This window comes from Clostridium beijerinckii, from assembly GCF_018223745.1.
GTDB lineage: Bacteria > Bacillota > Clostridia > Clostridiales > Clostridiaceae > Clostridium > Clostridium beijerinckii.
In genome coordinates this window covers 3,425,344-3,540,686 of sequence record NZ_CP073653.1, presented here as the reverse complement: position 1 = coordinate 3,540,686, position 115,343 = coordinate 3,425,344, and the positions used below count along the sequence as shown (strand labels likewise).

At 29.5% G+C, this 115,343-nt stretch carries 93 protein-coding genes, 1 tRNA gene, 5 pseudogenes and 1 riboswitch (2 of these 100 only partly in view); of the genes and pseudogenes, 72 read left to right on the top strand and 27 right to left on the bottom strand.

All coding sequences use genetic code 11. The annotated features are described in order from the left end of the window. Positions 1-1,460, top strand: the 3' portion of a protein-coding gene (locus KEC93_RS15860) for an MMPL family transporter (protein ID WP_077867791.1). The gene continues 1,675 nt to the left of window position 1, outside the view; only the last 1,460 of its 3,135 coding nucleotides appear in the window; its start codon lies beyond the left edge, outside the window; the stop codon is at positions 1,458-1,460. Between the two features lie 129 nt (positions 1,461-1,589). Here the strand turns inward: KEC93_RS15860 and KEC93_RS15855 are convergent, their stop codons facing one another. Further along, positions 1,590-2,132 carry a TetR/AcrR family transcriptional regulator gene (locus tag KEC93_RS15855; protein ID WP_077867790.1) on the bottom strand — a complete coding sequence of 181 codons (543 nt, stop codon included), beginning with the start codon at positions 2,130-2,132 and terminating at the stop codon, positions 1,590-1,592. Between the two features lie 240 nt (positions 2,133-2,372). Here KEC93_RS15855 and KEC93_RS15850 point away from each other — a divergent pair, with 240 nt between their 5' ends. The 7 genes from KEC93_RS15850 to metH all read left to right on the top strand — a co-directional run bounded on the left by KEC93_RS15850 (position 2,373) and on the right by metH (position 13,088). Then, positions 2,373-3,128 (top strand): molecular chaperone DnaJ, encoded by a 756-nt coding sequence (locus tag KEC93_RS15850; protein WP_077867789.1) that lies wholly within the window; start codon positions 2,373-2,375, stop codon positions 3,126-3,128. Positions 3,129-3,149: 21 nt separating this feature from the next. Continuing rightward, on the top strand, positions 3,150-4,115 hold the full coding sequence (locus KEC93_RS15845) for a tRNA dihydrouridine synthase (protein ID WP_077867788.1): 966 nt from the start codon (positions 3,150-3,152) through the stop codon (positions 4,113-4,115). 203 nt (positions 4,116-4,318) lie between these two features. Continuing rightward, on the top strand, positions 4,319-4,693 hold the full coding sequence (locus KEC93_RS15840; RefSeq protein ID WP_009170362.1) for a CopY/TcrY family copper transport repressor: 375 nt from the start codon (positions 4,319-4,321) through the stop codon (positions 4,691-4,693). Positions 4,694-4,696: 3 nt separating this feature from the next. Next, entirely contained in the window at positions 4,697-6,541 is a 1,845-nt protein-coding gene (locus KEC93_RS15835; protein ID WP_077867787.1) for a M56 family metallopeptidase, read from the top strand. A gap of 560 nt (positions 6,542-7,101) precedes the next feature. After that, entirely contained in the window at positions 7,102-7,635 is a 534-nt protein-coding gene (locus KEC93_RS15830) for an RNA polymerase sigma factor (RefSeq protein WP_017213135.1), read from the top strand. Continuing rightward, the gene (locus KEC93_RS15825; protein WP_077867786.1) at positions 7,632-9,032 is read left to right on the top strand and encodes a DUF4179 domain-containing protein; all 1,401 of its coding nucleotides are present in this window, start codon (positions 7,632-7,634) and stop codon (positions 9,030-9,032) included. The genes KEC93_RS15830 and KEC93_RS15825 overlap by 4 nt, the downstream gene beginning before the upstream one ends. A gap of 414 nt (positions 9,033-9,446) precedes the next feature. Beyond that, entirely contained in the window at positions 9,447-13,088 is a 3,642-nt protein-coding gene (gene metH, locus KEC93_RS15820; protein ID WP_077867785.1) for a methionine synthase, read from the top strand. Positions 13,089-13,304: 216 nt separating this feature from the next. Here metH and KEC93_RS15815 read toward each other — a convergent pair whose 3' ends face one another. Further along, complete coding sequence (locus KEC93_RS15815) at positions 13,305-14,306, bottom strand: helix-turn-helix transcriptional regulator (RefSeq protein ID WP_238892668.1); 1,002 nt, start codon at positions 14,304-14,306, stop codon at positions 13,305-13,307. 479 nt (positions 14,307-14,785) lie between these two features. Between KEC93_RS15815 and KEC93_RS15810 the strand changes: the two genes are divergently transcribed. From KEC93_RS15810 to KEC93_RS15800, 3 genes are read left to right on the top strand one after another with little or no spacing between them, the layout of a single operon-like run. After that, on the top strand, positions 14,786-15,388 hold the full coding sequence (locus KEC93_RS15810; protein WP_077867783.1) for an MptD family putative ECF transporter S component: 603 nt from the start codon (positions 14,786-14,788) through the stop codon (positions 15,386-15,388). A 2-nt stretch (positions 15,389-15,390) separates the two neighbouring features. Beyond that, entirely contained in the window at positions 15,391-16,086 is a 696-nt protein-coding gene (locus tag KEC93_RS15805) for an energy-coupling factor transporter transmembrane component T (protein WP_077867782.1), read from the top strand. Then, positions 16,083-17,465, top strand: coding sequence for an ABC transporter ATP-binding protein (locus KEC93_RS15800; protein WP_077867781.1), 1,383 nt, complete (start codon positions 16,083-16,085; stop codon positions 17,463-17,465). The genes KEC93_RS15805 and KEC93_RS15800 overlap by 4 nt, the downstream gene beginning before the upstream one ends. 388 nt (positions 17,466-17,853) lie before the next feature. Here KEC93_RS15800 and KEC93_RS15795 read toward each other — a convergent pair whose 3' ends face one another. Continuing rightward, positions 17,854-18,825: a helix-turn-helix domain-containing protein gene (locus KEC93_RS15795; RefSeq protein WP_077867780.1), complete on the bottom strand. Its 972-nt coding sequence runs from the start codon at positions 18,823-18,825 to the stop codon at positions 17,854-17,856. Positions 18,826-19,119: 294 nt separating this feature from the next. Between KEC93_RS15795 and KEC93_RS15790 the strand changes: the two genes are divergently transcribed. The 3 genes from KEC93_RS15790 (at position 19,120) to KEC93_RS15780 (ending at position 24,230) form a co-directional block, all read left to right on the top strand. Further along, positions 19,120-20,916 carry an ABC transporter ATP-binding protein gene (locus KEC93_RS15790; RefSeq protein WP_065418169.1) on the top strand — a complete coding sequence of 599 codons (1,797 nt, stop codon included), beginning with the start codon at positions 19,120-19,122 and terminating at the stop codon, positions 20,914-20,916. Next, positions 20,910-22,661, top strand: a complete 1,752-nt coding sequence (locus KEC93_RS15785; RefSeq protein WP_077867779.1) for an ABC transporter ATP-binding protein — start codon at positions 20,910-20,912, stop codon at positions 22,659-22,661. The genes KEC93_RS15790 and KEC93_RS15785 overlap by 7 nt, the downstream gene beginning before the upstream one ends. Before the next feature lie 183 nt (positions 22,662-22,844). After that, a complete protein-coding gene (locus KEC93_RS15780) occupies positions 22,845-24,230 on the top strand; it encodes an MATE family efflux transporter (RefSeq protein ID WP_077867778.1) in 1,386 nt (461 codons plus the stop codon). A gap of 445 nt (positions 24,231-24,675) precedes the next feature. Here the strand turns inward: KEC93_RS15780 and KEC93_RS15775 are convergent, their stop codons facing one another. Beyond that, complete coding sequence (locus KEC93_RS15775; RefSeq protein WP_171780733.1) at positions 24,676-24,831, bottom strand: hypothetical protein; 156 nt, start codon at positions 24,829-24,831, stop codon at positions 24,676-24,678. 474 nt (positions 24,832-25,305) lie between these two features. On the opposite strand from KEC93_RS15775, the gene hisS reads away from it, so the two are divergent. From hisS to KEC93_RS15760, 3 genes are all read left to right on the top strand, one after another. Continuing rightward, the gene (gene hisS / locus KEC93_RS15770; protein WP_077867777.1) at positions 25,306-26,601 is read left to right on the top strand and encodes a histidine--tRNA ligase; all 1,296 of its coding nucleotides are present in this window, start codon (positions 25,306-25,308) and stop codon (positions 26,599-26,601) included. 418 nt (positions 26,602-27,019) lie between these two features. Then, positions 27,020-27,175 (top strand): zinc-ribbon domain-containing protein, encoded by a 156-nt coding sequence (locus KEC93_RS15765; protein WP_008425645.1) that lies wholly within the window; start codon positions 27,020-27,022, stop codon positions 27,173-27,175. Between the two features lie 870 nt (positions 27,176-28,045). Further along, on the top strand, positions 28,046-29,524 hold the full coding sequence (locus tag KEC93_RS15760; RefSeq protein ID WP_065418172.1) for an Lsa family ABC-F type ribosomal protection protein: 1,479 nt from the start codon (positions 28,046-28,048) through the stop codon (positions 29,522-29,524). A 63-nt stretch (positions 29,525-29,587) separates the two neighbouring features. Here the strand turns inward: KEC93_RS15760 and KEC93_RS15755 are convergent, their stop codons facing one another. After that, positions 29,588-29,956: a metal-dependent transcriptional regulator gene (locus KEC93_RS15755; RefSeq protein WP_065418173.1), complete on the bottom strand. Its 369-nt coding sequence runs from the start codon at positions 29,954-29,956 to the stop codon at positions 29,588-29,590. A gap of 880 nt (positions 29,957-30,836) precedes the next feature. Here KEC93_RS15755 and KEC93_RS15750 point away from each other — a divergent pair. The 3 genes from KEC93_RS15750 (at position 30,837) to KEC93_RS15740 (ending at position 34,287) form a co-directional block, all read left to right on the top strand. Next, positions 30,837-31,136: a DUF2325 domain-containing protein gene (locus KEC93_RS15750; protein WP_023974959.1), complete on the top strand. Its 300-nt coding sequence runs from the start codon at positions 30,837-30,839 to the stop codon at positions 31,134-31,136. A 221-nt stretch (positions 31,137-31,357) separates the two neighbouring features. After that, entirely contained in the window at positions 31,358-32,299 is a 942-nt protein-coding gene (locus KEC93_RS15745; RefSeq protein ID WP_023974958.1) for a helix-turn-helix domain-containing protein, read from the top strand. Between the two features lie 143 nt (positions 32,300-32,442). Then, on the top strand, positions 32,443-34,287 hold the full coding sequence (locus KEC93_RS15740; protein WP_211969875.1) for an ABC transporter ATP-binding protein: 1,845 nt from the start codon (positions 32,443-32,445) through the stop codon (positions 34,285-34,287). 98 nt (positions 34,288-34,385) lie between these two features. On the opposite strand, the pseudogene KEC93_RS15735 reads toward KEC93_RS15740, so the two are convergent. Continuing rightward, positions 34,386-35,691 (bottom strand): annotated as a pseudogene (locus KEC93_RS15735) (IS110 family RNA-guided transposase). A 421-nt stretch (positions 35,692-36,112) separates the two neighbouring features. Between KEC93_RS15735 and KEC93_RS15730 the strand changes: the two are divergent. The 4 genes from KEC93_RS15730 (at position 36,113) to KEC93_RS15715 (ending at position 39,938) form a co-directional block, all read left to right on the top strand. Further along, the gene (locus tag KEC93_RS15730) at positions 36,113-37,864 is read left to right on the top strand and encodes an ABC transporter ATP-binding protein (RefSeq protein WP_077867775.1); all 1,752 of its coding nucleotides are present in this window, start codon (positions 36,113-36,115) and stop codon (positions 37,862-37,864) included. Between the two features lie 658 nt (positions 37,865-38,522). Next, positions 38,523-38,783, top strand: coding sequence for a TfoX/Sxy family protein (locus tag KEC93_RS15725; RefSeq protein WP_077867774.1), 261 nt, complete (start codon positions 38,523-38,525; stop codon positions 38,781-38,783). Between the two features lie 25 nt (positions 38,784-38,808). Further along, entirely contained in the window at positions 38,809-39,330 is a 522-nt protein-coding gene (locus tag KEC93_RS15720) for a cysteine hydrolase family protein (RefSeq protein WP_077867773.1), read from the top strand. A gap of 38 nt (positions 39,331-39,368) precedes the next feature. Then, positions 39,369-39,938, top strand: coding sequence for an RBBP9/YdeN family alpha/beta hydrolase (locus KEC93_RS15715; protein WP_077867772.1), 570 nt, complete (start codon positions 39,369-39,371; stop codon positions 39,936-39,938). Positions 39,939-40,209: 271 nt separating this feature from the next. Here KEC93_RS15715 and KEC93_RS15710 read toward each other — a convergent pair whose 3' ends face one another. Continuing rightward, on the bottom strand, positions 40,210-40,764 hold the full coding sequence (locus KEC93_RS15710) for a nitroreductase family protein (RefSeq protein WP_039773369.1): 555 nt from the start codon (positions 40,762-40,764) through the stop codon (positions 40,210-40,212). 158 nt (positions 40,765-40,922) lie between these two features. On the opposite strand from KEC93_RS15710, the gene KEC93_RS15705 reads away from it, so the two are divergent. From KEC93_RS15705 to KEC93_RS15665, 9 genes are all read left to right on the top strand, one after another. Beyond that, positions 40,923-41,276 (top strand): winged helix-turn-helix transcriptional regulator, encoded by a 354-nt coding sequence (locus KEC93_RS15705; protein ID WP_023977046.1) that lies wholly within the window; start codon positions 40,923-40,925, stop codon positions 41,274-41,276. Between the two features lie 110 nt (positions 41,277-41,386). Then, positions 41,387-41,902 (top strand): isopentenyl-diphosphate Delta-isomerase, encoded by a 516-nt coding sequence (gene idi, locus KEC93_RS15700; protein ID WP_023977045.1) that lies wholly within the window; start codon positions 41,387-41,389, stop codon positions 41,900-41,902. Positions 41,903-42,510: 608 nt separating this feature from the next. Next, on the top strand, positions 42,511-42,720 hold the full coding sequence (locus tag KEC93_RS15695) for an alpha/beta-type small acid-soluble spore protein (protein ID WP_012059270.1): 210 nt from the start codon (positions 42,511-42,513) through the stop codon (positions 42,718-42,720). A gap of 273 nt (positions 42,721-42,993) precedes the next feature. Continuing rightward, on the top strand, positions 42,994-46,068 hold the full coding sequence (locus KEC93_RS15690; RefSeq protein ID WP_077867771.1) for a PAS domain-containing hybrid sensor histidine kinase/response regulator: 3,075 nt from the start codon (positions 42,994-42,996) through the stop codon (positions 46,066-46,068). A gap of 46 nt (positions 46,069-46,114) precedes the next feature. Beyond that, on the top strand, positions 46,115-48,379 hold the full coding sequence (locus KEC93_RS15685) for a PAS domain S-box protein (protein ID WP_012059268.1): 2,265 nt from the start codon (positions 46,115-46,117) through the stop codon (positions 48,377-48,379). Positions 48,380-48,741: 362 nt separating this feature from the next. Beyond that, complete coding sequence (locus KEC93_RS15680) at positions 48,742-49,323, top strand: TetR/AcrR family transcriptional regulator (RefSeq protein ID WP_012059267.1); 582 nt, start codon at positions 48,742-48,744, stop codon at positions 49,321-49,323. A 104-nt stretch (positions 49,324-49,427) separates the two neighbouring features. Next, a complete protein-coding gene (locus KEC93_RS15675) occupies positions 49,428-50,546 on the top strand; it encodes a GGDEF domain-containing protein (protein ID WP_077867770.1) in 1,119 nt (372 codons plus the stop codon). Next, the gene (locus tag KEC93_RS15670; protein ID WP_077867769.1) at positions 50,536-52,290 is read left to right on the top strand and encodes a sensor domain-containing protein; all 1,755 of its coding nucleotides are present in this window, start codon (positions 50,536-50,538) and stop codon (positions 52,288-52,290) included. The genes KEC93_RS15675 and KEC93_RS15670 overlap by 11 nt, the downstream gene beginning before the upstream one ends. A 101-nt stretch (positions 52,291-52,391) precedes the next feature. Continuing rightward, positions 52,392-54,401 carry a PAS domain S-box protein gene (locus tag KEC93_RS15665; RefSeq protein WP_012059264.1) on the top strand — a complete coding sequence of 670 codons (2,010 nt, stop codon included), beginning with the start codon at positions 52,392-52,394 and terminating at the stop codon, positions 54,399-54,401. Positions 54,402-54,755: 354 nt separating this feature from the next. Here the strand turns inward: KEC93_RS15665 and KEC93_RS15660 are convergent, their stop codons facing one another. The 3 genes from KEC93_RS15660 to KEC93_RS15650 all read right to left on the bottom strand — a co-directional run bounded on the left by KEC93_RS15660 (position 54,756) and on the right by KEC93_RS15650 (position 58,072). Continuing rightward, entirely contained in the window at positions 54,756-55,823 is a 1,068-nt protein-coding gene (locus KEC93_RS15660; protein WP_012059263.1) for a galactose ABC transporter substrate-binding protein, read from the bottom strand. Between the two features lie 284 nt (positions 55,824-56,107). Beyond that, a complete protein-coding gene (locus KEC93_RS15655) occupies positions 56,108-57,154 on the bottom strand; it encodes a galactose ABC transporter substrate-binding protein (RefSeq protein ID WP_012059260.1) in 1,047 nt (348 codons plus the stop codon). A gap of 516 nt (positions 57,155-57,670) precedes the next feature. Continuing rightward, a complete protein-coding gene (locus KEC93_RS15650; protein ID WP_077867768.1) occupies positions 57,671-58,072 on the bottom strand; it encodes a ferritin-like domain-containing protein in 402 nt (133 codons plus the stop codon). Positions 58,073-58,222: 150 nt separating this feature from the next. Here KEC93_RS15650 and KEC93_RS26845 point away from each other — a divergent pair, with 150 nt between their 5' ends. Then, positions 58,223-58,393, top strand: coding sequence for a histidine kinase dimerization/phospho-acceptor domain-containing protein (locus KEC93_RS26845; RefSeq protein WP_337250456.1), 171 nt, complete (start codon positions 58,223-58,225; stop codon positions 58,391-58,393). A gap of 181 nt (positions 58,394-58,574) precedes the next feature. Here KEC93_RS26845 and KEC93_RS15645 read toward each other — a convergent pair whose 3' ends face one another. Beyond that, complete coding sequence (locus KEC93_RS15645; RefSeq protein ID WP_023975505.1) at positions 58,575-58,895, bottom strand: hypothetical protein; 321 nt, start codon at positions 58,893-58,895, stop codon at positions 58,575-58,577. Positions 58,896-59,319: 424 nt separating this feature from the next. Here KEC93_RS15645 and KEC93_RS15640 point away from each other — a divergent pair, with 424 nt between their 5' ends. Then, positions 59,320-59,823, top strand: coding sequence for a GNAT family N-acetyltransferase (locus KEC93_RS15640; protein WP_023975504.1), 504 nt, complete (start codon positions 59,320-59,322; stop codon positions 59,821-59,823). Positions 59,824-60,133: 310 nt separating this feature from the next. On the opposite strand, the gene KEC93_RS15635 is transcribed toward KEC93_RS15640, so the two are convergent. Both KEC93_RS15635 and KEC93_RS15630 read right to left on the bottom strand, forming a co-directional pair. Then, positions 60,134-61,999 (bottom strand): heavy metal translocating P-type ATPase, encoded by a 1,866-nt coding sequence (locus tag KEC93_RS15635; protein ID WP_077867767.1) that lies wholly within the window; start codon positions 61,997-61,999, stop codon positions 60,134-60,136. 8 nt (positions 62,000-62,007) lie between these two features. After that, entirely contained in the window at positions 62,008-62,283 is a 276-nt protein-coding gene (locus KEC93_RS15630) for a metal-sensing transcriptional repressor (RefSeq protein ID WP_012059254.1), read from the bottom strand. A gap of 211 nt (positions 62,284-62,494) precedes the next feature. On the opposite strand from KEC93_RS15630, the pseudogene KEC93_RS15625 reads away from it, so the two are divergent. The 10 genes and pseudogenes from KEC93_RS15625 to KEC93_RS15580 all read left to right on the top strand — a co-directional run. Continuing rightward, positions 62,495-62,899 (top strand): annotated as a pseudogene (locus KEC93_RS15625) (DUF2935 domain-containing protein); the annotation flags it as partial. Between the two features lie 243 nt (positions 62,900-63,142). Beyond that, complete coding sequence (locus KEC93_RS15620; RefSeq protein WP_077867765.1) at positions 63,143-64,588, top strand: FAD-dependent oxidoreductase; 1,446 nt, start codon at positions 63,143-63,145, stop codon at positions 64,586-64,588. A 206-nt stretch (positions 64,589-64,794) separates the two neighbouring features. Next, positions 64,795-65,241, top strand: coding sequence for a MarR family winged helix-turn-helix transcriptional regulator (locus KEC93_RS15615; RefSeq protein ID WP_023975501.1), 447 nt, complete (start codon positions 64,795-64,797; stop codon positions 65,239-65,241). Between the two features lie 253 nt (positions 65,242-65,494). After that, a complete protein-coding gene (locus tag KEC93_RS15610) occupies positions 65,495-66,196 on the top strand; it encodes a pirin family protein (RefSeq protein WP_023975500.1) in 702 nt (233 codons plus the stop codon). 81 nt (positions 66,197-66,277) lie between these two features. Further along, on the top strand, positions 66,278-66,898 hold the full coding sequence (locus KEC93_RS15605) for a nitroreductase family protein (protein WP_077830279.1): 621 nt from the start codon (positions 66,278-66,280) through the stop codon (positions 66,896-66,898). Positions 66,899-67,051: 153 nt separating this feature from the next. Then, positions 67,052-67,231 (top strand): (2Fe-2S)-binding protein, encoded by a 180-nt coding sequence (locus tag KEC93_RS15600; protein WP_012059247.1) that lies wholly within the window; start codon positions 67,052-67,054, stop codon positions 67,229-67,231. A gap of 268 nt (positions 67,232-67,499) precedes the next feature. Next, positions 67,500-68,717: an HD-GYP domain-containing protein gene (locus KEC93_RS15595; RefSeq protein WP_039773360.1), complete on the top strand. Its 1,218-nt coding sequence runs from the start codon at positions 67,500-67,502 to the stop codon at positions 68,715-68,717. Positions 68,718-68,991: 274 nt separating this feature from the next. Next, on the top strand, positions 68,992-69,267 hold the full coding sequence (locus KEC93_RS15590; RefSeq protein WP_077867764.1) for a CD3324 family protein: 276 nt from the start codon (positions 68,992-68,994) through the stop codon (positions 69,265-69,267). A gap of 153 nt (positions 69,268-69,420) precedes the next feature. After that, positions 69,421-70,974: pseudogene (locus KEC93_RS15585) on the top strand (ABC-F family ATP-binding cassette domain-containing protein). Between the two features lie 419 nt (positions 70,975-71,393). Next, positions 71,394-71,477: riboswitch (cyclic di-GMP riboswitch) on the top strand. 125 nt (positions 71,478-71,602) lie between these two features. Then, the gene (locus KEC93_RS15580; protein ID WP_039773358.1) at positions 71,603-73,324 is read left to right on the top strand and encodes a methyl-accepting chemotaxis protein; all 1,722 of its coding nucleotides are present in this window, start codon (positions 71,603-71,605) and stop codon (positions 73,322-73,324) included. A 199-nt stretch (positions 73,325-73,523) separates the two neighbouring features. On the opposite strand, the gene KEC93_RS15575 is transcribed toward KEC93_RS15580, so the two are convergent. Then, the gene (locus KEC93_RS15575) at positions 73,524-73,664 is read right to left on the bottom strand and encodes a hypothetical protein (protein WP_155715502.1); all 141 of its coding nucleotides are present in this window, start codon (positions 73,662-73,664) and stop codon (positions 73,524-73,526) included. Positions 73,665-73,956: 292 nt separating this feature from the next. Between KEC93_RS15575 and KEC93_RS15570 the strand changes: the two genes are divergently transcribed. From KEC93_RS15570 to KEC93_RS15560, 3 genes are all read left to right on the top strand, one after another. Further along, entirely contained in the window at positions 73,957-74,127 is a 171-nt protein-coding gene (locus KEC93_RS15570) for a Spo0E family sporulation regulatory protein-aspartic acid phosphatase (RefSeq protein WP_023975495.1), read from the top strand. Between the two features lie 13 nt (positions 74,128-74,140). Then, positions 74,141-74,225, top strand: a tRNA-Ser gene (locus KEC93_RS15565). Between the two features lie 248 nt (positions 74,226-74,473). After that, the gene (locus KEC93_RS15560) at positions 74,474-75,091 is read left to right on the top strand and encodes a DUF5105 domain-containing protein (RefSeq protein ID WP_039773357.1); all 618 of its coding nucleotides are present in this window, start codon (positions 74,474-74,476) and stop codon (positions 75,089-75,091) included. 331 nt (positions 75,092-75,422) lie between these two features. On the opposite strand, the gene KEC93_RS15555 is transcribed toward KEC93_RS15560, so the two are convergent. Continuing rightward, entirely contained in the window at positions 75,423-75,740 is a 318-nt protein-coding gene (locus KEC93_RS15555) for a hypothetical protein (RefSeq protein WP_039773356.1), read from the bottom strand. A gap of 366 nt (positions 75,741-76,106) precedes the next feature. Here KEC93_RS15555 and KEC93_RS15550 point away from each other — a divergent pair, with 366 nt between their 5' ends. From KEC93_RS15550 to nhaA, 11 genes are all read left to right on the top strand, one after another. Beyond that, positions 76,107-76,994, top strand: coding sequence for a fructose bisphosphate aldolase (locus KEC93_RS15550; protein WP_077867763.1), 888 nt, complete (start codon positions 76,107-76,109; stop codon positions 76,992-76,994). Positions 76,995-77,364: 370 nt separating this feature from the next. Beyond that, on the top strand, positions 77,365-78,048 hold the full coding sequence (locus tag KEC93_RS15545; protein WP_077867762.1) for a zinc metallopeptidase: 684 nt from the start codon (positions 77,365-77,367) through the stop codon (positions 78,046-78,048). Positions 78,049-78,139: 91 nt separating this feature from the next. Continuing rightward, positions 78,140-80,023, top strand: coding sequence for an ATP-dependent zinc metalloprotease FtsH (gene ftsH, locus KEC93_RS15540; protein ID WP_077867761.1), 1,884 nt, complete (start codon positions 78,140-78,142; stop codon positions 80,021-80,023). Between the two features lie 409 nt (positions 80,024-80,432). Continuing rightward, positions 80,433-81,110, top strand: a complete 678-nt coding sequence (locus KEC93_RS15535) for a cell wall-binding protein (protein WP_077867760.1) — start codon at positions 80,433-80,435, stop codon at positions 81,108-81,110. 530 nt (positions 81,111-81,640) lie between these two features. Next, complete coding sequence (locus KEC93_RS15530; RefSeq protein WP_017209231.1) at positions 81,641-82,096, top strand: LytTR family DNA-binding domain-containing protein; 456 nt, start codon at positions 81,641-81,643, stop codon at positions 82,094-82,096. A gap of 2 nt (positions 82,097-82,098) precedes the next feature. After that, positions 82,099-82,797: a LiaF transmembrane domain-containing protein gene (locus KEC93_RS15525; RefSeq protein ID WP_039773352.1), complete on the top strand. Its 699-nt coding sequence runs from the start codon at positions 82,099-82,101 to the stop codon at positions 82,795-82,797. A gap of 272 nt (positions 82,798-83,069) precedes the next feature. Further along, positions 83,070-83,546, top strand: a complete 477-nt coding sequence (locus KEC93_RS15520; RefSeq protein ID WP_077867759.1) for a DUF2975 domain-containing protein — start codon at positions 83,070-83,072, stop codon at positions 83,544-83,546. Between the two features lie 56 nt (positions 83,547-83,602). Beyond that, positions 83,603-83,818 carry a helix-turn-helix domain-containing protein gene (locus KEC93_RS15515; RefSeq protein ID WP_023975479.1) on the top strand — a complete coding sequence of 72 codons (216 nt, stop codon included), beginning with the start codon at positions 83,603-83,605 and terminating at the stop codon, positions 83,816-83,818. Between the two features lie 217 nt (positions 83,819-84,035). Continuing rightward, positions 84,036-85,382 carry a B12-binding domain-containing radical SAM protein gene (locus KEC93_RS15510; RefSeq protein ID WP_077867758.1) on the top strand — a complete coding sequence of 449 codons (1,347 nt, stop codon included), beginning with the start codon at positions 84,036-84,038 and terminating at the stop codon, positions 85,380-85,382. Positions 85,383-85,656: 274 nt separating this feature from the next. Continuing rightward, positions 85,657-88,266, top strand: a complete 2,610-nt coding sequence (locus tag KEC93_RS15505) for a cation-translocating P-type ATPase (protein WP_077867757.1) — start codon at positions 85,657-85,659, stop codon at positions 88,264-88,266. A 211-nt stretch (positions 88,267-88,477) separates the two neighbouring features. After that, a complete protein-coding gene (nhaA, locus tag KEC93_RS15500) occupies positions 88,478-89,683 on the top strand; it encodes a Na+/H+ antiporter NhaA (protein ID WP_077867756.1) in 1,206 nt (401 codons plus the stop codon). 106 nt (positions 89,684-89,789) lie between these two features. Here nhaA and KEC93_RS15495 read toward each other — a convergent pair whose 3' ends face one another. Both KEC93_RS15495 and KEC93_RS15490 read right to left on the bottom strand, forming a co-directional pair. Then, the gene (locus tag KEC93_RS15495) at positions 89,790-90,458 is read right to left on the bottom strand and encodes a potassium channel family protein (RefSeq protein WP_039773347.1); all 669 of its coding nucleotides are present in this window, start codon (positions 90,456-90,458) and stop codon (positions 89,790-89,792) included. An 11-nt stretch (positions 90,459-90,469) separates the two neighbouring features. Then, positions 90,470-91,816 (bottom strand): TrkH family potassium uptake protein, encoded by a 1,347-nt coding sequence (locus KEC93_RS15490; RefSeq protein WP_039773346.1) that lies wholly within the window; start codon positions 91,814-91,816, stop codon positions 90,470-90,472. 400 nt (positions 91,817-92,216) lie between these two features. On the opposite strand from KEC93_RS15490, the gene KEC93_RS15485 reads away from it, so the two are divergent. Next, positions 92,217-92,567 (top strand): hypothetical protein, encoded by a 351-nt coding sequence (locus tag KEC93_RS15485; RefSeq protein WP_012059221.1) that lies wholly within the window; start codon positions 92,217-92,219, stop codon positions 92,565-92,567. A gap of 224 nt (positions 92,568-92,791) precedes the next feature. On the opposite strand, the gene KEC93_RS15480 is transcribed toward KEC93_RS15485, so the two are convergent. Together KEC93_RS15480 and KEC93_RS15475 are read right to left on the bottom strand one after the other, a co-directional pair. Next, positions 92,792-94,156 (bottom strand): MFS transporter, encoded by a 1,365-nt coding sequence (locus KEC93_RS15480; protein ID WP_077867796.1) that lies wholly within the window; start codon positions 94,154-94,156, stop codon positions 92,792-92,794. A 5-nt stretch (positions 94,157-94,161) separates the two neighbouring features. Next, complete coding sequence (locus tag KEC93_RS15475; protein ID WP_241394825.1) at positions 94,162-94,728, bottom strand: PadR family transcriptional regulator; 567 nt, start codon at positions 94,726-94,728, stop codon at positions 94,162-94,164. Between the two features lie 235 nt (positions 94,729-94,963). Between KEC93_RS15475 and KEC93_RS15470 the strand changes: the two genes are divergently transcribed. Next, a complete protein-coding gene (locus KEC93_RS15470) occupies positions 94,964-95,332 on the top strand; it encodes a heavy-metal-associated domain-containing protein (protein ID WP_077867755.1) in 369 nt (122 codons plus the stop codon). A gap of 282 nt (positions 95,333-95,614) precedes the next feature. Next, positions 95,615-96,376 carry a SagB/ThcOx family dehydrogenase gene (locus KEC93_RS15465; protein ID WP_077867754.1) on the top strand — a complete coding sequence of 254 codons (762 nt, stop codon included), beginning with the start codon at positions 95,615-95,617 and terminating at the stop codon, positions 96,374-96,376. Between the two features lie 59 nt (positions 96,377-96,435). Here the strand turns inward: KEC93_RS15465 and KEC93_RS26840 are convergent, their stop codons facing one another. The 4 genes and pseudogenes from KEC93_RS26840 to KEC93_RS15455 form a co-directional block, all read right to left on the bottom strand. Continuing rightward, positions 96,436-97,152, bottom strand: a complete 717-nt coding sequence (locus tag KEC93_RS26840) for a ferredoxin-like domain-containing protein (protein ID WP_241394862.1) — start codon at positions 97,150-97,152, stop codon at positions 96,436-96,438. Positions 97,153-97,227: 75 nt separating this feature from the next. Further along, positions 97,228-97,383 (bottom strand): annotated as a pseudogene (locus tag KEC93_RS26835) (hypothetical protein); the annotation flags it as partial. Further along, positions 97,383-98,024, bottom strand: coding sequence for a ferredoxin-like domain-containing protein (locus tag KEC93_RS26830; RefSeq protein WP_241426542.1), 642 nt, complete (start codon positions 98,022-98,024; stop codon positions 97,383-97,385). The gene KEC93_RS26830 and the pseudogene KEC93_RS26835, both read right to left, overlap by 1 nt. Before the next feature lie 17 nt (positions 98,025-98,041). Beyond that, the gene (locus KEC93_RS15455; RefSeq protein ID WP_077867753.1) at positions 98,042-98,587 is read right to left on the bottom strand and encodes a flavin reductase family protein; all 546 of its coding nucleotides are present in this window, start codon (positions 98,585-98,587) and stop codon (positions 98,042-98,044) included. Positions 98,588-99,052: 465 nt separating this feature from the next. Between KEC93_RS15455 and KEC93_RS15450 the strand changes: the two genes are divergently transcribed. Beyond that, positions 99,053-100,000 carry a methyl-accepting chemotaxis protein gene (locus tag KEC93_RS15450; RefSeq protein ID WP_077867752.1) on the top strand — a complete coding sequence of 316 codons (948 nt, stop codon included), beginning with the start codon at positions 99,053-99,055 and terminating at the stop codon, positions 99,998-100,000. Between the two features lie 237 nt (positions 100,001-100,237). Beyond that, complete coding sequence (locus KEC93_RS15445) at positions 100,238-100,567, top strand: protease inhibitor I42 family protein (protein ID WP_017209212.1); 330 nt, start codon at positions 100,238-100,240, stop codon at positions 100,565-100,567. Between the two features lie 200 nt (positions 100,568-100,767). Here the strand turns inward: KEC93_RS15445 and cooS are convergent, their stop codons facing one another. Then, complete coding sequence (gene cooS / locus KEC93_RS15440; protein ID WP_039773342.1) at positions 100,768-102,696, bottom strand: anaerobic carbon-monoxide dehydrogenase catalytic subunit; 1,929 nt, start codon at positions 102,694-102,696, stop codon at positions 100,768-100,770. Between the two features lie 428 nt (positions 102,697-103,124). Between cooS and KEC93_RS15435 the strand changes: the two genes are divergently transcribed. Then, positions 103,125-104,315 carry an oxygen-binding di-iron domain-containing protein gene (locus KEC93_RS15435; protein ID WP_023975465.1) on the top strand — a complete coding sequence of 397 codons (1,191 nt, stop codon included), beginning with the start codon at positions 103,125-103,127 and terminating at the stop codon, positions 104,313-104,315. 196 nt (positions 104,316-104,511) lie between these two features. On the opposite strand, the gene KEC93_RS15430 is transcribed toward KEC93_RS15435, so the two are convergent. After that, on the bottom strand, positions 104,512-105,744 hold the full coding sequence (locus tag KEC93_RS15430) for an FprA family A-type flavoprotein (RefSeq protein ID WP_039771534.1): 1,233 nt from the start codon (positions 105,742-105,744) through the stop codon (positions 104,512-104,514). Positions 105,745-106,014: 270 nt separating this feature from the next. On the opposite strand from KEC93_RS15430, the gene KEC93_RS15425 reads away from it, so the two are divergent. Both KEC93_RS15425 and KEC93_RS15420 read left to right on the top strand, forming a co-directional pair. Beyond that, positions 106,015-106,728, top strand: a complete 714-nt coding sequence (locus tag KEC93_RS15425; protein WP_039771532.1) for a Crp/Fnr family transcriptional regulator — start codon at positions 106,015-106,017, stop codon at positions 106,726-106,728. A 191-nt stretch (positions 106,729-106,919) separates the two neighbouring features. After that, positions 106,920-107,336 (top strand): flavodoxin, encoded by a 417-nt coding sequence (locus tag KEC93_RS15420; protein WP_111944691.1) that lies wholly within the window; start codon positions 106,920-106,922, stop codon positions 107,334-107,336. 116 nt (positions 107,337-107,452) lie between these two features. Here the strand turns inward: KEC93_RS15420 and hcp are convergent. Beyond that, positions 107,453-109,101 (bottom strand): annotated as a pseudogene (hcp, locus tag KEC93_RS15415) (hydroxylamine reductase). A gap of 435 nt (positions 109,102-109,536) precedes the next feature. On the opposite strand from hcp, the gene KEC93_RS15410 reads away from it, so the two are divergent. Beyond that, complete coding sequence (locus KEC93_RS15410; RefSeq protein ID WP_077868179.1) at positions 109,537-110,412, top strand: hydrogenase small subunit; 876 nt, start codon at positions 109,537-109,539, stop codon at positions 110,410-110,412. A gap of 70 nt (positions 110,413-110,482) precedes the next feature. Beyond that, a complete protein-coding gene (locus KEC93_RS15405) occupies positions 110,483-111,874 on the top strand; it encodes a nickel-dependent hydrogenase large subunit (RefSeq protein ID WP_077868180.1) in 1,392 nt (463 codons plus the stop codon). Between the two features lie 106 nt (positions 111,875-111,980). On the opposite strand, the gene KEC93_RS26725 is transcribed toward KEC93_RS15405, so the two are convergent. Beyond that, a complete protein-coding gene (locus KEC93_RS26725) occupies positions 111,981-112,112 on the bottom strand; it encodes a hypothetical protein (RefSeq protein WP_276517137.1) in 132 nt (43 codons plus the stop codon). Between the two features lie 81 nt (positions 112,113-112,193). Here KEC93_RS26725 and KEC93_RS15400 point away from each other — a divergent pair, with 81 nt between their 5' ends. The 3 genes from KEC93_RS15400 to hypF form a co-directional block, all read left to right on the top strand. Beyond that, positions 112,194-112,667: a hydrogenase maturation protease gene (locus KEC93_RS15400; protein ID WP_023975575.1), complete on the top strand. Its 474-nt coding sequence runs from the start codon at positions 112,194-112,196 to the stop codon at positions 112,665-112,667. A gap of 16 nt (positions 112,668-112,683) precedes the next feature. Then, on the top strand, positions 112,684-112,944 hold the full coding sequence (locus KEC93_RS15395) for a hypothetical protein (protein WP_039771525.1): 261 nt from the start codon (positions 112,684-112,686) through the stop codon (positions 112,942-112,944). 199 nt (positions 112,945-113,143) lie between these two features. Further along, positions 113,144-115,343 carry the 5' portion of a carbamoyltransferase HypF gene (gene hypF, locus KEC93_RS15390; protein ID WP_077868181.1) on the top strand. Its footprint extends 101 nt past the window's final position, so only the first 2,200 of its 2,301 coding nucleotides appear in the window; its start codon is at positions 113,144-113,146; its stop codon lies beyond the right edge, outside the window.

The following is a 115,343-nucleotide window of genomic DNA, read 5'->3' as shown; positions in this document are numbered from 1 at the left end:
TAAATGGTGGACTTAATAATATTTCAAGCAAAATCACAGAAATAAACAATGGATATAATACACTTGGAGAAGGATATAAGTCCCTAGAGACATCTATAAGTCAATTAAAGCAGATGTCATCAATGATGCAAGGAAGTATCGCAAAAGTTGATGAAAAATTACCAAATGATCCAGATGTAGCAGCACTTAAAGAGATGATTAACAAATTAGGTTCTTCACTAGATAGCATTACTTCAGCAATGAATACTGCTAATAATAACTACGATAAACTTACTTCAGGCTTGAATCAGGTCAATGATGGTTTAAAAACAGTTATTGCTAGTACAAGTTCAGATTCAGAGTTTGCAAAAGGTATTAATGAACTTGAGAATGGTGCCAAAGCACTTTCTAATGGATTAAAGCAAGGTAGTGCTGGACAAGAACAAGTTATTTCAAGTATGTCGCAACTAAAAAATGGTGCTGATAAAATTAAAACAGGACAAGATTCCTTATACAATGGATTAAATAATCTTAGTGGAGGAATGACAAAACTAAAGGATGGATTAAACGGAAGCAGTAATGGATTGTCTAGTATATCAAATGGAATTGATAAGAGTAACGATTTTTTAAATCAGCTTACTAATACAAAAAGTTTTTATATACCAGATGAAGCTTTTAGTAATTCAGATATAAGTAAAATGTTTGATGCATATATGTCTAAAGATAGAAAAATAGCGAAGTTAACTATAACTTTAGATTCAGAGCCATATTCTGATTCTTCAATTAATCTTATAGATAATATAAGTACTGTAGTTCAAAATAACCTCAGTGGTACAAAGCTTTCTAATGTAAAATATGGAGTTGCAGGGGCAACAGCTAATTCTAATGATTTAAGTAATGTTGCAACACATGATATAACTTTTACTCAAATAATAGTATTAGGAGCTATATTTATATTACTAGTTATTGTAATAAGGTCATTTTGGATTCCAGTTTATATAGTAGGTTCACTTGGAGTGGCTTATTATGCAGCTTTATCATCAACAGCGTTTATATCAAAAATGTTATTTAGCAGTGCAGCAGAAGGGTTGTCTTGGAATGTTCCTTTCTTCTCATTTATAATGATAGCTGCACTTGGTGTTGATTATAGTATATTCTTGATGATGCGTTTTAAGGAATATCCAAATATTTCTGCAAAAGAAGCTATAGTTTTAGCATCAAGAAAAATAGGTGCAGTAGTAATGTCAGCAGCTATTATTTTAGCTGGAACTTTCGCTACTTTATATCCTTCGAATATTGTTATATTAATGGAACTTGCAATAGCTGTTGTTATAGGATTATTCCTATTAGCTTTTGTTTTACTTCCAATAGCAATACCAGCGCTTATGTCACTATCAGAAGATATTTCAAAAAAATCGAATACTAAAATGAAAGAAATTGCACAAGCAATGAAAAATAATAATTATATAGAAGAAATATAGATTTAATCAAAATAAAGGTGCCGAAAAAATTGTGGCACCTTTATTTTTTGCATTACAACAAGTATATACTATATAGATATAGGTATAATTTGATGATTGGAATAGAGAGATTATAAAGATAATATTAAGTTAGAACATTTCTATTATGGTAGCAGCTAAATCTTTAGGTGGAACATTCATATCATCATTAAGCCACTGTTGTACAACTCCAATAAACCCTGAGATTGTATAAGGGATGTAATAATAGGCTTTTGTCTTAGAAAATGAACTGTTTACTGGTAAATTAGCATATTTTATAAAGTTCTTGAATTTTTCTATAAAAGCATAATCTCCATCATGGCCAAGTAATATTTTAAACATATCTGCATTGGTTTTTATGAATTCAAGTAAATAAGTTAAAAATGATAATAAATTATCATAGGAGGCTGTTTCTTCTGAAAATTTGTCATAAGCCTCAGTAAAATCATTGAATAATCCTGTTTCGATTTTTTCTAACATATCATATATATCATTGTAATAAAGATAGAAAGTTGATCTGTTAACATCAGCCAAGTCAGTAAGTTCTTTAACAGTAATCTTATTTATTTTCTTTTCAGACATAAGTTTTGTTAAGGCTTCTATTAAAACTTTCTTAGTTTTTCGTGTACGTCTATCTACTTTATTTTGCTCCATAATAAAAAACCTCCAAGTAAGCAGTTATGATTAGCGCATGTCAAATAAATTAATCATTATATATTAAGTAGTTTGGCTATAATTACATAAAAGTATTAATAAATCCTAATTGAAATAGATAATTGTAATAGAATTGTATAAAGTCAGTGCTTTAAATTGATTATAATTTTAAGTATAATACTTTAAGGAGTACTAAGGTTAAAATAGGATTATCCTAATTTAAAGAAATGGAGAGAAGTAATGACAGATTACCATAAGTTATTAGGCGTAGAAAAGAATGCATCGAAGGAAGAGATAAAAAAAGCCTATGAAATGCAAGTAGAGAAAATGAGAAAAGAAGTGGTTAATGAAAAAAGACTTAATCAATTCTTAAAGATATTTGATGAGGCTTATGAAGCTTTAATCAGCTTAGAGGAAAATCAATCGGTTAAAGAAAATTTAACAGTAGCTATAAATCCAAAAGAAATACAAAAAGAAAAAGATTATAGTAATGAAGATGAAGATTCTAAAAGTAGGCGTAATTCTAGAAGTAAGGCAAAGGGTTCTGGAGGGAAAAGTAATAATCTAAAGAGAAAAGAAACTTCAAGAAATAAAGAGAGAAAAAATAGCTTAAACGATGATAAAGAGGAAAAAGGAAGAAAACAAAGAGCAGCCGAAAAGAAATCGCAAAATGATAGTAAAAAGGCATTTAATTTGATTATGCTGCCATTTAAGATATTAGCGTTTCCATTTATAGTTGTATTATCAGTAATAATAGCAGTATTACAGGTTATAAACATAATTTCATGGATAGCAACTAAAGTATTAATCGTTGGATCTATATCTGTGGGAGCCATACACTTATATCAGGTTAAAATGGGACAAGCGATAAATTATAATATATTAATTTTGGCTGGTGCAGTATTATTAGCATCATTTTTCTTACCATACATCTTAAAGTTATTATTAAAAGTTTTACAAACCATAAATGATGTATTAAAAGGCTTTGTTTTTTAGGATACATAAAGGAGTTATTAAATGAAATACTATTTAGCGCCCATGGAGGGAATTACTGAATATATATATAGAAATTCTTATGAAAAGTTTTTTGGAAATGTGGATAAATACTTTACACCTTTTATTGTTCCAAATGAAAGTAGAAGTCTTAAGACTAAGGAGCTTGTAGATGTCTTGCCTGAAAATAATAAAGGCATGAATATAGTACCTCAAATACTTACTAACGATGCAGAAGGCTTCATTAATACTTCTAGAAAGTTGCAACAATTAGGGTATAGCGAAGTTAACTTAAATTTAGGATGTCCTGCTAAGGCTGTTGTTTCAAAGAGCAGGGGCTCAGGATTTTTGGCAAAAAGGAAAGAACTAGATTCATTTCTAGAGGAAATATTCAAGATGGATGATATTAAGATTTCTATAAAAACTAGAATAGGAAAAGATAATCCAGAAGAATTTTATGAGCTAATAAAAATTTACAATAAATATCCTTTGGAAGAGTTAATTATTCATCCTAGAACACAAAAAGATTTTTATGGAAATAAACCTAATTTAAATGTATTTAGAGATGCCTTATCACTAAGTAATAACCCAGTATGCTACAATGGAGATATTTTCACAATTAATGATTATAATAAATTAGTAGCGGATTTTCCTGAGGTAAATACAGTAATGCTAGGAAGAGGCATACTTGCTAATCCAGGGTTGATTAGCATAATAAAAAATGATATTAATACAAGCAAAAATATATTAAAAGATTTCCATGATGAAATTTTAAATAGATATATAGAGGTGTTTCCAGAAGATGTATATGCAATAAATAGAATGAAAGAACTATTTGGATATATGATTTACATATTTTCAGATAATAAAGAATACGCTAAAAAAATAAGAAGTGCACAAAAGTTAAGCGATTATACTGAAGCTGTGCAAAGTTTATTTACAGAGCAAGAAATTATAAAAGAAGCTGGATTGTTTTATAATAAGCAATAAAAAATAAGACCTGATTTTAATAGTAATATTGAAATCAGGTCTATTTAATTGGGCAGAAAATTAAAAGATATTCTAAAATAGATACGTATATAGTATTGATATTTAATCTGAAATTTATTCAAAACATATATTGACAATTAAGGATTACAGTTGTATTCTAATTGTAGATTACAATTGTAATACAAAAAAGAGGAGTGAAAGTTATGGGAGAAATACCTAAGATATCTGAGGCAGAATGGGAAGTTATGAAAATTGTCTGGACAGATTCACCACGCACATCAAATCAAATTATTGAGGCATTAGAAGATACAAAAGATTGGAAGCCTAAAACAATAAAGACATTAATAAGCAGACTAGTTAGCAAAAATGCACTTGGATTTAAAGAAGAAGGTAGAAAATACTTATATTATCCAATTGTAAATGAAAATGAATGCATACGTGCAGAGAATCAAACGTTCTTAAGTAAAGTTTATAATGGAGCTATTAAAAATATGCTAGTAAGTTTTATAAAAGAAAGTGATTTAAGCAAAGAAGATATAGATGATCTTAAAAGGATATTAGACGAGAGGAATAAGTAGTGTATGTACGAGTATTTTAATTATCTTGATCAGCTATTTAAAATAATATTTCAAACATCTATTACTGGTAGCATATTGATTTGTTTAATTTTAATTTTTAGAAGATTTTACAAAGAGAGAATAGGTATAAAGTTTCAGTATGCATTATGGTTTTTAGTAATACTGCGTTTAACCATATTTAAGCTTCCTGAGAGCACTTTAAGCATGTTTAATCTTATAAATAAATTAGGAAAAAATATATTGCTATTAATTCCTAATAAGGAAGTACATTTTGGAAGTATGTTAGAAAAGGGTAGCGGCCAATCTAGTTCTATGTCTAATCATGATGTTATCCTAGGAACTATAAATTCCATTGATTTTAGCAATAACGAAATTAATGGGTATAGTTTATCAAGTTTAACTATATTGAGTTTTATATGGCTTATGGGAGCAGTGTTTATATTCACATATATCCTATTTGCATATAAAAAACTAAGAAATAAAATAAGTAGCGAGTCCATACAAAATAACATAGAATTTTTAGATGTTTTAAAATATTGCCAAAATAAAATGAAAATTAAAAGAGATATACTGCTAGTTGAGACTTCTAGCGTAAAGACGCCAGCACTACTGGGTTACTTTAATCCAATGATTCTAATTCCAAAGGATATTCATAAGATAATATCTGTTGATAAATTAAGATATGTATTTCTTCATGAATTATCTCACTTTAAACGTAAAGATATAGCTATAAACTGGATAATAATTTTTTTAAAGACTATTTATTGGTTTAATCCAATTATTCATTATGGTCTTAGAAAGATGAAAGAGGATATGGAAATATGCTGTGATTCACTTGCACTTTCTTATACGGAAGATGAAGAAGTTGCGGAATATGGATTTACAATCATAAATTTAATAGAACATTTTTCAAAGTCAGTTCATTTAGTTGGGGCAACTTCCATAGTAAATAATAAATCTGAAGTAAAAAGGAGAATTGTTATGATAAAAGTTTTTAATAAAAAGGCCTATAGATTTTCTGCAATGGCAGTTGCATCTCTACTTGTAATTAGCGGTATTGCACTTACTGATGCAAAAGCATCTGCAAATATAAATGGAGCAAGTAATGCAGTAAATGTAGATAAAATTGATTATGCTTTTGTTAATGATCCTAATATAATAGGTGAGTGGCAAGGTGTAGATTTTGTTGAAAACATAGAAGATTTCAATGTAAATGATAAGAAATTCAAAGGTGATCTATATGTTAAAGAATTAAATTTTACAGAAGATGGGAAGGTAGCAAGAACTGTATTTACATGGACTAAGGATCACATTCTTAATGATGCTGACAAAACTGACAGTAGTTATGTAATCAAAGATATTGATGGTTCAACTTATATGTTCTTTCAATGGAAGAGCGGGGATTATACAATTAGAGGAGAGAAACCTTGCTATTACGTATTGAAAAAAGTTAGTTCTACACCATCACTCAATACTAATATGTCTGGTAATGAAGTTGAAACGAGAGCTGATAAAGTTGACTATCCTTTTATTAATGATCCTGAAGTAATTGGAAAATGGGATAGCGTTGACTTTGTGGAAGATATAAATAACTTTAATCCAGAGAAAAAGTCATGGAATGGAGATTTATATTTAAATAATTTAATCTTTGATGAAAATGGTAAAATAGAGAATAAAAATATAACTTGGACAAAAGACCTAGTCTTAAATACTAGTGATAAAACTGCTTCTAAATATATAATAAAAGAAATAAACGGTTCAAAGTATATGTTCTTTGAATGGAAAAATGGTGATTATATAGAAAGAGGAGCAACTCCTTGGTACTATGTTTTGAAGCAAGCTAAATAATAAAACAGAATAACTTTAAAAAAATAGCCGTTCGTATAGATATCCAAATATAAAATTAGATTTATGTGGTAACTTACCGAAATCATAAATATTTTGTTCCGAAAAGCTATGAAAATATCACTGAAGATTCTAAGTTGCAGATTTCACCACTTTAGCATGCTCCCGCTTTCAGCGTGACAAGCTAAAGTGGAACAATCTACAACTAAGAATCTTAGCAGCTCATTTTCAAATGTTTTCTACACAAATATATTTATGATTTCTAATTAAGATAACCAATTATATATAGTGAATATGGAAATATGTTCACATAATAAGTCTAAATTTAATGTTGTTCATCTATAGAGTGGCTATTTTTTATGTAAAGATTTCTTACCATTTACAATAGAAAAATGTAGTATCATATTATTAGAATTTATGGAAAAGTTACAGGAACGGAAGAGCAAGAGAGTATTATGGAAAAGATTTAGCGGTTTTTTAAAATTCATGGGAACATTTTTGTTTTCTACCCCATCTAATGATTGTAATACTTAGCTAGGTAGTATAAATTAAGGAGGAAAAAGATGGAGTTGATATCATTTTTTGATTATAGGAAAAAGTCAACAGTATCTAAAGCCAAGAAAGGCGACAAAGAAGCTTTTTTAGCTCTTATAGATGAAAATAGATTAAATATTTACAGAGTAGCCAGAGGGATTTTAAAGGATACAGTGGATATTGAAGATGCGATTCAAAATACAATAATAAAATCATTTCAAAAGATAAATTCTCTGAAACAAGATGAGTACTTTAGAACTTGGTTGATTAAAATTTTAATTAATGAATGTACACAAATATTAAGAAAAGGTAAGAGAGTTACTTATTTATCTGAAAATAGCGATACAGAGATCTATAATGATAGTTATGAAAATATTGATTTGACAAAGGCTATAAATTCATTAAGCGAAGAGTTAAGAGTGACAACAGTACTATTTTATTTTGAGGATATGAGTACTAAAGATATTGCAAAATTGCTGAAAATTTCAGATGGAACAGTTAGATCTAGACTCACAAGGGCAAGAACAAAACTTAGAGAAATAATGGGCGAGGTGGAGATATGATAGAATTAAATGATGATTTATTTGATGATAAAATAAGGAAAAAGCTAAAGGATGAAATTAATTATGTACCAAATGATATTAATAAAAAGATTGATAGTACACTTAGCAAAATAAATAAGAAAAGATTTACTATAAAGAAAGCTTGCTGCATATTGGTAAGCTGTATAGGGGTAACACTATTACTTGGAATGGCCATGCCAACATATGCAAGCAATATTCCTATTATAGGGAATATATTTAAAATGTTTAGCAACAAAACCTATGAAAATTATGATGAATATGCTTCTGATTTAAACATAACTAAGGAAAGTAGCGGCTTAAAGATGACTATTGATAAAGTGGTATACGATGAAGTTCAATTATCAATATTCTATACTATTGAAAGTGAAAAGGAAATACAAGATACTCCAAGATTTCCAGGAGCAAAATTAAGAATAAATGGAAAGGAAACGACTTTTAGTGCAGGTGGAACAGGAAAGTTTATGAATGATAATAAAACCTTTGTTGGTTCTATAGAGTACAATGTGTTAAAACATAATTCAATGTCTAAGGAGTTTCAAAATGAACATTTCTTGGGTGGATATGTAGAGATACCAGATAAATTTATATTAAATTTAGATATAGATGAAATAGGACTAGAGAATCCTATTAAAGGAACTTGGAACTTTAATATTCCTGTAAGTAGTGAAAAGGTTAATGGGAAAGTGAATGAAAAGGAGTGTGATATAGATTTAAGTAATATAGTTAGTGGATATCATATAAACAAAATTATTACAACACCACTAAATACAGTGATACAAGGAACACGTATGGATGATAAAGAAAATGCTGATAGATTATCTTTTGCTGTATTTGATAATAAAGGAAGATATATTAAAAACAAGTCAGAAGAGGCAGTAGGTGATAAAGATGGAAATTATATAATGTATTTCAGTAATGGTTTTAAAGAAATCTATGATGATACTGATTACCTAACATTTATACCATGGAAATATAAAAATAATGATAGCCATGAAACTGAGAATAATATTACTGAAAAACTAAATTTAAAAGGAGAAACAAAGTTATATTCCAGTGATGGAAAAGAATATATGACTATTACTAAAGTGAATATTGAAGATGGAAAAACAAAGATTTATTATAAATCAAGATATGGAGTTAATGCAGCCCCGATTGAAATAGTAGATAATAAAACTGGTGAAAATATAATTTCATTTAGTGATGATTATAATTTTGAAGAACAAAAAGAAGCTACTACTTATAATGCAGATACTGATGAGTATGCAATTACTTGTGATAAAGAAATTAAAGATGGAGACTATTCTGTTAAAACTATAGATAAATCAAAATCTATTGAAGTTTATGGTGATGAAAAATTCACAATAAAAATTAAATAGTAGATTATATATATTGGAAAAATAATTCTTTATGATAATTCTAAAAATATTTCTAGAATTTTAGATGTAATAGTAAATTTCGAAATGCGCATTGTGAATTGTGCATTGTGAATTGTGCATTGAAACCATATTTTTGAAGGTGTCTCTTAAGTTTATAGAAGAGGCACCTCCATTTTTTTTTAGATAAAGCATTTAGGATTACGATAGATAATACCTATTTTATTTTAATAAAATATTAAAATAATTGGACTCTTTATAGTAAATCATTTAAAATTGATATAAGAAAATATAGGTTTATTTTTATTAGTGTTTATTTTAGGGCTTACTTAAGTATAGAAGAAAATTACATAAATTTTTGATACTAATAAAAACCTATTAGACTATTTATATAAAACAATTTGGGGAGGAAACTTGATGAATTTACAAATTAAAGAGCTATTAGAAAAAAGAATACTAGTACTAGATGGGGCTATGGGGACTTGTATTCAAAATTATAAATTAGAGGAAAAAGATTATAGGGGCAATCTAAACATCTCTTGTAATCAAAAGGGAAATAATGATATTTTAAATCTCACTAATCCTAATATAATAAGAGAAATTCATGAAGCTTATTTGGAGTCTGGTGCAGATATAATTGAAACTAACACATTTAATAGTACGAGTATATCTCAAAAAGACTACGAAATGGAAGATAAAATATATGAACTTAATTTTGAAGGTGCAAAGCTTGCAAAAGAAGCTGCAGATAAATTTACAGCAGAAAATCCAAATAAACCGCGTTTTGTAGCAGGATCACTTGGACCTACAAATAAAACTGCATCTTTATCACCTGATGTTGAAAATCCAGGTTATAGAAATATAAGTTTTGATGAATTAGTTGAGGCTTATAAAGAACAAGTTTTAGGGCTTATAGATGGAGGAGTAGATTTAATTCTCATAGAAACAATTTTTGATGCATTAAATGCAAGAGCTGCTCTTATGGGAGCAAAGCAAGGATTTCAAGAAAAAGGCAAGAACTTACCTGTAATAATTTCTGGAACTATTGCAGATAAAAGTGGAAGAATTCTTTCAGGTCAGACTTTAGAAGCTTTTGCAAATACTATGGTAGATGAAAGTATAATTGCAATAGGTCTTAATTGTTCCTTTGGAGCAAAAGATTTGATACCATTTGTAAAATATCTTTCAAGAACTCAAAATAGATACATAAGTGTTTACCCTAATGCAGGACTTCCAAATTCCTTTGGGGAATATGATGAAAAGCCAGAAGAAACTGCAGCTTTAATAAAAAGTTTAGCAGAGGACGGATGTCTTAATATTGTAGGTGGATGTTGTGGTACAACACCAGATCATATAAAAGCAGTAAGTGAAGCTATAAAAGATATTTCACCTAGAAAGATACCAGACATTGAAACTGAAACAGTTTATTGTGGTTTAGAAGCTCTTAGAGCAAATAAGGAAAATAACTTTATTAATATTGGTGAAAGAACAAACGTAGCAGGTTCAGCAAAATTTGCAAGATTAATTAGAGAAAAGAATTATGAAGAAGCTTTATCTATAGCTAAAGATCAAGTTGAAAATGGAGCACAAATAGTTGATATTAACTTTGACGATGCTCTCTTAGATGCAAAAGAAGAGATGGATAAATTCTTAAAGCTTTTAGCAAGTGAGCCTGAAATTTCAAAGGTTCCAGTAATGATTGATTCTTCTAAGTTTGATGTTCTTGTAACTGGACTTAAAGCCATTCAAGGAAAACCAATTGTAAATTCCATAAGTCTTAAGGTAGGAGAAGAAGAATTTAAGAGACAGGCGTCCATTATAAGAGATTTTGGAGCAGCTGTTGTAGTTATGGCTTTTGATGAAAATGGGCAGGCAGATTCTTATGAAAAGAAGATAAGTATTTGTAAAAGAGCTTATGATATTTTAGTAAATGAAGTTAATTTCCCTCCACAAAATATAGTATTTGACCCTAATATCTTAACAATTGCTACAGGAATAGAAGAGCATAATAATTATGCGGTAGATTTTATTAATGCAACTAAATGGATAAAAGAGAATTTACCTTATGCAAAAGTAAGTGGTGGTGTAAGTAATCTTTCATTTGCATTTAGAGGTAATAATGTAATAAGAGAAGCTATGCACTCAGTATTTTTATATCATGCAATAAAAAATGGAATGGATATGGGGATCGTAAACCCTGGAATGATACAAATTTATGATGAAATTGATAAAGGCTTACTTGAAAAAGTAGAGGCGGTTATTTTTAATAAAAGCGAAAATGCAGCAGATGAGCTTTTAGAATTTGCAGCAACCTATAATAAAGTAGATAATAAAGCTGAAGAAAATAAGGAAGCTTGGAGAAATGAAAATGTCAAAGAGAGATTAAAGACTGCCCTTGTAAAAGGTATAGATAAATATATTAAAGAAGACGTAGAAGAGGTAAGAACAGAATATAGTAAATCCTTAGAAGTAATAGAAGGACCTCTTATGGATGGAATGAATGAAGTTGGTAAGCTTTTTGGTGATGGTAAGATGTTCTTACCTCAGGTTGTAAAAAGTGCTAGAGTTATGAAAAAGGCTGTAGAAGTTTTAAGACCATATTTAGAAGAGGAAAAAAGTAGCAGTGGAAGCATTAGTGCTGGAAAAGTAGTTTTTGCAACTGTAAAAGGTGATGTTCATGATATAGGTAAAAATATTGTGTCAGTAGTGCTTTCTTGTAATAACTTTGAAGTTATAGATCTTGGGGTAATGGTTCCTACTGAAATTATTTTAGAGACAGCTAAGAAAGAAAATGCAGATATTATTGCTTTAAGCGGCCTTATAACTCCATCTTTAGAAGAAATGTCAAATGTGGCAGAAGAAATGGAAAAGCAAGGATTTAAAATTCCACTTATGGTTGGCGGAGCTACAACATCAAAGGCTCACACAGCAATTAAAATTGCACCTAAGTATTCTGGTGGAGTAATTCATACAACTGATGCGTCAAAAGCTGTTGAAGCTGCTAAACTTCTTTTAAATAAGGATAAAAAAGCAGAATATCTTAATAAGATAGAATCAGAATATGAAACTTTAAGAGAAACATTTAACAAAGTACCTAGAAAATTTGTCACTTTAGATTATGCAAGGGAAAATAATTTCAAGAAAGAATGGGATAAAGAGCAAATCGAGAAGCCTAAAATGTTAGGTATAAAGAAATTTATTGATTTTCCTATAGGGAAATTAAGAAAATATATAGATTGGAGCTTTTTCTTCATCGCTTGGGATATGGGAATGACATATCCACAAATCCTTGAAGATGCAAAATACGGTGAAGAGGCTAAGAAATTATTAGCTGATGCTGAAAAAATGCTTGATAAAATGGAGAGTGAAAATATTTTAAAAGCAAATGCAGCCTTTGGTCTCTTCGAAGCTAATTCTGTAGGCGATAATATTGAAGTCTATAATGATTCTGAAATGATTAACTTTAATCTTTTAAGGCAGCAAGAAGTGAAAAAAGATAATACATATATGTGCTTATCTGATTTCATAGCTCCTAAAGATACTGGAATAAAGGATTATATAGGTGCTTTCATAACAACAGGTGGGATAGGTGCAAAAGAATACGCAGATAAGCTTAAAGCCTCTGGTGATGATTATGGTGCAACAATGGTTATTTTACTTGCAGATAGACTTGCAGAAGCCTTTGCAGAATATGTTCATGAAAAAGTGAGAAAAGAATCTTGGGCATATTCGCCAGATGAAAATTTATCCATCGAAGAAATATTTAAAGGTAAATATAGAGGAATAAGGCCTGCAATAGGATATCCTTCACTTAGAGATCATTCAGAAAAAGTTAAATTATTTAACTTGCTTGATAAAGAAGGAGAACTTAATGTAAAACTTACTGAAAGCTATATGATGTCACCTACTGCAAGTACCTGTGGTCTTTACTTTGGAAATAAAGATGCTAAATACTTTGACATTAATAAAATAAATCATGATCAGTTTGATGATTATGCTCAAAGGAATGGCAGAGATAAAGGTGAGCTTAAAAAGCTTATGTATACAATTATAGATTGATATATTAAAAATTACACTCATTTAGATTAATTGATTAATAGATGTAGGTAAGTAATGAGAAATCCTGCTAGCAGGTTTTGATATCTTTCTCTTACAACAAAAAGACCCACGAAAATCTAATTTGGAATGTACCTTGAATACTATTATTATAAAGGTATCATGTCAATTTTAGCTTTCGTGGGTTATTTTCATTAGATTTAACTACAAGAATTATTTTTAAGAAGTTAAGAGAATATTTTTACGATATTCAGAAGGAGATTGCCCATAAATCTTTTTAAAGCTTATAGAAAACTTACTTGTGCTAGAATACCCTAAGCTAGCAGCAATTTTTTGAATAGATAGCTGATTGTTTGACATTAGTGTTAATGAATGTTTCATTTTAACCTGACGAATATATCCCCCGATTGTTATATTAAAAAATAATTTAAATGATTCCCTTAACTTTGTTTTACCCATAGCAGCTATTTTACATAATTGATCAATTTCAGGAGGATTGGCTACATTTTGATCGAGTGCCAATTTTACTAGTTCCAATCTTTTTAATTCATTTAAAGGAAATTTACTGTGAATAGATTTTAGTCGTTCTTCTTCTTTATTAAAGTTGCTTCTAATTATAGATAATAGCTCACCAATCTTACTCTCATAATATAAACGTGATTTTTCGCGGCATAAGAGTTTCTGTTTTATTTGTAAAAAGAGCAGAGTTATTTCAGGAGTATTATAGTTAATAGATTTTGAACTAAAAGTTTTCTCGAAATTTATATAATTATCGATAAATTTATTCCCAATATTATTTCTTATGAAATCATCAAAAAGTAATATGCATATGCATTTTATTGGGATATTAGGTTTGTAGCATATACGCCCTTGAGATGTATTATTTATATAAACATTCACACCAGACGGTATTGAATATGTTTTTTTACCGTTCATTACTAAAGAGATATTACCTGATTCTAGCAAATAGATTTCAGTGAATGTTTGATTTACTTGGTAATGATATTCGATTTTTTTATATGCTACCCAATCACACATAGAAATAAAAACCCCAGGAGCAGGATTTATTTGATAAATATAACCTGTTCCATTTTTTATTGGTACTTCATAAATTTGTTCCTCATTTTGAGTAGTCTTTTTAAACGAAAGTTGTTCAGCTAAATTGCCATAACCTTTTCTATATATTGTGTCTATTTGGTTCTTGTTCTTCAAGTTAATCACTCCATTCTAAAAGTATATAAATATTACATTAAAGTCCCAATATATCTTTTTTTTATTTATAATTATCCCTCAATATCACGCTGGTATATGTGGATAGTATTAAAAAAGCTTATTTTATAAGTGATTCATTCAAATGCCTTAAGAATATAACCTTTTGTAAGACATTTTGACAAAACAATTAATTATCATTATCATTTGAAATAAGAAATCAAATGAATCATTTGTATATTTTAACATTTATTTCATGTAAATTCAAACTTATAGAGAATTTAATACATAATTATAAAAAGTAGTTGCAAGGAGTTTAATCTTTATATGAATCTAAAAAAATTGTTATTAAAGATATTGAGCAGTTAGGATTAAAATAAGGCGATTTTATATGATGTTTACAAAAATGTTTAGGATTTATTAAGTTATTAAATGAAGTTAATTTAATATTAAAGAATTAGAATGGTCTACGGTATAGGGAGGAAAGAAAAATGTTAAAAAAAGATAAGAGTAAATTACAAGTTAAAGACTTAGTTACTATTGGTGTATTTTCTGCAATTTATTTTGTTGTTAATCTTATTATTATGATTTGTGGTGGGATTTCACCGATTATATGGATATTTATGCCTGCATTGATTGCACTGCTTAGTGGAGTTATTTTTATGTTGATGATAGAAAAAGTTCAAAAATTTGGACCTGTAGTGATTATGGCAGCAATCACAGCAATCATTTATTTTGCAACAGGACAATTTACAGTGGTATTATTAGTAACTTTTGCAAGTTCAAGTATTATTGCAGAATTAATTCGATATATGTTTGGGTATAAAAGTTTTACAGGAAATTTAATAGCATATGCGGTGTTTTCTCTTGGGATGGTAGGTTCACCACTTCCAATTTGGTTATTTGGAAATAGTTTCTTTGAATCTATAATTGAGCAGGGAATGTCTAGTAGTTACGTAGATGGATTGAGGAATCTCACTTCTTTTGGAATGTTAATTGGAATGATAATTTCAACATTTATATTAGCCTTAGCAGGTGGGATAATTGGCAGAAGCATGCTAAAAAAACATTTTATAAAGGCAGGGATTATTTAAATATGTCTAGACTAAAGAAAAAATGTTTGAGTATTGATCCAAGGACGGAAATATTACTTATATTTATTGCAAATATAGTCGCATTTACAAATTCTTTTGTGTATATAGAGGCATCTGAAATAATAGCAATTGCAATATTACTATGTTTTTGTGGGTGCATAAAATCAGCCATAAAGTGGTGCGTATTTTTTATAATATTATTAGCTATTCAATATTATTTAATAGAAATCATGCCGACTTTTTTAGCAATCATGTTTTCGATTTTAGCTGTTTATGCTAGAAAACTTCTTCCGTGTATGATGATAGGAGAATTAATAATAAAAACAGTACCAGTACGATTGATTATTTTATCGCTAAGAAAATGGAATATTCCTCAAAAGGTCATTATTCCATTATCCATCACAATACGTTATTTTCCAGCTATAAAAGAGGAGATTCTGCATATAAGGGATGCAATGAAAATGAGAGGAGTAAGAGGATTAAGAAGAAAAGTAGAATGTATTTACGTACCAATTTTAATTTCAGCGGTTAATACGGTAGAAGAATTAAGTGCTGCTGCAATCACTAGAGGAATTGAAAATCCAAAACCAAAAACAAGTTCTGTTGATATGAGTTTTCATCTGCAAGATTATTTATGCATTGGGATAGGGGTTATTTTTATCACAGGTTCAATGCTCCATTTGGGAGGTATTTTATGATAGATATTAACAATGTTTCATTTAAGTATTCAGAAAAAAGCCGATACAATCTAAAAAACATAAATCTCCATATTGAATCAGGGGAATGTGTCTTGTTATGTGGTAAAAGTGGATGTGGAAAAACAACATTAACAAAAGTTATTAATGGGCTAATTCCACACTTTATAGAAGGCGTGTTAGAAGGAAAGGTTATTTCAGCTGGAATGGATATTGCAGATTCAAAAATGTATGAATTATCTTCAAAGATAGGATCTGTTTTTCAAAATCCTAAATCTCAGTTTTTTAATATAGATTCTGATAGTGAATTGGCTTTTGGATTAGAAAATGAAGGAATGAATCCAGAATACATTAAAAATAGGATTTCTGACACGATTAGTGATTTAAAAATAAACAGGTTATTAGGAAGAAATATTTTCAAAATGTCAGGCGGTGAAAAACAAGCACTTGCTTTTGCAGCAATATATGCAATGAATCCTGAGGTTTATGTTTTGGATGAACCATCAGCTAATCTTGATATAAATGCTATAAAAATATTGAAATCGCAGCTTAAAAAAATAAAAGAAAGTGGAAAAACAGTAGTTATAGCAGAACATCGGATTTATTATTTAGCTGACTTAATAGATAAGGTTATTTATATGGAAGATGGTGAGGTATCTCAAGTATTTAAAAGAGAAGAATTTTTAAAGTTAGATGAAAATCAGAGGATAAAAATGGGCCTTAGAACAATAAAACCCATAGTAACCAAACTTTCAAATCATTTAAAAACAGCTAAACCGAATTTAATCGTATCAGGATTATCATATAAAAATGATAAAAAGTATATTTTTAAAGATATGAATTTTTCAGCAGCGGAAGGCGAAGTTATTGGGGTATTGGGCAATAATGGAGTTGGAAAAACAACATTGATGAGGTGTTTAGCAGGTTTAATTAAAGAAGGTGATGGAAAGATAAAGCTCAATGAAATCTTTTTATCTCCAAAGAAAAGAAACAAAGTTTGTTATATGATTATGCAGGATGTAAATCATCAGCTTTTTGCAGAAAGTGTGTGGGATGAATGTAAGTTATCAAAAAAGAAAGTAGAAGATAATAGAGTATTAAGTTTATTAAAAGAATTTAATTTGGAGATGTATAAAGAAAATCACCCTATGGCATTATCAGGCGGGCAAAAACAGCGGCTTGCTATTGTTACGGGTATATTAGCAGATAAGAAGATTTTGATTTTTGATGAACCTACAAGCGGCTTGGATTATGAAAATATGTGTACGGTCAGTAGGCTTATTAAAAGTTTATCAAAAGAGGGGCATATTATATTCATAGTAACTCATGATGAAGAGTTTTTAGAAATCACATGTGACAGAGTAATTCAGACCTGTAATTGATCAAAAATTTTGTTAATTAAAACTTCCATTAAATATTAATTACGAATGATTTATTCATAATTCTTAGTCATGGTGCTTTATTCACAGTGCCTCATTCATCTTTGTATCATCCCAAAAGCCTCTTAGATGTATTAAAAAGATGTTGTCAATTTTTAATATATTTTACCAACATTTTTTTAATACATATTTCCAATAAATTTTACCAACATCTTTTGCATACATACCATAGCTTTTTTTAACAATAATATAAAATACAGAGCCTTTTTATAAGGCTTGTTTAAGTGTGTCTATTTTCATAAATTTTATAGACAAAGAAATACCGGTTGTCTATCTATAACAAAAATGCTGCACCCTTAAAGAGAATATTTTAAGCAGCAGCATTATGTTTTTAACTTTTTGTTACCAGTTTTCTGTATTCAGAAGGCAGTAAACCGGTAGAGCGCTTAAATAAATTAGAAAACCGTCCAAAATGGTTATAGCCGACAATTTGTGCAATCTGACTTATTGTAAAATCGGTGTTGCTGAGTAAATGTTCAGCTTGTGCCATTCTTTTGTTTTGAATATATTCTGTAATTGTACAATGGTATGCTTTTTTAAACGAATATTTTAATTTAGTTGTGCCCATATAAGCAATTTTGGCCAAGTCTTCCAAATAAATTTCAAAGGCAAAATGGTCATCAATATATGCACGTACAGATTCTAATCTTTCAATATCCTGCTTTGATAAGGTTTTTTCCATTTTTAGGTCATTTAAAGATTTGCTTTTTTCGGCAATTAATGAGATGATTTCGGCTACTTTACCTTCATAATAAAGGGCGGCAACATCTCCGCAGCCTTTAAAATTTCTTATTTGCCTAAGAGAAAATATTAATTCTGGAAAATCTGTTAGACCATCAATATTTAAAAATGCATTTTTCGAATTTTGGAAGCCTTTTGGATATTTATTATTTAAATATTCTTCATAATAATCAGGCGAAATATCGATATCTATAGAATTAATAGGGATGCTTTTATGGTATATAGCCTGATATAAATCATTTTCAGAAATGCGGCTGCGTATACAATTAGCATTAATTCTTTTATAAGGTTTTAACTCTTCTCCAGAGACGGAATCATAATAACTTATACTGAGATATCTTGGCTGCTGGTATTTCATAAAATAATCTTCATATAAAACAAGATCATGGATTGATATAGAAAAAAGATTTTCTTTTGCATAAACCCAATAATAACCTTTGCCTATATCAGACGAGACTTTATAACACATTCCTATATCATTAAAGCCTTCTACATTTTCAACTCTTTCAAAACCATATTGATTGAGGCATGGTTCATGTAATTCCTTTAAAATATTTTTCATATAAATTCTCCTTTATAGCAATAGCACGATCAGACAAAGTTGTATCATGAAGAGACGAATGACTCCAAATTGATTGACCGGTTATAACTTAGTAATATATCATAATTATTGGATAGAAAGTAATATATTATACTTAAATGATATCAAAAATAATTTTGTTTAACAAGTATGTGCGTCTAAAATGGATATGCTTTTATGAAAATTATATATGTGAATTTAGGATATAAAAAATTATTAATTAAAAGTTAATACTACGAAATAGGTTTTAAGGTATTAAAGAAAAGAGGAGTTTAAATGAAAGAAAAATCATGGATTTCAATTATTTTATCCTTAGCAAAGGAACATAAACACTTAATGATATTATCTGTTGTTTGTGGAATAGCAAGTGTTGCTGCAGGAATGGTGCCGTATTTTGGAGTTGCTAATATAATCGTTATGTTCTTCAACGATACTAAGACATTTGAAAATATTTTATTTTGGTCAGCAATATGTCTCTTAGGATATTTTATGAAAATCTTTTTGTTCACAATATCAACATTATTATCTCATAATTCTGCGTTTCATATATTAAAAAATATGAGAAGGAAAGTCGCAACCAAGCTTATGTATGCACCTCTTGGGAGTGTTATGGGAGAGACAGTTGGAAAGCTGAAAAATGTTATGGTAGATGAAATTGAAAAAATGGAAACACCGCTTGCTCATATGATTCCTGAATTTACTTCAAATATGTTAATTCCAATAGGAATTTTTATCTATATAACTTATATTGATTGGCGTATGGCATTAGCAGCACTTATAACAATTCCTCTTGGAATGATACCATATCTAATGGTGATGAAGAGTTATAAGAAAAAATATGATAAGTACATGGAAGCCAATAATTATATGAATTCTACTATTGTAGAGTATATAGAAGGAATAGAGGTAATTAAAGCATTTAATCAATCTACAAGTTCATATGAAAAATATAAAAATGCTGTTATATCGTTTAGGGATTACACATTGGATTGGTTTAAGAGTACTTGGAAATACACATCTTCTGCAGCAGCAATTTTGCCGTCAACCTTGCTAGGAGTGCTGCCTATAGGTTTATATCTTTACATGGAAAAGGAAATAACAGCTGCATCTTTTGCGATTTGTATAATTCTTTCACTTGGAATCATTGAACCTATTTTAAAATTATCAGATTTTATAAATGAAATGCAGATTATTAATTATGCAGTACAGGCAACAAATGATCTTTTAGGATTAAAAGAATTAGAATCAACAGCTAAAGAGGTAACATTTAAAGATTATGATGTCGAGATGAAAAATGTATCTTTTTCTTATGATGAGAGTAAAGAAAATAATGTTTTAGATGATGTAAGTTTAACTCTGCCACAAGGAAAGTTTACTGCGCTTGTAGGTCCATCAGGTGGTGGAAAATCCACGGTAGCAAGACTTATCGCTAGATTTTGGGATGTTAAAGCAGGAGAAATTACTATTGGCGGTATTAATTTATGTGCTATACCTTTAGAACAGCTCATGGATATAGTTAGTTTTGTAACTCAAGATAATTTTTTGTTTAATTATTCAATATTAGAAAATATACGTCTTGGAAATCCATCAGCATCAGATGAAGAAGTTTTTGAAGCAGCCAAACTAGCTTGCTGCGATGAGTTTATCAGAAAATTAGACTACGGGTATAAAACAAATGTTGGTGATGCAGGCGGAAAATTATCAGGAGGAGAACGTCAGCGTATTGCTATTGCAAGGGCTATTTTAAAAAATGCACCTATTGTTATATTAGATGAAGCAACTGCGTTTACTGACCCAGAAAATGAAGATAAGTTACAGAGGTCAATTTCTGAATTAACTAAGGGTAAAACACTTCTTGTAATAGCTCATCGTCTTTCAACAGTAAAAGATGCAGATAATATTGTGGTTTTGGAAAACGGAAAAGTTGTAATGAATGGGACCCATAAAAACCTTCTTAAAGAGTGTACATTATATTGCGATATGTGGAATGCTCATATTAATTCTAAAAAGTGGGCAGTAGGAAAAGAATTAACTAAAAATCAGAATTTGAATAAGGGGGTAGTTGGATGTTAAAGGTAGTTAAAAGGATCATTGATTTATCTGGTGATAATTCTAAACGTATGTATATCAGCTTTGTTTATGCATTAATGCAGGCATTATTCTCGACTTTGCCAGTTCTTGGAGCTTCATATGTTTTGAAATTAATTATTGAAAACATTGAAGGTATAACGGTTATAACAATTAATCAAGTATGGTTTTGCTTAGGATATATGATTTTTGCAGTCTTAGGCAGAATGTTGTTTTCATATTTAGTAGCTACTTCACAAGAAAGCATAGGGTATGAAGTGTTTGCAGAGCAGCGCCTTAAAATTGGTGATACCTTAAAGCGTGTTCCAATGGGATTTTTTGGTGAGAAAGATATGGGAGAAATTACTTCTTCTGTAACAACAGATCTTTCATTTGTTGAAAATAATGCAATGAAATTGATTAACAAAGTCGTAAATGGGTATATTAGTTCAATTACAATCTCATTATGTTTAATGTTTTTTGATTTTAGAATTGGCTTAATCACTCTTGGCGGAATAATAGTAACATCTTTAGTAATGATTTATATAAGCAAAAGGAGCAGAATTGTAGCGCCAATACGTCAAGCAAATCAAGCTGGATTAGTAACGGCCATAATTGAATATATCAGAGGTATATCAATTGTAAAAGCTTTTAAACAGGATGGAATTGCTAAAGAGAGCATAGAAAATGCATTTGAGAAAAGCCGTAAAACAAATTATGGAATAGAGCAGGAATTTGTGCCAGTGACATCCGTTTATATATTTATCTTTAAACTTGCATCTGTAGGTATAATTTTTGCATCGGGAATATTTGCTATAAATGGATCTATGGAAGTATCTACTATGCTTATGATGATTACTTTTTCATTTATAATCTATGGTCATGTTGAGCAGATTGGAAATTCTTCAAATATGATACGAATGATTGATGCATCTCTTGATCGTGTAGATGCTGTTAAAAATGTAGAACCTATTGATAAAAATAGTAAGCCTGTATTATTAGATTCCTATGATATATGTTTTGATAAAGTTAGCTTTGCATATGATAAAAAAAATGTTCTTCAAGATGTGTCGTTTTTTATTCCTGAAAATACCACAACTGCAATTGTCGGTACATCTGGAGGTGGGAAATCCACAATATGCAGTTTAATTGCAAGATTTTATGATGTACAGCGAGGAGCTATAAGCATAGGAGGAGTGAACGTAAGGGATATTACCTGCGATAGCTTATTATCTAATATAAGTATGGTATTTCAAAAAGTATATTTATTTCAAGATACTATTTTGAATAATATCCGGTTTGGAAATCCATCTGCATCAATTGAAGAAGTTATAATAGCAGCTAAAAAATCACGCTGCCATGATTTTATAATGGAATTTTCAGATAAATATAATACTGTAGTTGGAGAAGGCGGGGCATCTTTATCAGGAGGTCAAAAACAAAGTATTTCAATTGCAAGAGCAATTTTAAAGGATGCACCTATTATTATTCTTGATGAAGCTACAGCAAGTGTTGATCCAGAAAATGAGCATTATATTCAAGAAGCTATTAATGCTTTAACTAATGGAAAAACAATTATAATTATTGCTCATCGTCTTGCAACAATTCAAAATGCAGATCAGATTTTAGTAATTAGTGATGGAAAAGTAATTCAAAAAGGAACACATAAGCAGTTAATTAATCAAGAGGGGCTTTATAATAGATTCATAAATATTAGAAAAAAAGCAGAAGGGTGGAGCTTGGCACAATAAATTGCATAAGCTCACATTTAGAATTGGGAATTATAGAATTAGAATTATGAATTGGGAATTAAAAATTATGAATTATGGAATTAGAAATTAATGAATTGGACTTAAGAATTATTGGATGAGAGGATGAAATCCCTAAAGGATTTCTAAGATATATTATTGTAGTAATGAATGGAGGAATTATAATTGAAGGATATGAGAGAAGAATTATTAACAAAGGAGCCAGTTGCACTTATGATAAAGCTTTGCGTTCCTGCAGTACTTGGAATGCTTGTAATTGGCTTATATTCATTTGTGGATGCTATTTATGCAGGACAAATGATTGGTACAAATGCTATGGGGGCAGTGTCTGTAGCTTATCCTTTCACTTTAATAAATAGTGGGATTTCAACTTTAATTGGTATGGGATCTGCGTCTGTTTTGTCTAGGGCTATTGGGAAAAAAGATAGTGATATTATAAATAAAATAATGGGAAATTTATTGGTGCTTATACTTATTTTTTCAGCAATTGTAACTGTAATAGGAGTGGTATTTGCACGAGAAATGCTCTTAATTAGTGGTGCAAATGGAGAAATATTGGATTTAGCAGTGCGATATATGCGAATAGTATTTATAGGCTCATTTTTTATAAACTTTGCGCAAAGTGCTAATATGATCATGCGTGCTGAGGGACGAATGAAAAAAGCCATGATTTTTATGGCGATTGGAGCAATAACTAACATTATCCTTGCACCTATTATGATTATATTATTTAATCACCAAGTAGAAGGAGCAGCAGTTGCAACTTTATTGTCGCAAATTATACAAGCTGTTATTACGATGATTTATTTTATAAAAGAAAGTGAAAATATTCGCTTTCATGGCTTTAAAATTGAATTTGATTTGCTTCCAGAAATATTTTCAATTGGATTTTCAGCTATGTTAATGCAAATAATGATGTTTATACAACAAGTAGTGATTTATAAAATGGCTTCTACTTATGGAGGAAATTCAGAAATTATTTTAATAGGAGCTGCATTACGTGTATTAGCATTTTCGTTTATTCCACTATGGGGAATGGGACAGGGATTACAACCAGTTGTTGGTACAAATTATGGAGCAAAACAGTATGACAGAGTAAAGAAAAGTATAAACGTATTTGTAGCTGGTGCAACAATTCTAGCCTTATGTTTCTGGATACCAATTCAGCTTTTTCCCAAAGAAATCCTTTCATTATTTATAAAAGATGGTTCAATTGTTTATGAAGGAATAAATAATTTTAGATTGATGTATATTATTTTTCCGGTTTTAGGCTTTTGGATTATGTCAGTAACAGCATTCCAATCAGTAGGAAAAGGAAAAAATGCAAGTGTATTAGTTATATTAAGACAAATTGCATTAATTGTTCCACTTATTATTATATTACCAATGTTAATGGGAATCGAAGGTGTATGGGCAGCTGTTCCCATAACTGATGGAATTGTATTTATTGTAACTATTATTATGATGATTAGCGAATACAAGAGAATTGGAAAAGCTTATCAAAGTAAGGTGGAAGTAGAGGGTAAAGGGAATAAAAAGTTATTAGGCTAGTTCAAATTAACATTTGGAAGCCTATGAATGGTGAGAAAAAACTAAATTATATTGTATATAATTCCATATAAACTTCATTTGATAATCTATATATTATCTTAATGAAGTTTATATGGGTTATTTTTATGTATTGGAATTTTATTTGAATTATTATAGATAAACAACTTAAGAATTCAACTTATTAGATAAATTTACAAAGCTGCTAAAACTTTAAAGTTATATCTTCACTAGAAATCATAAATATATTTGTGGAGAAAACATTGAAAATGAGCTGTTAAAGATTCTTAGCTGTAGGTTGTTCTATTTTAGCTTGTCAAACTGAAAGTTGGAGCATGCTAAAGTGGATACAACCTGCTGCTTAGAACCTTCAGCGATATTTTCATAGCTTTTCGGAATCAAAATATTTATGATTTCGGTAAGTTACCACATAAATTTAGTTTTACTTTTAACTATCTGATGAATCTGAAGAACTTGTCATATTACCTTTTTTAGAAGCAGACTTTTTAGCACTGCCAGAGTAAACGCTGCTAACAGAATTTTGCACTGAATCATCTGAATTTAGTATCTTTAGACCTTTAACGTCGTATGCATTTCTAACCATAATTTATGTTCCCCTTTCACTTTTTATAAACTAGTAAAATTTAGATAAACTTAATTTAGCTAACAAATATATTTTGTCTTGATTTCTTTAGTTTATGACAGGAAGTTTATCACTTTGAATGATTATTATAGTATTAAAAATCAGTTGGAAGAGGTCAAATTACTATTGAAAATAAGAATAGCATATTGTATAATGATAAAAATTAAAATTTAGGAGAAAATATTATGAAAGCATTTAATATAAAAAAAATAAATTTCATACATCATCACCAGTAAGACTTGGTCTGTTAAAGCGGCAGATACAAGTCTATAATTCGTAGGCTTGTATCTGCTGGTGATGATAAATTAAATGTCAGTAATAATTTGTTAAGCCATGTAGGATATATGCCTGCATGGCTTTTTGTCATTTAAATCAAAATATAAAACAATTTACTTATCAAATATAAAAATTAATATTTAAAAGGAGATTAAGATTATGAAGAACAATAAAATACAACCAAGTATATTACCAGGATTTATGGAGCTATTGCCTAAGGAGCAACAAATATTTAAAGACATAGTAAGAAAAATAACTAAAGTATATGAAGAAAATGGATTTTTGGAAATTGATACTCCAGTCATCGAAAAGTCTGAAGTATTATTAGCTAAAAGTGCAGGAGAGACAGAAAAACAAGTTTATAGATTCAATAAGGGAAGTAACGATTTATCTTTGAGATTTGATTTAACAGTGCCTTTTGCAAGATATTCAGCGCAGTATTTTAATGAATTAACCTTCCCATTTAAAAGGTATCAAATTGGAAAGGTATATAGAGGTGAAAGAAATCAGAGAGGAAGATACAGGGAATTCTATCAGTGTGACATTGATATTATAGGTAATAACAAGCTTAGTATTAATAATGATTCATTTGTAATCAGTATGGTTTCTAAAGGATTTAAGGCTATCGGTTTAAAAAAATATAAATTTCAAATAAGCAATAGAAAGATATTATCAGCGATTTTAAATAATTTAGAGATTGTTAATGCAACTGAAGTTCTAATATTAATTGATAAATACGATAAGATAGGTGAGGAGGAATTTAAGAAATCATTAAATGAATTAATTGGAGTGGAAAAGGCAGATGTTATTAATAAAATTATAAATATAAGTGGAAGCAATGAAAGTATATTAGATCAACTAAAGAAGTTAAATTTCAATTCAGAGGAGTTTCAAAAAGGTTTGGAAGAACTTGAGGCAGTTAAAAAAATGCTTAAGCTTTTTGGTGTAGAAGATAATGAATATGCAATTAACTTAAAAATAATAAGAGGACTTGATTATTATACAGGGACAGTATTTGAAACATTTTTAATGGAGAATGAAAAATATGGCTCTATATGTTCAGGTGGAAGATATGATAACTTAGCACAAAATTACACAGATAAAGTATTACCTGGAGTAGGTATATCCATCGGTCTTACGAGATTATTTTTTGTATTAAAAGAAATAGGATTTATTAATAGCTACAAGATAGAGAAATCAATGGAATATTTAATAATACCAATTGGTGATACACTTGAATATTGCACTGAGATATATAAAAAATTAATTGATAAAGAAAAATATGTAGAAATATATCTTGAAGGTGATAAATTAAAGAAAAAACTTAACTATGCTAATAAATTGGGGATACAGAAAGTAATATTAATAGGTGAAGATGAAGTAATAAGCAAACAAGTTAAAATAAAAGATATGATTAGTGGTGAAGAAAAAATAGTTGATATTGAGAGACTGTAACTTTTGTATAGCTTATGAAAAATAGGAAAACTTCTTTCAAAAAATAAAAAAGCAAATTGAGAGGATTTAGACAGTGATAAATAAATTTAATCTTCCGCACTGTTTCCATATAAAAACACTATACTTTAAATGAAATGTAGTGTATACTACAGTAGATTTATGAATGTTTAAAGTGCTAGTTTTGATGTTTATATTAAGAGTTATCTTACAATCTTTTTTTATAATTTAACCATTCATAAATTACAAATATAAAAAAATAAGCAATTAATGAAATAAAAGGTTGCTATTTAAAATAAAAGCTGTTATAATAAATTTTGTAAGAAAAAGAAAAAGGTTTTTTATAGATAGTATGGATTTCTCCTTTTAGAGAATTATATGAATCGATATTAATCTTTAATTTTAGAAGGAGGAATTGAATATGCAAGATAAAACTTTAGTATGTAAAGATTGTGGAAATGAATTTGTTTTCACAACTGGAGAACAAGAATTCTACAAAGAAAAAGGATTTGACAACGAACCAGTTAGATGTCCTGATTGTAGAAGAGCTAGAAAGCAACAAAATAATAGAAGATAGTTTTGATTATTTTAGGAGTTATAAGATTTTCTTATAACTCTTTTTTGTTCATTAGGAAGTTCCCATGAAAGCAGAAGTACTCATAAAAGTATAATGAAAATAGATTTATTTTCTTAGAAAATTATAATTAAATCTGAGGGTAACTTTTTGAAGAAGAAAAAACGCATAGTCTGAAAATATCAAAATATATAAAAAAACAGGTGAGAAAAATGATAAAATAGTTGCTACATTTTAAAGTTTATAGTAATGAATTTTTGCTATAGAGGTTTTTATAATGTGAGGGTTCTTAAGTGGTTAATCCCTAAAAAGCTACTTTCCAAAAATCAGTTAATTTAAAGCGATAATAGAACAAGAAATTTACTTTGTATTTTTGAGAAGTCCTTGAACTTATAAAAAATATATAGGAATATCTTATATTGATTTTTTTTATTCATGGTGGTACAATATCATTAAATTTGAAATTTGAGGTGAAATGATGATTAAATTTTCTTGCTAATTTTTAAAGTGCAATATAATAGAGGAGTGAACGAGTGGACTCTGTTTATTTTGTTGTACATATGCAAGAAAGTTATTCTATTTTCTCTTAATATATATTTCTATGTTACGCTATACTAATTAGCTGAACTACGTATATTTATGAGCTGTAAGGATAATAATTTCTTGCAGCTCTTATTTTTTTCTAAAATACGATATAAGGAGGTGAAAAGTATCATGGAAAATAAAGATACAAACCTAACACATGACAATCTTCATATAAAGCCGGATACTTCAAGCGACGTTTATATTTATATGAAGTAGAAGCAGTCGCCTAATTTTCCGACTTTGTTATTTTAGATTAATAATAAACTAATTACAAAGGAGGACAAATGCATGTCTTTAATAAATGTTACAAACCTTACCTTCTCTTATGATGGAAATTACGATACTATTTTTGAAAATGTTAGTTTCCAGATTGATACTGATTGGAAATTGGGATTTACGGGAAGGAATGGACGAGGAAAGACTACTTTTTTTAATCTTTTACTTGGAAAATATGAATATACTGGAAATATATCAACCAATGTAAATTTTGAATACTTTCCATATGAGGTAGAAGAACAAGAAAATTTTACAATAGATATTATAAAGGAAATTAGCCCAAATTCAATGGATTGGGAAATAATGAAAGAACTATCAATGCTAGATATAGACGACGATGTTCTATATAGACAATTTTACACTCTATCAAAAGGAGAGCAGACTAAGGCATTGTTAGCAGCTATGTTTTTGAAGGAAAATTCATTTCTACTTATTGATGAACCTACAAATCATCTGGATGCTGAAGCTAGAAAAAAACTTAGTAATTATTTAAGAAAAAAGAAAGGATTTATTTTAATTTCGCATGATAGGGCCTTTCTAGACAATTGTATTGATCATATTCTCTCAATAAATAAGACAAATATAGAAATACAGAAAGGTGATTTCTCAAGTTGGTGGGAAAATAAAAAGAGACAGGATGGATATGAGTTAGCAGAAAACGAAAAACTTAGGAGAGACATTAATCGTTTATCAGAATCTGCTAAGCGAACTAGTAGTTGGTCAAGTGAAGTGGAAAAATCAAAAAAAGGAACAACTAACTCTGGCTCTAAGATTGATAAAGGCTATGTTGGTCATAAATCTGCTAAAATGATGAAGCGTTCCAAATCAATTGAAAATAGACGGGAGGCTTCAATTGAAGAAAAATCTAAGCTTTTAAAAAATATTGAAAGCTCAGACAGCTTGAAAATCTCTCAGCTTGCTTATCATAAAAATAAGCTTTTGGAACTTGAAAATGTGTCGATATTTTATGGACATACAATGGTTTGTAAAGATATCAGCTTTAGTATTGAACAAGGTGAAAGAATATCACTTAAAGGTAAAAATGGAAGTGGAAAATCAAGTATTATCAAGCTTATTTGTGATGAGAATATAAAATATACAGGTACTTTTAGAAAAGGCAGCGGACTAAAAATATCATACGTGTCACAGGATACCTCTTATCTTAAGGGAAATTTGACTAACTATGCTTTTGAAAACAGCATTGATGAAAGTCTTTTTAAAGCAATTTTGAGAAAACTCGATTTTTCAAGAGAGCAATTTGAGAAGGATATATCATCCTTTAGTGGTGGGCAAAAGAAAAAAGTACTGATTGCAAAAAGTCTTTGTGAAAAAGCTCACTTGTATATTTGGGATGAACCCCTTAATTTCATTGATGTTATCTCTCGTATGCAGATAGAAGAGTTGTTGCTTGAATATTCGCCAACACTATTATTTGTAGAACATGACAGTGAGTTTTGCAAAAATGTTGCAACAAAGTTTGTGGAGCTTTAGTTAAATCAATTTAAATTTATTAAAGTGGGGAGCAAGGGCTCTCCACTTTTGGTTATCTATTACTTAAGTATTTTTATTCACATATTTCTTCATAGCCTCAAAACTCTCATTGCTTATAACATGTTCAATTCTACATGCATCTTCAACAGCAACTTTCTCATCTACACCAATAGATTTTAACCAGTTAGAAAGAAAAGTGTGCTTTTCATAGACCATATTTGCTATTTCTTTACCCGCGTCAGTGAGAACTATATTTCCATCATCTGCTATAGATATATATTCTTTTTCGCGAAGATTTTTCATAGCAACGCTTACACTGGATTTTTTAAAATTAAGTTCTGTAGCAACATCAATAGAACGAACTGCATGTGATTTTTGGCTTAAAATTAAAATTGTTTCTAAATAGTTTTCGACTGATTCATTTATAGCCATATAAAGACCCTCTTTCAATAAAATCTATGTAATGAAATTTAAATTTTAATGAAGTAAGTATATCATAATGCATATTTAACATCAAATTATAGATATCCAACTCTAAAACTAAATTTATGTGGTAACGTACCGAAATCATAAATATTTTGTTCCGAAAAGCTATGAAAATATCGCTGAAGGTTCTAAGCAGCAGGTTGTATCCACTTTAGCATGCTCCCACTTTCAGTGTAACAAGCTAAAATGGAACAACCTACAGCTAAGAACCTTTAACAGCTCATTTTCAAATGTTTTCTCCACAAATATATTTATGATTTCTAATGAAGATACAAACTTAAGTTCTTTGTAACTTTGTAAATATAGTCATCTAATAAGTCTAATTTTCAAGTTGTAAGATGCATAACAGCATATATCTCATCTGTAATTTTATGAGAAAAGTAATTAATGCACTGGACAATCTTACTAGAATATATTAAACTAATATTAGTTAGTTAAGACTAACTAAAGTTGCTTTATTATCCAATAGTGCAATTGATTTGAATTTTTGTGATGATTTTATCATGCATGTTATTGTGAAATAGGGGCACTATATAAATATAATATTGGGTTAGTTAAGACTAACTAAAAAAATAATATTAAGTAATTATAAAATATATGAACTTTAAGATTTTTTAATATATACGTTGCAAAAATAATTCTTCATCATAATTCTAAAAATATTGCAAGAATTTTAACCGTAATTGTGAAATGTGCATTGTGAATTGCAATATATATCATTAGATAAAACATAATAGTTAAATGAAATTATATATGTGAATTTCTAAAAAGTAAATTCGCTTAAAAATATTATTCTATAGTTAGATGAGAGAGGTGGAAAAGAGAAATGAGTATTGTTATAATTGGTGGCCATGATCGAATGGTTTGTGAATACAAAAAAATATGTAAGAATTATAATTGTAAAGCAAAGGTCTTTACTCAAATGCAAAGTAATTTAAAAAAGCAAATTGGAAAGCCTGACCTACTTGTATTGTTCACAAATACTGTATCACATAAAATGATACAATGCGTGTTATCTAATACTGATACAAATGAAGCTGAATTAATACGATGTCATCAGAGCAGTGGAACTGCCTTAAAAAAAATATTAGAATACAAGTGTTCTAATATTAATAGTAATAATTAAAGTTTGAAATTTGTTTAAAGGAATTGAGAAATATTGTACAACTATTTTAAGTAGCCGTACGATATTTCTTTTTTATGTTTATAAAATTCAATTATGTTTTGGAGCTAAATATAATGTTTTGGGCTTGTAAGAAAAAAATGGAATATAGTATAATTCAGTATAGTTAGTCGCGACTAACTATGCTGGAGTATTTTGATAATGAAGATAAGAGGTGAATTAGTTTGGAGAGAATAGATATTCTAGGGTGTGGTAGTATTTGCATACATGAAATATTTCCAGGAATTGTACTTAACTATGAAGAATTTAAGTGTAAAGAGTTGTCAATATTCGCAAATGAACAAATCCTACCTCAAATAAGTGGGGAAATGATTGAAATTGGTTATTGCCATGAAGGGCGTATTCAGTGCGAATTTGAGGGAGGTGTATGTGTTTATATGGGAAGTGGAGATTTGTATGCAGGGCTTATGGGAAAATATCCTCCAGTTAACACTTTTCCGATGGCAGAGTATAAAGGAATTTCTATATACATTTATATTGATGAACTTTCTAAGTGTTTACCTGAAATTTTAAAAGGCTCCTTGATTGACATAAAGACTTTTCAGAAGAGGTTGTTTTCTTCAGAAAAACATTTTGCAAAGGTTGGAAATTGCATTAATTGGGTAGGAGGGAAGATAGAAAGAATTTTTCTTGATTTATTTAGTTTACCTGATTTGCCAGAAGCAGCTATAGAAAGCTATTTAAAGATTAAAGTGTTAGAACTTATTTTGCTTTTAAATGAAACCTGTGCCAATGAAAATGAAGCTAAAAATAAATACTATTTAAAAGCACAAACTGAAATTGTGAAAAATGTTCATGATGAGCTTATTAAAAATCTATCGAATAATCTTACACTTAAGCAGTTGGCAGAAAAATATAATATAAGTCAATCAGGGCTTAGCAGTTGCTTTAAAGCTATTTATGGTAAAAGCATTGCAAAATATATAAAGGAGTACCGAATAGAATATGCTGCATCTTTGCTTAGAAAAACTGATGAAACTGTTATGAATATATCAGCAACAGTTGGATATGAAAACCAAAGCAAATTTGCAGCGGCTTTTAAGGAAGCAATTGGGGTGAATCCAACAGAATATAGAAAAGGAGATATGACTACATTTGAAAATTGAATTTTATAGATTTAAATGGCACAGAAATAATAATCTAAATCACTATTTTATAAAGGAGTGTTGATTTACAGTAAATTGTAAAATGGTATGTATTATAATCATGTTATTTTAAAGAAATTATATAGTAGAAAAGAGGAATTTGAATGATTGAAAAGAAAGAAGGGCTTTCCAGAATGATGGAGTTTGCTGGAAAGTATAAATTTTTAACTTTGCTGGCATTTGTTCTGTCCGCTATAAGTGCAGTTTTAGCATTAGGACCATTTGTCTGTTTATGGTTTGTAGCAAGAGAGCTTATTACGTCACTTCCGAAAGCACCTAATGTTATGGAACTTTCATTTTATGGATGGTGCGCTGTATTTCTAGCTGTAATAAGTATGCTTATATATTTTATAGCACTTATGTGTTCACATATTTCTGCATTTAGGATTGCAAGGAACATGAGAATTAAGGCTATTCATCATATAGTAAAACTTCCATTGGGTTTTTTTTCAAGTAACAATACAGGGAAGCTTCGAAAGGTTATTGATGATAATGCAGGTTTAACAGAGACATTTTTAGCACATCAGCTTCCAGATTTAGCAGGAGCAATAGTATCACCAATTGCAATATTTGTTTTACTGTTTATTTTTGATTGGAGACTTGGAGCAGTGTGCTTAATTCCTACAGTAATAGGTGTTCTTTGCTTGAAAAAATTGATGGGGGGAGAGAAAGCAGATTCTATAGAAAAATATCAAAATGCTCTTGAGGAAATGTCCAATGGAGCTGTGGAATATATCAGAGGAATTCCAGTAGTAAAAGTATTTCAACAAACTGTATTTTCTTTTAAGAGTTTCCACGATTCAATTAATAAATATAGTAAATTTGCATCTAGTTATGCTGCTGAGTGCCAAATTCCTATGACTATCTTCACAGTAGCTGTCAATGGAGCTTTTGCATTTTTGATACCAGTTGGCATTCTCGTTATTAAAAATACATCAGATTATAAAGGTTTTTTACTTGATTTTATATTTTATGTATTATTTACACCAGTAAGCGTTAATATGTTAACTAAGATAATGAAGATAATAGAAAACATTATGGTGGCTAAGGAGGCAGTTAAAAGGATTGATGCTATTTTGGATGAAAAGCCTTTAAAAGAGCCAGAAGATCCACAAAAAATAAATGGAAGAAGAGTTTCTTTTGAACATGTTACGTTCACTTATCCAGGAAATACGTCGCCTACAGTAGATGATATAAGTTTTTCTATTAGTGAAGGTGAAACTATAGCATTAGTAGGGGCATCAGGTAGTGGAAAAAGTACGGTAGCAGGCTTAATACCACGATTTTTCGATGTTAATAAGGGGAATGTTAAAATAGATGATGTTGATGTTCGGGATGTTTTAAAAAAGGATTTAATGGACAAAGTTTCTTTCGTATTTCAAAATACAAGGCTCTTAAAAGCAAGTATCTTAGAAAATATTAGAATAGCAAAACCAAAAGCAACAATAGATGAGGTACTTGAAGCAGTTAGAGAAGCACAATGCTCAGATATTATAGAAAAGTTTCCAGAAGGCATTAATACGGTAATTGGTGGAAAAGGAATATATTTATCTGGTGGAGAGTGTCAGAGAATAGCTTTGGCTAGGGCTATATTAAAAGATTCACCGATTGTAATATTAGACGAGGCAACAGCGTTTGCAGATCCTGAGAATGAGAGTCAAATACAAAAAGCTTTCGAAAAACTTACTAAAGGAAAAACAGTGCTTATGATAGCTCATAGATTATCTACTATATGTGGAGCGGATAAAATCTTAGTTATGGCAGACGGAAGGATAAAAGAGCAAGGAAAGCATGAAGAATTATTAAAAGAGGATGGCATATATGCTCATATGTGGAAAGAGTACGGCAGATCTATTTCATGGAAAGTAACAAAGAAATTAGATGAGAATAACGATAGCTCTTTTAAGAAAAGCAAGAGGTTAGGGAAAGGTAATGATAAGACCAGCTAATAATAGTCAAGTTAATTTTCAAAAAAATAGTTTTTGGAAAAAGAGTATGGCAAACAAACCGTTCCAAAACACGAACGGTTACAGAAATTGGAATAAAATTAAGCGACTTTGTTTAAAGAGTTATTTTCCAGGAACATTTGCTTATGTATTTTGGGATCTCTTTGCTCAAACGGAGTTTGATTTCGGAGAACAGCAAAAATGTAGTTTATAATTTTATGCATTATAGCGACTAAGGCGATTTTAGGCTTTTTGCCTTTAAGGTTTATTTGATAATAATCTAATAGGACTTTATTTATAGGAACTCCATTACGATTGTTACGGATTGAAGCTAGTGCAACAGAATATAATGCTCTTCGACCGATTCGAGTTCCTCTTTTTGAAATTTTATTATCATCGCCTTTAAAATTACCTGATTGATTAACTGAGCTATCAATACCAAAGAAAGCTACAAGATGTTTGGGCTTAAGAAAACCATCAATATCACCTATTTCAGCTATTATAGTAATAGCAGTTAATTGCCCTATGCTTATGAATTGAATCAATTAGTTCAATATTAGCTCTAATAGATTCAGGAAAAGTTTCAGACTGTATAAAATTGTTAATTTTCTGTAGCAATGTATCAATCTCTGATTGAATAGTTTTTATTAATGTTATAGAGCTGGCTATTTTGACGGCTAAACCGTCTAACGGTAAGCCAATTATTTTAGCTTCATTAGCAACCTTAAATAATTTGGAATATGTATTTTCCGACCAGATAATGCCCTTTTTAGAGCTATTAAGGAAAATCTTAATTATATTTTCCTTAGGTGCCTCTAAAATTGATTGTGGCGTTGGATATTGACTTAAAAGCTCAATTGAACTTTTAGATGTTGAATCTGAAAATATAGTATTATAGCCATAAGGAAAAATAACTCTTAAATCAGCGGATAATTTTTTCTTAAAAGTAGAGCTAGTATCTGTAAGTTTGTAATACTCTCTTACAAGATTTTTCAGAAGAAAAATATCAAGGCTAAGTTGTTGTGATAACTTAATGTTTTGAAATTTTCCTATTGTTGCAATAGATAAAGCGTCTTTTTTATCATTTTTCACTTTTCTTATGTCACCATTTTTGTTAGACTTAGTAACGAGTGGATTGATAACAAATGTGTTATCGAAATATTTATTAAGATAGTGGAAAAGAGATAAATGGTACACGCCAGTGGACTCCATGAAAATTGCAGTTTTCATGTTAAACTCTTCTTCCACTTTTTTTATTTCATTAACTAAGTGGTTGAAGCCATTGAGATCATGCTTTATTTTAAATGACTTCTTATAAATATCACCATTCGGTGCGAGTATTGCAGTATATGAAAAATCAGCTGAAACATCAATTCCTATTACAGGACTATAAAAAAAATTAGACATTGTATATATCTCCTTAAATTAAATTTTAGATATAGAATAGAACTTCCACTCTGTCAGATAGCTTATAACCTTGTTTGTGACACGGGTAATTCCCGAAGGGAAACCCAACCAGCTAAACATAGAATTCTACCTGATGAAATGATACGCTTTTTTACGGGTATAGGTTCTAAAAGACCTCCCATGGAGGTTTACATCTATCTTCTATTCAGGAGTATTATACTAGACTATATAAAACTTGGTTAGATTCCTTTAAGGAATTTAAATAAAAAACTATTTAAGATATGAAATGCATATTCCCTATCGGGGCGTAGGCAAAGTAATAAATTAGAATATTAAAAATAATAAGAGGTGTAATGTTCGTTAGAAAGATAAATAGTTTTCTATCAAATGTTACAACTAGATTATACAAGGAGGTTCTTATATGATTAATATGCTATGTGATAAATTTGCATTGACCAAGCAAGGCGCAAAAGATTTGCTACAAGGAATAATTTTTAGTACACTGGCAGATATTGCTTTAATGATTCCAGTGGGACTAGTTGTTATGGTTATTAGAGATATGTTAGCTCCAATTACAGATGGTATAAATATTAATTTACAACTGTCCAAATATATTATAATGATTCTTATAACATTAGTTATACTGTTTGCTGTAAATTGGATGCAATACAAATCTTCATTTATTGCAGTTTATGGTGAAAGTGCTAACAGAAGAATAAACTTAGCTGAAAGATTAAGAAAGCTTCCTTTATCTTTTTTTGGGAGGAGAGATTTATCTGATTTAACAAATTCAATTATGGTAGATTGTACAGATTTAGAACATGTATTTTCGCATGCAATACCGCAGTTTATTGGTGCCATTGTATCTACAATACTTGTTGGAATTGGAATGTTGATTTTTGATTGGCGTATTGGAATTGCACTTTTGTGGGTAGCTCCTATATCGTTTTTAATCGTCATTTGCTCTAAGAAACTGCAAAATAAATTTAGCATAAAAAACATCGCTGCGAAACGAAAAGTGGCTGATGGAATACAGGAATGTCTAGAGACTATAAAGGATTTAAAAGCTTATAATCAAGAAAAAGAATATCTTTTAAAGTTAGATGATATTATAGATAATGCTGAAAAGATACAAGTTAGAAATGAGCTTACTACAGGAATTATGGTAGTTAGCGGACAGATGCTTCTAAAAGTTGGCTTTGCCACAGTGATTTTAATAGGTGGAACTCTTCTTGCAAAAGGAAAGACGGATTTATTTATATATTTAGTATTTTTGATTGCAGCTTCAAGATTTTATGACCCAATTTGTGATTCATTAATGAATCTTGCAGATATATTTTCATCAAGCCTTAAAATAGGAAGAATGAAGAAGATGCAAGATCATCCAGTTCAACTTGGATCAGAGATATGCAAAACAAATGGATATGATATAATTTTCAATCATGTAGCATTTTCGTATGATAAGAAAAATAACGAAAATGTTTTAAAAGACGTATCTTTTACTGCAAAGCAGGGACAAATAACTGCTTTAGTAGGTTTATCAGGAGGCGGAAAAAGTACAGCAGCAAAGTTAGCAGCAAGATTTTGGGATGTCAATGAAGGAAGCATAACTCTTGGTGGAGTAAATATAAATTCTGTGGATCCAGAAGTACTTCTTAAAAATTATTCTATAGTATTTCAAGATGTCATACTATTTAATGATACAATTATGAATAATATTCGTTTGGGGAAACGTAATGCAACAGACAAAGAAGTAATAGCGGCAGCTAAGGCGGCATGCTGTGATGAGTTTATAAAAAGGATGCCGGATGGATATAATACGGTGATAGGAGAAAATGGCTCAACTTTATCAGGAGGAGAGCGTCAAAGAATTTCCATTGCAAGAGCTTTGTTAAAAAATGCTCCTGTAATTTTATTAGATGAAGCAACAGCCTCTCTTGATGTTGAAAATGAGACAAAGATACAAGAGGCACTTTCAAACCTTATTAAAGATAAAACAGTACTTGTTATTGCTCATAGAATGCGAACAATATCAGGCGCAGATAAGATAGTTGTATTAAACGATGGGTATGTAGCAGAGCAAGGAACCCCATCAGAATTATTAAAACAAAATAGAATTTATGCAAAGATGGTAGAATTGCAGCAGGAAAGTTCAAAGTGGAAGATAAAATAAAATTCTTTTAAGGTAGTCATTAATATGGATATCCATGATAGTTTACCGAAATCATAAATATATTTATGATTTCTAGTGAAGATATAAACTTAAGGTTTCAGCAACTTTGTAAATATGTTCATGATTAGTTTATCTATATAGCATAGGACAAATGTATTTTTAAAAGGAATATAATTTTTAGATGATTTAATTTTATAGTCAATATTAGATTTAATGAGAATCATTGCAGAACATAGTTAAATAGAGCATATTCTGAAGAATAAATATTCTTAAGAATTTTAGAATGTATATTCTCGACTAGATGATAAATTAATAATTTACTTAAGTAATCAAGGGGAATCGAGCTGTAACAGGTAAGATTCTCTTTCTTTTTTATTTTCTAGGAGTCTATATTGAAGTGAAATCAATAGATATTGTAACGAGTATAAATTATGAAAAAGAAGGAACTAGATGGTTACATCTCAAGAGAAAATATATTTGAATTCAAAATTCTTCTCATATGGTTCAAAAAAGTAGATTCAAAAAATATGCTAGGCCGGTTATAAAATCAGATGAAATATGTTAAGCTTTTTGATATACTTAAAAATAGAAAAAATTATCTAGGTTTCTTTAAAATGTATTTGATTTTTATTAATCAGATTTGAGAGGAAGTTTTATCATGGGAGAATTATCAAATCTACCTAATATCGGCAAAGAAGTGGAAAGGCAATTGAATCAAGTAGGGATATTTACCTATGATGAATTAAAAGCAATTGGAGCAGAGCAGGCATGGCTCAAGATACAAGAAATTGATCCTTCTGCATGTATCCATAGGTTGCTGGCACTGGAAGGTGCAATTCATGGTATTAAGAAAACAGAGCTATCACAGAAACGTAAAGAAGATTTAAAAGATTTTTATAATTGGAATAAAGGAAAGTAGTAATTTATAAGAGGAGAATAAAAAAATGGTTTTATTAGTAGTTGATACACAAAAATTAATAACAAACGATAAATTATATAACTTTAATGCATTTGTATCGAATGTAGAGAAAATAATTAGTGAAGCAAGGAAAAACGATATTAAAATAATATATATACGTCATGATGATGGTCCTGAAAGTGAATTAACAAAAGGAACTGACGGATTTGAAGTATATGAAAAATTTCAACCAGTTAATGACGAAAAGATATTTGATAAAAAAGTAAACAGCGCGTTTAAAGGGACAGGCTTACTAGAATATTTAATGGATAAAGACGAAAAAGATATAATAATTGTAGGAATTCAAACAGATTTATGTGTTGACGCCACTATAAAATGTGGATTTGAGCATGGCTTCAATATGATAGTCCCTGCTTATGCAAACACAACTGTTGACAATAAATTCATGTCAGGAGAACAAACATATGAATACTACAATGAATTTATATGGAATGGAAGATATGCAGAATATATTTCGATTGATGAAACTATTAGAAGAATGAATTAAATAAGGTGTAAATATTTTTTACAAGGAGAAATTATAAAATGAAATCCACTAATATATATGTTATCCATGGTTATACATCTTCCAGTAAATCAGAGTGGTTTCCATGGTTGAAAGAACAGTTTAAAGATAGCTCTATTAAGGTTAATGTTCCGGATATGCCTGATTCAGGAGATCCACATCTTGAACCTTGGCGTAAACATCTTCATAAATGTATTATGGATATTGATGAAAATACGATATTAATTGGTCACAGCCTTGGATGTATTACAGCACTACGCTATATTCTAGAGAAAAACATAAAAATAAAAGGTGCAATACTTGTCTCCGGGTTCATAAATAAAAATCCTATGAAGGAACAAACAGAAGGTATTCAAGAATTTGTAGATAGTCCACTTGATATTGCAAGAATAAAAAGTCTAATTCCAAAGAGAATAGCTATTACTGCAATAGACGATGACATTGTGCCAACAGAGGCAACACAAAAATTAGCAGAAGAGTTAGACGCAAATCTTATTATTCTTGAATCAGGAAAGCATTTTATCGCGCGTGATGGGTATACTAAATTTCCTGTTTTGTTAAGTGAGATTAAGAAATTAATTGGCACATAGAATATACCTTATTAGAAAGAAGAAACATTTTTATGCAGCAGGCATTGAAAATGAGTTGTTAAAAGCTCTTAATTGTAGGTTGTTCAACTAATGCTTGTCACAATGAAATTGGGAGCAAGCTTTAGTTGGTAAACCTGCAATTTAGAACTTTCAACGAAATTTTCATAGTCCTGTGAAATAACAATGTTTCTTCTTTCTGTAAAGTATTGCATAAGTTCAGGTATTAGTTGAGTTATCTATAGTTACAGATATTTATGGAATCATTTAACCATTATCGTATATAATTCACTACATTTAATTTTCTCTTAGGAGCAATTAATTCTTTGTTTAATGACTTATATCCTAGAGCAACACCATAATAGGCTTCATATCCTTCTGGAATACCGAGTTTTTTAGCTTCATCTTCTAATTTTAAGAAAAACGTTATGAGGCCAATCCAAACAGAGCCAATGTTTAAGCTTTCTGCTGCTAAAAGCATATTTTGTATCGCTGCGGAGCAATCAACTTTAGGGGAAAGTGCATTTTTATTACCAGATACAATTATTAAGGTTGGAGCATCATATATTAAATTTACTTTGGGGTTTGATCCCATATTTTTGATCCAACTGATTTCTGATTGAGCCATTAACTCTTTTGATTTATCATTGATATGTTTTAATATTTCTTTGTTTTGAATAACAGTAAAATGCCATGGCTGATCATTATGACCAGAAGGTGCATATATCCCAGATTCAATGATTAGATCTAAATCTTCTTGTTTTATTTGTGTAGGTAAATATGTTCTTACACTTCTCCTATTTCTTATAGCTTTCAAAACTTCATTCATATAATATCTTCCTTCCTTATTGGTTTTATAAAATAATAGCATTAATAGAATTATCATAAAAGTACGCACAAATTTGATATGTGATATCAAAAATGATACCATTAAGGTAATTAAATAGAAGATAGATTGTTACAAAAATGTGTTAGGAGAATAAATTAATGTCAAAATCAATTGATTTAGAATCGAATTGCCCGATGAATTTAACTATAAATATACTTAGCGGGAAGTGGAAGATAGCAATTCTTTGGCATTTGTCAAGAGGAACTATTAGATTCAATGAATTACAACGATTATTAACTAATATTACTCAGAAAACATTGACAATGCAGTTAAGAGAATTAGAAAGAGATGGGATAATTTATAGAGAAGTTTATCCAGAATCACCACCAAGGGTAGAATATGGACTTACAAGCATTGGAGAAAGCATGAAGCCTATTTTAAGTGCAATGTGTGACTGGGGAAAAGGCTATAAAAAATTAATAAATGAAGACAATAGTGTTAGCTTATTATAGCAAATTCATATATTGGTTAATGGAAGATGCTTTTTTACTCATATATCGAATACAATTATTTTAATGATGCAAATTTTGATTATATTAGTTTAAATGGAAGGGGAAATTAAATGGCAGAATATATAATAGCTGTAGATGAATTTGATAACGAAATAGGTTCAATTGAAAAAATGGAGGCTCACCGTAAAGGAACATTACATAGAGCTTTTTCTATATTAGTATTTAATTCTAAAAATCAATTGTTATTACAGAAAAGAAATGTAAAAAAATATCATTCGCCTGGCCTCTGGACCAATACATGTTGTAGTCACCCTAAATACGGTGAAAATTTACAGGATGCGATTTATAGAAGGCTTAAGGAAGAAATGGGTTTTACATGTGAACTTGAAGAAGTATTTAGTTTTATTTATAAAGTAAAACTTGAAGATAATCTTTTTGAAAATGAATATGATCATGTATTCATTGGGAAATATGATGGAGAAATAATTGTAAACAAAGATGAAGTAGATGATTTTAAGTGGGTTGATATTAATGAAGTTAAGAAGGACATTATAGAAAGGCCAGAAGCATATACTTATTGGTTCAAGTATTTAGTTAATAAGGCAGAAAACAAAATATTTAAATAAGTAAGAATTTCGTCTAAATAAAGATTTGGAAATTAATTGTTTTTCAATCAATAGGCCAGCAGTAATACCTATCCCAATACCTTCAACAACAAGTCTTAATCTAAAACTATGCCAATGAAATAAAGTTTTATAGGTATTTGTTTTATGTTTTAATTCCATTATTATGCCTCCAATATTGTCGTGTCTCAAAAGTATATTGTATTAAAGTATTTAATACTACAACGTATATTATGTTAGCATATATATATCAATATGTTAATAGTAAAACCTTATTTATGGATTTTGTTATATATATTGGATAGATATTGTAGATTGTTACACTAATGCTTGTCACAATGAAAATGGGAGCAAGCATTAGTGGTGCAACCTGCAATTTAGCATTTCAGCGATATTTTTATAGCTTTTCGGAATCAAAATATTTATGATTTCGGTGGATTATTGCATAAGTCTAAGTTATAAATATCAATATAATTCTTCAATAGGGAAAAATATTTAATACAAGCTATCAGTACTATTTTTGCTAGTATTTTAATAGATTATAATTTGTCATAATGGTTAATATATTAATGCCAAACAAAATTTATATTAATTAAGGGAGGTTGATGTATATGTCATCAAATAATAGTGGAAGAAATAGAACATTAGTACCAGAAGCAAAGGCAGGATTAAACAGATTAAAAACTGAGGTTGCTTCAGAAGTTGGATTAAGCGATTATGAAAACATCGATAAAGGAAGCCTTTCTTCAAGACAAAATGGATATGTTGGCGGTTATATGGTAAAACATATGATTCAAGATTACGAACAAGGTCTTAAGTAATAACTATAAGACTAAGGTCGTGAAAATAACTCTTTAGAAATTTAATAAGATTACGAAAAGCTAGTAGAACTATTTATATAATTAATTGTTCTACTGGCTTTTTTGTGATTTTAAAGTTATTAATATATCAAAGACTTCTGTTTATTATTTTATTAATAATAGTATAGATGATATAATAAATTAAATGTATTCTATTTGAAGAATTTATATTTTATATGCATTATGGAAATTCCATACATGTTATAAGAGTTTATATTTACGGAGGAAGAATCAATGCCACTTAATAGTAAAAGAAATCAAGAAGCATCTATTACTATTTCAAATAAGATAGTAATTAAAGTAAGCGAAGAATTTGTTGATTTAACAGGGTATTACAAAGAGGAACTATTAGGAAAATCATATAAAGAACTGAGTAAAATATTGAAATCTGATTTTTGTGATGAATTTGGAAGTGTTAGTGATGAAATAGATATCTACATATTCACTAAGTCACTTGAGCCAAGAGAAGTGATTATTTCTAAGAAGATAGATCACGAGAAAATGAATATATTATATTTCTTCTATGAAAAAGAGAATTCCCGTATTGAAAATAAATTTTTATATGCAGAACAGTTATGTTTGGATAATAGATATGGGATTGGAATTTATTCAGCGCCAGATTTAACTTTATTAAAAGCTAATGAAAAATACATTTATTATATGGATGAACCATTTAATAGGAAAGAGAATTGCATTGGTAAATCAATAGAAGAAATAGCTAAAGATTTTAAGGAAGATAAAATAAGGGAAAAATGGATAAGTGTTATAAAAACAGGTAAGACGGGCTATGTAAAAGATTTTATGAGTGATAGACATGGAACGGGAGCAACATATTTTGATTCAGCAATAGTACCAATATATGAAGATGGGAAAGTAAAATATTATATTGAGAATCGTATTGATGTAACAGATAGAATAAGAAATAAAATGGTTATTAAAGCTCAAGCTGCTGAAATTGAGAGAAGGGATAAAAAAATCGAGGCAATAATGGATTTAGCAGATGAGCAGATAAGCATCTTTGATAAAAGTGGAAGGTTAATTAAAATAAGCAAAGTTATTTTGGAATTATTTCAAGCAAATAAAATAAGCAATATAAATGATATAAAAGATGAAATAATAATTTTTGATGTAAATAAAAATAAAATTGAATTTGAAGAGAGTAAGTTTAGTTATATAGAAAAAGGAAAGGAAATAAATAATTATAGAGTGATAATAGGAACTAGAAATTTAGAGAAACATGTTGTTATTAGTGGCAAGCCTATATTTGATAGAAAAGGAAATTTTGAAAGATATGTTTTAATAATTGACGATATAACGGAAAAGGTACAAGCAAAAATTATAGAAGAGCAAAAGAATAAATTAGAAGCTATAATTAGAAATATGTCCGAGGGATTGTTTACAATTGACAAAGAAGGTAATATTAATATTCTAAATTCCAGTGCAAAAGACTTTTTTTATAATATTGATTTAGCAAACAAAATCAGTGAAAATTTCTTAAAAGTGAAATTCTACGATTCCAATGATAATATAATCAAACCAGAAAATTTGCCTAGCTATCGAGTACTAAAAGGTGAAAAGATTAATGAATATAGAATGACGCTTAAGAGAAAGGGATTAGAATATCACTTTAATGTAAGTGGCAGTCCTCTATATGATGAAGATGGAGATATAGTAAAGGCGCTATTGTGCACCCGAAATGTTACTGAACAGGTTAATAGTAATACAATTATAAAGATGCAAAAAAAGCAATTAGAAGCTGTCATTGAAAATATTTCTGATGCAATTTATATTGCAGATAAGGAAGGTAAAATAATTTTGATGAATGCAGAAGGAAGAGGTCTTCTTTCTGATTATTATGCTGTAAAGAATGCAGATGATTTTAACATAACTAAGCAAGCTTTTGATACATCAGGGAATGAAATCCATGTAGAGAATTTGTCTTTAAAATGCGCATTACGAGGCGAAAAAATAAAAAATAGAACAATCATAATTAAGCGTTCAGATAAAGAACTAACTATTAGAGTAAATTCTACTCCTATATATGACACAAGTGGAAATTTAATTATGGCTTTAGCTTGTTATCATGATATTACAGATCTAGCTGAAAAAGAAAAAATCATTGTTGAAAAATATAGGCAATTGGAAGTATTAAAGGAAGAAGCTGAAATTGCTAATAAAATAAAGTCGTTATTCTTAGACAATATGAGCCATGAAATACGGACTCCGATGAATGGCATTTTTGGAACAATTCAGCTTCTTGAAAAAACACCTATGAGTGAGGAGCAAAGTAAGTATATAACACTGCTAAAAAACTCTGGAAATAAACTATTAACAATTATAAATAATATTTTAGATATTTCAAAAATAGAGGCCGGTATACATAAATTAAATGATGGTAAATTTGCTTTGAAAAAGATAACAGATGATATTTATACAAATCTCTTGGAATCAGGAAATTCTAAAGGATTAGAGATAAGATATTATTTTGACCCAAATGCAGAATTTATAGCAATTGGAGATGAACTAAAGTTAAAACAAATATTAGATAATTTAATTAGTAATGCGGTAAAATTTACTGAAAAAGGATATATATCCTTTAGGGTAACAAAAGTATCGTCAGATAATGACTATGTAAAAATTAAATTTACAATAGCAGATACGGGGATAGGAATAGACGAAAGATTTAAGAGTAAAATTTTTGGCATATTTAGTCAAGGTGATATATCTGTAAATAAAAAATATACAGGAACTGGTCTAGGATTATCTATATCTAAGCAACTTGCTATGATGATGAATGGGAATATAAGCTTTGAAAGCACACTAGGAGAAGGGTCTACATTTACGTTTACATGTAGTTTTAAAAAAAGTGATTATTATGAAAAGAATATAGAGGTAATGAACGATAATAAAATTAGCGAAGATGATAATATAAATAATTTATGGATGAATAAAGTCATACTTTGCATTGAAACTAATTCAATTGATAAAGAAGTTATGGAGAGTATAGTGGAGAGAAAAGGCTGCAAATATATCCATGCGCATAATATAAGCGAGGCCTTGAAAATCCTAAATTGTAACTATGTAGACTTAATATTGCTAGATATGAAATTAAATAAATTAGAAGATTTTGAAAAAATTAAGGAAATGAGAATATCAAGAGTAAAAGGAAAAAATATTCCTATAATCGGAATGTCTTCATATACCATTATGGAAAATAGAGAGATACTTATGAATCTAGGAATTGATCATTGCATATCAAAACCATTTAATGTTGAAGAAATTTATAATATCTTCGAAATCTATTTATGAGAATGAAAGAGTGTGTTATAAAAATAATAAGGGGATGGTGTAAATTATGGTTAGCTCAGTATTAGAGGGAATATCATATTTAAATAATATTAATAACATAATATCTATATACGAACCATTAACTGATTCAAATCAAGTTATTTATGATTTCAGTGTTAAATTTATAAATGAAAGTTTCAGAAAGGAATTTGACTGTGAAAACTTAACCCATAACTGTGTTGATGAAATTAAAATATATTTAAGAGAGTATTTATTTAGTTATTTAAAAAGAATTGATAACAATATTTATACATTAGTCATTAGAGATACTGTTTATGAAGTTAGTTTCAGTAAATTTGCTGAAAAGTATATATTTTGTACATTCATAAAAAGTAAAGGCATATTATCAAATGAAAAGTTGTTTATAGAAGGAAGAGATTTTATAGATAATGCATTAGAGAGTATTCTTGTAGTAAGCAGAAGTGGGGAAATACTTTATGGAAATAAAAAGGCTATTGAAATGTACGGGTATTCTTTTGATGAACTTGTAAATTTAAATATCTTTACCCTTAGAAATGAGGATAGCAGGGAATTCACCCAAGATCAATTAAATAAAGCTTTAGATAGGGGAATAAAGTTTAAAAGTTATCATCACAAAAAAGATGGGACAAGATTTCCGGTTGAAGTAAGATCCGTTTGTAGTAATAAGAAATCAAGAGATGTGGCAGTCAGTATTATAAGAGATATTTCGGATATGGAAAGGTTATTTAAAGATTCAAAGATATTTTCAATATCTTTAGATATACTTGATGATCCATTTGTGATTTTTGACAAAGAAATGAACATATCTCGTTGGAGTAAAGGTGCTGAGACAAAGTTTGGATTTAAGGAAGCGGACATAATAGGAAATGATATGAGACGGCTAATTCCAAAAGATAAATTAAATGAATCACAAAAATTAATAGATATGATTACCAAAGGAAATGTAATTAAAGATTATGAAACTGTCAGAATAGACAAGGAGGGAAACCTGGTTAATGTCTTAATGTCAGCATCTCCGATTTATGATGATAATAATCTCTTTTTCGGAGTAGTAGCAATGTATAAAGATATTACAGACAGGAAACTAATAGAAAAGGATCTGCGAGAAAAGTGTGAACAATTAGAATTGTTAAAACAGAAAGCAGAAGAAGCCAATAAAGCGAAATCAATTTTTTTGGCTAATATAAGCCATGAAATAAGAACTCCAATGAATGGAATTACGGCGGCTATACAGTTATTAAAGTTAGAAGATATTAATGAAAAGCAAAAAAAATATATTAGAATATTAAATGATTCAGCAAATACTGTGCTTAGACTTATTAATAACTTATTAGATATGTCAAAAATAGAGTCAGGTACATTTAGAATTAATAGGGAACCGTTTAATTTAAAAGAGACTATAAATAATATTTATAATAGCCTTTTAGTCACTGGAAATTCTAAGGGATTAGAAGTAAGTTATTATTTAGACCATAACATAGATTTTGAAATTATCGGTGATGAGCTGAGGTTAAAAGAGATATTATCCAATCTAATTAGCAATGCAGTAAAGTTTACAGATGACGGATATATATCATTTAGAGTAAGTATGATTTCAGAAGATAGTGATAGTGAAAAAATCCAATTTACGATCAAAGACTCAGGGATTGGTATAGATGATGAGTTCAAAGATAAGATATTTAATAATTTTACTCAAGGAAATATATCATCAATGAAAAAGTATATGGGAACAGGATTGGGGTTATCAATTTCAAAACAGTTTGCTAATTTGATGAATGGAGAAATAAGTTTTGAAAGCTCTTTTGGTAAGGGCTCAACATTTATTTTTACATGTGAATTTAAAAAAACAAATGATAAAAAACAAGTTATGGAAAGAAAAAACATTGAAAGTGATAAGCTTAATCAACATAATGATCGAGAGGATAAAGTTATCTTATATGTTGAAGATAACTTAATAAGCCAAGAAGTAATGGAAAACATAATTAGGAGTAACGGGTATAAATATATTTCAGCATATAATGGAAATGAGGCTATAAATATATTAAAAAACAATAAAGTCGATTTAATATTAATGGATATACAGATGCCAGAACTAAATGGTTTTGAAACAACACAGGCTATAAGAGTTGAAGAATTAGAAGGGAAACATATACCAATAATTGCAATAACCGCATATGCTATGCGGGAAGATAAAGAAAAATGCATAAAGGCAAAAATGGATGATTACATATCTAAACCATTTGAAATTGAAAACTTGTTAAATATTATAGAATTCAACTTAAGAACATAGAGGCTTATAAGGCAGCACTAATAATTGGTGCTGCTTTTTTTATTCTTTATAAATTTATATTTAATCTGGGCCGTGAATAAATCAAGGAAAAAATTAATTAAGAAGGTTGAGATCTATAAAGAAAATATAATTGTTAGATATATGTATTTGAATAGTGATATGATTACATTCCTAAAGAAATAGTTTTCATTCAAAATGAGTCGAATTATGAGTAAAAATAGAGTACAAAATAAATTGAATGGGGAAAAATACAGTGATATGATTTATGTAACGAACGTTATATATATAATTTTGTAATTTATGAGAATAATAACAAAGTTATTAAAAAACTTTCAGTAAATTTGTAAATGGAGGTAAGTATTTTGGAAAATTCAACAAGAGATAAAATATTTTATACTTCTTTTAGACTTTTTCTGGAGAACGGATATGAGGCTACTAATATTAGAGATATTTGCAAGGAAGTTGGAGTTAAAGCATCAACAATATATTTTTACTATAAGTCAAAGCAGGATCTGTTTTTCTATATTTATGATTATATTTATAAAGATTATATTGATTACATGGAGAGTATTGAGACAATGGACAAGAATATCCCTCTTAAGGAAAAGCTGTATACTCTATTAAAAAAGAAGATAGAGTACTATGTATCAGATATATCCAAGAGAAAGTTTATTCTTAGATGCCACATGTTTCCACCAGAAGAGATAGCAAATGTAATACGAGAAAAATATAAATTCTATATAGCTGAAGAAAACAAAATCATTCTTGATATCATGGGTAATCCTCAATATAATGATAAATTTATAACTAAAAATATAAATAGTTATTTGATTAAATGTAAAAAGCTTGAGGATTATTTACTTTATGAAATGATAACATCAAATATAAGAATAAACGATAAAGTTGTTTCAAAGCTATGGGATATATTTTTTGAATTAATGTAACAAGAAGAACAATTCTAAAAGAGGTTTTAAGAAGTACATATGAATTTAATAAGCAAGTTTTATGGGAATTGAGAGGATTTTGAATTTAAAAGGGAGGGAATCTTATGGAAGTAATAGACCAAGTAAAAGAAAGGCTATCTATTTTTAAAAAATTATATGATGTTATAAGAATAGTGGATCCAATAAATAAAAAAGCGGCTCTTGTTAAGGACAATGAGCTACAAGGGCTAAATGGCACATGCTATTTGTTGTGGAAGAAACATACATTTTGTGAAAACTGTATTTCTATGCGAGCATATAACAACAATGATACATTTGTAAAAATAGAGTATGATAAAGAAAAAATTGTCTTAATCACAGCAACACCAGTAGAATTAAATGGCAGGACATATATTGTGGAAATATTAAAGGATATTACCAATATCGGAAGCGTATTTCATAAGATGACTGAGGATTCTGACTTTGTGGAAGAATTAATTATCTCAATGAATGAAAAGGTAATTAAAGATGAATTGACAGGATTATATAATAGAAGGTATATAAATGAGAGACTCCCTGTAGATATTAACTACATGAAAATTAGTAAAATGCCTTTATCGATAATTATGGCAGATATAGATTTCTTTAAAAAAGTAAATGATCAATATGGTCACATTATAGGGGATAAAATACTGATTGATTTTTCAGATCTAATATTGAAATCGGTCCGAGGTAAGTCAGACTGGGTAGGTAGATTTGGTGGAGAAGAATTTATTATAATATTAAATTATACTGAGGCTAAAAATGCGTATAAAGTTGCCGAGAAGATACGAAAAGTATTAGAAAATACATCTTTCAATTATGATAGTATTGAGATAAAAATAACAGCAAGTTTTGGCGTGTACGAAGCTTCTGATGAAGATGTGAATATTTATGATTTATTATCAAAAGTAGATAAGAATCTCTATAAAGCTAAAGCTAGTGGAAGAAATAGGACAATTGTAAATCAAGAAAGTATGTATGAATTTGATTCAACGAATATTAAAGAAAAAACAATCAAATTATCAGAGTTAAATCAAAATATAAGTGCTGTAAGAGAAATTTTGAATGAAGTTTGCTGCACACTTGATGGAAACGTAGATATAGATAATGGATTAACTATAAGCCAGCATTTAGATGATCTGATAGTAGAGTATATGAAAGAATTGAACAACCATAAAGAAGGTTATAATCATGAAAGATAATCAAATGAACTTATTTTTAAGGAGAGCAAAGAAATCTGTTATGGAGATAGAAAAAAGTGATTTGGATTATGAAGAAATATTAAAAAAATATAAACAAGCAATAGATGAAGCTAATATAGCAGTTTGGGAATGGAATATAAAGGAGGACAGTTTCTTTATTTCTGATGCATGGGAAGAAATTACTGGTTATAACTCAAAAGATTTTAGCAGTTTAATTGATTGTATTGAAAAAGTAGCTATAAGTAAAGATAGAGAGGATGCATTGACTGATTTAAATTTTTTTGTTGCAGATAAAGTGACCTTATATGTGAGCGAGTTTAGAATTATTACTAAAGATAATAAATTGAAGTGGGTATTGTTTAAAGGAAATGGCATAAAAGAGAAAGATGAAGGTGTAACTCGTATATTTGGATTGGTAAATGATATAACTGAAGAAAAGGAAAGAGAAAAAGGAATTGCAGATAATTTGTATCATGATTCTCTTACAAACCTTCCAAATAGGGATATGTTTCTAATGGATATAAAAAATATCTTAGATAAAAATATTCAACTGAGTCAGGAAGGAGCCATAATTTTCATAGACCTAGATAATTTTAAATCGATTAATGATACCTTAGGACACGACTATGGTGATCTTATGTTAAAAGTATTCTCACAATTATTACATGTGTGTATAAAGGACTATGGGAAGTTGTACAGAGTCGGCGGTGATGAGTTTATTGTAATTATAGAAAAAGTTAATTCTATAGAAAAAGTAAAAGATATGTGTAATACAATTTTAAAATATTGCAAGAATCCATTCGAACTTAATGAAAACCATCTGTATATTACAACAAGCATGGGAATATCAATTTTCCCAAGAGACAGCAATAATATGAATGATCTACTAAAATTTGCAGATCTAGCAATGTATAAGTCTAAAGCAGATGGAAAAAACACATACACCTTTTTCGAACAAGCTCTAAGTAGGTTATATACAAGAAGAATAATAATTGAAAATGAATTAAAAGAAGCAATTAAGAAAAATGAATTTTCCATTGTGTATCAACCGCAAATTGATGCATTAGATAATAAGGTAGTTGCATTTGAAGCGTTATTGAGATGGAATAGTAAAAAGCTCGGTTTTGTATCTCCAGCTGAATTTATACCAATAGCTGAAAGGATTGGAATAATTGTAGATATAGGAGATTGGGTATTTGAGAAAGCATGCCGTAAAATTAGAGAGCTTAAGGAGAGGAAATATGAATTTAATAATATTTGTATAAATGTTTCACCTGTTCAAATAAAAGAAAGAGATTTTAAAGACAAAATAATAAAAACTTGTGAAGAAAACAAAATTCCTCTAAGTTTAATTGAAATAGAAATAACCGAAAGTACTTTAATTGAATTAGATGATGAGAAAATTGCTGATTTACATGAACTAATAAAAAAAGGTATAAATATTTCAATTGATGACTTTGGAACTGGATATTCATCTCTAAGTTATTTAACAATCCTACCTATAAATACTTTGAAAATAGATAAATCTTTTATCGATAATATTGGGAATGATAAGAACAGAGCAGTAATAGAGTGTATTTTGAGCTTATCGAAAAGTTTAAAGTATAAGGTTATAGCAGAAGGGGTTGAAGTTAAAGAGCAACTTAATGAATTAATGAATTTAGGATGTAATATAATTCAGGGATATTATTTCAGTAAACCAGTTTGTGAAGAGGAACTTGAGAAAATGCTAAAAAATGATTAAATGAACTATTAGGCCTGCTTATGCTATACTAACGACAATTATATTTTATGCTATCTTATTCGTTTGTTATTTAATTTACGGAATTTAAGGAGGGGTGATAGATGAGTAGTGAAACCAATGAAAATATTAATAAAAAAAAGTATAATTATTTGCAAATATATGAAGCTGCTATACGTAATGCTAATGACATAATAATTTTGTTTTCAAGTCAAGGTAATATATTGGAAGTTAATAGAAAGGCAGTGGATACTTATGGCTATACTGAAGCAGAACTACTTTCTAAGAATATATTTGAATTAAGAAATAGAGAAAGAATCGAACTTGCAATCATGCAGTTTGAAAAAGCTAAATCGGGTGATGTTGAGTTTGAAACTATTCACTTTAAAAGTGATGGTACTAGTTTTCCAGTAGAAGTCAAATCAATAGGAATAGAAATTAGTAATGATAGATTTGTTTTAAGTATAATAAGAGATATATCAAACCGAATGAAAAGTGAAGCAGAAATTAGGGGATTAGCTTCTTTAGTTGAAAATACTGAGGATGCAATTATAGGAAAAACTTTAGATGGAATTATAACAAGTTGGAATATAGGTGCTGAAAATATTTATGGATACAAAAAAGAAGAGGTGATTGGAAAGCACATATCTATCATAATTCCTGATGAGAAAATTAATGATTTTTATGAAATAATTAAAAAGATAAAAAATGGAGAAAGAGTTAGGGGATTCGAATCTAAGAGAAGAAAGAAAAATGGTCAGTTAATTGATGTTTCAATAACAGTTTCACCTATTTACGACTTTGAAGGAAATTTAATTGGAGCATCTAATATCACTAGAGATATAACAGAAAATAAAAAGGTGGAAAAAGAGTTAAGAGATAAATATGAAGAGATATCAGCTCTATATGAAGAACTTATAGCAATAGAAGAAGAGCTAAGAAGTAATTATCAGGAATTAGAAAAAGCAAAGGAAGAAGCGGATAAAGCAAACAAAGCTAAAAGTGAATTTCTTGCAAATATTAGCCATGAAATAAGAACTCCTATGAATGGAATAATAGGAATTATAGACTTATTGAAGGTAACTGAACTTAATAATAATCAAAAAGAATATTTAGACATGCTCAGTAATTCATCAAGATTGTTACTAGGAATATTAAATACCATTTTAGATATTTCTAAAATAGAGTCAGGGAAATTTGAACTTATATTAAAGCCGTTTAATATGAAAAAAACTCTAGATAGGATTACTAAAGAGTTATCTATAGCATGCAGTAAAAAAAACTTAGAAGTATTTTACTATATTGATCCATATATAAACTTTGATTTAATAGGAGATGAAATTAGATTAAATCAAGTACTTATAAATATTATTAATAATGCTATTAAATTCACTGAAATGGGTCAAATAATGTTTAAGGTAAGGAAATTAAATACTACAAATAATAAGCTAACATTAGAATTTTCAGTGAAGGATACAGGTATTGGGATTAAAGAAGAATTTAAAAATGATATCTTTAAAAAATTTATCCAACAAGATATGACTTACACTAAAAAATATGATGGAACGGGGCTAGGACTTGCTATTTCAAAAGATATTGCAAAGCTAATGAATGGGGACATATGGTTTGAAAGTATTGAAAATAAAGGAAGCACCTTTTATTTTACAGCAGAATTTTTAGTGAATTATGCAGAAAATATAAATAATGATAATTTAAATGCAGGAGATGATGAGATAGTCTCAAGCAAAAATAAAAGGATATTATTAGTTGAGGATAACGAAATAAATATTAAGATAACTTGTGAAATGCTAAATAGATTGGGATATGAATATGAGTATGTATATGATGGGAAGCAGGCGTTAGAAAAGCTAAAAGAAAATACATTTGATTTAATACTCATGGATATTCAAATGCCAGAATTAAATGGATATGATACCACTAGAATAATTAGAGAAAAAGAAATAAAGACAAAGGAACATGTTAATATAATAGCTATGACAGCTTATTCTATGAATGGAGATAGAGAAAGATGTATCGAGGTTGGAATGGATGACTATATTTCTAAACCATTTGATATGAATAAATTAAAGAATGTTATCTTAAGATTTATATAATATTTATGAAAGAGAAATAATGACATTCGATTTATAATTTAATCAGCGATTAATGAAAACATTGATTTCGATGAGTAAATCGTGATATATTTTTAAATATGTTATAGTCAATTATAAATAGGAGTTTGAAGGAGTATTTTAATGAGTAATTCTATTTTAATTGCAGTAGGTGCTGCTATTGCATGTGCTTTGGTTGCTATAAGCAAAAGAGATAGGAAAAAATGAATTTTAAATCTAATGGTAAGTTTTATATATAGTAGTTCGTAGAATGCTGTTTAGGCAACGTATTTAAGTTAAGAAAATAGTGAGTCTACTTATAAAGTATACTCGCTATTTTTAAATTCTTTAGACTGTTTATGAGCTAATAACTGGACCTGTATATGGCTTATAAGACTCTGGAATCGTAATTACTCCATTATCTAGTTTGTAAGGTGTATTTGCTATAGGGGGTTCATTGTTAATTAAATTCATTCCAATATTATAAAAGGCTTCAGCTACCATTTTCGTATCTTGAATAAGGGTGCCAGTCATTAATCCTTTGTCTATTAAATTTTTGGCTTCTTCCAGACCATCAATTCCAACAACGGCTATATTCTTATTTTTGTTCCCTTTGTTATATCCATATTTTTGTAGTGCTTCAATAGCGCCTAAAGCCATTGCATCATTATTAGCAATTATTGCTTCAATTCTACCATCATATTTGAGAAATAGATTATCAACTGAAGTTTTAGCTAATTCTCTAAACCAATTGGCATTTACTAGAGCAAGCTGTTCTGTTTGTATCCCGGCTCCATTAATTGTTGAAATAACATCATTTGTTCTTTCAATAGCATATGGGTTATTAGCTTCACCTTTTAGCAAAATGTATTGCAAAATATTATCATTATTCTTGTCTAAAAATTTCTTATCAGTATTCCATTTATCTACAAGAATTTTACCTTGCAAAACACCTTCGTGGCTTGAAGTTGAATACAGAAAAACAGCTTTACTGTAAAGTTTGGAAACTTTTGATACAACTTCGGGAATAACTTCCATAAAAATAATTGGAACATTTTTTAGATTAAGCATGATGTTTTTTATGGTTTCTTCTTTTGTATCAGCTAGTTTCAATATAAATAAATCAATACTACTCTTGCGAAGAGAATCTATTGTTTCGTTTTGTACAGCCATATTATTTTTTCCATCATAAAAAGTAAAGTGGACTTTATCTTTATTTTGATTTTCAATATTCTCCAAACTCTTTTTAATTTCTAACATATAGGGATCATCAAAACTATATAGTAATACTGCAACATTAGCTACTTTACTATTGCTAACATTTAAACTTGAACTAGCAAATGTATTAACTTGAGATATATTTATTAGTATGAATATAATTAACACAATTTGAATGAATACTATTATTTTTTGAAATGTCTTCATCAAATAATCCTCCAACTCATGTAACTGTTTTAAATCATAATACTCATCATTAGGTTTGGTATAAATATAAAATTTATTCTAAGATTATAAAATAAAAAGTGCAATAAAAATAAAGTAAATATCTTTTTAGATAAGTTTATTAACGAGTTACAAGCTAGTGTGTACTAGTAAAATTTTATGAAAAATAAGCCCCTAAAGATAAGGGACTTATAAAAATATTATTTTAGAACAAGTATATGCATAAATGATAAAGATGTATAAATTTACAATTAAGGAACTTATTATTATTTAACATATTCAGAATAAGGCAGCTCAATTGCGACTCCAGTTTCATCAAATTTATAATTAGTACCGCTGAGAGGAGGAGCACCAGAAACTAAATTCATTCCTATAGAATAAATTGCATTTGCATGTTCGCGTGGATCTTGCTTAACAGTACCTGTCATAAATCCTTTTGCAATTAGTTCTTGTGCCTCTGGTAAGGCATCAACTCCAACAACTGGAATATACTTAGAGGAATCTCCTTTATTGTATCCATATTTTTGAAGTCCCTTAACAGCACCTATTGCCATGGAATCACTATTAGCTATTATGGCTTCAATTTTATTACTGTAATTTAAAAACAGCGACGCTACAGAAGTTCTTGCGCATTCCTCTAGAAAATCACAGGTGACTGATGAAATTTCCTGAGTTTTTATTCCAGATTCATTTATTGCCTGAATTGAATATTTGTTTCTTAGAGCTGTTATATTGCTATCAGATGGACCTTTTATGAGAATATATTGCATTATATTATCTTTATTTTTATCTAGAGCATCTTTATTTGCATTCCAAGCATTGGCTAGAATTTTACCTTCAAGAATACCAGATTGAGCAAGATCTGTATTAAGGATTATAGATCTATTGCGGTAAGGTCTAAGTAAGTTTACTATCGGTGGAGTTTTTTCGTATAAGATAATTAATGGAATATTCTTTTGTTGTATTTTATTAAAAGTACCTTCAATATCGTTTAGGCTTTTACTAACAGGACGTATTACAAAAAGGTTAAAATCCTCATTAAGTGCATTTTCAATGCTCTCATTTTGAATACTTTGATTTTCTTTTGCATCAAAAAAGGTAAATTCAACTTTACCTGCATTTTCAATTTGAATATCTTCTAAATTTTTCTTTACTTCATAAAGAAATAAATCTTCGAAATTATTTATAAATACAGCTACTTTGAGTTGAGGTTGAGCGGTAGTGTTTTGTAAAGCATATGTATTATATGGAATTATATTTGATAATAATAGAATAACTATAATAATCAATTTCGATTTTTTTAATAAATTCATTTTAATCCTCCATATGTTTTAATTTAACTATATACTCATAGGCTTTCTTTATTTATAAAATTTATTCGAACCTGTGCATATGGAATAAAATTTATAATCATGCTTGTAGTTAAACTTTAGAAAGATTAAAGTGACTTAATAAAAATAATAAGCATTAACTTGAAACTTTAAATTTTCAGTGCGAAAACTATATAAGACTATAATTGTAGATATGAATAATAAGAATAAGATTTTTGAAATAATTTTTAAGAATTTTAGATAGTCATTAAGGAAAAGCCTAATTCATATGAATTTCAGAAAAAAGGAATTGATAGAAGGATGAGATCAAAAAGACTTGTTAGAGATGAGTTATAAAAATTAAAAAATAATTGTGTGCAATAACACTAAACTTAAGCTTCAAATCAAAATCTCAAGTTTAGTGTTATTATATTTTTTGCATTTTGAATTAAACTTATATTTTTATAGAGCTTATTATAGATAAATTAATTATAGGTTAGATTTATATTAGTTCATCCACTATAAATATTTTTCAATCAACTCTTTTAAAATCTCACCATGTCTACACTCATCTTCGCCAGCAGTATGTACAGCTTGAGCTGCTTCTTTAAGACCTAATTTATCAAGAATATTAGATAATTCTTTTATTTTTTCTCCTGCAGAGATTTCCCCAATAGACATTGAACTCAAAGCATCACGTAAATTTTCATTTGTATGGCCATTTAGTGATGCATATAATCCGCCATGACGAGCCTCATCAGCAGAAATCTTTTTTAGTTCATCTGCTAATTCAGGTAGACCTTTTTCCTGAGCGACTATTGCAAAAGCTTGATAAGTTGCAGCACCTATTGCTTCTGCTTTCCACATTTCATTAATTTTTTCTTCTAAATCTGTACCTTTAGTTAGACCAATTAAACTCATAACGAACCTCCATATTAAAATTGATTAAAATAATATATAACATAATTAAATTGAACAAAACCAGATTAACATTTTAATAAATTAATGTCAATAGAATTTTATTTCTATTAAATATATATTCCCATAATATTTTAAGTTAATTTAAAATCAATAAGTGAATTAATTACAACAGCCGTTCATGATTTTAAAAAATCATTATCAGTAATTAGAGGATTAGTTCAATTAGGAATGATAGCTTCTGATAAAGTTAGAATTGATAACTATTTAAGCAGGATAATAACACAATCTGATGAGATGAATGATATGATTATTGAACTTTGAGTATATTTAAGATAATAATTTGGAACTAAAAAATAAAAAGAAATAGAGATAGCATTTAAACTAGGTAGATAATAATAAAGCTATCTCTTTTTTGTTCTATGAAATTGCATTTTAATTATGTACAGTATTTAAAGAAAATATACTCTTAATTATAAACGATAATTGAGAAATGTAATTTTATTTAAGAAAAAGTTAACGCGCCTTGACCCAATATTACAATTCTATCACTATTTCGAATGGGTTTAAGTGGAAACTTTTGAGAGCGTGGATCTAAGGAAATAGCTTGTTGTATTTTCTGTTCAGAATCAAATACAACCATAAATCCTCTATATTCAGATAAATTCTGTACACTGTAAGAAACATTTTCCATAAGGCCTAAATCTCGTATGTTATAAAATCCTTCTTTAAAAGTTCGTGGTTGATTTATATCAGCTACTGTAGCAGTAGTAATGCTAAATGATAGAAATAAAAAAATAGAAAATATTGAAATAAATTTCTTCAATTTAAGAACCCCTTTCATTAATCTTATCTCAGATTTATTATGTGAAGGTAGAGAAAATATATTCTCTTTAAAAGATTGTATAAGTGGCATTATAAGTTTGTCTAAAGCAAATGAGTGGTAATGGATATTAATAAACAATAATTTAATGTACTTTAGTATTATCTAAGTGCAAATATTACTAAATGATTTTTGGTAGTATTTACGCTTATTTTTTATTCCGTGATTTTATAGAGTTATTTAAGAATAGCGCAGTATTTAGCTAAGCCTTATGAAAATATAATTGAGGTTTAAACTAAATTGGTATACACTAGTGGTAATTGAAAGTTTGATAAGTTGCTCAATTAGGACTAGAACGTATAAACTTAATTAGAGGATAGATTATTTATTGAAATATATAAATTTATTCGCATAGAGGAGAATAGAAATGGAATTTAGAAAAGCATTTGAAACAGATATAAATGATATAATGAACATTATTAAGCAGGCACAATCTTACTTTAAAGAACAAGGAATTAATCAATGGCAGAACAATTATCCTAACTCTGAAACAATAAGAAATGATATTGCTAATAAACATAGCTATATTTTATTAAAAGACAATAATATTGTTGCTACGGCAGCGGTTTCTTTTGACGGAGAAAAAACATATGATTCTATTTATGAAGGCGAATGGATTACTAATAGCCAATATGCAGTTATTCATAGGATAGCTGTAGATAACACTTATAAAGGATTAGGCTTATCATCTAAAATTATTAAAAATGTGGAAGAACTTTGTTTAAGTAAAGGGGTACATAGCATAAAAATAGATACACATGAAGAAAATATATCTATGCAAAAGTTGCTTAAGAAAAACAAATTCCAGTATTGTGGGATAATCTATTTAGAAGACGGAAATAAAAGAATAGCATTTGAGAGGATACTATAATCTTATAAATAGTCCTATTCTTTCTGTAAATAATGGAGACAAGCGCCACGGGAGGTGAGTAGTATCATATAACAATGCTAATTTATAATTAGTAGAATTATAGCTTAGTTACTTTTTTATGATGATGAGGACTACAAATTAGGAAATGAGTGAAAAAGTCAAATAAGTCGAAAGTATTATTTTCGGCCTATTTGACTTTATAAAGCTGTATATTTGTGTAAAAATCACTTATACAGATATTAATTCATGTATGTTGTGGTAGTGAATTAATATGGGAAATAATACTATGATAATAAAATGCATAAATCTTTTATTCACTTTTGAAGTTTAATAGTAATGCTGAATTTATAATAACTGCAACTGAGCCTAAGTTATGAACTAGTGCTCCAAGTATCGGATTTAAGATACCTGTCATTGCAAGTATTATAGCTGTAAAGTTTAGTAGCATAGAAAGAGATAAATTCCATTTGATTGTATTCATGGTCTTTTGTGATAGACTGAGTAAATGTGGAAGAGCTTTTATATCATCACTAACAAGAGCAATATCTGCTGCATCAACAGCAATATCACTTCCAACACCGCCCATTGCGATACCTACATATGCTTTTTTTAGTGCAGGAGCATCATTAATTCCATCGCCTATCATACATATCATTTCATTGTTATTTTGATATTCTTCAATTACAGATAATTTATCTTCTGGCAAACATTCAGAGTGAACATTAATAATACCTACGTTTTTAGCAATATGAGAAGCAGCTTTAGGATTATCTCCTGTTAATAAGATACTTTCTACATTGATTGAGCTTAGCTTTTTAATCATTGACTTAGAATCTTTTCGTAAAGTATCAGATAAAACTATAAAACCAGAAGTTTGTGAGTTAACAGCTACATAGATAACGGTACAACCTTCTTTTATATAACTTAATGCCTTGTCCGATATTTTATTTGGTATTTCTATAGAACTTTCAGCTAGTAGTTCAGCATTTCCAGCAAAGATTGTATCATCATTGATAATTGATTTAACACCACGGCCAGCTATAAGTTCGAATCGTTGAGGATCTTCAGGGATAGATTTTGACGTGGTTTTAAAGTGTGAAACTATTGATTTACCCAGAGGATGCTCGGAACGAAGTTCAGCAGAAGCTGTTACTTCAAGTAGTTTTTCTGAATTAATATTTTCATTAAAACTTTCAATTGCTACAACATCAGGCTTTCCATATGTCAAAGTACCAGTTTTATCGAATGCAATTCTTTTTACACTTGCTAATCTTTCAAGTGCGTCACCTTCACGAACAAGAATACCATGCTTTGTAGCATTTCCTATGCCAGCCATTATGGCCGTAGGAGTTGCAAGAACTAAAGCACAAGGGCAGAATACAACAAGTATTGTAACAGCACGAATAATTTCTCCTGTAACAAACCAAGTGCCAGCTGCTGATACAAGGGCAATTACAACTATCCAAGTAGCCCATTTATCTGCCATTCCAACAATTTTAGCTTTGCTTGCATCAGCAGACTCAACAAGTTTGATCATTCTTTTTAGGGAACTATCTTCGTCAACCTTTGTGGACTTCATATCAAATGCACCAAATTGGTTAACTGTTCCACTGAAGACTTCGTCACCTACACCTTTATCAACTGGCATAGATTCACCTGTCATTACGGCTTGATTGATAGACGTTTGTCCAGAAATAATGAGACCATCAACAGCAATAGTTTCGCCAGGAAGCACACGGAGAATATCTAAAACCTTAACTTCTTCAGCAGGGATTATACTTTCAATTCCATCACGTACAATTCTAGCTGTCCTTGGAGTAAGATTTACTAACTTTTCAATACCTGCACGGGCTTTAGCAACAGTATGTTCCTCTAATAACGCGCCCAATGTCATAATAAAAGCAACTTCACCTGCAGCAAAAGTTTCTCCAATTAAAATAGATGCAACAAGTGCAATGGCAACTAAGACGTCTGCCTTAATATCAAATTCAGTTATAAGTCCTTCAATGGCGCCTTTTACAATAGGGAAGCCACATAAAATAATAGCCACCCAAGCTATATCAATTTTGAAATTTACAATATGTAAGAAACTAATAAGCAATGCAAAAGCAGATAAAAATAAAAATAGAAAAGTACGTTTTTCTTCATTTTCAAAGAATTCTTTTATTTTACTCATGTTATCACCTATCCCATCCTTGAAAAATGCTCTACTGCTTTAGCAAATTCAGCAATTGTTTTATCAGCATCGCCATGTTCAATGCCATCACGGACACAGTGTTGTAAATGTCCTTCTAAAACTACCTGACCAACTTTATGTAATGCACTTTTTGCAGCATTAATTTGTATTAAAATATCTTCACAAGGAACATCTTTATTTATCATTTCTGAAATAGCTCTAAGTTGACCCTCAATTTTTTTTATTCTAGTTTGAATTTTTGGAACATCCATACATTGACGCATATTAGCATCCTCCTTAATTAATTTTCTTGATATTATACCCTAGGGGGTATAGGTATATATTAATAATGATAATCATTTTTGTCAATTACTATTTGTAATAAATTTAGTAAGAATTGGAATACCTTGGCTGCATATGTTCCAAAAATATTAATTACTTTTATAAAATGAGCAATCCAATTACATTATGGATTTATTGACAGTCAATGGAACTAGATTGCAGGAACGCAAAGATATTGATTTAGAGAGAGAAGCTTATGAGCAGGAATATTTCTGGAATAGAATTATGGCTGAACATGCAAAATTCCTTCGAGGACTTCTTGATCCAACAGAAGATGAATTAATAAATATGTCAAATAACTTTGGACGTGAGTTTGATAAGTTAACAATGGAAGCAAGGGAAGCTATGAACCAATCAGTTCCACTTTCTAAAGTTACAGATGATAGTTATAAAGCGACTTTAGCAATAGGTAAATTTAAAGAACAAGGTACAGTAGGGTTATTAGAGTGTAAAATTAAATTCATAATAGTACCACTATTAGGTGACCATATTTTGCGTGAAGCAAATCATTATTTGCGATTACTAAAAATATTTAAAAGGGTTGGGGAGTTAGAATAACAAATTATTTGTGGTAAGACTTTTAGCATAATACTTATTGTTATGTTAGAAGCCTTTTATTATGTTAGAGTGAAACATGTTGACATGTTGCTACCTGTTGATATAAATTATGAAAAAGGCCGATTCAGAAGGTTTTATGCCTCTTTTTTCGCAATTCTGAGGTTTTGATATTATTTGTAGGAACTAATAGAAATTCGTGTATAGTATCTAAAAAAATGGAATACTAAGCATGAGGTGATTTACATGGAAAGTGTATGGAGCTATGAAGTGAATTTTAGAAAAAGAGAAACTTTAAATCAAGACATTCAATGTGACATTCTTGTAATAGGTGCTGGAATGGCAGGACTGCTCACAGCATATATGCTAAGTAAAAGTGGAAGAGATGTTGTTGTAATTGATGCTAGAAGTATAGCAGGAGGAGTTACTAAAAATACAACTGCTAAAATAACATCTCAGCATGAATTAATTTATGATAAATTAATTAAAGAATTTGGAGAAGATGGAGCTAGTCAATATGCAAGAGCCAATGAACTTGCTATAAGGAGATACAAGGAAATAATTGATGCAGAAAAAATTGCTTGTGATTTTGAGCATAAAGATGCATACTTGTATACTTCCGACAACATTAAAGATATTGAGAACGAATATAATGCAGCGAAAAGATTAGGAATTGATGCGGAGCTTGTAGATGAAGTAAATATTCCTATAAAAGCTAAAAAAGCATTGAAATTTAAGAATCAAGCGCAGTTTCATCCACTAAAATTCCTAAGACCAATTTCAGAACAATTAACTATTTATGAAAATACAGTAGCTCTTGATATTACTGAAGATAATACTGTAGTTACAAAGAATGATATGAAAATTAAAGCGAATAAAATAGTTGTAGCATCGCATTATCCATTCTTAAATACTCCAGGTTACTATTTTATGAGAATGCATCAAGAAAGAGAATATGCTATAGCTTTAGAAAATGCGCAAGATGTTAAGGGAATGTATAAAGGTATTGATCAAAATACATATTCATTTAGAAATTATAAGAATCTATTAATACTTGATGGTGCAGCCAGAAGAACTGGGGAAAATGAAGAAGGGGGAGCATACGAGGAATTAAGAAAGGTTGCTAAAGAATTTTATCCAAATGCAACAGAGAAATATCATTGGTCAACTCAAGATTGTATAACATTAGACAATATACCTTATATAGGTCACTACTCATCTAAAACTCCTGATATTTATGTTGAAACAGGATTTAAAAAATGGGGAATGACAACTTCAATGGTTGCAGCAATGATAATAAGTGATATGATTCTTGAAAAGGAAAATGACTTCTCTGAAATATTCTCGCCAAGAAGATTTGACATGTCAGCATCCATGAAAAATGCTGCAAAGGATCTTGTCATAACTGCAAAAAATTTTATAGCAGAGAGGATAAATATTCCAGAGGAAACCTTAAATAGTATTGGAAATGGTCATGGAGGTATTATAGAATATAAAGGTGAAAAGGCTGGTGTCTACAAGGATAATGAAGGCAAAGTATATACAGTATCAACAAAGTGCGCTCATTTAGGCTGCGAACTTAAATGGAATGCTGATGATTTGACTTGGGACTGTCCTTGCCATGGTTCAAGATACAATTATGAGGGAATCTGGATTGAAAGTCCTACTAATAAATGCCTTCATGAAGTGTAGTAATATGTTATAGATAATAGCATAAGTATATTATTTAACATACATAATCTATACGTTGAAGAAGCTGTCTTAAAATATTTGAGTTTTAGATAGCTTTTTTTGATTTGGGTAAAACCAATGAAGCTTTTGTGTGGTTTTTGTTTTTGGGAAAACTATTTTGATATGATACCTTGACATTATTACTAATTAGTAATAATATTATATCCATGAATAAGAATAAAGTTACTTATGGAGAATTAAATGATTTAAATTTAAAGGCTATTATAGCATTAAGCCGATGCATACAAAGTGTTAATAAAAGAGAACTTAAGATCATTAAAGAAGGAGGATTGACTTATTCACAATTTGGGGTGCTTGAAGTACTGTATCATAAGGGAGATTTAAGAGTCAGTGAAATATTAGAAAAAACTCTTTCAACTGGTGGCAATATGACTGTTGTTATAGATAACTTGGCTAAAGATGATTTGATCGATAGGCGTCCTGATCCTAAGGATAGACGTGCAAGTTTAATAAGCATATCTGAAAAAGGAAGAAAGCTTATGAGTGAACTCTTCCCTAAACATGTAGATAATTTAAGTGAAATTTTTAGCGCTTTAAGTGTTGAAGAAAAAAAGGATCTAATAAATATGTTAAAGAAATTATCAGGTGTATAAAGTGAAACTTACACCTTAGTTTTTAAACAAATAGTACTAATTAGTAATTAACTAATTAGTACTGAAGTGTTAACCATATTTTAAAATAGAGCAAAAAGCAAGAGTGAAAAAGTAGGAGTAGTAGAAAAACTCTTTGAGTTTATTAGTAATACTTTTTAAATATTTACTATTATCTATTACTTATTTATAAATTATATTTTGCGAATATGATCTAAAATTTGATAGAGTTAGATAAAATGGAGGAGGATAAAAAATGTTAAGAGTAATTGATAGCGGAAATATGGGCAGTAGTAATTTAGGATGGTTAAGAAGTAAATTTCATTTTTCATTTGCAGAATACTATAATCCACATAATATAAAGTTTGGAGTTTTAAGAGTTATAAATGATGATTTAGTTGAATCTAACACTGGATTCGATACTCATCCACATAGAAACATGGAAATAATATCATATGTAGTTAACGGTGAACTTACACATGGAGACAGCATGGGAAATAAAAATACAATAACTCGTGGTCATGTTCAATACATGAGTGCTGGCACAGGCGTATATCATAGCGAGCATAATTTAGGAAAAGATGAGTTGAGATTTTTACAGATATGGATATTCCCAGATAAGGAAGATTATAAGCCTAATTATGGAGATTATAGATTTGACTGGAGCGATAGACAAAATAAATGGCTTCATATGGTTTCAAGTAAAAATGGAAATGCGCCAATAAAAATAAATCAAGATATAAATGTTTATTCTTTGGAACTTGATAAGGGAAAAGAAATTAATTTTCAAGTTAATGAAGGGAGACAGGCCTATTTGGTTCAAATAGAAGGTGGCGCTATAATAAATGACATTGAATTAAATAATAGAGATGGAATGGAAATAGTTGAGGAAGATATTTTAATCAAAGCTAAAAAGACATCTCATATTTTGATTTTAGAAATGAAGAAAGAAAATTAAGAATTGTATAAGTTCAACTAATCTTCAGAGGGAGGTTGGTTGAATTTCTTAAACAAAATAAGAATAAAAAGAGGGTTAATAATGAATGATTTTTTAAAAATTGTAAGAGAAAGAAGATCAGCTAATAAATTTATTGAAAATATTAAAATACCTAGAGAAGATTTTAATGATATATTTAGAGAACTTTCACTGGCGCCTTCTGCTTTTAATTTGCAACATGCTAGGTACTATGTTGTAGAAGATAAGGAGCTTATGGAGAAAGTTTATGATGCATCATTTAAACAATACAAAATAAAAACTGCTTCAGCAACCATAATTGTAACAGGTGATAAAAACGCATACTTATCAGCAGATAAAATTTATGAAGGCTCAATGATGCTTGGAATGATCGATAAAACTGATTATGAAATCATGCTTAATACTATTAATAGTCTTTATGAAGGCTGGGGAGAAGAATTTAAACATGATGAAGCTATAAGAAATGCCTCATTGTCAGCAATGCTATTTATGTTATTAGCTAAAAATAAAGGCTGGGACACATGCCCAATGATTTATTTTGAGAAGGAGAAAATTGGTAAGTTATTAAATATTCCAGAGAACGAAGTTCCAGTTTTAATGATTACTATGGGGAAAATGGACAAGAGTAGTAATAAAATTAGAGGATATAGAAAGCCTGCTGCTGAATTTGTGAAATTTTATTGATCAGAGCTTTTACACCCCAAATATTAATATTGGATTTAGGGTGTAAAAGCTTTGAATTTCACTATTAGTATACATAATAAAAATAAAAGTGTTAAAACTATTCAGTGTAAAAAGCTTTATATTTAATCTAACAATAACTAAGGAGGCAATATAATGGATGATGATAAAGTAATATGCGGATGTAAAAATGTTAAAGTAAAAGACATAAAGAATGCTATTGCTAATGGCGCAAAATCATTTGAAGAAGTTCAAGAAAAAACTGAAGTAGGAACTGGCTGTGGGCATTGCGTAGAAAACAATAAAGCATTAGTTGATGAATTATTAGGAAAATAGAATTTCATAACCATATATAACACATTAGAAGTAGAAAATACTATATATAATATAAGACTACTGTATAAGTTGTTTAATGCATATTTATACAGTAGTCTTATACTTTTTAAAGACATAGTAAAAATTCGGTGAAAATATAACAGCAGATAGCATAATTGGTAAATGAACTAATTTTGTGGTAAAAGTACCGAAAATAGTATAAAATATTTTTATACTATTTTCGTTTTTTTATACAAAAGATAAGTTTGATGTAACAAGGAGGAGGATTATGTTATTTAGGTTAAATGAATTTCTAATGGCTGTTTCATTTGCTTTAGACTTTGTGGAGATGGATATTCTCGGGATGGCATCTAACCATGGAAAAAGAACTGCATATATTTCAATTAGTATTGCTAAAGAACTGGGGCTGAATTCAGAAGAGCTCCATGATGTAGCTGCACTTGCAATGCTTCATGACAATGGGTTAAGTGAATATAGCCTGCATGAAAAATTAGCTACAAAAGAATTAAAAAATGCAGCATTATTAGAAGGTGTAAAAGAACATTGTACAATTGGAGAAAGTAATATTAAAAACTATCCATTGCTTACTAATGTGAAAAATATAATAAAGTACCATCATGAAAGGTATGATGGCACAGGATTCTTTAGTTTAAGAGGAGAAGAAATTCCTCTAATGTCGCAAATTATAGCAATCGCAGATGCTTTAGAAAAGACCTTTGATTTGCAGAATAATAATCAAGATATGCAAAACAAAGTTTGTGAATTTGTAAGAAATCAAGAAAATATATCATTTTCTTCAAGAATTGTAAAAGCGTTTTTTAAAGTTACTGAAGAGAAAAAGTTCTGGATGAATTTAGAAAATAGTTTTATTAGTATAGAATTAGAAAAAAGAATTCCAAAGCATAGTCTGGAATTATCATTTGAAGAGATTCATGGTATAACTAATGTGTTGTCAAAGATTATTGACTCTAAATCTAGCTATACTCAAAGGCATTCTCAGGGTTTATCAGAGAAGGCGGCTATTATGGCAGATTTCTATAACTTAGAGAAGGAAGAAAAGATGAAGCTAATTATTGCTGCAGATCTTCATGATATTGGTAAACTAGCAGTGCCAAATGATGTGTTAGACAAGCCTGATAAACTTTCTAATGAGGAATTTAAAATTATAATGAAACATCCAGAGTACACTAGATTAGCACTTCAAGAAATAAAAGGATTTGAGGATATAACTGAGTGGGCTTCAAATCATCATGAAAAGTTAAATGGAAAAGGATATCCTATTGGGATGACAGATAAAGAATTAGATTTTAATTCGCGTCTTATGACTTGTCTTGATATCTATCAGGCACTTACAGAGGAAAGACCATATAGAGAGGGATTAGCCCACGAAAAGGCAATGGAAATACTAAAAAGTATGATGGACAATGGATTTATAGATACTAAAATAACTAGAGATATTGATTATGTTTTTAGTAAGTTGAGTTAAATTATAATGAAGTATCTTCTTAGGATTTAGAAATAAGAATTAAATTTGAGGCTCAAAGCGTCAAAATTGACACAAGTTATTGTGATATAATATTATAGAATAAAAAGGAAGTGAATTCATTATGTTTCTAGTAATAGTAGTTAGCTCCATGCAAAGATTATAATATGTGAAAAACTTTTGCCTGGAGCCAATATATCAACATTAAGTTTTTCATATTATAATAGGTCTTTGCATCTTCATTTAGATATTAAATGTAGAGTGGAGCGAAGAAATTATGAAATATGAAAAAGCACAAAATATATTGCCATATAATATAATTGAACTAATTCAAAAATATACAGATGGTGGATATATCTATATACCAAGAAAAAATGAAAACAAAAAATCATGGGGAGAAAATACTGAGACTAAAAGATATCTTAGTGCAAGAGATAAAGAAATTTTTGATAAGTATTCATCTGGAATGTCCGTTAAAATTTTAGCTGAACAGTATTTTTTAACTGAAGGTAGTATTAGAAGAATAATAAGGAAACAAAAAAATTCTACTTAAATATAAGAGAAAAGGCATATTTTTCACAGTCATTACTATGGAGAATATGCCTTTTTTCAGTATGATTATAAACATTACAGATTTATTCTTAAACTTGGTCTTCATATTACATGATGATATCATTTATTATGAGGACACAAGGAGATGTAGAATATGAGTATTTTAACAATTGAAAACATGAGTCATTCATTTGGCGATAGAATATTATTTAATGATGTATCTTTTAGGTTATTAAAAGGAGAGCATATTGGACTTATTGGTGCTAATGGAGAAGGAAAATCGACTTTGATGAAAATCATTACTGATCAGATATTACCAGATAAAGGTACTATTGAGTGGAATAATAAATTCAGCATTGGTTATATGGATCAATTGGTTGATTTGAAAGAAGGAATTGATGCGTTAAATTTCTTAAAAGAAGCATTTGCTAATTTATTTAATATAGAAAGTAAAATTAATAGTTTATATATTGATATTCAAAATATGAGTGAGAAGGATATGGAAAAATCTTTAAATAAAATTGCTATTATGCAAGAAATATTAGATAAAGATGATTTCTATAGCATTAATTCTAAAATACAGGCAACTGCAGTAGGTCTTGGAATTAAGGAACTTTTGGATAAAGATGTTTCAACTTTAAGTGGCGGGCAAAGAACTAAGATTTTACTCGCTAAATTACTTTTGCAAAAGCCAGATATTTTATTACTGGATGAGCCGACTAATCATTTGGATGAAGAGCATATTGAATGGCTTAAGAATTATCTAGCAAATTATGAAAATGCATTTATATTAATATCACATGATAATGCTTTTTTAAATAATGTAGTAAACGTAGTTTATCATCTTGAGCACAAAGTATTAACAAGATATGAAGGGAATTATGATTATTTTATTAAACTATACGAAATACGAAAAGAACAGAGATTGATTGAATATAAAGAACAACAAAATGAAATAGAAAAGCTTGAAGATTATATAAGAAAAAATAAAGCAAGAGCCTCAACTTCAAAGTAAGCTAAATCAAGAGAAAAGAAACTTAATAAGATTGAAAGAATAGAAATAAAAAAAGAAATTATAAAACCTCATTTTAATTTTAAAACTGTAAAAATGCCAGAAAGTATAATCCTTGAAGTAAGCAACTTGATTATCGGATATAACAGACCTTTAAGCAAACCTTTAAACTTAAAAATGAAAAGAGGACAAAAAATTGCAGTAACAGGAGCTAATGGATTAGGAAAGACTACTCTGCTAAAAACCTTACTTGGAATGCTAAAACCTATAAATGGTGAAATTACTTTAAGTGAGCATAGAAAAATAGGATATTTTGAGCAGGAAATTGCATGGAATAGCACTAATTCAGTTTTATATGATGTTTGGAGTGAGTTTCCTCACCTAACTCAAACGGAGGTAAGAAGAGAATTGGCTAGGTGTGGATTAACAAGGCAGCATATAGATAGCCCCATTAATATATTAAGCGGAGGAGAGCAAGCCAAAGTCAGGTTATGCAAACTTATTAATGAATATACAAATGTATTAGTATTAGATGAACCAACAAATCACCTAGATATTAATGCTAAAAATGAACTAAAGCGTGCGTTAAAAGAATATGAAGGAAGCATGATTTTAGTATGTCATGAATCGGAATTTTATAAAGATATTGCTACAGATATATGGAACTGTGAAGAATGGGGGTGCTTTAGAAAATAATATTACATTGCGGATGTAATTCTATAAGAATGTATAAAAAGAAACCTTAAAAATAGAGCGTTTAGTATCTATTTTTAAGGTTCGTCCTATTTATATATAGCATTTATTTGTGATTTATTGGTAAATAAAATTATGAAAAAATCCTAAGTCGAATTAATTTTGATTCTGCGTAGTTTTTTTCATTCTTGAATCTTAGAAAAGTACTTATTAGTTGAGATGCATTAATTTAAGGAGAACTAGTGAATTGATATGGTTGTACAGGGAAGTTTCGTATAATTAAAAATTTTCTACTGTAAATAAGAATAGTATAATCGGAAGCTAATGGAATAAATTTCGACAATTTATATTAAGCATTATTGATTTTTTTGCATGAATATGATAATATTTCTATATATTAGGTAAGTGTATTTATAAAAAATAGAACAATTGGAAGCGATGAAAAATTCTCTATATCTGGGCACTTTGAGAATTTGGAGCTAGTTGTGCAACCGACCAATTAAAACTTAGTAATCCATAAACATATTAAGTTTTTGTTGGTTTTTTATTTTTTATTAATCATTTTAATAAATATATTGTAATAATGAAATTATATTTAAGATCCTAGTATTAAGATAAGGGGGACAATAAAATGACGTGGCTTAATAATTTAAAGGTAGGTAGAAAATTAGCGATGCTTATAATTTGCTCTTTAGTAGGATTATTTGCAGTTGGAATAACCGGTTACTATTTTTTACAAACGTCTAGTAAAAGTATGGAGGTCATGTATAGTGAAAGACTGCTATCTAGTGAATGGCTTAGTGAGTCTAGAGTGCATGCAAGGGCTATATCAGCTGACATTTTTAGAATTATGGTAACTACTGATAAAAATGAAAATAGTAATTTAACAAAAGATATAAATACTCGTGCTGAAGAATTTAACAACTATATGGCTCTTTATAAAAAAATGAAATTAGATGATTTTGAGGCTGATAAGATCAGTAAGATTGATAGTAATTTAGCTAAATATAGGGAAGGAAGAAAAGTCGCACTAGATTTAGCCATTGAAAACAAAAATCAAGAAGCGTACGAATACTATGAGAAAAACGTTGAATCATATGCTGATACTTTCTTAGCTGATTTAGTTGAACTTGGAGAACATAATAGACAAATTGCTGAAAAAATAAACGCTCAGGATAAAGCAAATTTAAAAATTGCAACAGCAACATTTATAAGTATTGTTATTATAGCTTCAATATTAGCAATTTTATTAGGAATACTAATAACAAAACGTATCACAAAGAGATTAAATGACTTTGTAGTATACATGGGTTCTTTATCACAAGGTGATTTTTCTGTAAAGATAAAAGAAGAAAGTCTTAATGATAAGAGTGAATTTGGTGTTGTAAGTAATGCGATAGATAAGATGACCAAAAACATTATTGAACTAATAAAACAATTAGGAAATACATCTGAGCAGTTAGTATTATCATCTGAAGAGCTTACAGCAAGTGCTGAGCAATCAGCAGATGCATCAAATCTAGTTGCATCCGCAGTAACAACAATGGCACATGGAGCAGATGAGCAATTTTCTTTTGCTAATAGTACAAACAAAGTGGTTGAAAACATATCTAATAAGATAAATGTAGTATCTGAAAATACAAAATCTGTTTCATCGTTAACAGATAAGGCAAAAATATCAGCAAATGCTGGCGAAGAGGCTGTAGTGAAGGCAATGAACCAAATGGAAATAATAGAGAAAAAGACTAGTGAAACATCGCATATTATAAGCGAGCTTGAAGAGAAATCAGTGAAAATTGGACAAATACTTGATACAATCCAAGGTATATCAGAGCAAACAAATCTTCTAGCATTAAATGCGGCAATAGAATCTGCAAGGGCTGGGGAAGCCGGGAAAGGTTTTAGTGTAGTAGCGGAAGAAATTAGAAAGTTAGCAGAACAATCACAAGAGGCAACTAAAGAAATAGCTGGAATTATTAATGATGTACAAAACAAAACCAATAGTGCAGTTGCTGTTATGAATGAAAACTCAAAAGAAGTTAAAACAGGAGCAGATGTCGTTGATGTTGCAGGAATAAGTTTTAAGGAAATCCTTCAAATGATAATAGAAATATCTAGTCAGATTCATGAAATATCATATTCTATCACTGAAGTAACTGTAGGAACTAAAGAATCTGTTGATTCAGTAAATAATATTAAAAACATAAGTAGTAATATAGCTGATGAGACTCAAACAATATCGGCAGCGGCTGAGGAACAATTAGCATCTGTTGAGGAGATAGCTTCATCTAGTAAACTTCTATCTCAAATGTCTGAAGAGTTAAGATGGATTATAGCTAAGTTTAAAATATAGGATATCTATTAATTGTGAATAAGAAAATATACCTTTGTAGTATTATATTAAATTAGAGGGAATGCTTTTTATTATTAAATATAACTAGTGAAATAAATGTTTCTGTATTCAACTAAGACAAAATTACAATTATAGAGGAATTAATTTTTGGAAGGAAAAAGCGTTTAGAATTATTCTAAGCGCTTTTTTTGCATCCTAATCATAGTATTTTATGGTGCTTTATAGATTCATTGAACTTTAAATTAATATTTATTTGTCTTATAATCTCTGGCACGTTTACTAATATAGTAAGTATGGCGCCAACTATATAAAATATTTCATTTTCATTATTTGGCATCATAAACACCTCATTTACTTTTAATATATTAGATACACTTAAGAAATGTTAAACAATATACACAGAGAACAATAGAAAATTAGGTTATAAAACAGATGTGGAATTATTAATCCAGAAATATATAATTTTCATGCGTTCATCATATTAAGTAATTACATTTGAAGTTCTGAGGTTATACATAGAATATATGTAAATAATATGAATATTTTGGCCGCAACCTATTTATGTAACAAGTGATACATAAATTTTACTATTTAGGGGTTATACTAATAAAAAAAGTAAGGAGGGTAAATATTTGGAATATTTAAAAGAAAAAGAGATGATGATTAGTAGAATGAGACAAGCCTTATGCAAAATTATGGGCGATGAAGGAAATTCATTAGATAGGGAGGTGATTAGTGTGTGTAGAAGATTAAACTTTGCACTGAATGAGTACAATGAATTGCTAAGGAGAACAATTAAATAATATTCTCTTATATGGAAAATTGTCAGAGTGGTTTAATGGGCTGGCTTACTAAGCTAGTGAGTGTAAAAGCTCCACAGGTTCGAGTCCTGTATTTTCCAACAACTTATATTATAGTTTGTAATATATGCTTATAGCGAAATGTGAATAAAGCAATTGAGGCGCTCTAGTTAAGAATTTCTAGTTTGCCTCTTTATTATTTAACTTAACTGGTTACATATATGCCCAAGTATTGAATTAATATGAAATAAATGTTGAAATTAATTGGAAAATATAATAAAATATTAACCATGTGGTAATTAATGTATTGCTATATGAAATTAAATACTATATTTTAGGGGGAATAATAATGAAAAAAATCAAAAGAATTTCTACCATATTGTTAGCTGTTATGATGGTAACAATAATGCTAGTAGGTTGCGGAACAAAAGCAACTCCAGAAGAAAGTGCTAAAATATTTTTAGATCTACTTTTAAAAGATGATAAAACTAATATGGACAAGATAGGGATGAAGGAAGAAGATTATACTGAATTTAGAAGTAGCTTTGATGATGGCATGATGATGGCCTTTGGAAATTCAGGTTTAGATGAAAGCATTCTAACAGATGATATAAAAAATTCTTTTAAGAAAGATATTATTACAGGATTAACTAAAGTGGAATATGAAGTGGTTTCTGCGTCAACAGAAAAGGACACAGCAAAAGTTCAAGTTAAAATAAAAGGGTTTGATATGAAGAAAATCACTGAAAATGGCCAGAGTGAAATAATGAAAAAAGTTACTGAAAATCCTTCAATGACTGAACAACAAATATATACAGAAGCTTTTAAGCTTATAGGGGGCAGTATGGCGTCTGGTATATTAAAAGAAGAACCACAGACAGTAACAATAACATTAACTAAAAAAGGCGGTGCTTGGTTACCGGGTGAAGATGATGTTGTAACATTAATGAAGGCAATTGCCCAATAAAGTAAAACTAAAAGCAGTAGTTAGAAGAAATTTTTCTACTGCTTTATTTATTGCTTAAAATTTATAAATAAATGTGATAAAATATAGTTGTGAAAGTTGAGCTATTTTCAATTTTTACTTTAGATCCCATTAAGTGCAGTCATTAACTTGACTGCATTTTTTATGCTCTATTGCACTTATAAGAAGAGTATGTAAAATAAATATAAAATTCACTGTTGAGTAAATACATTTAAAAGCAGTAGATTAGAAAGTTTAACTGATGCTTTTGGTTTTGAAATTATATTGCTGCTATTGCAGAAAAAATTAAAAGTATATGAATTGAGAAAGTTTTTTAGGAGAAAGTAACAGGAGTATTCCCAAAAATTATAACTGAATAGCCATAGTTAAAAGGTTTAAGAGTTTGTTCGTTTGATTGAGAATCTAGCCTTGTAAGTTCTCTCATGTATTGGTTATTATCAATGACGAAGATAATAACTCTACCGTTAGGGTCATTAATTCTAGCCGTCACAGTAGAACCTATTGGTAGATTAATATCTCGTACATTATAAATACCTTGACTTAAACTTATGGGAGCAGCACTGGTATTTTGAGCTAAATTAGTAAATGACAATAATAAAAATATAAAAAACACTATAGTAGATTTTTTCATAATATATTTCCCCTTCCATAGTATATTTAAAGCAAAATTTACTAGTGAAATAAGTTCCTTTGAAGGAGCTGAATTAAGTAATTTACTTAATAGAATTAATCATTTTAATATATTCCAACATTAGTTATGCGTAATTCATAAAAAAGTATTCAATTACTCATTAGTTTGGATAATAATTAATCAACTATATGTGAATTTATAAATAAAGCTCAAAGGACTTATATTATTTCTTTGAGCTTTATTTATAGTGATTGCAGATTGTGTTAAATTTATAATATTAGCAAACGCATAATTAATAGAGAAAGACACTATAATAAAAAGTAAGACATGATTCTAATCTAAGATAAAGAGAAGGAGGAGAATTAGATGAATGAAAATCAAATGAACCGAATACATACAGGTAAAGGATTTATTGCAGCTTTAGATCAAAGTGGTGGCAGTACTCCAAAAGCGTTACTTGAGTATGGGATTAAAGAAAATAGTTATTCTAATGAGGAGGAAATGTTTGATCAAGTACATGAAATGAGGAAGCGCATAATAAAGAGTCCAGCATTTACTTCAGAATATATTTTGGGTGCTATACTATTTGAAGACACAATGTATCGTACTATTGACAATCAATATACACCTGATTATCTTTGGAAGGAAAAAAATATTGTACCTTTCTTAAAGGTTGATAAAGGCTTAACTGAAATTGAAAATGGTGTTCAGCTTATGAAACCAATAAGTAATTTAGATGATCTTTTAAAGCAGGCAGTAGAAAAAAACATTTTTGGAACAAAAATGCGCTCAGTTATTAAGGAAGCAAATGCTAAAGGAATTAAAATGGTAGTTGATCAGCAATTTGAAATTGGTAAACAGATTGTAGAAGCAGGTCTTGTTCCTATTATTGAACCAGAAGTTGACATCCATAGCACCGATAAGGAAGAATCTGAAAAACTTTTAAAACTTGAAATTTTAGAGCAATTATCAAAACTTGATAAAGAAACAAAAGTGATGCTTAAACTTTCAATACCAACTCAAGATAATTTCTACATTGATTTAATAGATGAGCCACATGTTGTCAGAGTAGTAGCTCTGTCAGGTGGTTATAGTCAAGCAGAAGCAAACGAAAGACTCGGACGCAATAATGGATTAATTGCCAGTTTTTCAAGAGCTTTATCTCAAGGGCTCACTGCTCAGCAAACTGAAGAAGAATTTAATGCAACAATATTAAAATCAATTAAAGAAATCTATGAAGCATCAGTGAAATAATTTATTATTATTGCATTATGATTAATCAATGTCGTAAGCTAGGTGAATATTTATTGAGGTTTGGACACTTTTCATAGTCTTAAATAATTACCTATATTTATAAAATGTCGGAATGTAGTGAAAATTAAAACAAAATAGAAATTTGTGAATTAATATGTATTGACACCATATAATAAGGTATGATATACTTCATATAACTTAGGGGAGTAGCTTATAAGCTATAGAGCCAACAACCGGCAATTAAAACTGCCTGGTTCTATACTCCAAATGGAAAGCAAGACCTTTGATACGATTTAGTTGTTACTGAATCAGATCAAAGGTCTTTTTTGTTAAATTAAAACTATAAAATCAAGATAGTGGAGGGATAAACATGGACATTTATTATATTATTTTAGTTTTACCGGCATTGGCTTTTTCGCTTTATTGTCAATTTAAAGTAAAAGGAACTTTTGACAAGTATAGCAATTATGGCAATGCTAGAGGATTTACTGGTGCAGATGTTGCAAGGAGAATTCTTGATAGAAATGGACTTTATGATGTAGCTGTAGTTCCCACAGCAGGCAGCTTAACTGATCACTATGATCCTGGAAAAAAGGTAGTGAGATTATCTGAATCAGTATATTACAGCAATTCTGTTGCAGCCATAGGTGTTGCAGCTCATGAAACTGGACATGCAATACAACATAAAGTACAATATGCACCACTTTCTATAAGAAGTGGGCTTGTACAAATTGCAAATATAGGTTCTATGGCAGGCCCATATATGGCGATTTTTGGATTAATATTTCAAATTCCTTTGCTTGCACAACTAGGCATAGTGTTTTTTACTGGGGCGGTAGCATTTTATTTTGTAACTTTACCAGTAGAATTTAATGCAAGTAAAAGAGCAATATCAGAGTTAGAATCCCAAGGAATACTTAGTTTTAATGAAATGGCTCCTGCAAAAAAAGTGCTAAATGCAGCAGCTATGACTTATGTTGCTTCTGCAATAACTGCTGTTGCAAGTTTGCTTCACCTTATATTTTTATTCATGGGAAGTAGTGATAGAGAATAATAAATTATCATGCATGGAGCGTGTTAAAGTCCATACAATACAGATTATTTGGTTAAGGTTGTAATTTGCTAATATTAAAGGAGGAAAGTTTATGTTTCAAAATAGAAAAGAGTCGCCTAAAAAAAATGGATTACCCAATAAAAAGGAGTTACCGAAATACATTATAGCAGCGCTTATAATTACATTAGTAATAAACATAGTTATAAATTTGATTTCTCAGTCAAATCATAAACAAATTGATTATAGTGAATTTCTTACAATGGTAAATAATAAACAAGTAGAATCAGTTGAGATCTATAGTGACAAGCTTGTTATAACACCAAAAAGTGATGAGGATGCTTCAGTTGTAAATAAAAAATTATATTATACTGGCAACTTAGATTATCCTCAACTTGTAGATAAACTATATAATGCAGATGTAAAGTTTACTACCCCTGTAAAAAATACTCAGTCTCCAATTATCGGTTTTATACTTTCTTGGATTATACCTTTTGCTATATTCTATATGTTAGGTAATTGGTTCATGAAGTCTTTAAGTAATAAAATTGGAGGCGGCGGAGGAGGATTTATGTCCGTCGGAAAAAGTAATGCGAAGGTATATGTTGAAAAGACTACAGGAGTATCTTTTAAAGATGTAGCAGGTCAGGAAGAAGCTAAAGAATCTCTTAAGGAGATAGTTGATTTTCTTCACAAACCTGAAAGATATACAAAGATAGGAGCTAAGCTTCCTAAAGGCGCACTTTTAGTAGGACCTCCAGGTACAGGAAAGACATTACTTGCAAAAGCTGTAGCAGGAGAAGCAAAGGTACCATTTTTCTCACTTTCTGGGTCAGGTTTTGTAGAGATGTTTGTAGGTGTTGGAGCTTCAAGAGTAAGAGATTTGTTTGCTCAAGCTGAAAAGCAAGCACCATGTATTATTTTTATTGATGAAATTGATGCAATAGGTAAGAGTAGAGAAGGTAATATAAGTGGAAATGATGAAAGAGAACAGACCTTAAACCAGTTACTTGCTGAAATGGATGGCTTCGATTCTTCAAAGGGAGTTGTTATTCTTGCAGCCACTAATAGACCAGAAGTCCTTGATAAAGCGCTATTAAGACCTGGACGTTTTGATCGTAGAGTTATAGTAGATAAACCAGATCTTAAGGGAAGAGAAAATATATTAAAGGTTCATTCTAAGAATATAATAATGGATGAAAGCGTTAATTTAAAAGAGATAGCACTTGCTACTGCTGGTGCTGTTGGTGCTGATCTTGCAAACATGGTTAATGAAGCTGCTTTAAGAGCTGTAAGAATGGGGAGAGATACGGTTAGGCAGGATGATTTATTTGAGGCAGTCGAAACTGTAATTGCAGGTAAAGAGAAAAAGGATAGAGTAATGACTGAGAATGAGAAAAGTCTTGTTGCATTTCACGAAGTTGGACATGCATTAGCTTCAGCGCTTCAGAAAAAGACTCAGCCAGTTCATAAGATTACAATTGTTCCAAGAACAATGGGAGCACTTGGATATACTATGCAGATGCCGGAAGAAGAAAAGTACCTTATGTCTAAAGATGAATTGCTAGAACAGATAGTTGTTCTTCTTGCAGGAAGAGCAGCTGAAGATCTTGTGTTTAATGAAATAACTACAGGTGCTTCAAATGATATTGAAAGAGCTACTAGTATTGCAAGACAAATGGTAACAATGTATGGAATGTCAGAAAAATTTGGTATGATAGGACTTGAATCAATTCAAAACAGATATCTTGACGGCAGACCAGTAAGGAATTGTTCAGATGAAATATCTGCTGAAGTTGACCGTGAGGTTATGAATATAATCAATGAATCCTACGAAAAGGCAAAAAATCTCCTAAAGGCTAATATGGAAGCTTTGGGCAAAATATCATCGCATCTAATTTTCAAGGAAACCATAATGGGTGATGAATTTATGAAAATTCTGAACTCAATCCAAATAGACGAGCCGGTTAACGTTTAAAGCTAAGAAAGTTTCTTGATAAAAATTTTTATAATATATATTACAAAAATAATTCTTTATCATGATCTTAAAAATATTGCAAGAATTTTAGCCGTAATTGTGAAATGTGCATTGTGAATTGGAACATATATTATGTTGCAAAAAATAAATATTCTTCAGAATATTAGAATATTTATTCTGAAGAATACTAGAATATATATTCTAAACCATATATATTCTTAAGAATATGCTGGAATAATGCCAATCTTAGAGAAAGGTATGTGAAATTAAAGCAAGGTGATGATAATTATTTAATAACCAGTTTAAGCTCATAAATTTCATTCAATATTCATAAGATATGATTAGTAATATTTTATAAATATAATAAATAACATAAAATCATGTTATGAAAAAATATGGGGGAAATAAAATGAGAAAGTTAATATCTGGCGCTTTAGTGGTAATTTCAGTATTAGTTTTAAGTCCAACTGGAGCTAGTGCTGAATGGAGACAAGATAATAGTGGATGGTGGTACTCAGAAGGAAATTCATATGCTAAGGGATGGAGAGACATTAATGGAAAGACGTATTATTTTGATTCAAATGGATATATGAAAACTGGATGGGTGCAAGATAATTATTATGAGACTTGGCATTATTTTTATCAAGATGGAGCTATGGCACATGGTACTGTAATTGATGGATATGAACTAGATGAAGATGGAACTTGGATTAAACCATCCAAGGAAGCTGAAGAAGCAAGAAATTTAATATTAAAAGAAGACAGTAATTATATTTCAAAAATGAATGCTGCATATGGCGCTAAGCTGACAAAAAGATATTTTGAAGGGAATATTAATAAGTTCATAGCTAACGATAAATGGAATCTACCAGTAGAGGATGTATATGTGTTTAGCCTTACAGGCTCTTATAATGATGAATACTGTGGATACATGGTTGGTAAGACAAGTAAAAATGTATATTGCGTGCCACATCAAGGAGGACTTTCAATATATCAAATAAAGAATAATGAAATAGTAAAAACTTATAAGTGGCTTGATAGCAATGGATATGATGGTAATTGGCGTAATTTAGACAAAGATAAATAATTTTAAGTAAAGTTGATTTTTTCATTAAAAAGTTTATAGATATATTTATATTATGAAAATCCAAGGTTCATTGGCCTTGGATTTTTTAGTATGTGCAATTTTATAATTCATGCTTAGAAAATATGCTAAGCATGAATTATAAATGCAATTACAAAATTATTAAATCATAAGCAAGTCATTTAATCATTCCATTAATATGTTATTGGTTATTAGATAAAACCTGTAAAACTTCATTTATATCTGGAAGTTGTTCTGATGGGTAAACTTTTATCTTCCTTTCTCTTTAAATTCTCTTAATATAGAATTCCCTAAACGATAGTTTTTATGAAAATTAAGAAGAAAAAGTATAAAAGAGTTATTTTTTCTAAAGATTATTATAGATAAAAAATACGTGAAGATTTAGAAAAATCAAAGATCATGCAAAAAGTATATAAAAATGTACCACTTACAAGTGATAACTAACCACTTACTGCTATCGTGTTTACAACGTAAAAGTCAGCAAATATAATAAAGATGTGGGGAGTGAAAATATGAAAATACGGGTTGAACTTGATAATGAAATTAAAGAAAATGAAGTTATTATTAAATGTAATGAATTAAATGAAGAGGTTAGAAATATTCAAATTGTGCTTGGTGAGCTGCTATCGCAAAAAAAGCATATAACCTTTTACAAAGGAGAAACAGAGTATTATCTTTCACTGGAAGAAATTTTGTTTTTTGAAACTGAAGAAAGCGGTATTTGTGCACATACCATTAATAATATATATAACGTAAAGTATAAGCTATATGAACTCGAGGAATTATTGCCAGGATATTTTATGAGAGTTTCAAAATCAACAATACTAAATACAAATCATATTTACTCCATAACAAAAAGTATATCATCATCAAGCAGAGTTGAATTTCAAAATACTCACAAACAGGTGTATGTCTCAAGATATTATTACAAGCCATTAAAAATTAAATTATTAGAAAAGAGGAAATAATGATGAAAAAAGAAAGAGTCTTCTGGGGAATTTTATTTATACTAGCAGGTATCTTTATGGTTATAAGTAAACTTGGATACTTCCCAGATATAAATGCATTTAGTTTAATATTAACAGTTTTCTTAGTAGTGATCATAGCAAAAAGTATACCTCATCTTAACTTTTCAGGTATTCTATTCCCAATTGCATTTATTTGTATAATCTATGCTAGACAATTAGGAATTACAGCTATTACCCCTTGGACCGTGCTTATGGCAGCACTATTTGGTAGTATCGGCCTTTCCATGATTTTTCATAAACATGTTAACTGGATTCATCATAGTCATGTTCATGAGGATTATAAATTTGAAAAAATTGACATAGAAGATGAAGGTAATATTATATTTAGAAATTCATTTGGAGCTTGTATTAAATATATAAATACAAATGAATTTGAACAAGCTGATCTTAACTGCTCATTTGGAGCTATGAAGGTGTATTTTGATAATGCAGTTATGAGTAGCGAAAATGCTATAGTAAGAGTTAATGCTTCTTTTTCAGGAGTAGAGTTATATATACCAAGAACTTGGAAGGTTGATAATAAGACTAATGTATTTTTAGGTTCTGTTGATGAAAAAAATAGGAACAATGAGAGATCGACAAATACATTAACATTAGTTGGAGATGTTAGTTTTTCGGGAGTAGAAATAATTTATATATAAATGAGAAAATGTTATAGAAAAAGTGCTAAATATCATGAGATATAGCACTTTTTTTATGATTGCACAGGAAGGCAAAGCATTCACAAAGTATTTAGTTCTTTTTTGTGTCCAAATCTGCTATCAGGATTTTTTATCTCGTTTTTAAACTAACACAATTAATCAATATATTCTTGTCTAAAAATAAATAATATATGAAATATAATAAAAATTTATTGATAAACGATAAAAGATGTGATATCTTATATATAGAATTTAAAAGTGAGGTGCTTTTTATGAAACGATATTCAACGATTTTTTTAAAGATAGCTGTTATTCTTATCGGAGTTCCAGTTCTTGCTTTATGTATATTTGGGGCATTTCGATTGACTAATAATCCAATAAATCCAGACTATGCAAATATGATATATCCAATTTTAGCAGGTGTGCTTGTATCAGTTGTGCCGTTCTTTGCTGCATTATATCAGGCCTTAAAACTTTTAAGGTATATTGATAAAAATGTAGCGTTTTCTGAGTTATCTGTAAAGGCTTTAAAGAATATAAAATACTCTGCAGTTATAATATCTGCATTATATGTGGTAGTAATTCCATTTGTTTACTTGTTAGCAGAGAAAGACGATGCTCCAGGTTTAATAATAATTGGAATGACACCTATTTTTGCTTCATTGGTAATCGCAGTTTTCTCTGCTGTTCTTCAAAGGCTCTTAAAAGAAGCCATAGACATAAAATCAGAAAATGATTTAACAGTGTAAGGCGTAAAGATTAATAATCTTAATGTACAGAATGAAGAATGCAGGAGGAAAATAATATGGCGATTATAATTAATATTGATGTTATGCTAGCTAAAAGAAAAATGAGTGTGACGGAGCTTACTGAGAGAGTTGGAATAACAATGGCTAATCTTTCTATACTCAAAAATGGCAAGGCAAAAGCTATTAGATTTTCAACTTTAGAGGCAATATGCAAAGCCCTAGATTGTCAGCCAGGCGATATATTAGAGTATAGAAGTGATGTGGATACTTAAAAATAAGATAAATATAACTAGGTTTTCATCTTGTAAAAGAAAGATAATTTATAATTTGTAGATTCTTTTTTAGCAGAGTTCTATAGAGTATGAGTAAGATTACATATTTTATTCTAATAATAGTTTATGTTCAATATGTTAAGAATGATAATTTTAGCCAATAAGCATAATACTTTGAAATTAATAATTTCAAAATAATAATTTGAGGGGAAATACTATGAAGATTAAGTTAATTCAACCTGCAATGCTTCCAAGGCCTATGGATACAAAATTAAAGACAAGAATGTCTCCTTCATTAGCTCTACTCACAATAGCAAATCTTACGCCTAAAGAACATGAGATTATTATTGAAAATGAAAATGTTGATAAGATAGATTTTGATGAAGATGTTGATTTAGTTGCAATAACTGTTACTGTAGATGTTATGAATAGGGCGGCAGAAATATCAAAGGAATTCCAAAAACGTGGAGTAAAAGTAATTGCAGGAGGTATACATATAACAGCAGATCCAGAAGGAGCTGCAAACAGCTTTGATGCAATAATTATAGGAATGGCTGAGAGGGTTTGGAAGAAGGTTCTTAAGGATATAGAAAATAATTCAATTAAAAAAATATATTATGATATGGAAAATATTAATGGAAATGAAATAGTATCTCCTGATTATGGCATGATAGATAATAAGAAATATTTATATACTAATATAATCAGTACAAGCAGAGGATGCCCTTTTAAATGTGATTTTTGCTATAATAGCTGCACTAATTCCATTAAAACTTATATTAATAGGCCTATAGAGGATGTAATTGAAGACATTAAAGTACTAAAAACAAAACATATTATGTTTATTGATGATAATTTTATTGGAAATCCCAAATGGACTAAGGAATTATTAAAAGAAATGAAACCTCTAAAGTTGAAATGGAATGCAGCAGTTACGTCTAATATAGTGGACATGCCTGATGTATTAGATGAGATGAAAGAATCAGGATGTCAAAGCCTTTTTATAGGGTTTGAAAGTATAAATAGTAAGTCAATAGAGAGCGTACATAAAACTCAAAACAGTGTAAGTAGATATGAGAAGCTTGTTGATGAAATTCATAAAAGAGGGATAATGATAAATGCAAGCTTTGTTTTTGGATTAGATGAAGATGATGCAGAAATATTTAAGAGTACATTAGAGTGGATAGTTAAAAATAAAATAGAGACAGTAACGTCTCATATAATGACTCCTTATCCAGGCACAAAGTTATACGCATCATTATTAAAGGAAAATAGAATAGTAGATCATAATTTATCTAATTATAATACTTCCCATGTTGTATACAAACCAAAGAATATGACAGCAGAAGAATTATATGACGGCTATCTATGGATATATAAAGAAGTGTATACGCTTAAGAATATAATTAAGAGACTTCCTAAATCTAAAAAACAATGGATTCCATTTTTAGCTTTTAATTTGCTTTATAGGAAGTTTGGAAAGCTAACTGAGTTGGTATGTAACATAGTTTCATTTGAAGTTATAGGAAGGTTATCAAGATGGGTTGCTTATAGAATAAAGTAAGTGGCAAACTTTGAAAGTAAATGCCTTTACTTTATTGCACGTGTAGTAATTTGTAACTTTATAATTGTTTTAACATGATATTTTATAAGTTATAATTAGAGTAAGTTCATATGATGAATAAATAATGTAATATTTTTTGTTTTTATTATCATTTTTTTAAGTATATTTTTATTAATTTATAATAAATTAATAAATAGAAAATCAAATAATTAGAAGGGAGTCTATATAAGTAATGAAAAAACGAAAAATATTTAAGGTTTAAGGAGGACAGTTTATGAGAGGGTATTATGAGAAAACGCCAGAAGAGTCACTGGAAATGTTAGGAGTTACTAGAAATGGCTTAAATGATGAAGAAATTACAAAAAGACGAGAGAAATATGGTTTTAATGAATTAGAGGAAGCAGCAAGGAAAAGTCCATTTCGGGTTTTTCTTGAGCAGTTTAAGGACTTTTTAGTAATTATATTATTAGGAGCAGCAATCATTTCAGCTTTTCTTGGAAAGCTTGAAAGTACCATTGTTATAATGGTTGTAGTTATTATCAATTCAATACTTGGCACAATACAACATATTAAAGCAGAACAATCATTAAAGGGACTTAAGGCCCTTTCATCACCTGTAGCAAAGGTTTTTAGAAATGGTCAAAAGATTGAGATTCCTTCAAGAGAACTTTTAGTAGGAGATATTTTATATCTTGATGCTGGAGATTATGTTAGTGCAGATGGTAGAATTCTTGAAAGTTTTAGTCTTCAAGTGAATGAGAGTTCTTTAACAGGTGAGTCAGAAAGTGTTTTAAAATTTATAGATGTAATAAATAAAGATGATGTATCTATTGGTGACAGAAAAAACATGGTATTTTCCGGAAGCTTTGTAACTTACGGAAGAGGAGTTGTTTTAGTTACAAGTATAGGGATGAATACCGAAATTGGGAAAATAGCGAACTTGTTAGAAAGTGCAAAGGAAAAGAAAACACCGCTTCAAGTTGGTTTAGATAACTTCGGTAAAAAACTTGCTTTTGTCATTTTAATAATTTCAGCAATTATTTTTGGTTTAGATATATTTAGAGGGCGTAATATTATAGATTCTTTTATGTTTGCAGTATCTTTAGCGGTGGCAGCTATACCAGAAGCGCTAAGTTCAATAGTAACAATTGTTCTTGCACTTGGAACTCAAAAGATGGCTAAGAAAAATGCAATTGTAAGAAAACTTCATGCTGTTGAAAGTCTTGGAAGTATATCGGTTATATGTTCAGATAAAACAGGGACTTTAACACAAAACAAAATGACAGTACAGAAAGTTTTTGTTGATGGTAAAGTACTTGATCATGATAGTTTGGATCATGATAAGACTTTAGAGAAAAATTTAGTTTTAATGGCATTATTGTGTAATGATGCTGTTACAGTAGAAAATAAGGAAATTGGTGATCCAACTGAAGTTGCATTAGTTAATCTAGGTGAAGTATATGAACTAGATGAATTGATCATAAGAGATCAATATCCAAGACTTGGAGAAGTACCTTTTGATTCAGATAGAAAATTAATGAGTACTATTCACCAGTTTAATGATAAATACATAATGTTAACTAAAGGTGCATTAGATGTACTTTTATCAAGAACAGTAAAAGTTGAAACTTCAGAAGGAATAATGGATTTTACAGAAGAGCACAAAAAAGAAATTGAAGAGATAAATAGAAAATTTTCAATGGATGGGCTTAGAGTTTTGTCTTTTGCTTATAAGGAGATTTCAGAAGGAAAAGAAATTACTTTTGAAGATGAATATGATTTAATATTTGTTGGTCTTATAGCTATGATGGACCCACCAAGAAATGAATCGAAAGAAGCTGTTGAAAAATGCATTAAAGCAGGAATAAAACCTGTAATGATAACTGGTGATCATAAAATTACTGCATCTGCTATAGCTAAGCAAATAGGAATACTTAAAGATGAATCAGAGGCAATGGAAGGCTTTGAATTGGAGAAAATTAGTGATGAAGAGTTAAAAAACAAAGTAGATAAGATTTCAGTTTATGCTAGAGTATCTCCAGAACATAAAATCAGAATAGTAAGAGCATGGCAGGAAAAAGGAAATATTGTTGCAATGACCGGAGATGGTGTAAATGATGCCCCAGCTTTAAAGCAGGCGGATATAGGAATTGCAATGGGAATAACGGGGACAGAAGTTGCTAAAGATGCTGCTTCAATTGTACTTGCTGATGACAATTTTTCAACTATAGTAAAATCTATCTCAAATGGGAGAAGCATATATGCAAATATTAAAAATTCAATTAAATTTCTCTTATCAGGTAATACTGCAGGAATATTATCAGTATTGTATGCGTCAATAGGAGCATTACCAATACCTTTTGCAGCAGTTCACCTATTGTTTATTAATTTGGTTACAGATAGCTTACCAGCAATAGCAATAGGACTTGAGCCTCATAATGAGAACATAATGAAAGAAAAACCAAGAAATATAAATGTTCCAATACTTAATAAATCTTTTGCAATTGAAGTTATAATGGAAGGGTTGCTTATTGCAATAGTTACTATGGCGGCTTTTCACATAGGATTATATACAGGTGGTGCTGAGGTTGCAAGTACAATGGCTTTTGCAACTTTATGTTTATCAAGGCTGCTTCATGGATTTAATTGTAGATCTAAAGAATCGATTTTTAAAATAGGATTATTTACAAACAAAACTATATGGATTGCAGCAATAATTGGCTATTTGCTATTACTATTAGTTCTGACTTTTAGACCTTTAAGTGGAATCTTTGAAGTTAGTGCATTAAATTCAATGGAATTTAGTTATATTTATGGATTATCAGTTATCCCACTTATTATAGTTCAAATTTATAAATTATTATTTGTTAGAGATAAAGCATAAAAATGTTAAATTTATAGTTTAACTGTTTTGGATATCTAAGATATTATTATTTATATTCAATCAATTAGTTTAGGTGGTGGGAAGCTCTAATTTAGAGTATTCTCATCTTTTTTATAATTAGGAATATGCCTTGCATATTGATGCATTAAATATTAATGCATTAAGTTTTCGTTTTAGGTTATATATAAGATAGAAAGGTGGAAAAGCAAGTATGAAGAATAAAATTTTAAATCCATTTATATACTTTTTTAAAAATGAATCTTCAAGTGGCATAATATTATTAATTTCTGCACTTTTGGCAATGATAATCGCAAATTCTAAATTTGCGTCAATATATGAGAATACATTACATACTTATATAGCCATAGGATATATGAATCTTTCTTTGTCGATGTCAGTTCTTCATTGGATCAATGATGGATTAATGGCTATATTCTTCTTAGTTGTTGGTATGGAGATAAAGAGGGAAGTTGTGTTTGGAGAACTTAAATCTTTTAATAAGACAATACTTCCAATATCAGCGGCAGTAGGAGGGATGATTGTACCAGCAATTATATACGCTTTAGTTAATTATAAAGCAGTGACAATTTCCGGATGGGGAATACCAATGGCAACAGACATTGCATTTGCGTTAGGCATTCTTTCGTTAGTAGCTAAAAATGCACCAAAAGGAATAGTAGTTTTTCTTACAGCGTTAGCAATAGTTGATGATCTAGGAGCTATTATAGTAATAGCGATATTCTATAGCAATCAAATTTCATGGCTTTCACTTGCCATAGGCTTGATAATTTTTGTAATACTTCTAATAGCTAATAAATTACAAGTTAAATATAAATCATTTTACATTATTATGGGGTTAGTCTTATGGATTTTTATTTTGAAATCAGGTATACATGCAACAATTGCTGGAGTTTTACTTGGGATAGCATTACCTACGGGAAAAAATGTTAACGAGTTTAAAACATCAGTTTTATATAAATTTGAACATGCGTTAACACCTGTATCCAGCTTTATTATTATGCCGATATTCTCCATTGCAAATTCTGGCGTGGTGATTAGTGTGGATAGTTTATCAAATATAATATTTTCACCAGTTAGTCTAGGAATTATAGCTGGGCTTTTTGTTGGTAAACAAGTTGGAATATTTGGGATTTCGTATATTTTAGTAAAATTAAAGTGGGCTGAGTTACCATCTAATGTGACTAAAAGACATTTATATGGTGCGAGTATTCTTGCAGGCATTGGATTCACGATGTCGTTATTTATATCTTCTTTATCATTTACTGATGAAGGGACATTATCTTTGGCTAAGATGAGTGTTATGATTGTTTCAATCTTATCTGCTATATTTGGTGCAATAATTTTTAAATTAATAAACTTAAAGGATAACTATAAAGAGGAGAAGATTACAAATTAAATTACATTAAAATAAAGTGAAACTTAAGCTTCAGATAAGATTCTTTATTACAAAATTGAAGCTATTGTTTCACTTAAATTGTTTCTATTTTAAATAAACATAAAAATTAATTTTTTTTACCAATCAAGGTTTCAAACTTATTTAGGTCTTTATTGGAGCCAAGAGCTACTAAAATATCTGTACGTTTAATAATATAATTTGCAGAAGGAGAAACATCTATGCTTTTGTCATTTTTTATTGCAACTATATTTATACCATATTTACCTCTTATCTCAATATCTCTTATAGATTTGTTAAGCCATTCATCCAGTGGTTCAAGCTCTATCATGCTATAGTCTGAAGGCAGCTCTATATAGTCTAGTATATTAGAAGATACCAAATGATGAGCTACTCTAATTCCCATATCTTGTTCAGGTAAAATGACTCTGTCTGCTCCAATCTTATATAGAATTTTAGCATGTAAGTCACTAGTAGCTTTTCCTACTATATATTTAACTCCCATTTCTTTAACTAATAGGGTTACCATAGTACTAGCTTGAATATTAGTTCCAATTGTTACTATTGCTACATCAAAGTTTCTAAGACCTAAAGTTTTTAATACATTTTCATCGGTTGCATCCAATTGAATAGCATGAGTAACATTATCTGCGATTTCTTGAATTCTATCTTCATTAATATCAATAGCCAATACATGTTGACCTAAATTATATAATGTTGTAGCTATTGAAGTGCCAAATCTTCCAAGTCCAATTATAACAAAATGCTTATTTTTCAAGTTATGACCTCCTATCCAATTAATATTTTTCCTTCAGGATATTTAAGTTTATTTTTTTTCTTTTTATTAATAACAGCTAATAGGACTGTTAAAGGACCAACTCTGCCAAGATACATAGTTATAATAAGAGTTACTTTAGAAATAGAACCTATATTTTGAGTGACTCCAGTAGTCAGTCCAACAGTTGCAAAAGCTGATGTAGCTTCATACAGTAAATTTATGAAAAGTTCCTTTGGTTCCGTAATAGTAAGAATTATAGTTACTATTAACACTAATATCGTAGCAATAGATAATAGAGTAAAAGCTTTATATACAGTTCCCTTGGAAAATCTTCTGCCAAATACTTCAGTGTCTTCTCTTCCATTTAGCACTGACACTAAAGTAAATAGAAGTACACCAAAAGTAGTTACCTTAAGTCCTCCAGCTGTTGAACCAGACGCGCCGCCAATAAACATTAATATAATAGTTATAAATTTACCAGCCATAGTCATTCCATCAGTTGAAATACTATTGAATCCTGCAGTTCTTGGGGTAACAGAAGCAAAAAAAGCATTAAGAACTTTATCTCTAAAATTCATGGCTCCAAGAGTTTTTTGATTTTCATACTCAATAAAAAATATAAGTAAAAAACCAAAAATAATTAAAGCTACTGTTATGTAAAGTACAATTTTTGAATGAATCGAAAGTTTTCTGTTTTTTTTATAATTATATATTTCAAGTGAAACGGTAAATCCAAGCCCGCCAATAATTATAAGTGCACTTATAGTTAATAAAACAATAGGGTTGCTAGAATAACTAACTAAACTAGTATAATTTCCAAATAAATCAAAGCCAGCATTGCAAAATGCAGATATTGAATGGAATATGCTGTAGAATATTCCGACTTTTAATCCAAACTGTTGTATAAATTGTGTTGATAATAATACTGCACCTAGGCTTTGTATAATTATTGTGAACCCCAAAATATATTTAACCATCTTTACAAGCCCCTGTATGCTAAAAGTATTCATTGATTCCTGCATTATAAGTCTATCTTTAAGAGTAATCTTTTTTCCTAAAATTATTGCTATAAAAACAGTAAAAGACATGAATCCAAGGCCACCAGTTTCAATTAAAAGCATTATTACTATTTTGCCGAAAATACTCCAATAAGTGCCTGTATCTAAAGTTACAAGTCCTGTAACGCATACAGCTGAAGTTGATGTAAATAGTGAATCTAGAAAATTAGTATATTCGTTATTTGCTGATGAAATTGGTAAACTAAGTAGGATCGCACCAATTGAAATAACTAGCACGAAGCCTATTGCGAGTATTTGAACAGCACTAAGTTTTGGCTTTTTCATTAAAGCTTCTGTCATGTGTACCTCCTTAAGATTAATAAACTTGTAATTTATTATATATATATATTTCCCCATATTCATATTGGAAATATACAAAAATCTTTTTATTCTCTAGGAATTTATATTGAAGCCAATAAGATAAATATCCGATTTTGTAGTCATATATGCTAAGTATTTATTTGTATTTTAGCATTTTCTGAGTTTATTTCAATGTAATTATTTGTAATGTTAATAATATTAGGATTGAAATTTGACAGAAATATTATCGAAATATGATAGTGTTATCAAACGTTGAATAATGATAAGATTTTTATGGATAATTAGAGCCTTATTTCAAAATATTTACGTATTCTATCTATTAATGTATACTTGTATTGAGTACATATTAGATAATATTTTGTTATGAGGGAGTGATAATATGAGTAAATATAGAAGTTCGTACTGTAAAATTTTCATCAACACAGATGAAGAAAAAGAAGTTATATTGAATTTAATTGAAAAAATAACAATGGGTAGTAAAAAAAGATGGACAATCATCTCGGATTTAATGAAAATAGAATTGATAAACAATGAAGATTTTAGTGAAGAAAAAAGTGTTAAAGAAGAAGACGGTTTTCTATACTCAAAATATTATCTTGGTATTGAGCCTGGAGAAGGTATAAAGGAAGAACAGTATATTACAGGAGTAATAATCTTGCTGGAAAATCTAAGATCATCAGGATACAAGGTAGTTGCTTCCTGTGATTTTCAAAATGAACTTTCCAAATAAAGATATATGTAAATTAATTTAATTAGTTCTTTTAGTAAAATTGAAAGAGATAGCAGACATATCAGGTTAATGATAATAATGCTATCTCTTTATTTATTGAAAATAGGAAATCGTATTTTAATTATTGACACAATTTTTGAAAAACATACATTGTAAAAGCCTATTTTATGATAGCAATCTTAATTAAAGTTTGAGTTTTTTTGAATGGAAGACTATAAATAAAACTAGCTGATTGTAGCATGTCCAATGTTTTTAGGTAAAAATATTACTTCGATTACTGGATATAACATCAATAGACCAAGGAAAACAAAGCCTAATTTATAAGAGATAGTAATTGAAAAGAAAATCTGTAGTAAATTAACAACAACTGTAATAATTGATATACCCATTCCTTGTGCTAATGTTGAAACTACAGCATTCAAAGTATTTGCACTATTCCTATCTTGAGGGGCTATTTCAGAAAAGCTTAGTCCATTGTAAGCAGTTAAGGCTAATGAACGTCCTACACCTGAAACTAGCGCAAGAAACATTATCCAAGCAGGAAAAGTATTAATTTGAATGAATGCTAAACCAATTGATGTAACAAACACCATTCCAAATGATGATAATAGTGCACCGCGATAGCCTAATTTACGAATAATTATATTTGTAAAAGGTTTAATTCCAATGTTTCCAACAAAAATAAATAGCACATAACTACCTGCTTTTACTGCTGACCATTGAAAGACTGTTTGTAAAAAAATTGTTAATATGTACGGTAATGCTCCAACACATAGCCATAGAACAGATCCACTTGTCTGGAATATTCTAAAAGAAGTTATTTTTAGCGAATCAAGTGAAAATAGTGGATTATCTGATTTTTTTAAGTGCTCGAAAACTATAAATCCAAGTATTATTCCTAAAATTACTAATCCTAGCGCGCTAAACCAATAATCTTTTCCGTGAGTGGCTATTTCTGCTCCAACTAAAATTATGCCAGATGAAAGTGCAATTTCTATAAATCCTATAAGATCAAATGAAGTTTTATTCTTTACTTTATCAATATCAATTAATTTTGCTCCTATTAATGCTGTAATTAAACCTATTGGTACATTAATTAAAAAAATCCATTGCCAGTTCCAGTAGGTAACAATAAATCCACCAACTAAAGGTGCTATTGCTGGTGCGATGAGTGCTGGCCAAATCAAGTAACTAATCATTTTTAATAGCTGTGAAGCTGGTGTTTTTTCTAACACAATCAGTCTTGCGGTAGGTGTCATCAATGCACCAGAAATTCCTTGTATAATTCTCATTATCAAAAGGAAAGAGAAATTAGGCGCTAGTGCACTGCTTAAGGAACTAATGGTAAAGAGGATGACAGCAATAATCCAAATTTTCTTTTTCCCAAATTGATTAGCCATCCATCCACTTAAGGGAATAAAAATCGCAACTGTGATCAAATACACACTAACGAGTAAAGCAATTGTTGATGAACCCGTATGAAAATATTGGCCCATTTTAGGTAGTGCAGTTGTTACAATTGTTCCATCTAAAATCTCCATAAAGAGACTAGCAGCCATTAATAAGGCTATTTTTATTTCTTTTGTCATTCTCATCACCATTCTTTCTTCAGTTCATGTTTAAACTCTTTAATCCAATCAATTGCAACATTTGCCTGCTGTAGTCGCAATTCAAACCTTTTACTTGCATACCAGTGATCTTTTGAATTTTCCTCAGCTAATTTTTTTAGTGCAAATTGCGTATCTTCAATTATCTCTCTTTGTTCTTGATCGAATTGATCCAATAGTTGCATTTGTTCGTCTAGTGTAAGGTGCTGCATTACATCAAGTTTAATTAAATATATATCAGCAGTATGGGCTCCACTTGGAACAGGCATGTTCATTAGCACAAAAAAACGTTCTTTTCCTTTTTCCGTAATTGTAGCCATTTTCTTATTTTTTCCGTGTGATTCTACGTTAGTTATATCTAAAAAACCATCATTCTCTAATTTTTCAAGCAATGGATAAATTACTCCATAGCTGACTTTACGATGACGTCCTAAAGAAGCTTGTAAGGCATTACGTAGATCATAACCACTTTGTGGTTCTTCCATTAATTCACCTAAAATAAAAAGTTCATTCATTATTTTTATTTCCTCCAATATATCTTTTAGATATATCAAATATATATCTAAAAGATATATATTGCAAGTTATTTGTATAAAAAACTTTTGAAATCAGAAAAAATTATTGAAAAATGAAATTTTGGAGTTGTTTAGTAGGATATTAATACTATTTAAGCAATAGATAATGTGTTTTTGTTATTCAATACAAGGTAATGATAATCATTGTCAAATACAATTTGCAGTGATATACTTAAAATAAATAAATTTACATTAATTAAAGGAAGGTGTTTTTATGGCAACATATATATTAAGTGGAATAATACTTTTGATTATAGTTTTTTCAGTTAGGAGCTTTATAGAAAAATTAAGATTTGGATGCTGTGGGGGAACTATAGAAAAGAGTACAAAGAGAAAGAAGATAAACAAAAAGGAGTTATCAGAGTATCAGATATCAAAGACTATATATATTGAAGGTATGACATGTGGAAATTGTGCTAATCATGTTGAAAATGCTATTAACAGTTTGGAGAATGTATATGCAAAGGTTGATTTAAAGAAGAACTTAGCAAATGTTAGAATGAAAGTAGATATAAGTGAAGAAATACTCAAAGGTGCAATAAGTAAGGCAGGATACAGTGCAAAATACATAGATGAAAATTAATAATTAGTAAAGTTTGTCTTAAGGTAATGGGACAAGTTAATATTTAATATAGAACACTTACAGAAATGTAGGTGCTTTTTTGATATAAAAACTTGAAATAAGATAGGTACAATATGGTAGATGAATTTATTTGAAGCACTAGTTCTCGTAAAATGATTGATAAATAAAATTACAATATAGAAATAATTGCGTCTTATAGAACAATAAACGTAACTGATGATACATACTATTTTTCAGTATTATGATATTATATTTTCCAAAAGATAGGATAGGAGAATTTTTATGACAAGATATGAAAAGCAGAGAAATTTTTTGAAATCTAATTTTAACGAATTCAAAAATATAAAAACTGATAAAATGAAAGGTATACCTCAGCCAGATAGTATAAAATCTTATGATTCGCAATCTAAAATTGTTGTCTTACCAAGGGTAAGTGAAGAAACTGTAACGAATTCTAATATTTATAAGTGCATAGGTAATAGAAGAAGTACAAGGCTTTATGCTGAAAAGTCTATGAATCTTGATGAATTGTCGTATTTATTATGGTCTACTCAAGGAATTACAGAAACTAATAAAGCCGGTTTAACTTTAAGAACAGTTCCTTGTAGTGGGGCAACGCATTCTTTTGAAACATATTTATTTATTATGAATGTTGATGGGATACAAAAAGGTATTTATAGATATCTACCAGTAGAGCATAAACTTTTATTCATGTTTGAATTAGATGAAATTGACAATAAAATAGATGAAATTACTTTAGACCAGCCTTTTGTACCTAACTTTGCAAAGAAAGCGGCTGTATTATTTGCTTGGAGCACGACTCCATATCGTTCAGAATGGAAGTTTGATATTACGGCACATAAAAAGATTTTAATAGATGTTGGCCATGTATGCCAAAATCTTTATTTAGCAAGTGAATCGATTAAAGCGGGAGCATGTGCTATAGGTATTTATGATCAAAAGATGATAGATACACTTTTGGGGCTAGATGGAGATGAAGAATTTATTATATATCTTGCAGCTGTTGGAAAAAAGAAAGAATAAAAAGTTAAACCAGTGAGACATAAATGATATATCTCACTGGTTTTGTTTTAATTAGGTTTTTATATGTTTTCTGTGATTTTACTAATTCCTACTCTTGCGATAAATTCATTAAAAGTCTCATTCTCCAACTTGCTTTTTTCAAAGAAAGTTACTATTTTCTCAAGAACTATATGAACCTCAGTAGATTTTACACGGTAGTTTAGATTTTCTGCAAACTGCCCGCCATTGTTTAATGTACCACCAAGCCATATGGTAAAGGCTTCCTCACAGCTATCTTCAGTTTTTATTAATGCACCTTGGAGGCTGATATCAGCTATATGTTTTTGTCCACAAGAATTAGGACAACCTGTAAAATGGATACGCAACGGTGTATCTAGTTTAATTTTAGAATCAAGATATTCGATCACTTCTTTAGCACGTTTTTTTGTTTCAACAATAGCTAAATTGCAGAATTCTTTACCCGTACAAGAAACTGTATATCCTGTAAAAATACTTGGATTTGGAGAAAGTTGTTTAAATACATCTTTTTTTAATAGAGAAGGTATCTCTTCATCACTTATACCTGTAATAATTAAATTTTGTGATAGTGTAGTTCTAATTTTTCTATCTCCGTATTTTTCTGAAATATCGGCAAGTTCTAAAAGTTGATCACAAGTGATTTCTCCAAGTGGTAAACTAACACCAATATAGCTTTTGCCATCTTCATTTTGGGAATGTACTCCAAAATAATAAGATGCATTCCATGAAGCTAATTTATCATCACCTGAGCTTGGCATATCCCCAGTGAATTCTAATAATTTATTCTTGAATTTTTCTGCTCCCCAGTCAGCTACTAAAAATTTTAAGCGGGCACGAGTACGTTTTTCCCTATATCCATAATCTCTAAAAATAGTACATACACCTTCAGCAACTTTTAGTACATCTTCTGGTTTAACAAATATATCTAGTTTTTGTGCTAAATGAGGGCTTGCTGAAAGTCCTCCTCCAACCCATACGTGGAAACCAATTACGCCTTGATTATCAATTTTTTTGTTGCTGGAGTAAAGGCAAGATCATTAATTTGTGCATGAGCTGCATTATGTATACTAGCTGATATTGATATTTTAAATTTTCTTGGTAGATTAGAAAAATCCTTGTTTAATAAGAAGAAATTATTAACTTGTTCTACAAGTTCAGTTGTATCCATAAGTTCATCTTTATCAATTCCAGCAAGAGGATTTCCAACTATCGTTCTAGGGCAATCGCCACAAGCCTCAAAAGGACTTAGGCCACAAGCTTCTAATCTTTCATAAATAGAAGGTAAATCTTCTACCTGAACCCAGTGAAATTGTATAGCTCCTCTTGTAGAGACGTTTGCAATTCCATGCCCATAATCTTTAGCAATCCCTGCTAAAACTTTTGCTTGCTCTGAAGTCATTATTCCAGAATTAATACGAACTCTCATCATAAAGTATCCCTCTCTTGGCTTTTGTTCGTAAACGCCAGCCCATTTAAATCTATTCATATCTTTAGGCGTTATTGAATCATAACCTTCCTTCGAGTATTTGTCAATTATAGTTTCAATTACATCTAAGCCATCCTTTTCAAGTTTTATAATTTCTACGTCATTTAGTCTTTGATTTTTAGCCCAAATAGCTTGGTAAGACATATAGCTCCCTCCTTATCTTATTGCTCATTTTTAATATATCTATATCCTTTGTTTATTCCATCTCCAAAATATAAAAGGTTATCAAATTTTGAAATATTTAATCTGTTTTCATCATCTAAATATTCCTTTGAAATAATCCTGCCCTTTATAATTCCAAGAATATTAGTAATACCTGCATAGGCATCCTTTTCGATAACATCTGTTAAAGTACATTCTATAGTAATTGGGCATTCTTCAATGATTGGCGCGTTTACAATTTTAGATTTAGAATAAGTTAATTTGGTAGCGTCAAACTTTTGAACTTCATGACCAGATTTAGTTCCGCAAAAGCTAATTTCTTTCCTAAGTGAACTGTCAGGGATATTAATTACAAAATCACGAACTTCTTTAATTTGATTAATTGCATATCCTTTGCTACTAAATCCAAGAACTACCATATCTTTAAGGCTATAGGAAGATGAAAGAGTAGTTACATTTGGAAGCCCATTTTTATCAAAAAAACTTATAAGAATTACAGGAAATCCGTAATACATTTTTTCATAGTTAACATTTATTTTTTCCATTTCTATATTCCTCCTAAAAACTTTGCTTATATAACTTTATAACATAAATGATAATGGTGCCGTGATATAAATCACTTAACTATTAACTAAAGAGGCCATTTTATAACTTTGAATATCTATAGCAACATCAAGACTAACGGATAATAGAACAAGAACAGGCTAACTTCAAGAGATGACTTTTCTGCATTATAAGCTGAAACAGTTGTAACAAAACTTACAACAACTAAATAAGAATATCTTACAACCTATAGATTTACAATTACTGAAAATTTAGTGAAATATGATTTAAATCACATTCTTTTTGAATATTTTAGCTTAAAATTATATTAAGAAACAGAGTTGATCAATTGGTACTAGAAGTTTCTATCTAGCTAAGGGCATGAACGAAGAAGCAGGGTATAAAAATAATACAATATATAATTTAAGAAAAATCGATATATTTGAAAGAATTTAGGAGTGAGCTGAATGAATCTATTTAGAAATAAGAAAATTAAAGATTTGGAAAATAAGCAATCAATGGATGGTGAAAAAACAATAATAAAGGCAAAAATATTACAAGATAATACTAGTAATTTTCTTCAGAAAATGAGTGGATTATTAGCGGGGATTGTAAAACAACATCATAGAGTAGATGATCAACATTATGTTTTAGGAAAGCTTGCTGATGAAGTGAAGGAACATATGAATGCGATTTCTAGTTTGACAGAAAATACTAATGACTTGACAGATAAATTATATCTTGAAGGGAATAATCTTATCGAAATTACAAAAGATACGGTTAATAAATCATATGAAGGTAAAAGTGCTATTGAGGAAATTGTCAAAGTAGTAAGATTTCTAGAAGATGAGAATAGGAATAATACTGAAAATATAAATGAATTGGCAAGACGGTTTAGTAAAGTCAATGAGGTTGTAAAGTTAATAACGAATATAGCCAATCAAACTAATTTACTGGCTTTAAATGCTGCAATAGAAGCAGCAAGGGCTGGAGAACAAGGGAAAGGATTTGCAATAGTTGCGGGTGAAATAAGAAATCTAGCAGAAATGACTAAGCAAAGTACTAAGGATATTTCAGTGTTAATTGGTAATATAGAAGATGAAACAAATATTGTTATAAATAATTCAGATAAATCTAAAGAAGTTATTGCTAAAGGGGTTAATGCATCAGTGAATGCGGCAGAAAAGATAGAAGAAAGCTTATCTTCTATAGGAAAAGTTGAGCAGGAAGTAAGGAAAGTAATAGAAATTTTAACAAATCAAAAACAACATATCGAAAATATGAGTAAAGAAATAATAAATGTGGATGAAATTTTAAGAGTAACATCAAAAACTATAACAAATCACATAGAAGAGGCAAGTATTGTAGATAGGCAATTAGAAGAAATGAAAATGCAATTAGAATCTTATAGTTAAGAAAGGAATTTCATAGTATTTTTTATATCATTTAGTAACTTCTGAAATTTTATTCTTACTTTATAAGTTATACAAAAACGTAAATTTAATATAATAAGCTAAAGAATAAAAATATATGAACATTATTATACTACTAGACATATTTTATATTATAAAGATTTGCTCTCTAGTAATGAAATATTAAAGCTAAAAGAATATTAGAATAAAATTAATATTAATCAGGAGTGTGAATGTATTATGGCAAATTCATTAGTGTCTCCAAGAAGAATAACTGTTGAGGCAGGCGAAACTTTTTGTGTTAGAATCCGTTCAGTAAGTGAAGGATCCACAGGATATCATTGGGAACTTGTTTATGATATTCCTAATAATATAGAGTTTTTAAGTCAGGAATGGATACCAGATAGTAATGCAATTGGTAGTCCTGGAACAGCTGTATTTAAATTTAAAGCACTTTATTCAGAGAAAGCTTCTCAAAAATTAGTATTTGTTCAGATAGCACCTGATAGTACAATTGCCGATTCACTATCAGTAAGTGTACGTGTTATTCCAAGAAACGCTAATTGTTAATAATACTAGAGGTTATATCATAATAAATTTGATATAGCCTCTTCTTTTTATGTATTATGTTTAGTGTAATTAAAAAAATGAATATTACGTAATAAAATTGACTCATAGTGCGTAGAAAAACGAGTACCTCAAAACAATTAGAAATTATCTTGAGACACCCATGTTAATTTAATATTAATGGAATTTGTTTATAAAATATATTAGCTTAATCCCATACCTTTTCTTTTTGCAATAATATGGGCTTCAATATTTTCAGCTACTTCAATAGGATTATCACCTAAAGCTATTTTACCACCAGTTACATCTTTTGCTTTTTCAGTCAAAAGTTCAACTAATTGAGGAGCACCGGTCATAAAAGGAGTAGGAGATAAATGAGTATAAGTACCATAAGCTAGTGCAAAAATTCCATCTATAGTTGCTTTTTGTTCCATCCATTCTGGAGCAGTAACAGCTATTGGAAGATCGGCTACATCAACATCTAAGTGATCTGCAAGAGCAGTAACTAACATTGAAATTCTTCCAGTATCTGTACAAGTACCAAAGCTTAATACTGGAGGTATTTTTAGCAAGTTACACACTTCTTTTAAACCTTCTCCAGCCATTTCATTTGCGGCTTCAACAGTACATAGTCCAGCTACTTCAAGAGCATGGTTTCCGCATCCGCCACTAACTACTAATATATCGCGTTTTATAAGTTCTTTTGTAAGGTTTATAGTCATAGAATCTTGAGGACCGTTTCTTAGAGTTGAGCAATTTGCAAGAGCTACAACTCCTTTAATTTTTCCAGCAGCTATTACATCTACTAATGGGTCAAGTTTGTTTCCAAGAGCACCTAAAACAGCTTCAGTTGAAAAACCAGCTATAGCTTTTTGAGTTTTCTTTGGAACTAATGGTTCAATTTTTCTTTCTTTTCTCTTTTTAAAGTTTTCAATAGCAAGTTCAATTAATTTATCCGCCATTTTATCAACTTCTGAAGGTTCATAAGGAATCTTATGTTCAATACCAGGTAAATCAATTATAGTACTTACAGATACTAAAGTAACTTGGTATTTTTCAGCGTACATATCTATGGCTGGAGGTGAACAATTTTCTTCCATTGCAAACACGTCAACAGTACCAGTAGCAAGTAATGGCTCTATAGTAAGCCAATTACCCATGTGACCTACAAAAACTTCATCCATTTCAAATCTTTGAAGTAATTCTTGACCTGTTTCTATGGAACCAACTATTCTAAGGCCTTTGGCACCTGCAGCTTTTGCCATGTCTTGAACTTCTTTTGTTCTTGCTTTTAATATTGTTGCAACTCCAGGCCAAGGTTGGTGACCGTTAAATACAACATTTACATAATCTGGGTCCATAATTCCTAAATCCATGTTAACTTCATGTGGAGTAGGAGTTCCAAATAGTATATCTTGAACCATTTCAAGCCCTATTTGAGTATTGTAAATTGTAGCGATTCCAAGTCTAAGAGCTTTCATTGCAAGTGAGACATGACTTCCATCTACGTTTGTAAGACAGCTGGCTACACAGTTTTGTTCTTCGTGTACTGTACCTGCTGGGTATATAGCTAATTTTCTCCATATTTCCTTTCTTTTCTTAGGGGCAAAAGCTTCTACCATAACATTTTTATCTTCTGAATCTATCTTTTGCTGATCTTCAAGCAATACTGCTAAGTCGATTGCCATTTTGTTAACTTCTTGATTTGTATCGATTCCAACTTTTTCACACATCCATTTTAATTTATCTACATCAGTAATTTTAAATGGAGTTTTTCCTTCTCCAGTAGCTTTTAAGGTTCTAAAAGCTTCATAAGCATGATGACTATATGTACCAGCCCCCATTATATTTTTTAGGAGAAAGTTTCTCATAGCCATAGCATTAGGGTCTATTCCGCAGACACCTTTTTCTTGGCCACCTTTTTCGTTAATTCTACAAGGACCATTTGAACAGAGTTGACAGCTTACCCCTTTAAGACAAAACGAACATCTTATCTTTTCTTGAGAAGCATATCTATCAAATACATTTGATAATTTATCAGCTCTTATTCTTTTTACCATCTCCTCTACAGAATCATGATAACTTACTCTTCCGTTAAATCCTTCTAATTCTTCTAGCATTTTTTCACTCACTAAAATTTCACTCCTTCAACTTTCCTATATGAAAGAAAATTAATAGAAATACAAGCATATTATTTTCTTTCATGCGTCTATTAATATCGATATTAACTTTTCCTATTTAGGAATTAATTATGTATATAATTTTTAAGTTTAAGGAGATATATGGCATGTGGAACTAATAGTTGCGATACAGGGAGCAGATGAATTTGTGATAAAGTAAAAGAAGCTAGAAATCTGGCTGATTTTGCTTTGTTTAAAACATAATATTATTTAGGAATTAAGTCTATTTGAATTATAATTCTGGCATTGGAATATATATTTTAAAATCTAAGTGCTACAAGCCCTAAGTATAATATACTAGGAAACTACGTATATTAAGGATTAAATTATACATTTTATAGAAATCATGAAGTGGAATTTAACAAATGGGAGGAATTAGAATGAAGAAACTTAGAGATGGAGTATATTGGGTTGGAGCAACTGATTGGAAAGTAAGACATATTCATGGAAATGAATTATCTACACATAGAGGAAGTACTTATAATTCATATCTTATTAAAGATGAAAAAACTGTTATTATAGATACTGTATGGGAACCTTTAACTGAGATGTTTCTTGAAAATTTGAGAGAGGTAACTGATATATCAAAGATTGATTATGTTGTTATGAACCATGGGGAACCTGATCATTCAGGAGCGTTACCTGCATTAATGGAGCATATTCCTAATGCAACAGTTTTTGTTTCTAAAAAAGGTTTAGAGTCAATACAGAAGCATTATCATAAGGAGTGGAATTTTAAGGTCGTTTCCACAGGGGAGAAGATAAATATAGGTAAAAATAATCTTGTATTTATAGAAGCTCCTATGCTTCACTGGCCTGATAGCATGTTTACATATCTTACTGGAGAAAATATATTGTTTTCTAATGATGCATTTGGACAGCATTATGCATCTTCGAGCATTTTTAATGATGAAGTAGATGAAACAGAAGTTAATCAGGAAGCTCTTAAATATTACGCAAACATACTTACTCCTTTTAGTAAACTGGTTACAAAAAAAATAGACGAACTTAAAAAACTTGGAGTACCTGTAGATATGATAGCTCCAGCTCATGGCATCATTTGGAGAAAAGATCCAATGATGATAGTGGAGAAATATTATGAGTGGGCAGCTGGAAAATCAAATAAAAGTGTAGTGGTTGCATATAATTCAATGTGGGGGGCTACTCATAAAATGGCTGAATTTATAGGCAAAGGCCTAGGAGAAGCAGGGGTAGAATATAAAATATTTAATGTCGCAACTTCAGATAAAAGTGATATATTAGCCGAAGTTTTTAAATCAAAGGGAATAATACTAGGATCATCAACAGTTAATAGTGGAATTTTAACGTCTTTATTACCTCTTATTGAAGACTTAATTGGATTGAAGTTTAATGAGAAAGTAGGTGCAGCTTTTGGAAGCTATGGATGGGGTGGAGAATCAACAGATATTCTTACAAACTATTTAACAAAGGCTAAAATTAAAGTTGTTGAAGATGGATTAAAGTTTAAATATATGCCAAATGATGACGAACTTGAAGAGTGCATAGCCTTTGGAAAGAATTTTGGTCAGAAAGTGTTAGAAGAATTTTAAATATTAATAATAGTTTGATTAAATAGTGGGTGAGACACATATACTAAGCAAATAAATGTTATATTTAATATCAAAAGGATCTTAGGAAAGAAAGGCTGTTTTGTGCCTAATCTCACAAGATCCTTTTGATGTAGATTATAGATGAAAAATATCTACGGCAACTTTGGGCACTTTATTTCTTTTCATGCGCCTTATTTTAAATTGCACTAAACAATAAATCACTAGTATAGGTAACTATTCTATCAATGCTCTTTAGGTTGTCTTCTTTTGATGAAAATCTAATTCTTAGAGGTAATTCTATATCAGTCATACCAGTAGATTTAATTATATCAGAAGTATTTAATGATCTTAAATTAGTTTTATTTAAATAGTCTTGTATAACCTCTATAGCCTCTCCACTCCAGCCATAAGAACCAAATGCTGCGCCTAGCTTGTTTTCTAAATTTAGAGTTTTAAGATTCTTTAGTACCTCTTCCATATTTCCAATCATGTCACCATATTTAGTTGAGCTGCCAAAGAAGATTGCGTCAGCTTCATTAATAGCATTCATTATATTATCCATTGCATCTTTATTTACATCAATAATATTTGAAGTTATATTTTGCTCTTCAAACTTTTCTTTAAAAATGCCTGCAATCTTTTTTGTATTACCTGTCATAGTAGAGTATAGAATAAGTGCTTTTTTATCTAGCTCTGTATTTTTGCTCATATTATCATAAATATCTATAAAGCTTTGGACTTCATCTCTAATAATAAATCCATGAGAAGGAGCTATCATCTTTATATCTAAATCTTTGATTTTTTCAATCATTTCTTGAACATATCTTCTGTGAGGATGCATTATCAATTTATAATAAGTAATAAAGTCTTCCTTTATGTCTACTTGAGCTAAGTCATTGAAGTATTCATAATTGGCTACATGAGTACTGAAAATATCACAAGGAAATAAAATTTTATTATCTTCGCAATAAGTTATCATAGTTTCTTCAGTATGAAGATATGGTGTTTGTATAAATTTAAGAATTTTGCCTCCTATATCTAAAGTATCACCATCACTTACAACCAAAAATTCTCTATTATGAAGCCTGTACATCTCTTTAAGTTCATTTACAGCCGGCTCTGTGCATACAATTACAGCATTTTTTGCTTTGGCTGCTAAGCTTCCAAGGGCACCAGAATGATCAGGTTCTGTATGATTAATTACAATATATTTAATTCTATTAAGTTCAATCTTATTATTTAAGTTTTGTACAAATTCTCTTCCAAAACTCATATCAACAGTATCAATTACTGTAGGCTTTTCTGTCATTAATAAATAACTGTTATAAGTAGTTCCTTTAGTTAAAGTTAACCTATGAAAAGGCACATCTCTATCATCTACTTTACCAACCCAAAATATATTTTTACCTAGCATAATGTTTTGTTCCATAATATAAAACCTCCATAATTTGTGTTTATTTTTATATTTCAATTAGTTTTCTAAGTTGTTGTCTTTCGATGATTTTATTTTATATCCATATCAATTATAAAAATATGATTCAAATCAAAATATTAAGATTAAGTTTTCATGAGTTTTTTATTATAATGATACTAAGGAGAATATTACTTGAGTGGTTTTAGTTAGAATTAAATATACACGGGACACAACTTAAAGTAAGATAGTATTTGTAGATATATCTTATAGATAGGAGGATTTGTTATGAATATTCACTGTGGTAATTGCTGCAATAATTGTAGGGGAGGACTTTGTGCTAGTAAGGTTCCAATATTTGAAAATTTAAATAGAGACGAATTAGTGGAGATTGTAAATAAAATTAATCATAAAGAATTCAGTAAAGGCGATGTTATTTTTACTGAAGGTAATATAGCTAATACACTTTATTTTATAAATGAAGGAAAAATAAAATTATATAAATATACTAAGGATGGTAAGGAACAGATACTACATATACTTTCAGAAGGAGATTTCTTTGGGGAATTAGAACTTATAAAACCATCTAAATATGGATTTAATTCTAAAGCTATAGAGGATGCTAAAATATGTACTCTTACTAAGGAGGAAATGAAAGATATAATGATGAAGAATCCTGAGATTGGAATAAAGGTATTAGAAACAGTAGGAGAGAGATTATCAAAAGTTGAAAATCTTGTTCAGAATTTAGCAACTAACGATGTTGACTCAAGAATGGCTTATTTAATTATAGAGCTTATGGAGAAGTATGGAGAAAATGTTGAAGGTAATATTTCTGTAAAACTACCCATATCAAGGGAAGATATGGCGAGTTATATTGGGGTGACGAGGGAGACCATAAGCAGGAAATTAAAGAAATTAGAAGATGAAAATCTAATAAAAATAATAGGAACAAAAACAATAATCATTATAGATGAAGAAGGCTTGAAGAACTATATATAAAATAAATATTCATTATTGCTTATTAATGTAATAATGAATATTTATTTTTATATAGATATCAAACTTGCGTATATCAGATTTTTTCTTGATTTGATTTCAATCACATTTTATTTAAATTAATAAAGTTATACTTATATCAAGAAATAGATAAAAAATAAATTTTTAGGAGAAAAGTGATTGGAGGAAGTTATATGAAAATTGTATATTTTAGTCAAACAGGAAATACAGAAAAAATGGCAAACTTAATTCTAGAAGGAATAGAATCAGAGGGGAAGAAAGCCGAATTAGTTGAAGTATCAAATGCAACACTTGATGATGTTAATAATGAAGAAATACTTATTTTAGGATGCTCAGCTTATGGATCAGAAGAATTAGATGAAAGTGAAATGGAACCTTTTGTTAAATCATTAGAAGGAAGTTTGCAAGGAAAGAAAGTTGCTCTTTTTGGTTCATGGGGATGGGGCAATGGTGAATGGATGACAGAATGGGAAAAGAGAATGGAGTCATATGGTGCTATATTAATAAACGAAGGTTTAACCGTGCAGGAATCTCCTGAAGGTGAAGATGAAGACAAATGCAGAGATTTTGGAAAATTAATAGCAAAATAGGAATAACAAAAACCATGCAATAAGGAGATTTATCTCCCTTATTGCATGGTTTTCAATTTTATACAGTGGCTTTATGCATTTTGCAATAGTTCAAATACTTGTCCAACTTTAAAAGTTTAGCCTAATATTTGTTTTAAATCCTCATCAGGAGTACTGATTGGTTTAAGATCGAAATTATCAACTAAGAAATTTAATACATTAGGAGTTAAGAAAGCAGGTAAGCTTGGCCCGATATACATTCCTTTTACGCCTAATGAAAGTAATGCTAGTAAATCACATACAGCTTTTTGTTCATACCAAGACAATACTATTGATAAAGGTAAATCATTAACTGTACAGTTAAATGCATCAGCTAAAGCTAAAGCTATTCTAACTGCTGAGTATGCATCATTACATTGTCCAACATCAAGCAATCTTGGAAGTCCTGCAACTTCACCAAATTGTAATTTGTTGAAACGATATTTTCCACACGCTAAAGTAAGAATAATACAGTCACTTGGAATTTTTTCAGCAAACTCTGTATAATAATTTCTTCCATAGGCTTTGCACCATCACATCCACCAATTAAGAAGAAGTGCTTAACTTTTCCGTCTTTAACTGCATTAATAATTGTTTCAGCATGACCTAAGGTTGCCTTATGCCCAAAGCCTACTAAAATTTCTTTAACTTCTTCGTCTTCTGTGAAACCACCAAGTTCAAGTGCTTTATTTATTATTTCAGAGAAATCCTTATATCCATTTTCATCTTTTTCAATATGTTTAATACCATCAAATCCAACAACACTTGTTGAGAATATTCTATCTATATAAGAATCTTTTGGTCTCATTAAGCAGTTTGTTGTCATTAAAATACAATAAGATATATTATCAAATTCTTTTTGTTGATTTTGCCATGCACTTCCGAAATTACCCACTAAATGAGGATATTTGTTTAATTCAGGATATCCATGTGAAGGTAACATTTCGCCATGAGTATAAATATTTATTCCTTTACCCTCAGTTTGCTCAAGTAACATTTCTAGATCTCTTAAATCATGTCCAGAAACTACTATGAATGGACCTTTTTTAATATTTACATTAACTTTTGTAGGTGATGGAGAACTATAAGTAGTATTATTAGCAGTATCTAAAACTTCCATAATCTTAACACTCATAGTACCTGTTTCCATTGCAAGTTTAATCAAATCTTCAAGATTTAAACTATCATCAGCTAAAGCTGCTAAAGCCTTAAAATAGAAGTCATTTACTTCATCGCTAGTATATTTTATAAATCTAGCTTGATGAGAATAAGCAGCGATTCCTTTTAAACCATATTTTATAGTTTCTCTAAGAGAACGAATATCTGGATCTAAGTTCTCATCGTACATTATTCCAGCTTTTTCAGCATCTTCAAGTATAGATTCTTTAGAATCACTTAGGTTGTACAACGCTTCAGGAGAGGTGATATTTTCAGATTTAACCTTTGCTCTTAAAGACTCTTTAATTTCTTGAGACTTTTTAAGTTGAATAAGGTGAGCCTTAGGGTCAAAATTAACATTAGTTAATGTCATAAATAAAGAATCTTCAACAAAAGAGGCTACTGATGTGTCAACCTTTTCATTTTTGTTTAAAAGTTCTTTTGTGTAAACACTGATTCCTTTTAATTGATAAATCAATAAATCTTGCATTGCTGCAATTTCAGGTGTTTTACCACACACACCTATTTTAGTACATCCCTTACCCCCAGCAGTTTGTTCACATTGATAACAAAACATTTTTTCTACCATAATAAAAACTCCTCTCATATTTACATAATATAATGCTACGGATATATTATACAATAAATTGGATAAAAATAAAATATAATTTTCATAAAAATGTAAAAATAACCACAATAAATAACGAATTTTTGTCAAAACTTTGATTATAATTTAAAAATTTGTGATGTTTTGCTGATTCTTCTATGAGAAATTCCGAAGTTATTTATTTAAATAATAATACTATCGAAAGGAATTAAATCTTATAAAGTTAAGGATTGGAAATAGAGTATAGCATTTTTAAATTATTATAATCATATACTTTAGCTGTAGAAATGATTGAACGCATTTGCAATCTAAAACCAGTACATAATTTAGCTTATATTAATGATAATTATTATAGAAAATGAAAAGTTCTAATTTTTTAATAAGTTGAAAGAAGTAATAAATTATGGAGGAATTAAATTGACTAGTGGAAAAGTATGTCCACTTACAAAAGCTAAGATTCATACGTCAAAGAGACTTGCAAACGATGTTGTAGGAATGCTAAAAGATAAAAAGTCTAAAAAGATGAATGCTATATGGCTTGAAGTGACAGGATGTTCAGGAAATATAATTTCCTTACTTAATAGTGAAAATCCTGGGCTTTATGATATTTTAACTGACATGTTGAATTTTACTTATAACAACACACTTATGGGATTAGAAGGGCAGCTTGCTTTTGAAAAGTTTTTAGAAACACTAGATACAGAGTTTATATTATTAGTGGATGGGGCAGTTTCAACAAAAGAAAATGGGCGTTATAACATTGTAGCAAATTATAATGGGACAAATATCACAGCATTAGATGCAATACAATTAGCTGGCGGAAAAGCGAAATATGTTGTAGCAGTAGGAACTTGCGCCTCTCATGGGGGAATATCAGCTGCAAAACCAAACCCTTCAGAAAGTAAAAGTGTACAGGAAGTTTTAAATCGTCAAGTTATTAAACTACCAGGTTGTCCTTGCCATCCGGATTGGGTAGTAGGAACTTTGGCACACTTGATTGGTTATGGTGTACCTGAATTAGATAGCGAGGGAAGACCACTACTTTTTTATGGAGTTACAATTCATGATAATTGTACAAGGCGAGGATTTTTTGATCAAGGTATATTTGCACAAAAGTTTGGAGATGAAGGTTGCATGATCAAACTAGGATGTAGAGGGCCTGTTACAAAAACTGATTGCCCAAGGAGAAAATGGAATGGATACGTTAACTGGCCTATTGGAGATAATACAAATTGTATTGGGTGTGCAAATGCACAATTCCCAGATGGAATGGAACCTTTTGTAAAGTATTAGGCACATGAAATAAAATAGTGGACAAGTATACTGATCAATTGTTTTATTTCATGTACCACAAGGAGGAGTTATGGGCAAAACGATAACTATAGATCCGGTAACAAGAATCAGTGGTTTTTTGGAAATAAAAGCAGAAGTAGAAGGGAATACAATTGCTAAAGCAAATGCAAGTGGACTACTCTTTAGGGGATTCGAAAAAATGTTAATAGGAAGATCACCTTTAGATGCTGTATATTTTACAGAGAGAATTTGTGGAATATGCTCTACTGCTCATTCAATGGCTTCTACTTTAGCGTTAGAAGATGCATTAAAAGTAACAGTTAGTTTAAATGATAATTATATTCGAGATATTTTACATGGCTTTGAATTTATACAAAACCATTTAAGACATTTTTATCTTCTGTCTATGCCAAGTTATGTAAAAATATCAAACATAAAATTAATAGAAGAACAACAATATACTGATTATAGACTACCAGATAAAATAAACAAAAAAATAGAAGAGGATTATGTAAAAAGTATTGAACTCAGTAGATTAGCTCATGAAGGATTAGCACTTCTAGGAGGAAAAGCTCCTCATAACCATGGTATTTTTGTAGGTGGAGTTACGGTGAATATAGATGCGTATAAACTAGAAAAAGTAAAAAGTATTATTAGAAAAATAGAATCTTTTGTAAAAAATATAATGAAAGAAGATGTAGAGATAATTTCTAAATATTACTCTGACTATTTTAAAAAAGGACAATCTTATCCATATTTTATGACTTATGGAGTATTTGATAAATATGAAGATTCTGAGATTACTTATGTTAAGTCAGGAGTAATGAAGGATAATGTAAAATATCCTTTGGAACCAGATAAAATCACAGAGCAAATCCATTATTCGTGGTATAAAAAGGACGAAGGGCTGGAAGAAGTAGATTTATCTAAATTAGATGCGTACACTTTTATAAAAGCTCCCCGTTATTTAGGACTTCCTATGGAAGTTGGTCCTTTAGCAAGGTTAATAGTGAGTGGACAATACACAAATGGACATTCATGTATGGATAGAAATATAGCAAGGGTATTGGAAACAGAAAAGATTATAGGAATAATGAATAAGCTTATTGAAAGAGTAGAACTAAGACCTAATAATCAAAAAACTTATAATATTTCAGAAAAAGCTTATGGTGCAGGCTTAACTGATACTACTAGAGGTGCTCTCGGTCATTGGATTGAAATAGATAAAAATGTTATTAATCATTATAATATCATAACACCAACCGTATGGAATTTATCACCTAAGGATGAATCAAATCTTCCTGGAACTATAGAAGAAGCCTTGATTGGAACTAAGTTAAACAATATTAGAGAGCCTATAGAAATCGGTCGTATTGTAAGATCATTTGATCCATGTGTATCTTGTGCAACTCATTTGATTGGATCAGCAGGTGATACAGAAATAGTAGAGGTTTTGGTGTAAAAATATATGCATAGATAAACAAGTTAAAAATCATACTTATGTGATAACTCGCCGGAAGAATGAATACTCTGTTGTTTCGGTTACTGGAGAATACAGCTGTGGATTTCTAATAGCAGAAGTTGCACCCACTGTTGCATGCTCCTGAGGGAAGCTCATGACAAGCAACAGGAACAACTTCTGCTAAAGAAATACCTACAGCGATATTCTCAGATGAAACACTACACAAAAGAGTATTCATTCTTTCTAGTGTGGAATACATTTTAAAGTACAAATTTGGATCGAAATTCGTTTATCTATAGAAAGTGGAGAAATATATATTATGGTAAACTCTAATATTAAAGTGATTGCGATTGGAAATGTTTTAATGAGGGATGATGGTATAGGAATTGAAGTAGCAAAAAAGATAGAAAAGAAGCTTTTAGAAAAGAATATTAAAGTTATTTATGGAGAAACCGATGTTCAATACAGTATTGCCAGTGTAAAAGAAGATGACTATATATTTATTTTAGATGCTGCATATTATGGAAAGAGTCCAGGTGAAATCACTTGTTTTCAGTTAGATGATTTTGTTTCTAAGAAAAAGGGATATTCCCAGCATAGTTATAATTTCTTGGATTTATTAAAACTTTTTTATCCTGGTGCTAAAGGGCAAATTTATGGAATTGAAGTTAATGATGTTGGAATTGGCTTGGGATTGAGCGAAGAATTACAAGATAAATTGGAAGAGATTTCTAAAAAGATTTTAGATGAAATAGAAATAAATATACTTAATTTACAGTCAAAAAATAAATGAAGGGATAGTGAAAAATATGCATGATACTATTTTATTAAGTAAGATTTCAGAAGAATTAAAGAATATATGTGAAACTAATAATATTAATAAAGTTAAAACATTCACTGTTATTGTAAATCACAGAAGTCATGTTAATGAGGAGAATCTTTATGAACATCTTCAGAATTTTAATTCAAAGTTAGTTGGAAAATGGACAAAAGTTAATGTACAGAGGGAAGATATACAGGATCAAACAGCAATTCTTAAAAGCATTCAAGGCGAACAAAATGAAAATTAGAAGTCTATATTGGAAACTCGATATTATCCCAATATATCGTTAGATAGGATCAGGGTGAAAATCAGAACAAGGGTCTGTCACTCTAGTAATGCATTATACAATATATTGAGTTTGCCTTTTTGTATACAAAACAATATATATAATGAAAATTACTTAATGCGATAGCTCATAACATATAAATAGAGAAGGTCTTTAATATATGAGATATATAGTAAAAATTTACGGAATTGTTCAAGGGGTAGGATTCCGTCCATTTGTATATGAAAAGGCAAGGGACTTTAAAATTCGTGGATCTGTTCAAAATATAGGTGGTGCCGTAGTAATTGACTGTTTAGGTGAGAGGGAAAACATAAAACGGTTTATGTTTAATGTTATAAAAAGACCTCCCAGTATTGCAAGAATAGAAAAGGTTCAATGTACGTTAATTAAAAACGATTTAAGTACTACTCCATATTCCAGCGAAAACAAATTTATAATTAAAGAAAACATTGATCAAAAATTTGTTATTAGGGAAAGTACTAAACAAAATAATGAAATGAGATTTGTTTCACCTGATATAGCAGTTTGTGATGAATGTTTAGAAGATATTCGAAGTAAAGGAAACCTTCGTTATAAATATGCTTTCACAAATTGCACTCAGTGTGGACCTAGGTATTCAATTATCAAGGCTTTGCCATATGACAGACAGAATACTACTATGAAAGAATTTTATATGTGCGAGGAATGTAAAGACGAATATGAAAATCCACTCAGTAGGAGATTTCACGCGCAACCAAATTGCTGTGAAAATTGTGGACCTAAACTCTTTTTAACAAATAATCATGGAGAACAAATTAAGTGTGAAGATCCTATTAAAGAAACTATTTCACTTATTGAGGAAGGAAAAATATTGGCGATTAAGGGAATCGGAGGATTTCATCTGGTTTGTGATGGAAGAAATGAGCAAGCTATTAATTTGCTTAGAAGTAGAAAACAAAGGAAAGATAAACCATTAGCTTTGATGGCAAAGGATATTGGAATTGTTAAAGAGATTTGCTATATATCTGATAAAGAAGAGGAAGTAATAAGCAGTAATAAGAGACCTATTGTAATTTTAAAGAAGAAATATCCTTTTGTATTACCAGAGGCTATAGCACCAAAGCAAAATAGTTTAGGAGTAATGCTTCCGTATACTCCCCTTCATTATCTATTATTTAATGAAAAGTTAGATCTTTTAGTTATGACTAGTGGAAATATAAGCAGCATGCCAATGGAATATAAAAATGAAGAAGCACTAAAACATTTAAATACAGTGGCAGATTATTTTCTGATGAATGACAGGGAGATTTACGTCCAAGTTGATGATTCTGTTGTAAAAGTCATAGGGGAAGTAGAAAAGGTTATTCGTGGTGCAAGAGGATATAGGCCTTATTCATTAAAAACAGGAGTTGAAAATGATATTATAGCAGTTGGAGGGCAGCAGAAAAGTACTATTTGTGTTTCTAAAAATGGATACGCATATTTAAGTCAGTATTTAGGTGATTTAGGAGAATTTAATTGTTATAAGAATTTTAAATATGTACTAAAACATTTTTGCAATTTATTTGATATTAATGAAGAAGTATTGGCATGCGATATGCATCCAGCATACTCAAGTACTAAATATGCAAAGGAAAAGAAAATGAGAAAAATAGAAGTACAGCATCATCATGCTCATATGGTTAGCTGCATGGCTGAACATTCTATTTATGATTCTGTAATTGGAATTATATTTGATGGTACTGGATTTGGACTTGATGGATCAATATGGGGTGGCGAATTTTTGGTTGGAAATCGAAGAGTATTTAAAAGAGCAGGGCAATTGAAATATGTGAATCTCCAAGGAGGAGAACAAGCTATAAAAGAACCTTGGAGATGTGCTTCAAGTTATTTATATGCTTTGGGTTATGATCCAGAAAAAATAATTCAAGGAGTAGATAATGAAAAAATTGAAGTAGTTAAACAAGCTTTAGATTCAAAAATAAATTGTTTTTTATCTTCAAGTGTTGGAAGATTGTTTGATGCAGTAGCAGCCTTATGTGGAATCAGAAATAGTATATCTTATGACGGACAGGCAGCAATAGAATTAGAAAATATTATTGATTATAAAATTAAAGAAAGTTATTTATGTGATATCAACGAGGAAAATAGTATTTTTAATATTCAATATAAAAGCATTATTGAAGGAATCTTGGGGGATATTCAGAAAAAAGAATTGATTTCTAAGATATCGTCTAAATTTCACAACTCACTTATTAAAGCTTCATGTGATTTAGTTTGTAAGCTTAGAGAAAAGGAGCATATAGATAAAGTTGTTCTTAGTGGTGGTGTTTTTGAAAACCATTATCTTTTAAAAGGAATATATATAAATCTGATTAAGC

What these genes read in the sequence shown, in the direction of transcription:
- KEC93_RS15855 (WP_077867790.1), bottom strand. Translation starts at nt 2,132, where the DNA reads ATGGAGCAAAATAAAGTAGATAGACGTACACGAAAAACTAAGAAAGTT.
- KEC93_RS15850 (WP_077867789.1), top strand. Translation starts at nt 2,373, where the DNA reads ATGACAGATTACCATAAGTTATTAGGCGTAGAAAAGAATGCATCGAAG.
- KEC93_RS15845 (WP_077867788.1), top strand. Translation starts at nt 3,150, where the DNA reads ATGAAATACTATTTAGCGCCCATGGAGGGAATTACTGAATATATATAT.
- KEC93_RS15840 (WP_009170362.1), top strand. Translation starts at nt 4,319, where the DNA reads ATGGGAGAAATACCTAAGATATCTGAGGCAGAATGGGAAGTTATGAAA.
- KEC93_RS15835 (WP_077867787.1), top strand. Translation starts at nt 4,697, where the DNA reads ATGTACGAGTATTTTAATTATCTTGATCAGCTATTTAAAATAATATTT.
- KEC93_RS15830 (WP_017213135.1), top strand. Translation starts at nt 7,102, where the DNA reads ATGGAGTTGATATCATTTTTTGATTATAGGAAAAAGTCAACAGTATCT.
- KEC93_RS15825 (WP_077867786.1), top strand. Translation starts at nt 7,632, where the DNA reads ATGATAGAATTAAATGATGATTTATTTGATGATAAAATAAGGAAAAAG.
- metH (WP_077867785.1), top strand. Translation starts at nt 9,447, where the DNA reads ATGAATTTACAAATTAAAGAGCTATTAGAAAAAAGAATACTAGTACTA.
- KEC93_RS15810 (WP_077867783.1), top strand. Translation starts at nt 14,786, where the DNA reads ATGTTAAAAAAAGATAAGAGTAAATTACAAGTTAAAGACTTAGTTACT.
- KEC93_RS15805 (WP_077867782.1), top strand. Translation starts at nt 15,391, where the DNA reads ATGTCTAGACTAAAGAAAAAATGTTTGAGTATTGATCCAAGGACGGAA.
- KEC93_RS15800 (WP_077867781.1), top strand. Translation starts at nt 16,083, where the DNA reads ATGATAGATATTAACAATGTTTCATTTAAGTATTCAGAAAAAAGCCGA.
- KEC93_RS15795 (WP_077867780.1), bottom strand. Translation starts at nt 18,825, where the DNA reads ATGAAAAATATTTTAAAGGAATTACATGAACCATGCCTCAATCAATAT.
- KEC93_RS15790 (WP_065418169.1), top strand. Translation starts at nt 19,120, where the DNA reads ATGAAAGAAAAATCATGGATTTCAATTATTTTATCCTTAGCAAAGGAA.
- KEC93_RS15785 (WP_077867779.1), top strand. Translation starts at nt 20,910, where the DNA reads ATGTTAAAGGTAGTTAAAAGGATCATTGATTTATCTGGTGATAATTCT.
- KEC93_RS15775 (WP_171780733.1), bottom strand. Translation starts at nt 24,831, where the DNA reads ATGGTTAGAAATGCATACGACGTTAAAGGTCTAAAGATACTAAATTCA.
- hisS (WP_077867777.1), top strand. Translation starts at nt 25,306, where the DNA reads ATGAAGAACAATAAAATACAACCAAGTATATTACCAGGATTTATGGAG.
- KEC93_RS15765 (WP_008425645.1), top strand. Translation starts at nt 27,020, where the DNA reads ATGCAAGATAAAACTTTAGTATGTAAAGATTGTGGAAATGAATTTGTT.
- KEC93_RS15760 (WP_065418172.1), top strand. Translation starts at nt 28,046, where the DNA reads ATGTCTTTAATAAATGTTACAAACCTTACCTTCTCTTATGATGGAAAT.
- KEC93_RS15755 (WP_065418173.1), bottom strand. Translation starts at nt 29,956, where the DNA reads ATGGCTATAAATGAATCAGTCGAAAACTATTTAGAAACAATTTTAATT.
- KEC93_RS15750 (WP_023974959.1), top strand. Translation starts at nt 30,837, where the DNA reads ATGAGTATTGTTATAATTGGTGGCCATGATCGAATGGTTTGTGAATAC.
- KEC93_RS15740 (WP_211969875.1), top strand. Translation starts at nt 32,443, where the DNA reads ATGATTGAAAAGAAAGAAGGGCTTTCCAGAATGATGGAGTTTGCTGGA.
- KEC93_RS15730 (WP_077867775.1), top strand. Translation starts at nt 36,113, where the DNA reads ATGATTAATATGCTATGTGATAAATTTGCATTGACCAAGCAAGGCGCA.
- KEC93_RS15725 (WP_077867774.1), top strand. Translation starts at nt 38,523, where the DNA reads ATGGGAGAATTATCAAATCTACCTAATATCGGCAAAGAAGTGGAAAGG.
- KEC93_RS15720 (WP_077867773.1), top strand. Translation starts at nt 38,809, where the DNA reads ATGGTTTTATTAGTAGTTGATACACAAAAATTAATAACAAACGATAAA.
- KEC93_RS15715 (WP_077867772.1), top strand. Translation starts at nt 39,369, where the DNA reads ATGAAATCCACTAATATATATGTTATCCATGGTTATACATCTTCCAGT.
- KEC93_RS15710 (WP_039773369.1), bottom strand. Translation starts at nt 40,764, where the DNA reads ATGAATGAAGTTTTGAAAGCTATAAGAAATAGGAGAAGTGTAAGAACA.
- KEC93_RS15705 (WP_023977046.1), top strand. Translation starts at nt 40,923, where the DNA reads ATGTCAAAATCAATTGATTTAGAATCGAATTGCCCGATGAATTTAACT.
- idi (WP_023977045.1), top strand. Translation starts at nt 41,387, where the DNA reads ATGGCAGAATATATAATAGCTGTAGATGAATTTGATAACGAAATAGGT.
- KEC93_RS15695 (WP_012059270.1), top strand. Translation starts at nt 42,511, where the DNA reads ATGTCATCAAATAATAGTGGAAGAAATAGAACATTAGTACCAGAAGCA.
- KEC93_RS15690 (WP_077867771.1), top strand. Translation starts at nt 42,994, where the DNA reads ATGCCACTTAATAGTAAAAGAAATCAAGAAGCATCTATTACTATTTCA.
- KEC93_RS15685 (WP_012059268.1), top strand. Translation starts at nt 46,115, where the DNA reads ATGGTTAGCTCAGTATTAGAGGGAATATCATATTTAAATAATATTAAT.
- KEC93_RS15675 (WP_077867770.1), top strand. Translation starts at nt 49,428, where the DNA reads ATGGAAGTAATAGACCAAGTAAAAGAAAGGCTATCTATTTTTAAAAAA.
- KEC93_RS15670 (WP_077867769.1), top strand. Translation starts at nt 50,536, where the DNA reads ATGAAAGATAATCAAATGAACTTATTTTTAAGGAGAGCAAAGAAATCT.
- KEC93_RS15665 (WP_012059264.1), top strand. Translation starts at nt 52,392, where the DNA reads ATGAGTAGTGAAACCAATGAAAATATTAATAAAAAAAAGTATAATTAT.
- KEC93_RS15660 (WP_012059263.1), bottom strand. Translation starts at nt 55,823, where the DNA reads ATGAAGACATTTCAAAAAATAATAGTATTCATTCAAATTGTGTTAATT.
- KEC93_RS15655 (WP_012059260.1), bottom strand. Translation starts at nt 57,154, where the DNA reads ATGAATTTATTAAAAAAATCGAAATTGATTATTATAGTTATTCTATTA.
- KEC93_RS15650 (WP_077867768.1), bottom strand. Translation starts at nt 58,072, where the DNA reads ATGAGTTTAATTGGTCTAACTAAAGGTACAGATTTAGAAGAAAAAATT.
- KEC93_RS15640 (WP_023975504.1), top strand. Translation starts at nt 59,320, where the DNA reads ATGGAATTTAGAAAAGCATTTGAAACAGATATAAATGATATAATGAAC.
- KEC93_RS15635 (WP_077867767.1), bottom strand. Translation starts at nt 61,999, where the DNA reads ATGAGTAAAATAAAAGAATTCTTTGAAAATGAAGAAAAACGTACTTTT.
- KEC93_RS15630 (WP_012059254.1), bottom strand. Translation starts at nt 62,283, where the DNA reads ATGCGTCAATGTATGGATGTTCCAAAAATTCAAACTAGAATAAAAAAA.
- KEC93_RS15620 (WP_077867765.1), top strand. Translation starts at nt 63,143, where the DNA reads ATGGAAAGTGTATGGAGCTATGAAGTGAATTTTAGAAAAAGAGAAACT.
- KEC93_RS15615 (WP_023975501.1), top strand. Translation starts at nt 64,795, where the DNA reads ATGAATAAGAATAAAGTTACTTATGGAGAATTAAATGATTTAAATTTA.
- KEC93_RS15610 (WP_023975500.1), top strand. Translation starts at nt 65,495, where the DNA reads ATGTTAAGAGTAATTGATAGCGGAAATATGGGCAGTAGTAATTTAGGA.
- KEC93_RS15605 (WP_077830279.1), top strand. Translation starts at nt 66,278, where the DNA reads ATGAATGATTTTTTAAAAATTGTAAGAGAAAGAAGATCAGCTAATAAA.
- KEC93_RS15600 (WP_012059247.1), top strand. Translation starts at nt 67,052, where the DNA reads ATGGATGATGATAAAGTAATATGCGGATGTAAAAATGTTAAAGTAAAA.
- KEC93_RS15595 (WP_039773360.1), top strand. Translation starts at nt 67,500, where the DNA reads ATGTTATTTAGGTTAAATGAATTTCTAATGGCTGTTTCATTTGCTTTA.
- KEC93_RS15590 (WP_077867764.1), top strand. Translation starts at nt 68,992, where the DNA reads ATGAAATATGAAAAAGCACAAAATATATTGCCATATAATATAATTGAA.
- KEC93_RS15580 (WP_039773358.1), top strand. Translation starts at nt 71,603, where the DNA reads ATGACGTGGCTTAATAATTTAAAGGTAGGTAGAAAATTAGCGATGCTT.
- KEC93_RS15575 (WP_155715502.1), bottom strand. Translation starts at nt 73,664, where the DNA reads ATGATGCCAAATAATGAAAATGAAATATTTTATATAGTTGGCGCCATA.
- KEC93_RS15560 (WP_039773357.1), top strand. Translation starts at nt 74,474, where the DNA reads ATGAAAAAAATCAAAAGAATTTCTACCATATTGTTAGCTGTTATGATG.
- KEC93_RS15555 (WP_039773356.1), bottom strand. Translation starts at nt 75,740, where the DNA reads ATGAAAAAATCTACTATAGTGTTTTTTATATTTTTATTATTGTCATTT.
- KEC93_RS15550 (WP_077867763.1), top strand. Translation starts at nt 76,107, where the DNA reads ATGAATGAAAATCAAATGAACCGAATACATACAGGTAAAGGATTTATT.
- KEC93_RS15545 (WP_077867762.1), top strand. Translation starts at nt 77,365, where the DNA reads ATGGACATTTATTATATTATTTTAGTTTTACCGGCATTGGCTTTTTCG.
- ftsH (WP_077867761.1), top strand. Translation starts at nt 78,140, where the DNA reads ATGTTTCAAAATAGAAAAGAGTCGCCTAAAAAAAATGGATTACCCAAT.
- KEC93_RS15535 (WP_077867760.1), top strand. Translation starts at nt 80,433, where the DNA reads ATGAGAAAGTTAATATCTGGCGCTTTAGTGGTAATTTCAGTATTAGTT.
- KEC93_RS15530 (WP_017209231.1), top strand. Translation starts at nt 81,641, where the DNA reads ATGAAAATACGGGTTGAACTTGATAATGAAATTAAAGAAAATGAAGTT.
- KEC93_RS15525 (WP_039773352.1), top strand. Translation starts at nt 82,099, where the DNA reads ATGAAAAAAGAAAGAGTCTTCTGGGGAATTTTATTTATACTAGCAGGT.
- KEC93_RS15520 (WP_077867759.1), top strand. Translation starts at nt 83,070, where the DNA reads ATGAAACGATATTCAACGATTTTTTTAAAGATAGCTGTTATTCTTATC.
- KEC93_RS15515 (WP_023975479.1), top strand. Translation starts at nt 83,603, where the DNA reads ATGGCGATTATAATTAATATTGATGTTATGCTAGCTAAAAGAAAAATG.
- KEC93_RS15510 (WP_077867758.1), top strand. Translation starts at nt 84,036, where the DNA reads ATGAAGATTAAGTTAATTCAACCTGCAATGCTTCCAAGGCCTATGGAT.
- KEC93_RS15505 (WP_077867757.1), top strand. Translation starts at nt 85,657, where the DNA reads ATGAGAGGGTATTATGAGAAAACGCCAGAAGAGTCACTGGAAATGTTA.
- nhaA (WP_077867756.1), top strand. Translation starts at nt 88,478, where the DNA reads ATGAAGAATAAAATTTTAAATCCATTTATATACTTTTTTAAAAATGAA.
- KEC93_RS15490 (WP_039773346.1), bottom strand. Translation starts at nt 91,816, where the DNA reads ATGACAGAAGCTTTAATGAAAAAGCCAAAACTTAGTGCTGTTCAAATA.
- KEC93_RS15485 (WP_012059221.1), top strand. Translation starts at nt 92,217, where the DNA reads ATGAGTAAATATAGAAGTTCGTACTGTAAAATTTTCATCAACACAGAT.
- KEC93_RS15480 (WP_077867796.1), bottom strand. Translation starts at nt 94,156, where the DNA reads ATGACAAAAGAAATAAAAATAGCCTTATTAATGGCTGCTAGTCTCTTT.
- KEC93_RS15470 (WP_077867755.1), top strand. Translation starts at nt 94,964, where the DNA reads ATGGCAACATATATATTAAGTGGAATAATACTTTTGATTATAGTTTTT.
- KEC93_RS15465 (WP_077867754.1), top strand. Translation starts at nt 95,615, where the DNA reads ATGACAAGATATGAAAAGCAGAGAAATTTTTTGAAATCTAATTTTAAC.
- KEC93_RS26840 (WP_241394862.1), bottom strand. Translation starts at nt 97,152, where the DNA reads ATGCCAAGCTCAGGTGATGATAAATTAGCTTCATGGAATGCATCTTAT.
- KEC93_RS26830 (WP_241426542.1), bottom strand. Translation starts at nt 98,024, where the DNA reads ATGTCTTACCAAGCTATTTGGGCTAAAAATCAAAGACTAAATGACGTA.
- KEC93_RS15455 (WP_077867753.1), bottom strand. Translation starts at nt 98,587, where the DNA reads ATGGAAAAAATAAATGTTAACTATGAAAAAATGTATTACGGATTTCCT.
- KEC93_RS15450 (WP_077867752.1), top strand. Translation starts at nt 99,053, where the DNA reads ATGAATCTATTTAGAAATAAGAAAATTAAAGATTTGGAAAATAAGCAA.
- KEC93_RS15445 (WP_017209212.1), top strand. Translation starts at nt 100,238, where the DNA reads ATGGCAAATTCATTAGTGTCTCCAAGAAGAATAACTGTTGAGGCAGGC.
- KEC93_RS15435 (WP_023975465.1), top strand. Translation starts at nt 103,125, where the DNA reads ATGAAGAAACTTAGAGATGGAGTATATTGGGTTGGAGCAACTGATTGG.
- KEC93_RS15430 (WP_039771534.1), bottom strand. Translation starts at nt 105,744, where the DNA reads ATGGAACAAAACATTATGCTAGGTAAAAATATATTTTGGGTTGGTAAA.
- KEC93_RS15425 (WP_039771532.1), top strand. Translation starts at nt 106,015, where the DNA reads ATGAATATTCACTGTGGTAATTGCTGCAATAATTGTAGGGGAGGACTT.
- KEC93_RS15420 (WP_111944691.1), top strand. Translation starts at nt 106,920, where the DNA reads ATGAAAATTGTATATTTTAGTCAAACAGGAAATACAGAAAAAATGGCA.
- KEC93_RS15405 (WP_077868180.1), top strand. Translation starts at nt 110,483, where the DNA reads ATGGGCAAAACGATAACTATAGATCCGGTAACAAGAATCAGTGGTTTT.
- KEC93_RS26725 (WP_276517137.1), bottom strand. Translation starts at nt 112,112, where the DNA reads ATGAATACTCTTTTGTGTAGTGTTTCATCTGAGAATATCGCTGTAGGT.
- KEC93_RS15400 (WP_023975575.1), top strand. Translation starts at nt 112,194, where the DNA reads ATGGTAAACTCTAATATTAAAGTGATTGCGATTGGAAATGTTTTAATG.
- KEC93_RS15395 (WP_039771525.1), top strand. Translation starts at nt 112,684, where the DNA reads ATGCATGATACTATTTTATTAAGTAAGATTTCAGAAGAATTAAAGAAT.